The organism is Amycolatopsis sp. NPDC114484, from assembly GCF_055633755.1.
The window spans coordinates 1-115,343 of the sequence record NZ_JBVKDQ010000007.1; the positions used below are offsets into that span (position 1 = coordinate 1).

At 70.0% G+C, this 115,343-nt stretch carries 86 protein-coding genes and 1 pseudogene (1 of these 87 running past the window's edge); 59 read left to right on the top strand and 28 right to left on the bottom strand.

All coding sequences use genetic code 11. The features are described from left to right. Positions 1-91 precede the first annotated feature (91 nt). Positions 92-787 (bottom strand): ABC transporter permease, encoded by a 696-nt coding sequence (locus ACZ7SW_RS18780; RefSeq protein ID WP_470231679.1) that lies wholly within the window; start codon positions 785-787, stop codon positions 92-94. Then, complete coding sequence (locus ACZ7SW_RS18785; protein ID WP_470231680.1) at positions 784-1,548, bottom strand: ABC transporter ATP-binding protein; 765 nt, start codon at positions 1,546-1,548, stop codon at positions 784-786. The genes ACZ7SW_RS18780 and ACZ7SW_RS18785 overlap by 4 nt, the downstream gene beginning before the upstream one ends. A 159-nt stretch (positions 1,549-1,707) precedes the next feature. Between ACZ7SW_RS18785 and ACZ7SW_RS18790 the strand changes: the two genes are divergently transcribed. Then, positions 1,708-2,406, top strand: a complete 699-nt coding sequence (locus ACZ7SW_RS18790) for a GbsR/MarR family transcriptional regulator (RefSeq protein WP_470231681.1) — start codon at positions 1,708-1,710, stop codon at positions 2,404-2,406. Positions 2,407-2,418: 12 nt separating this feature from the next. Here the strand turns inward: ACZ7SW_RS18790 and ACZ7SW_RS18795 are convergent, their stop codons facing one another. Then, entirely contained in the window at positions 2,419-3,267 is an 849-nt protein-coding gene (locus tag ACZ7SW_RS18795; protein ID WP_470231682.1) for an 8-oxoguanine DNA glycosylase OGG fold protein, read from the bottom strand. 235 nt (positions 3,268-3,502) lie between these two features. Between ACZ7SW_RS18795 and ACZ7SW_RS18800 the strand changes: the two genes are divergently transcribed. The 3 genes from ACZ7SW_RS18800 to ACZ7SW_RS18810 are packed head-to-tail and all read left to right on the top strand — an operon-like array spanning position 3,503 to position 9,063. Then, entirely contained in the window at positions 3,503-5,350 is a 1,848-nt protein-coding gene (locus ACZ7SW_RS18800; protein ID WP_470231683.1) for an alpha-L-fucosidase, read from the top strand. Positions 5,351-5,359: 9 nt separating this feature from the next. Further along, on the top strand, positions 5,360-7,222 hold the full coding sequence (locus tag ACZ7SW_RS18805) for a beta-N-acetylglucosaminidase domain-containing protein (RefSeq protein WP_470231684.1): 1,863 nt from the start codon (positions 5,360-5,362) through the stop codon (positions 7,220-7,222). An 11-nt stretch (positions 7,223-7,233) separates the two neighbouring features. Continuing rightward, the gene (locus ACZ7SW_RS18810) at positions 7,234-9,063 is read left to right on the top strand and encodes a beta-galactosidase (RefSeq protein ID WP_470231685.1); all 1,830 of its coding nucleotides are present in this window, start codon (positions 7,234-7,236) and stop codon (positions 9,061-9,063) included. Positions 9,064-9,119: 56 nt separating this feature from the next. Here ACZ7SW_RS18810 and ACZ7SW_RS18815 read toward each other — a convergent pair whose 3' ends face one another. From ACZ7SW_RS18815 to ACZ7SW_RS18835, 5 genes and pseudogenes are all read right to left on the bottom strand, one after another. Beyond that, positions 9,120-10,052, bottom strand: a complete 933-nt coding sequence (locus tag ACZ7SW_RS18815; protein ID WP_470231991.1) for an NAD(P)/FAD-dependent oxidoreductase — start codon at positions 10,050-10,052, stop codon at positions 9,120-9,122. Positions 10,053-10,313: 261 nt separating this feature from the next. Beyond that, positions 10,314-10,553: pseudogene (locus tag ACZ7SW_RS18820) on the bottom strand (FAD-dependent oxidoreductase); the annotation flags it as partial. Then, on the bottom strand, positions 10,456-12,363 hold the full coding sequence (locus ACZ7SW_RS18825) for a LodA/GoxA family CTQ-dependent oxidase (protein ID WP_470231686.1): 1,908 nt from the start codon (positions 12,361-12,363) through the stop codon (positions 10,456-10,458). The gene ACZ7SW_RS18825 and the pseudogene ACZ7SW_RS18820, both read right to left, overlap by 98 nt. Continuing rightward, the gene (locus tag ACZ7SW_RS18830) at positions 12,356-13,594 is read right to left on the bottom strand and encodes a ferritin-like domain-containing protein (RefSeq protein ID WP_470231687.1); all 1,239 of its coding nucleotides are present in this window, start codon (positions 13,592-13,594) and stop codon (positions 12,356-12,358) included. The genes ACZ7SW_RS18825 and ACZ7SW_RS18830 overlap by 8 nt, the downstream gene beginning before the upstream one ends. A 297-nt stretch (positions 13,595-13,891) precedes the next feature. After that, positions 13,892-14,374, bottom strand: a complete 483-nt coding sequence (locus tag ACZ7SW_RS18835) for an Lrp/AsnC family transcriptional regulator (RefSeq protein ID WP_470231688.1) — start codon at positions 14,372-14,374, stop codon at positions 13,892-13,894. 61 nt (positions 14,375-14,435) lie between these two features. On the opposite strand from ACZ7SW_RS18835, the gene ACZ7SW_RS18840 reads away from it, so the two are divergent. Continuing rightward, positions 14,436-15,452 (top strand): Glu/Leu/Phe/Val dehydrogenase dimerization domain-containing protein, encoded by a 1,017-nt coding sequence (locus ACZ7SW_RS18840; protein ID WP_470231689.1) that lies wholly within the window; start codon positions 14,436-14,438, stop codon positions 15,450-15,452. 52 nt (positions 15,453-15,504) lie between these two features. Here the strand turns inward: ACZ7SW_RS18840 and ACZ7SW_RS18845 are convergent, their stop codons facing one another. Continuing rightward, on the bottom strand, positions 15,505-15,660 hold the full coding sequence (locus ACZ7SW_RS18845; protein WP_086024889.1) for a hypothetical protein: 156 nt from the start codon (positions 15,658-15,660) through the stop codon (positions 15,505-15,507). 287 nt (positions 15,661-15,947) lie between these two features. On the opposite strand from ACZ7SW_RS18845, the gene ACZ7SW_RS18850 reads away from it, so the two are divergent. After that, on the top strand, positions 15,948-16,403 hold the full coding sequence (locus ACZ7SW_RS18850) for an STAS domain-containing protein (RefSeq protein WP_470231690.1): 456 nt from the start codon (positions 15,948-15,950) through the stop codon (positions 16,401-16,403). Between the two features lie 142 nt (positions 16,404-16,545). Beyond that, the gene (locus tag ACZ7SW_RS18855; RefSeq protein ID WP_470231691.1) at positions 16,546-17,508 is read left to right on the top strand and encodes a TIGR03557 family F420-dependent LLM class oxidoreductase; all 963 of its coding nucleotides are present in this window, start codon (positions 16,546-16,548) and stop codon (positions 17,506-17,508) included. Between the two features lie 63 nt (positions 17,509-17,571). Here the strand turns inward: ACZ7SW_RS18855 and ACZ7SW_RS18860 are convergent, their stop codons facing one another. Both ACZ7SW_RS18860 and ACZ7SW_RS18865 read right to left on the bottom strand, forming a co-directional pair. Further along, positions 17,572-18,663 (bottom strand): Rv2629 family ribosome hibernation factor, encoded by a 1,092-nt coding sequence (locus tag ACZ7SW_RS18860; RefSeq protein ID WP_470231692.1) that lies wholly within the window; start codon positions 18,661-18,663, stop codon positions 17,572-17,574. Positions 18,664-18,697: 34 nt separating this feature from the next. Further along, complete coding sequence (locus ACZ7SW_RS18865; RefSeq protein ID WP_470231693.1) at positions 18,698-19,990, bottom strand: NAD(P)/FAD-dependent oxidoreductase; 1,293 nt, start codon at positions 19,988-19,990, stop codon at positions 18,698-18,700. A gap of 114 nt (positions 19,991-20,104) precedes the next feature. Between ACZ7SW_RS18865 and ACZ7SW_RS18870 the strand changes: the two genes are divergently transcribed. From ACZ7SW_RS18870 to ACZ7SW_RS18895, 6 genes are all read left to right on the top strand, one after another. Continuing rightward, on the top strand, positions 20,105-20,566 hold the full coding sequence (locus tag ACZ7SW_RS18870; RefSeq protein WP_470231694.1) for an SRPBCC family protein: 462 nt from the start codon (positions 20,105-20,107) through the stop codon (positions 20,564-20,566). Positions 20,567-20,712: 146 nt separating this feature from the next. Beyond that, a complete protein-coding gene (locus tag ACZ7SW_RS18875; protein ID WP_470231695.1) occupies positions 20,713-21,219 on the top strand; it encodes a type 1 glutamine amidotransferase domain-containing protein in 507 nt (168 codons plus the stop codon). A gap of 102 nt (positions 21,220-21,321) precedes the next feature. Continuing rightward, positions 21,322-21,543 carry a hypothetical protein gene (locus ACZ7SW_RS18880; protein ID WP_470231696.1) on the top strand — a complete coding sequence of 74 codons (222 nt, stop codon included), beginning with the start codon at positions 21,322-21,324 and terminating at the stop codon, positions 21,541-21,543. A 251-nt stretch (positions 21,544-21,794) separates the two neighbouring features. Further along, positions 21,795-22,193, top strand: coding sequence for an STAS domain-containing protein (locus ACZ7SW_RS18885; RefSeq protein WP_470231697.1), 399 nt, complete (start codon positions 21,795-21,797; stop codon positions 22,191-22,193). A 147-nt stretch (positions 22,194-22,340) separates the two neighbouring features. Next, positions 22,341-23,390, top strand: a complete 1,050-nt coding sequence (locus ACZ7SW_RS18890; protein WP_470231698.1) for a GAF and ANTAR domain-containing protein — start codon at positions 22,341-22,343, stop codon at positions 23,388-23,390. A gap of 893 nt (positions 23,391-24,283) precedes the next feature. After that, the gene (locus tag ACZ7SW_RS18895) at positions 24,284-25,204 is read left to right on the top strand and encodes a universal stress protein (RefSeq protein ID WP_470231699.1); all 921 of its coding nucleotides are present in this window, start codon (positions 24,284-24,286) and stop codon (positions 25,202-25,204) included. A gap of 10 nt (positions 25,205-25,214) precedes the next feature. Here ACZ7SW_RS18895 and ACZ7SW_RS18900 read toward each other — a convergent pair whose 3' ends face one another. Together ACZ7SW_RS18900 and ACZ7SW_RS18905 are read right to left on the bottom strand one after the other, a co-directional pair. Continuing rightward, on the bottom strand, positions 25,215-25,817 hold the full coding sequence (locus ACZ7SW_RS18900) for an endonuclease (protein ID WP_470231700.1): 603 nt from the start codon (positions 25,815-25,817) through the stop codon (positions 25,215-25,217). Between the two features lie 34 nt (positions 25,818-25,851). Next, positions 25,852-26,286, bottom strand: coding sequence for an ATP-binding protein (locus ACZ7SW_RS18905; RefSeq protein WP_470231701.1), 435 nt, complete (start codon positions 26,284-26,286; stop codon positions 25,852-25,854). Positions 26,287-26,422: 136 nt separating this feature from the next. On the opposite strand from ACZ7SW_RS18905, the gene ACZ7SW_RS18910 reads away from it, so the two are divergent. Then, on the top strand, positions 26,423-26,896 hold the full coding sequence (locus ACZ7SW_RS18910; protein WP_470231702.1) for a hypothetical protein: 474 nt from the start codon (positions 26,423-26,425) through the stop codon (positions 26,894-26,896). A 4-nt stretch (positions 26,897-26,900) separates the two neighbouring features. Here ACZ7SW_RS18910 and ACZ7SW_RS18915 read toward each other — a convergent pair whose 3' ends face one another. Beyond that, positions 26,901-29,456 carry a polynucleotide kinase-phosphatase gene (locus ACZ7SW_RS18915; protein ID WP_470231703.1) on the bottom strand — a complete coding sequence of 852 codons (2,556 nt, stop codon included), beginning with the start codon at positions 29,454-29,456 and terminating at the stop codon, positions 26,901-26,903. Further along, positions 29,453-30,862: a 3' terminal RNA ribose 2'-O-methyltransferase Hen1 gene (locus tag ACZ7SW_RS18920; protein ID WP_470231704.1), complete on the bottom strand. Its 1,410-nt coding sequence runs from the start codon at positions 30,860-30,862 to the stop codon at positions 29,453-29,455. The genes ACZ7SW_RS18915 and ACZ7SW_RS18920 overlap by 4 nt, the downstream gene beginning before the upstream one ends. Positions 30,863-31,031: 169 nt before the next feature. Between ACZ7SW_RS18920 and ACZ7SW_RS18925 the strand changes: the two genes are divergently transcribed. From ACZ7SW_RS18925 to ACZ7SW_RS18980, 12 genes are all read left to right on the top strand, one after another. Then, a complete protein-coding gene (locus ACZ7SW_RS18925) occupies positions 31,032-31,619 on the top strand; it encodes a permease-like cell division protein FtsX (protein WP_470231705.1) in 588 nt (195 codons plus the stop codon). Positions 31,620-31,731: 112 nt separating this feature from the next. Next, the gene (locus ACZ7SW_RS18930; RefSeq protein WP_470231706.1) at positions 31,732-32,475 is read left to right on the top strand and encodes an IclR family transcriptional regulator; all 744 of its coding nucleotides are present in this window, start codon (positions 31,732-31,734) and stop codon (positions 32,473-32,475) included. Continuing rightward, positions 32,472-33,407, top strand: a complete 936-nt coding sequence (gene hutG, locus ACZ7SW_RS18935; RefSeq protein WP_470231707.1) for a formimidoylglutamase — start codon at positions 32,472-32,474, stop codon at positions 33,405-33,407. Before ACZ7SW_RS18930 ends, hutG begins: the two co-directional genes overlap by 4 nt. A gap of 1 nt (position 33,408) precedes the next feature. Then, on the top strand, positions 33,409-34,899 hold the full coding sequence (locus ACZ7SW_RS18940; protein ID WP_470231708.1) for an ABC transporter substrate-binding protein/permease: 1,491 nt from the start codon (positions 33,409-33,411) through the stop codon (positions 34,897-34,899). Continuing rightward, positions 34,899-35,630: an amino acid ABC transporter ATP-binding protein gene (locus ACZ7SW_RS18945; RefSeq protein WP_470231709.1), complete on the top strand. Its 732-nt coding sequence runs from the start codon at positions 34,899-34,901 to the stop codon at positions 35,628-35,630. Before ACZ7SW_RS18940 ends, ACZ7SW_RS18945 begins: the two co-directional genes overlap by 1 nt. A 158-nt stretch (positions 35,631-35,788) precedes the next feature. Continuing rightward, positions 35,789-37,213 carry an MFS transporter gene (locus tag ACZ7SW_RS18950; RefSeq protein ID WP_470231710.1) on the top strand — a complete coding sequence of 475 codons (1,425 nt, stop codon included), beginning with the start codon at positions 35,789-35,791 and terminating at the stop codon, positions 37,211-37,213. Beyond that, positions 37,210-38,688: an FGGY family carbohydrate kinase gene (locus tag ACZ7SW_RS18955; RefSeq protein WP_470231711.1), complete on the top strand. Its 1,479-nt coding sequence runs from the start codon at positions 37,210-37,212 to the stop codon at positions 38,686-38,688. The genes ACZ7SW_RS18950 and ACZ7SW_RS18955 overlap by 4 nt, the downstream gene beginning before the upstream one ends. A gap of 64 nt (positions 38,689-38,752) precedes the next feature. Then, positions 38,753-40,438: a glycerol-3-phosphate dehydrogenase/oxidase gene (locus ACZ7SW_RS18960; RefSeq protein ID WP_470231712.1), complete on the top strand. Its 1,686-nt coding sequence runs from the start codon at positions 38,753-38,755 to the stop codon at positions 40,436-40,438. Beyond that, entirely contained in the window at positions 40,435-41,997 is a 1,563-nt protein-coding gene (locus tag ACZ7SW_RS18965) for an FAD-binding oxidoreductase (protein WP_470231713.1), read from the top strand. Before ACZ7SW_RS18960 ends, ACZ7SW_RS18965 begins: the two co-directional genes overlap by 4 nt. Before the next feature lie 138 nt (positions 41,998-42,135). Next, the gene (locus ACZ7SW_RS18970; protein WP_452080926.1) at positions 42,136-42,729 is read left to right on the top strand and encodes a glycerol-3-phosphate responsive antiterminator; all 594 of its coding nucleotides are present in this window, start codon (positions 42,136-42,138) and stop codon (positions 42,727-42,729) included. Continuing rightward, on the top strand, positions 42,726-43,010 hold the full coding sequence (locus ACZ7SW_RS18975; protein WP_470231714.1) for a putative quinol monooxygenase: 285 nt from the start codon (positions 42,726-42,728) through the stop codon (positions 43,008-43,010). Before ACZ7SW_RS18970 ends, ACZ7SW_RS18975 begins: the two co-directional genes overlap by 4 nt. Beyond that, positions 43,010-44,095, top strand: coding sequence for a zinc-binding dehydrogenase (locus ACZ7SW_RS18980; protein WP_470231992.1), 1,086 nt, complete (start codon positions 43,010-43,012; stop codon positions 44,093-44,095). Before ACZ7SW_RS18975 ends, ACZ7SW_RS18980 begins: the two co-directional genes overlap by 1 nt. A gap of 167 nt (positions 44,096-44,262) precedes the next feature. Here ACZ7SW_RS18980 and ACZ7SW_RS18985 read toward each other — a convergent pair whose 3' ends face one another. After that, on the bottom strand, positions 44,263-44,832 hold the full coding sequence (locus ACZ7SW_RS18985) for a YbhB/YbcL family Raf kinase inhibitor-like protein (RefSeq protein ID WP_470231715.1): 570 nt from the start codon (positions 44,830-44,832) through the stop codon (positions 44,263-44,265). A gap of 463 nt (positions 44,833-45,295) precedes the next feature. On the opposite strand from ACZ7SW_RS18985, the gene ACZ7SW_RS18990 reads away from it, so the two are divergent. Beyond that, positions 45,296-46,345 carry an FUSC family protein gene (locus tag ACZ7SW_RS18990; protein WP_470231716.1) on the top strand — a complete coding sequence of 350 codons (1,050 nt, stop codon included), beginning with the start codon at positions 45,296-45,298 and terminating at the stop codon, positions 46,343-46,345. Here ACZ7SW_RS18990 and ACZ7SW_RS18995 read toward each other — a convergent pair. Then, entirely contained in the window at positions 46,323-48,599 is a 2,277-nt protein-coding gene (locus ACZ7SW_RS18995; RefSeq protein ID WP_470231717.1) for an FdhF/YdeP family oxidoreductase, read from the bottom strand. The genes ACZ7SW_RS18990 and ACZ7SW_RS18995 overlap by 23 nt on opposite strands. 205 nt (positions 48,600-48,804) lie before the next feature. On the opposite strand from ACZ7SW_RS18995, the gene ACZ7SW_RS19000 reads away from it, so the two are divergent. The 3 genes from ACZ7SW_RS19000 to ACZ7SW_RS19010 are packed head-to-tail and all read left to right on the top strand — an operon-like array spanning position 48,805 to position 50,671. Beyond that, positions 48,805-50,022 (top strand): PucR family transcriptional regulator, encoded by a 1,218-nt coding sequence (locus ACZ7SW_RS19000; RefSeq protein ID WP_470231718.1) that lies wholly within the window; start codon positions 48,805-48,807, stop codon positions 50,020-50,022. Positions 50,023-50,024: 2 nt separating this feature from the next. Then, complete coding sequence (locus ACZ7SW_RS19005; RefSeq protein ID WP_470231719.1) at positions 50,025-50,207, top strand: hypothetical protein; 183 nt, start codon at positions 50,025-50,027, stop codon at positions 50,205-50,207. After that, the gene (locus ACZ7SW_RS19010; protein ID WP_470231720.1) at positions 50,204-50,671 is read left to right on the top strand and encodes a CBS domain-containing protein; all 468 of its coding nucleotides are present in this window, start codon (positions 50,204-50,206) and stop codon (positions 50,669-50,671) included. The genes ACZ7SW_RS19005 and ACZ7SW_RS19010 overlap by 4 nt, the downstream gene beginning before the upstream one ends. On the opposite strand, the gene ACZ7SW_RS19015 is transcribed toward ACZ7SW_RS19010, so the two are convergent. The 3 genes from ACZ7SW_RS19015 to ACZ7SW_RS19025 form a co-directional block, all read right to left on the bottom strand. Next, the gene (locus tag ACZ7SW_RS19015; RefSeq protein ID WP_470231721.1) at positions 50,652-53,003 is read right to left on the bottom strand and encodes an alpha-L-fucosidase; all 2,352 of its coding nucleotides are present in this window, start codon (positions 53,001-53,003) and stop codon (positions 50,652-50,654) included. The two genes, ACZ7SW_RS19010 and ACZ7SW_RS19015, sit on opposite strands and share 20 nt — an antisense overlap. A 141-nt stretch (positions 53,004-53,144) precedes the next feature. Next, complete coding sequence (locus ACZ7SW_RS19020; RefSeq protein ID WP_470231722.1) at positions 53,145-53,402, bottom strand: hypothetical protein; 258 nt, start codon at positions 53,400-53,402, stop codon at positions 53,145-53,147. 278 nt (positions 53,403-53,680) lie between these two features. Next, positions 53,681-53,809 (bottom strand): hypothetical protein, encoded by a 129-nt coding sequence (locus tag ACZ7SW_RS19025; RefSeq protein WP_470231723.1) that lies wholly within the window; start codon positions 53,807-53,809, stop codon positions 53,681-53,683. Between the two features lie 490 nt (positions 53,810-54,299). Here ACZ7SW_RS19025 and ACZ7SW_RS19030 point away from each other — a divergent pair, with 490 nt between their 5' ends. Further along, complete coding sequence (locus tag ACZ7SW_RS19030; RefSeq protein WP_470231724.1) at positions 54,300-54,509, top strand: MbtH family protein; 210 nt, start codon at positions 54,300-54,302, stop codon at positions 54,507-54,509. Positions 54,510-54,520: 11 nt separating this feature from the next. On the opposite strand, the gene ACZ7SW_RS19035 is transcribed toward ACZ7SW_RS19030, so the two are convergent. After that, complete coding sequence (locus tag ACZ7SW_RS19035; RefSeq protein ID WP_470231725.1) at positions 54,521-55,165, bottom strand: response regulator transcription factor; 645 nt, start codon at positions 55,163-55,165, stop codon at positions 54,521-54,523. A gap of 335 nt (positions 55,166-55,500) precedes the next feature. On the opposite strand from ACZ7SW_RS19035, the gene ACZ7SW_RS19040 reads away from it, so the two are divergent. The 13 genes from ACZ7SW_RS19040 (at position 55,501) to ACZ7SW_RS19100 (ending at position 82,059) form a co-directional block, all read left to right on the top strand. Continuing rightward, entirely contained in the window at positions 55,501-56,577 is a 1,077-nt protein-coding gene (locus ACZ7SW_RS19040; protein WP_470231726.1) for a ParB/RepB/Spo0J family partition protein, read from the top strand. Positions 56,578-56,842: 265 nt separating this feature from the next. Next, a complete protein-coding gene (locus tag ACZ7SW_RS19045) occupies positions 56,843-57,286 on the top strand; it encodes an enediyne antibiotic chromoprotein (protein WP_470231727.1) in 444 nt (147 codons plus the stop codon). 303 nt (positions 57,287-57,589) lie between these two features. Continuing rightward, the gene (locus ACZ7SW_RS19050; RefSeq protein WP_470231728.1) at positions 57,590-69,445 is read left to right on the top strand and encodes an amino acid adenylation domain-containing protein; all 11,856 of its coding nucleotides are present in this window, start codon (positions 57,590-57,592) and stop codon (positions 69,443-69,445) included. Further along, positions 69,442-73,167, top strand: coding sequence for an amino acid adenylation domain-containing protein (locus tag ACZ7SW_RS19055; protein ID WP_470231729.1), 3,726 nt, complete (start codon positions 69,442-69,444; stop codon positions 73,165-73,167). Before ACZ7SW_RS19050 ends, ACZ7SW_RS19055 begins: the two co-directional genes overlap by 4 nt. A gap of 45 nt (positions 73,168-73,212) precedes the next feature. Beyond that, entirely contained in the window at positions 73,213-73,470 is a 258-nt protein-coding gene (locus ACZ7SW_RS19060) for an acyl carrier protein (protein ID WP_470231730.1), read from the top strand. Then, positions 73,467-74,690, top strand: coding sequence for a beta-ketoacyl-[acyl-carrier-protein] synthase family protein (locus ACZ7SW_RS19065; protein WP_470231731.1), 1,224 nt, complete (start codon positions 73,467-73,469; stop codon positions 74,688-74,690). Before ACZ7SW_RS19060 ends, ACZ7SW_RS19065 begins: the two co-directional genes overlap by 4 nt. Further along, a complete protein-coding gene (locus ACZ7SW_RS19070; protein WP_470231732.1) occupies positions 74,687-75,769 on the top strand; it encodes a beta-ketoacyl synthase N-terminal-like domain-containing protein in 1,083 nt (360 codons plus the stop codon). Before ACZ7SW_RS19065 ends, ACZ7SW_RS19070 begins: the two co-directional genes overlap by 4 nt. Continuing rightward, a complete protein-coding gene (locus ACZ7SW_RS19075) occupies positions 75,762-76,139 on the top strand; it encodes a 3-hydroxyacyl-ACP dehydratase FabZ family protein (protein WP_470231733.1) in 378 nt (125 codons plus the stop codon). The genes ACZ7SW_RS19070 and ACZ7SW_RS19075 overlap by 8 nt, the downstream gene beginning before the upstream one ends. Continuing rightward, positions 76,136-76,576, top strand: a complete 441-nt coding sequence (locus ACZ7SW_RS19080) for a 3-hydroxyacyl-ACP dehydratase FabZ family protein (RefSeq protein ID WP_470231734.1) — start codon at positions 76,136-76,138, stop codon at positions 76,574-76,576. Before ACZ7SW_RS19075 ends, ACZ7SW_RS19080 begins: the two co-directional genes overlap by 4 nt. Next, entirely contained in the window at positions 76,573-77,304 is a 732-nt protein-coding gene (gene fabG / locus ACZ7SW_RS19085) for a 3-oxoacyl-ACP reductase FabG (RefSeq protein ID WP_470231735.1), read from the top strand. Before ACZ7SW_RS19080 ends, fabG begins: the two co-directional genes overlap by 4 nt. A 260-nt stretch (positions 77,305-77,564) precedes the next feature. Further along, complete coding sequence (locus ACZ7SW_RS19090; RefSeq protein WP_470231736.1) at positions 77,565-80,297, top strand: FAD-dependent oxidoreductase; 2,733 nt, start codon at positions 77,565-77,567, stop codon at positions 80,295-80,297. Beyond that, positions 80,294-81,241: an ATP-binding cassette domain-containing protein gene (locus ACZ7SW_RS19095; protein ID WP_470231737.1), complete on the top strand. Its 948-nt coding sequence runs from the start codon at positions 80,294-80,296 to the stop codon at positions 81,239-81,241. The genes ACZ7SW_RS19090 and ACZ7SW_RS19095 overlap by 4 nt, the downstream gene beginning before the upstream one ends. Further along, on the top strand, positions 81,238-82,059 hold the full coding sequence (locus ACZ7SW_RS19100) for an ABC transporter permease (protein ID WP_470231738.1): 822 nt from the start codon (positions 81,238-81,240) through the stop codon (positions 82,057-82,059). The genes ACZ7SW_RS19095 and ACZ7SW_RS19100 overlap by 4 nt, the downstream gene beginning before the upstream one ends. Positions 82,060-82,070: 11 nt before the next feature. Here the strand turns inward: ACZ7SW_RS19100 and ACZ7SW_RS19105 are convergent, their stop codons facing one another. Further along, positions 82,071-83,321, bottom strand: a complete 1,251-nt coding sequence (locus ACZ7SW_RS19105) for a sensor histidine kinase (RefSeq protein WP_470231739.1) — start codon at positions 83,319-83,321, stop codon at positions 82,071-82,073. A gap of 185 nt (positions 83,322-83,506) precedes the next feature. Between ACZ7SW_RS19105 and ACZ7SW_RS19110 the strand changes: the two genes are divergently transcribed. From ACZ7SW_RS19110 to ACZ7SW_RS19175, 14 genes are all read left to right on the top strand, one after another. Then, a complete protein-coding gene (locus tag ACZ7SW_RS19110; RefSeq protein WP_470231740.1) occupies positions 83,507-85,684 on the top strand; it encodes an MMPL family transporter in 2,178 nt (725 codons plus the stop codon). A 311-nt stretch (positions 85,685-85,995) separates the two neighbouring features. Next, positions 85,996-90,768 (top strand): DUF6531 domain-containing protein, encoded by a 4,773-nt coding sequence (locus tag ACZ7SW_RS19115; protein WP_470231741.1) that lies wholly within the window; start codon positions 85,996-85,998, stop codon positions 90,766-90,768. A 255-nt stretch (positions 90,769-91,023) separates the two neighbouring features. Next, positions 91,024-92,646 carry an amidohydrolase gene (locus ACZ7SW_RS19120; RefSeq protein ID WP_470231742.1) on the top strand — a complete coding sequence of 541 codons (1,623 nt, stop codon included), beginning with the start codon at positions 91,024-91,026 and terminating at the stop codon, positions 92,644-92,646. A gap of 86 nt (positions 92,647-92,732) precedes the next feature. Next, on the top strand, positions 92,733-93,011 hold the full coding sequence (locus ACZ7SW_RS19125; RefSeq protein WP_470231743.1) for a DUF1905 domain-containing protein: 279 nt from the start codon (positions 92,733-92,735) through the stop codon (positions 93,009-93,011). 57 nt (positions 93,012-93,068) lie between these two features. Next, positions 93,069-94,091, top strand: coding sequence for an LLM class flavin-dependent oxidoreductase (locus tag ACZ7SW_RS19130; RefSeq protein WP_470231744.1), 1,023 nt, complete (start codon positions 93,069-93,071; stop codon positions 94,089-94,091). Between the two features lie 136 nt (positions 94,092-94,227). Further along, positions 94,228-96,336, top strand: a complete 2,109-nt coding sequence (locus ACZ7SW_RS19135) for an acyltransferase family protein (protein ID WP_470231745.1) — start codon at positions 94,228-94,230, stop codon at positions 96,334-96,336. A 330-nt stretch (positions 96,337-96,666) separates the two neighbouring features. After that, entirely contained in the window at positions 96,667-97,785 is a 1,119-nt protein-coding gene (locus tag ACZ7SW_RS19140; protein ID WP_470231746.1) for a cobalamin-independent methionine synthase II family protein, read from the top strand. A 317-nt stretch (positions 97,786-98,102) separates the two neighbouring features. Continuing rightward, a complete protein-coding gene (locus ACZ7SW_RS19145; protein WP_470231747.1) occupies positions 98,103-99,341 on the top strand; it encodes an ABC1 kinase family protein in 1,239 nt (412 codons plus the stop codon). Then, positions 99,338-100,276 (top strand): DUF1702 family protein, encoded by a 939-nt coding sequence (locus tag ACZ7SW_RS19150; protein WP_470231748.1) that lies wholly within the window; start codon positions 99,338-99,340, stop codon positions 100,274-100,276. Before ACZ7SW_RS19145 ends, ACZ7SW_RS19150 begins: the two co-directional genes overlap by 4 nt. Continuing rightward, positions 100,273-102,192 carry an ASPIC/UnbV domain-containing protein gene (locus tag ACZ7SW_RS19155; RefSeq protein ID WP_470231749.1) on the top strand — a complete coding sequence of 640 codons (1,920 nt, stop codon included), beginning with the start codon at positions 100,273-100,275 and terminating at the stop codon, positions 102,190-102,192. Before ACZ7SW_RS19150 ends, ACZ7SW_RS19155 begins: the two co-directional genes overlap by 4 nt. Continuing rightward, positions 102,189-103,121, top strand: coding sequence for an enediyne biosynthesis protein UnbU (locus ACZ7SW_RS19160; RefSeq protein WP_470231750.1), 933 nt, complete (start codon positions 102,189-102,191; stop codon positions 103,119-103,121). Before ACZ7SW_RS19155 ends, ACZ7SW_RS19160 begins: the two co-directional genes overlap by 4 nt. Next, positions 103,118-108,331: an SDR family NAD(P)-dependent oxidoreductase gene (locus tag ACZ7SW_RS19165; protein ID WP_470231751.1), complete on the top strand. Its 5,214-nt coding sequence runs from the start codon at positions 103,118-103,120 to the stop codon at positions 108,329-108,331. Before ACZ7SW_RS19160 ends, ACZ7SW_RS19165 begins: the two co-directional genes overlap by 4 nt. Beyond that, complete coding sequence (locus ACZ7SW_RS19170; RefSeq protein WP_470231752.1) at positions 108,328-108,759, top strand: acyl-CoA thioesterase; 432 nt, start codon at positions 108,328-108,330, stop codon at positions 108,757-108,759. Before ACZ7SW_RS19165 ends, ACZ7SW_RS19170 begins: the two co-directional genes overlap by 4 nt. 12 nt (positions 108,760-108,771) lie before the next feature. Continuing rightward, positions 108,772-109,452 (top strand): winged helix-turn-helix transcriptional regulator, encoded by a 681-nt coding sequence (locus ACZ7SW_RS19175; RefSeq protein WP_470231753.1) that lies wholly within the window; start codon positions 108,772-108,774, stop codon positions 109,450-109,452. Positions 109,453-109,855: 403 nt separating this feature from the next. Here the strand turns inward: ACZ7SW_RS19175 and ACZ7SW_RS19180 are convergent, their stop codons facing one another. The 6 genes from ACZ7SW_RS19180 to ACZ7SW_RS19205 form a co-directional block, all read right to left on the bottom strand. Continuing rightward, entirely contained in the window at positions 109,856-110,587 is a 732-nt protein-coding gene (locus tag ACZ7SW_RS19180; protein WP_470231754.1) for a twin-arginine translocation signal domain-containing protein, read from the bottom strand. Positions 110,588-110,832: 245 nt separating this feature from the next. Then, complete coding sequence (locus ACZ7SW_RS19185) at positions 110,833-111,432, bottom strand: 3,4-dihydroxy-2-butanone-4-phosphate synthase (RefSeq protein ID WP_470231755.1); 600 nt, start codon at positions 111,430-111,432, stop codon at positions 110,833-110,835. Positions 111,433-111,440: 8 nt separating this feature from the next. Beyond that, positions 111,441-112,013, bottom strand: a complete 573-nt coding sequence (locus ACZ7SW_RS19190; protein ID WP_470231756.1) for an NADPH-dependent FMN reductase — start codon at positions 112,011-112,013, stop codon at positions 111,441-111,443. Positions 112,014-112,046: 33 nt separating this feature from the next. Then, complete coding sequence (locus ACZ7SW_RS19195) at positions 112,047-112,835, bottom strand: creatininase family protein (RefSeq protein WP_470231757.1); 789 nt, start codon at positions 112,833-112,835, stop codon at positions 112,047-112,049. 16 nt (positions 112,836-112,851) lie between these two features. Further along, positions 112,852-113,259: a RidA family protein gene (locus ACZ7SW_RS19200; protein ID WP_470231758.1), complete on the bottom strand. Its 408-nt coding sequence runs from the start codon at positions 113,257-113,259 to the stop codon at positions 112,852-112,854. Beyond that, a complete protein-coding gene (locus tag ACZ7SW_RS19205) occupies positions 113,256-114,623 on the bottom strand; it encodes a purine-cytosine permease family protein (RefSeq protein ID WP_470231759.1) in 1,368 nt (455 codons plus the stop codon). Before ACZ7SW_RS19205 ends, ACZ7SW_RS19200 begins: the two co-directional genes overlap by 4 nt. A 209-nt stretch (positions 114,624-114,832) precedes the next feature. Here ACZ7SW_RS19205 and ACZ7SW_RS19210 point away from each other — a divergent pair, with 209 nt between their 5' ends. After that, positions 114,833-115,343 carry the start of an LLM class flavin-dependent oxidoreductase gene (locus tag ACZ7SW_RS19210; protein ID WP_470231760.1) on the top strand. It continues 656 nt past the right edge of the window, so the window shows 511 of its 1,167 coding nt (coding positions 1-511); the start codon lies at positions 114,833-114,835; its stop codon lies beyond the right edge, outside the window.

Consider the following 115,343-nt stretch of genomic DNA (forward strand, 5'->3'; position numbering starts at 1 on the left):
GTCATCGCTGAGGATCAGCTCGACCTTGGACCGTCCACGACCCGCCATCACCGCATCCTACAATTAGATAGCGGACTTCAGGCGCAGGACACTAGGCGAGGGCAGTCCAGATCTCACTGCCGACTGGCTGTCGGGTCAACAGACCGCGGATGGCGTTGACGATGGACGTCGTCGGCTGGTGTTCGGCGAAGGCTCGTACCGGTCCGGGCATGGTGCTGGTCGGGACGAACGCCGAGCTGACGAACGGCAGGAAGACGAGCGGGTAGGAGAACGCGCTCGCACCGTCGCCCGACCTCGCGGTCAGGCCGGGGATGACGGCGAGCCAGGTGAGCGCGAGCGTGAACAGGAGCAGGATGCCGGCGACCGCGAGCCAGGCCGGTATTCCCGCCCCGGAACGGAATCCCATCAGCACGGCGACACCCACGACGACCGCGACCGACATGAGGTTCGCGACCAGCGAAGTCAGCACATGGCCCCACAGGAGGGCGGACCGCGCGATCGGCATGGACCGGAATCGCTCGAAAATGCCGCTTTGCAGGTCCTGGAAAAGCCGGAACGCGGTGTAGGAAATACCGGAGGCGACGGTGATGAGCAGGATGCCGGGCAGCAGGTAGGTCACATAGCTGCCTGAGCCGTGCTGGATCGCGCCGCCGAAGACGTAGACGAACAGCAGCATAAAGGCGATCGGCAGGACGGCGGTCGTGATGACGGTGTCGGGGCTGCGCGCTATGCGGCGCAGGGAACGTCCTAACAGGACTGTGGTGTCAGTGAAGAAGTGTTTGGTCATCGGTGATCCTTGACGATCGCGAAGAAGACGTCTTCGAGTGTTGGCTGTTTCTCGACGTATTCGACCTTGGCGGGCGGTAGCAGCTGCTTGAGCTCGGCGAGGGTGCCGTTCACGATGATCCGGCCCTGGTGCAGGATCGCGATCCGGTCGGCGAGCTGTTCGGCCTCGTCCAGGTATTGGGTCGTGAGCAGCACCGTCGTACCGTGCCCGGCGAGTTCCTTGACGGCCTGCCACACTTCGGCGCGCGCCTGCGGATCGAGGCCGGTCGTCGGCTCGTCGAGGAAGACGACCGGCGGATTCCCGATCAGGCTCATCGCGAGATCGAGGCGACGGCGCATGCCTCCCGAATACGTCGACGCCCTCCGCGCGGCCGCGTCCCGCAACGAGAAACGGGCGAGCAGGTCGTCTGCGACCCGGCGTGGATTCGCGAGATGCCGCAACCGGGCGACGAGCACGAGATTCTCCCGCCCGGTAAGGATTTCGTCCACGGCGGCGAACTGCCCGGTGAGACTGACGGATTCCCGCACCTCTGCCGATTTCGCGGCGACGTCGAAGCCGTTGACGCCTGCCGTGCCGGAGTCGGGCTTCAGCAGGGTGACGAGGATGCGCACGACGGTGGTCTTGCCCGCTCCGTTCGAGCCGAGCAATGCGAAGATGCTTCCCGGAGCCACCTCGAAGTCCACGCCGCGCAGCACCCGCAGCGTTCCGTACGATTTTTCCAGGCCTCGCACCCGGATCGCGGGTTCGGAGGTCGCGGGCATCGGAGTTTTCCTTCCTCGGTGCGGATGAACGGCCAGAACCTATCGGCGGTCTTCCGCGCCCGGGAAACTCCGCGACTCGCCGCGTTGAGATATCCGTGCAGGTCAAGCTCGGCTTTCCGGTGCATCAGGAATAGGGTTATTGCAACGAGGAGGTCTGAGATGCCCGGATCCCGGCTCACTCGCCGCGACCGGCGGGTCATCGCCGCCGGTCTGGCCGAAGGGCTCGGCTACGCCGAGATCGCGCGCCGGCTGGCCCGGCCCACCTCGACCGTCAGCCGCGAGGTCACGCGCAACGGCGGACGCGCCGGGTACGCGCCGGACACGGCCCACCAAGCCACGAAACGGCGTGCGCACCACCGCAAGCCCGGCGCTGTGCCGAGCCGGCGCACGGAAGCCACTGTGGAGCAGCAGTTGGCCGCCACGCTGATCGGCACCGGACTGCCCAGCATGGCCGGGAGAGTGCTCGCCGCGCTGCTCGTCACGGACGACGCCGGAATGAGCGCCGCGGAGCTGGTTCAGCAGTTGCGGGTCAGCCCGGCGTCGATTTCCAAATCAGTCCGGTACCTCGAAGGCGAGGGCTTGCTTCGCCGCGAGCGGACTGGGAAGAGCCGAGCGGAACGGTACGAGGTCGGCCCGGACGCCTGGTTCCAGGCGTTTCTCGCCAGCGCACAGCGGAATCATCAGCTCGCCGACACCGCACGCCGGGGATCCGTTCGCCTCGGCCGTTCGACTCCGGCCGGTGCCCGGCTTCACGCGTTGAGCCGGTTCCACCAGCAGCTGACCGACGACATCATCGAGCGGGCCCGCCATTGGCGCTCCGTGCTCACCGAGTCGTCCGAGTCCACCCGCCGGAGCTGACCCGGTGAGATCTCAACCGGCCCAGCCCTGCCGGATGATCCGTTCCAATTCGTCCAGATGCGCCCGGGCTTCGCGCGCCGATCCGGCCTCGGCCGTGTCGAACAGTTGCTCCAGTTCGAGGAGCGCGGCTTGCGCCCTCTGCTCCGGCGACGCCGATTCGCCCGCGCCCGCCCAGGATTCGCTCCACTGGCCGGATCCTTCCCGGCTCACCGCGGACCGGAAGATCAGTTCCTCCACGGTATCCGCGGCCAGCCCGAGCTGCGCCGACCAGGACGTCAGCAACGCGACGTACTGTTCGTAAACCGCGGGCCGCCACTCGTCGATCATCAGGTGGAGGCCGGTGTGCGTCGCCAGCCAGCGGCGGACCACGGCGTCCAGGATCGGGGCGCTGTCCCGGGACTGGGCGGCGGTGACGAACCGCAGGTACTTGGTGCCGAAAGCCACGCCCAGGTAGCGCAACGGCTGATCCGCCAGATCACGGAACGCCGCCAGCCCGCCGTGTTCCCGCGCGACGGTGGCCACCGCCGCCAGCCGATCGACCGCGTGCGGGTTTTCGGTCAGCACGCGGGCGGTGCGCCAAGGGCCGTAACCGACGCGCCCGTATCCCCAGATCATCGCGGCCAGGAACGCCCGTTCCGCACCCTCCGGGGTCACGGCGTGCGCTGCGTGGCGGGTCGCTTCGGCTCGGTCGACGCGGTCGGGCAGCGAGTCGAGGAACGCGTGCCGGCTCGGGAAGTACCTGCGCCAGGCGTCGCGGGACCAGCGGATCGGAGGTTGAACCGGTTCGCCTTGTTCTCGCCAGCGCTGGACGGTGCTGGTCAATGCGGCCGGGACTGATATCTCACCAGAAGCTGCTGTCATACCTTCCTCCTTCTGAGAGAACCGTGGTACTAGACGGAGATCCATCAGATCACTGGGCCCCCGCAGCAGGGTCGGTCGGGCCGCGAGCGGAGCGCTTGGAACAGGGCTGATCCAAGCCTCGGCGCCTGGGTGAAAGCGAGACGGCCTCCGCCGATCAGGTCTAGACATCCGATGGATGCCCGACTTAGGCTCCCCGCCGTCACCGTTCGGTCACGGATCCGACAGGAGGACTGCCGTGTCGATTCCCGCGAGCCTGGCGCTTGCCGCGGTACTGGCGGCCGGGGGAACGGCTGTTCCCGCCGCCGCGGGCCCCGCTGGCTGCCAAGGACCGATCCGCCCGGCGGCGATCCAGACCGTGCAGTCGTGCGACGGCATGGACCGGATCCTCGCCAAAGCCGCCGCGACCGTGCCGCGCGCTGGGCAGGTCGCCTGGCAGCAGCGACCGGTCACCGCGTTCACGCACTTCGGCATGAATACCTTCACCGACCGGGAATGGGGTTCCGGCGCGGAAAAGGAGTCGACGTTCGCACCGACGGCAGTCGAGACCGACCAGTGGATGCGGTCGATGAAGGCGGCCGGCGTGACGCAGGTGATGCTGACTGCGAAGCACCACGACGGTTTCGTTCTCTACCCGACGCGCTATACGAACCACTCCGTCGTCGCGAGCCCGTGGTGGATCACGCCCGGGTGCGCCGACGACGCGGTGGCGAAGGCCCGCGCGGCCGCACAGAACGGCCGGGCGCAGGATCCGTCCGCGTACTGGCAGGTTCGCGCCGCGGGCTGCGCCAATCCGCGCGGGGACATCCTGCGCGACTACGTTGATTCGGCGCGGAAAGCCGGGCTGAAAGTCGGCGTGTACCTGTCGCCCGCGGACGGTGCCGAGCTGCCCGCGCAGTTCTTCGCTGACCAGGTGAAACGGGTCGAAGCGAAGGTCGCCGCGGGGCAGCCGCTGAGCATCGAGGAGCAGGCGACCTACGACGACCGGGCGAATACGCCCGCCGGTCGGGGCCGATACGGAACCGGCAGCGCGGCGAAGGTCCGCACCATTCCGTCGCTGGTGCCGAACGACGACCGGGTGACGGCGCTGGCGGCCGGGAAACTGCCGAAGTTCACGGTCGAAGAAGACGATTACAATACCTACTACCTGAACCAGATATACGAGTTGTTCACGCAGTACGGCCCCATCGACGAGCTGTGGCTGGACGGGGCGAATCCCTGGCGGGGCAACGGAATCAGCGAAACCTACGACTTCGCGACCTGGTTCCGGATGATCCACGCGCTGTCGCCGGACACGGTCACGTTCGCCGGGCCGGCGGGGGTGCGCTGGGTCGGCAACGAGCAGGGCCAGGCCCGCCAGACCGAGTGGAGCGCGCTGCCGACCACCGGCGATCCCAATACCGCGCACAACGAGGAATTGTTCGTCGGCGGCGCGGAGGGTGCCGACCTCGGGTCGCGGCAGGTGCTCGCCGACCCGTCCGTGCGGTACCTGGAATGGGCACCGGCCGAAGCTGACGTATCAATCCGGCCGGGCTGGTTCTACCATCCCGACGAACAGCCGAAGACGCCCGCGCAACTCGTCGAGCTCTACCGCGCCTCGGTAGGACGCAATGCCTCGTTGCTGCTGAACGTTCCGCCAGGGCCGGACGGCCGGATCGCTCCGGCGGACAGTGCGGCGCTGGCGTCCTTCGGACAGGCCATCGCCAGGACGCAGGCGCAGAACCTCGCTGCCGGCGCGCGGGGACTGAACGCGGTCACGGATTCCTCGCTCACCACGTCGTGGTCGCCGCCGCACGGTGCGCTCGCCGGGACGATGGACGTCGTGCTGCCGAAGGCGGCCGCCTTCGATCAGCTCCGGCTGGGGGAGGACATCACCCACGGCCAGCACATCGAAGGCGCGACCGTACAGGCCGAAGCGGACGGTTCCTGGCGCACGATCGCGACCGTCACCACGGTTGGTGCAAACCGTCTCGTCACTCTCCCGTCGCCGGTCACCGCCCGCCACCTGCGCGTGGTCGTCACGCAGTCGCGGGCGACGCCGTATCTGGCTACCTTCGCGTTGTACCGCACTGTTCCCGCCGCCTGAGAGGAAGTCATGACTCTACGCCGCAGAGCTTGGCTCGCCGCCGTCGTCGCGACGAGTGCCCTCACCGTCGTCCAGCCGGCTGCCGCCAGGCCGGGCGCAGTGCCGGTCGTTTCCCCGACGCCGCAACAGATCAACCGCGACGCCGCGGACGTGCCGTTGCCGTCCTCGGTGACGATCGCAACGGACGGAACCACTGACGGACCGGCCAGGGAACTGCTGATTTCCTTGTTGAAACAGCACGGGGTGAAGAAGATCGGCACTGGCGGGTTCGTCATCCGGCTCGCCAATGGCGGAGACGCGCCGACGCAAGCGGAGGGCTATTCGCTCGCCGTGCGGCGCGACGGGGTGACTGTCAACGGCCGCGACGGTGCCGGGCAATACTACGGCGTGCAGACTCTGCGTCAGCTGTTTGTCCGAAGTGGACACGACTGGTCGGTGAGCGGCGTCGCGGTGCGGGACTGGCCAAACATGGCGCTGCGCGGGTCGATCGAGGGCTTCTACGGTCCACCGTGGACTAACGCCGACCGTGTTCGGCAGATCAAGTTCCTCGGCGAGACCAAGGCGAACACGTACATCTACAGCGCGAAGGACGACGCGTATCTGCGCGATCAGTGGCGGGATCCGTATCCGCAGCAGGAACTGGACACGCTCGGTCAGCTCGTGCGTACGGCGAATGCGAACCACGTCGACTTCACCTACGCGTTGTCGCCCGGGGTGTCGATCTGCTTCTCGTCGCCGCAGGATATCGCGGCGGTGAAAGCGAAATTCCAGGCTGTTTACGACCTCGGCGTGCGGTCGTTCTCGCTGCCGTTCGACGACATTTCCTACACCAAGTGGAATTGCGCCAGCGACCAGGCGGCGTTCGGAGCACCCGGTCAGGCCGCCGCGGGCAAGGCCCAGGTCTCGCTGCTCAACGAAATCAACAAGAACTTCGTGAAGAACCACGACGGCGTCCGTCCTTTGCAGACAGTGCCGACGGAATACAGCGACCTCAAGGACTCGCCGTACAAGACGCAGCTGCGGGAGAATCTCGACCCGTCCGTGGTTGTGCAATGGACCGGAACCGCAGTGGTGCCGCCGAGCGTGACGAACGACGAAGCCCAGCAAGTGTCCACAGTGTACGGACGGAAGGTGTTTCTCTGGGACAACTACCCGGTCAACGATTACGAGCAGTCGGCCGGACGGTTGCTGCTCGCGCCGTACGCGCATCGTGAAGCTGGCCTGTCGAAGTATCTCAACGGCATCGTCTCGAATCCGATGAACCAGGAGGCGGCCAGCGAAGTCGCCGAGTTCGGTGTCGCTGATTTCTCCTGGAACGACGCGGGTTACTCGCCGGACCGGTCGTGGCCGCAGGCGCTGGCCCGGCTCGCGGGCGGCGACCCGCGCGCGACGGCGGCGCTGAAGGTGTTCGCGGATCTCGAACACCTGGCACCGGTCTTCGGTCCCACACCGTGGCAGCCGCAGGCACCGGTGCTCGCGGCTAAGGTGGCCGACTTCTGGCAACGGTGGAACGCTGGCGATCACCGTTCACTGGGCGAGCTGCGTTCGTACGCCGAACAGATCCGCAACGCTCCGACGGTCATCCGGGGCGGACAGGTGCAGAGCGCCTTCGTCGGCGAGGCGGGTCCGTGGCTGGACGCGACCGCGCTGTGGGGCGACGCGATAGTGACCCGGCTGGACGCGCTCGCGGCGGCGACCCGCGGTGACGACGCCAAAGCCGAGCAACTGACGGCCGCGGCGGACGCTCTGGTCACGCGCGCGGAGGCGGTGAAGACGGGCAACAGCAACCGATGGGGCGTGCGGCAGGCACTCGTCGGCGACGGCGTGCTCGACGCGTTCCTCGTCCAGGTCCGCGCGGCGACTGTCGGCTGAGCGGGGGAGGGATGGACGTGAGCAGGAGGACCTTCCTCGGCGGCGCGGCGGCAGTCGCGGCGAGCACCGTGTTCGCCGGACCGGCGGGCGCGGCCGGACGCCGCGGGCTCAGCGTGTCCGGCGACCATTTTCTGTTGGACGGCAAGCCATTCCAGATCGTGTCCGGCGCGATCCACTACTTCCGGTTGCGGCCGGACCAGTGGCGCGACCGCCTGTCGAGGCTCAAAGCGCTTGGCCTCAATACCGTCGAGACCTACGTGGCCTGGAATTTCCACCAGCCGACGCCGGGCCGAGTCGATTTCCGCGGTCCTCGCGATCTCGCGGCGTTCATCCGCTTGGCCGGGGAACTCGGGTTCCAGGTCATCGTCCGCCCGAGTCCTTATATCTGCGCGGAATGGGAATTCGGCGGCCTGCCCGCCTGGCTGCTCGCGGACCGGAACCTGGAGCTGCGCTGCGCCGATCCGGCTTATCTCAAGGCCGTCGACGCGTGGTACGACCAGCTGATCCCGCAGCTCGCCCCGCTGGAAGCGCAGCACGGCGGGCCGATCGTGGCCGTGCAGATCGAAAACGAATACGGCAGCTACGGCAATGACACGGGCTATCTCGCGCATTTGCGGGACAGCCTGCGCTCGCGCGGAATAACGAGTCTTCTTTTCGTTGCCGACGGCGCTTCCGAGTTCTTCATGCGCTTTGGCGAGCTGCCGGGCACTTTGGAAGTCGGAACCGGCGACGGCGATCCGGCTCCGAGCGTCGCCGCGCTGAAGGCTTTCCGGCCCGGAGCGCCGGTGATGATGGCGGAATACTGGGACGGCTGGTTCGACCACTGGGGCGAATCGCACCACACCACCGATCCCCGGCAGACCGCCGCCCACATCGACCAGCTGCTGGCGACGGGTGCGTCGGTGAACCTGTACATGGCCTGCGGTGGCACCAACTATGGCTTCACTGCTGGCGCCAACACGTCTGGTCTGCAATACCAGCCCACCGTGACCAGCTACGACTACGATTCCCCCATCGGCGAAGCAGGCGACGTCGGCGCGAAGTTCACCGCGCTGCAGGCGGTGCTCATCAAATACACCAAACAACCGGTTGTCCCGCCGCCCGCTCGCTCGCCGCGTCTCCCGGCTCAAACCGTGACCCCAGCCGAGTCAGTGTCCCTTCTGGACTCGCTGTCCGCACTGTCCACTGTGGTCCACTCGGCGCAACCGGTGTCCATGGAACGGCTAGGCCAGTCGACTGGTCTGATCCACTACCGCACGACCGTGCAGGGCCCGCATTCCGGCCCGCTGAGCATTCACGGACTGGCGGACCGGGCGCTGGTGTTCGTCGACGGGGTGCGGCTGGGCGTTCTGGACCGCAACCATCCGGACGCCACGCTGGACCTGAAACTCGAGAAACCTCGGACGCGGCTGGACCTCCTGGTCGACGCCATGGGCCGGGTGAACTACGGGCCGTACCTCGCGGATCGCAAGGGCATCGACGGCTGGGTCGCGATGAACACCCAGCAGAAACTGTTCGGATGGGAGATCCGGCCGCTGCCGCTGGACGATCTGTCCCGGCTGCGGTTCTCCTCCGGCGCACCGGGCATCGGTCCGGCCTTCCACCGCGCGACCGCTGTGGTCGCCGATCCGGCGGACGGTTTCGTGGCCTTGCCCGGCTGGGAGAAGGGCATCGTGTGGTTGAACGGCTTCAACCTGGGCCGGTACTGGAAGATCGGGCCGCAGAAGACGCTTTACGCGCCTAAGTCGTTGTGGCGGAAGGGGAAGAACGAACTGGTGGTGCTGGAGTTGCACCAACCGGGGTCGGCGATCGAGATCCTTCCGGAGGCAGACCTGGGCTGACCGGGGAGCCGTTCGGCAAGTTCGCTCGTGTGATGTCGCAGCATGCCGTGAACTGATCAGTGGAGGACGAGGTGCCGGGCCTCGGTGACCCCTTCGCGACGTCGAGTCCAAAATGGACTGCCCCATCGCCGTTCCGCCCGATAGACCTCCCGCCGTTGCCGAAGGTAGGCGTCGAACCGGCGGCACAGCTGCTGCCGGTGCCGGGCGGAATCGAGCTGTCCGGCCACGATCAGGTCCGCGGCGGCCAGCCCGGACTCGATCGCCAGCGTGACTCCGGCGCTGGTCAGCGGATCGAGCGCCATCGCCGCGTCCCCGACGGCCAGCCAGTCCCGGCCCGCGCTCGGGGTGAGCAGGTGGGAGCGGGCGTCGCGCACGAGCAGCGACGGTTCGCCGCGCGGGACGTCGAGGTGGCGGGTGTCTCGGAGCGCGGCCAGCCATCCCGCCGGTCTGGCCCGGCCTTCGCGGCGGACCAGATCGGCGTCGGACAGCAGCGCGAGTGTCAGGCGGCCGCCGGGTTGCGGGGAGGCGTACCACCAGCCGCTTTCGACCGCTTCGAGGACGACATGTCTGCGGGCGGCCGGATCCGGCACGGTCGCGGCGACGCCGACCAGCCGGTCGGCGAAACAGCGCCGGGCCCCTTGCGCGATGCCGAACGCGGCGCGGCGGCCGGTGGCGTCGACCACGATGTCGGCGGTCAGGCGGGTTCCGCGGCAGGTGAGCGACCAGCCCTTCGCGGTGCGGCGGGCGGAGGACCAGCGCTCCTGGACCAGGACGGCCCCGGCGGCGACCGCGGCGGCGCGCAGCATCCGGTCGAACCGGATGCGGTCGAGGTGCCAGCCGGGGCCCAGCCCGTCGAGGAGGTAGTCGCGGTATTCCAGGCCGGGGGTTCCCCATGCCGACGCGGTGCCCAGCGAGCGCAGGTGGTCGCGGTCGAGGGCAGCGGTGCCGAGGCCGAGGCGGGCGAGCGCCCCGGCGATCGCGGGAGGCACGGATTCTCCGGCTGCGGGCGGCGGGCCTGTGCGGCAGAGGCGGATGGGCGGGCCGGTGGCTGTGGGAGGTCGGGGATCTCCGGCGGTGCGCGGAGAGGCTATGCGGTCGAGGTCGATGGGTGGCCTGGCGACCGGGGAGTGGTCGAGGTCGATCGGTGGCTCCGTGATCGCGGTCGACACGGATTCTCCGGCCACACACGACGAGCCCGCACGGTCGAGGTCGAAGTGCCCTCCGACGACCGTAGCCAGCGCGGACTCCCCGGCAGCGCGCGAGGTGCCGACACAACCCGACCAAAAGGCACCACCCGGGTCGACCAGCACGACCTCACACCCGGCACGCCGCAGCGCGATCGCGGCGCTCGTCCCGGCCGGTCCCGCGCCCAGCACCGCGACCCTGGGAACCCTAGGCATGCGGCTGGTCGTGGTCGTCGAGGACATACCCCGGTCGGGGCAGCGTCCGCCGCACTTCGACGAACTGCGGTTCCGGCGGCTGGGTGTCATCGGACGGCCGGAGCCGGGTGTTGCGGGCGACGAAGCCGAGTTCGTGCCAGTGCTGGGCCATGCCGAGGTTGTCCGCGAACGCCACGTAGCCCTTCACCGTCTGGTCGCGGACCGTGCCGACCCAGCCGACGTGGTTCCACTCGGAGCGTGGCCCGGGCTTGTCGCGCCGGGCGTAGACGAACATCGGGCGGTGCGCCGGCCACCACCACAGATAGTGCTCGTCGACCTCCAGCACCGAGCAGGTGTTGAAATCTCCTTGCCACGGAACGGAAAGGTACTTCGTGACGTCGCCGGGTTCGAGGCCGCGCGCCGGGTCGGCGATCAGGCTGAGCCGGCCCGCTTCGACCGGCAGGTGCGGGACGGGGCGGAGCCGGAACGGCGCGGCGTAGACCGCCGGGACGCGGGAGAGCCACGACATCTCGATGCCGGGCGCGAACGGCGGGCCGGAGCAGTTGCCCAGCGCGGCTTCGGTCAGGTGGTGGCCCGGCCGCCGTTCCGCTGCGGAGCCGGGGTTCGGGGGCTGCTCGGCCGTCCGGAAGTTGCCGTCGGCCCATTGGCCGAGCAGGAAGTACTGGGTCGCGGTGAGGGAGTGGAACTTCGCGGTCAGCTGGCTGTCGCCGGCGGCGTCTTCCCCGACGATGTAGGGCATCATCCGGTAGCCGGTTTTGCGCGAGGCGAGCGTGTTGGGGGTGCTGGGCGGGCGCAGGACCTCGAAAAGCCGCCGCCGGATCTGGTCGTAGCGCGGGTCTTTGGCGCCGAGCCGGGCCAGGTCGAACGTGTGCACCTTGGGCGGGACCGCCACGACCCACGGGAGCACGACCGCCCGGCGCAGGATCGGTTCGATCTCCGTCGGGTAGTGCGGCTGGTAGGTCTCCTGCCACTGGCCGTTGTCGTAGAGGTCCGGTCGCAGGCCGGTGAACCGGACGGCCATGTCGAAGATCGTGTCGTAGAGGGTGACCACGTTGACGATCTCCGGGGCGTAGGCGGGCGGGGCGACGATCGCCCACGCCTTGTCGTCGAGGCGGATCTGCTGTTCCGGGCCCACGACGGTGCCGTGCTGATCGAGCACGCGCACGACGATCGTCGCGGACACCGGGCCGTCGGAGACGTCGTCCCACCAGCCGTCGTTGTTGTCGTCGTCGGGGATGCTCGGTTCGGCGGCGGTGAAGTAGGAGATTCCGGAGCCGCCGAGCAGCAGCAGGCCGCCGTCCTTCCCGACAGTGATCCGCCCGAGCGTGGTGATCCTCTGCCTCGCCGGATCCGGGCTGTCCGGCGGGAACGTGCTCCGGCCGTGCCCGTCGTTCCGGTCGAACTCGCCGATCCTGGTTCCGCGGCTGCTCACGGTGCGCGGGCCGGGGTCGATGATGAGCTTCTTGCGCGCCTCGCCCTGGACGTCCTCGTTGCGCAGCGGGTGCCCGGCCGGATAGCCGGTCTCGCCGATCCGGTCCTGGATTTGGTACCAGGAGGCCTTTTTGTTCGCGAGATGCGCTGTCCAGACGATGTCGGCGATCGTCGCGGTGCTGCCGTCGGACAGCGGGAGCCGCGTGCCGATCGTGAGCGGTTCCCGCCGGTCCTCGGCGTAGAGGGCGAAGGTCGCGGCCTGTTTGCGGAGGCGGCCGTGCCGGTCCCGGAAGCCGGCCGGTTCGAAGGGCAGGTCGCCCTCGCTTTCGCGGGGGAGCCGTCCGATCCCGTCCGGGGGCAGGTAGTAGTCCTCGGTGCTGTCGCCTCCTCCGGTGTTGCCGAGCCTCGCGAAACCGATCGCCGGGAAGATCGACACCGAGCGGCTGAGCTGGGCCAGCGCTTCAGACATGGTCCGCCTCCGTGCTCGTCCCGGGCCGGTTCTCCTGGATCCGGCGCAGGGTCGCGGCGAGCGTCGGCGATCCGCCCTTCCGCCTGCCCGCGGCCAGATCCGCGGCGAGCTGATCGAGTTCCTCCGGTTTCCGCCGGTCTTTCCCCGGCAGGTACCGGAAAGCCGGTCCCGCTGTCGGATCGTCCGCGGTGTGGCTTTCGGCGGCGACCGGGGTCTGCATCAGTTCCACGGCGAGCGACGGAAGGCTCACCCGCATCGCGGGGACGACGCTGGTGAAGAAGAGATCCCGGTCGCCTCTGAGCGCTTTCTGCAGATCGTCGACCAGGACGCTGTAGGCGTGGTCGAACAGGTCGCTGAGCGCTGCCGCCGCCTGGTTTTCGTACTTCGCCTTGGCGGGATTGGCGATCATCGGATACGTCGGGGGCAACGGGACCGTGCCGTCGGCGATCGCCTTGAACTTGAAGTAATGCGACATTTCGAGCGGCGTTCCCAATACCGGCCCGTAGGTGCCGTCGGCTCGCGGGCCGTAGTACTCGTACTGGCCCCACGGCTCGCGGACCCGGTATTTCGGATCGTCCAGTTCGCCGCTCATGTCGGCGCCCTCGCCCTGTTCGACGATTTCGTTGACCGCCTTTTTCGCGGACTCGAGATCCTTCACGAGCACGACTGTTCCGCCGCTGTTGCCGAAGTTCCACTGGTCGCTTTGCCGGGAGGTGTCGTAGGCGCGCCCGGGCGCGCGGTCGTATTCCTCGAGTTTCTTCAGGATCGCCGAGTACAGCTGGCCGATGGTCGAGAAATCCTCCTCCTGTCCGGCCGCGTCCGGCTGGGCGGGCTGTTCGATCCGCATGAAGGTGCTGCGGAACAGCTCCGGCGACGCGGCCATCAGCTGCAGATACGGCCCGCCGTCCTCGGCGTCTTCCGAGAGGTGAGCGGGGTAGCTCGGCGGGAACGGATGCGCGGCTCCTGCCCCGGTGACCAGGGTCGGGGTGCCGCCGACGGCGTTGAGCAGGTTCGCGGCCAGGTTGAGGTGGAGCATTTCCTCGAGCGCGACCCCGCGCACGAATTGGTAGGCCGGGGAGGCCTTGTCTTTGATCGAGTACATCGCGGTGAGATAGGGCGGAATGGTGGCGAACTCCACGCGCAGCGCGATGTCCAGCAGTTCTTGAAGTGTCTTTCCCCGCGATGGGGAAGGAATGAGATAGCGATGCCCGGACGCAGTGACAGCAGTCATGCGGGCTCCCCCTCGGAGCTTGATTGCGCTAGTGGCGATAGCGGGCAATTCCGCACGACGGCGACCCCCTGCCCGTGCTGACGACACTAGCAGCGGCCGGAACGGCCATCCAACGTCCGAACGGGCGCACTTCGGCATGGGTGATGAGTCAAAGAAGTACAGGCGACCTAATGGTCAATGAAGCTCTAAGGTCCGCTTATAGGGGAAAGCAGTTCCGCGAGGCGGGTTTCTTGTGGCGCGGCGGATTAATTGGTCTTTACGAAACGTTGGAGACTTGACCGGGCGGCCTCCGCCCGGTCACTGATCCCCGGCGAGGTTCTCGATCGCCCGTTTGCGGCTGTGGTCGAACACGATCGAACTGCGGAACTGCACGACTTCCTTGCGGCTGCTGAGATCCTCGACGAGGAAGGCGTGCAGCCGCGAGACGTCCGGGACCGCGACGTGCAGCAGGAAATCGTCGCCGCCGGCGAGGACGAAGACGGCCATCACCTCCGGCATCGCCAGCGCGTCGCGGCGGAAGCGGTCGATGACCGGCCTGCTGAGCGGGCGGATCTGGGCGAACACCATGGCCTGCACCGACCTGCCCAGCGCGGGCAGGTCGACCTCGGCGTGGAACCCGGTCAGCACCTGCCGGGCCTGCAGCCTGCCGATGCGCTCGGAACAGGTGGACGCGGCGACGCCGACGCGTTCGGCGAGGTCGCGCATCGGGATCCGGGCGTCCTGCTGGAGCTCGTGGACGATGAGACTGTCGATCCGATCCAGGTTCGGAGTTTCGGTCATTTGCCGAACATATCACTGTCATCACGCTTGAGCTGGCGACGGAAGAGGCAGGCTGACGCTCGTGAACCGAACAGAGAGTTTCGCTGGCGAGGCGCTGCGGGTCGTGCGCGGCACCCGGTCGGGAGTCGCGATCGCCGTCGCGATCCATTCGACGGCGCGGGGGCCCGCGATCGGCGGGTGCCGGATCAAGCCGTATCCGTCGTGGCAGGACGGGATGGACGACGCGCTGCGATTGTCGGCGGCGATGACGATGAAGTGTGCACTGGCCGGACTTCCCTACGGGGGCGGAAAAACGGTCGCGGTCCTGCCCGCGGAGAGAGTGCGGCGGCGCGACCTGATCGCCGACATCGCCGAGGCGATCTCCGCACTGGGCGGGCGGTATCGCACGGGGCCGGACATCGGATCGACCTCCGAGGACATGGCGGAGATCCACCGCCTCGCGCACGGCTGGGCGTTCTGCCGTCCGGAAGCGCAGGGCGGCAGCGGAACGTCGAGCGCGGCGACCGCGCGCGGAGTCTTGGCGGCGCTTCAGGCCGGTGTCGCGCCGGGTTCGGTCGCGGGGCTGCGGGTGGGCGTGATCGGGTTCGGGAGCGTCGGGCGGCTCCTCTGCGAGTCACTGCTCGAACGCGGAGCGGACGTCGTCGTGACGGACGTCGACGGTGCGCTTCGCCCGGTCGCGGAACGGCTCGGCGCGACTTGGACGACGGCAGACCTGGTGCGGGAGCGCCTGGACGTGCTGGTGCCCGCCGCGACGGGCGGAGTGCTCACGGCGGAGTCGGCGGCGGCTTGCGGTGCCTCGCTGATCGTAGGACCGGCGAACAACCAGCTCGTGGCCGAGGAAGTCGCGACGGTGCTGCGGGACCGGGGAATCACGTGGATTCCGGATGTCGTCGCGAGTGCCGGCGGGATCATCCACGCGGTCGGCCGCGAGGAACTCGGGATGGACGAGGCCGCCGCGAACGCGAAGATCGACGCGATCGCGGACACGACGAGCGCGCTGCTGTCGCGCGCCCGCGAGCGGGGGTCGACGACGCTGCGGGCCGCGCGGGAGCTGGCTCGCCTGAACGAAGCCGGCTGAGGCTCCGGGACAGCTCCCGGAGCCTCAGCCGACGGTTTCCGTTTCCGCTGGATCAGTACCAATGGGCGCGGCCGCCGATTCGGCGTCCGGTCCCGCCGAGCACCGCGAGTATCGCGCCGATCACCACGAGGGCGATCCCGATGCTCCACAAAATCTGGATCGAGGTGATGAACCCGATCACGAGCAGAATGACGCCGAGAACAATCACGGGGAGAACCTCGTCTTCCTTCTCTCAGTGGGGAATGAGGCGTGCTCACTCCCGGATACCCTCACTCGGTCGAGTGAAACATCGGATCGGCGGGGAATTTCCGGGGCGCGGGCGGCGGGCGGCACGCGGCCATTTCCGGTCGCCCTAGGTGAATTTGTCACCACATTGATCGCTTCGAAGGCAGGAGGTCAGGCAAATGGAGCAAGGAAGGGCGCGGGCATTTAATGCCGGGGCGGAACCGGACGAAGCGGAACGCTCGCCTGCGTCGCGGCGGAAGGACGGGCATCATGGTGGGGCGGCCGGGTATCCGGCCGCGCGGGCTTCCCGCCTGGCCAGGCCGGGCGGGGGCGACCGACGACGGGACCCTGACGATGGACGAGCCGACCGCTCCCGGCAGCGACCCGATGCACGGGTTCCGCGTCGAACGCGACGATCGGCCCCCGGCCGCGGTGCTGACGGTGTACGGCGAGGTCGACATGGTCACCGCGCCGCTGCTGAGCGCCGCGGTCGACGAGGTGCTGGCCGCGGCTCCGCCGGTGCTGGTGGTGGATCTCGCCGCGGTGGAGTTCCTGGCGTCGGCCGGGCTGACCGCGCTGGTGACCATGGCGCACGCCCGGGCGGCCCGCGCCAGGCTGCGGATCGTCGCGTCCGGCCGGGCGACGGTGCGGCCCATCCAGCTCACCGGCCTGGAGCGGAGCCTCCCGCTGTACCCGACGGTCGAGGCGGCGCTGGCCGGGTCCTGACCGCCGCCGTCTCTTTCGGACAGACGAGACGGGTGAACCGCGCCGGGAGAGGGTAACCGGGCGGCGGAAAGAGGTTCCGCGGCGGCCTCGCCTGTCCGGCAGGTGCGGCCGCCGCGAGAAGCGCCCGTCGAACGGGGAGAACATGCGCATCGGCTACACCTTGATGACCGAACAGACCGGGCCGCGCGAGCTGGTCGGCTGCGCGACCGCCGCCGAACAGGCCGGATTCGATTTCGCCGCCTGCAGCGACCACTATTCGCCGTGGCTGGCCGAACAGGGGCACGCGCCGTACGCGTGGAGCGTGCTCGGCGCGGTGGCCCAGGCGACCGAGCGGATCGAACTCATGACGCTCGTCACCTGCCCCACCATGCGGTACCACCCCGTGGTCGTGGCGCAGAAGGCCGCGACCGTGCAACTGCTGTCCGAGGGCCGGTTCACCCTCGGGCTCGGCTCGGGGGAGAACCTGAACGAGCACGTCGTGGGCAAGGGCTGGCCGTCGGTGTCGGTGCGGCACGACCGGCTCGCCGAGGCGGTGCAGATCATCGGCGGCCTGTTCGACGGCGGCACCTTCACCTACAGCGGCCAGCACTACCGGGCCGACGGCGCGAAGCTGTGGGACCTCTCGCCGACACGGGTGCCGATCGCCATCGCGGTGTCCGGCCCGAAATCGGTGCAGCGGTTCGCGCCGGTGGCCGACGCGATGGTGGCGGTCGAGCCGGACGCGCGGCTGTGCGCGGAATGGGACCACGCCCGGCCCGGTCCGCCGGCGCGCAAGATCGGCCAGCTGCCGATCAGCTGGGACCCGGACCGCGGCGCGGCGATCCGGCGGGCGCGCGAGCAGTTCCGGTGGTTCGGCTCGGGCTGGCCGGTGGACGCCGAGCTGCCGGGGACGCGGGCGTTCGACGCGGCGACGCGGCATGTGCGGGAGGACGACGTCGCGGCGGGGATTCCGTGCGGTCCGGACGCCGGGCCGATCGTGGCCGCGGCGAAGGAGTTCGCGCGGGCCGGGTTCACGGATCTGGCGCTGGTGCAGATCGGCGGCGCGGAGCACCAGCCGGGGTTCGCGGGGTTCGCGGAGCGGGAGCTGCTGCCCGCGTTGCGGTGAACGTCCACTGTGGACAACAAGGCCGGGCCCGGGCGTCGAGGCGCCCGGGCCCGGCCTTGTCCGTCACGGATGTCGCAGCAGCGCCCCGAATCCGTCGGCCAGGTCAAGCCGCTCGTCCATCACCACGACGTCCGCGCCGATTGCCACCGCCGCGTACGGCAGCGCCTCGTCCGCGCGGCGGCGGGCCGGGTCGTCCGCGCCGAGTGCGTCCAGCCGGGGCCGGGCCACACCGACCTGCGCCGGCTCCGCGCCGGTGTAAACGCTGGCCTCGCCGGAGTCCCCGACCAGCAGCGTCGCCACGTTCGCCTCCGCCAGCGCGGCGGTGACGGCGGACAACCCGCTGACCGCGAGCGCCGATTCGCGCGCGGCGTGGGCGCGGAAGCGCTCGGCCAAGTCGTCCAGTTCGCGCAACCGTTGCCCGGTAAGCAGTTCGTGGACCGCGCGGTCCAGCTCGGCCCGGTCGGTGCCGGAAGCCCGGCCGCCCGCGTCGACCTCCGCGGCGAGCGAGCGGGCCGGTTCCGGCAGCCGCTCGTGCAGTTCGGTGCGGGCCTGGACCTCACCGGCCAGGACGATCGCTCGCGGCCGTACGCGTTCGGCGGCCTTCTCGACGCGGCCGGCGACTTCCGAGAGGTTGCGGTGTGCGGTCTGCTCGGCGTGCGACTGGATGTCGCGGTGCGCCGGGCCGCCGCCGCGTACCTTGTGCACCGGATGTTCCTGCCCGCGCACGGTCTCGGTTTCCACGCTGCCGTCGGGCCGGTGCGCCTCGATGTCGGCGCCGGTCCGATCGACGAGCACCACCAGATGCGCGGGGGCCTCTTCGAGATGGCTCACTGCCGGCAGGAAATACGGCAGCGTCGAGTAGCGCGCCTCCTGCGTCGGCGGCGGGGCCGCGAGCCGCCGGTCGAGCAGAACCGTGCCGTGTGCGGCGACGATGGTGCGTCCGGTTCGCCCGACCGGCGGCGAACTTTCTTCCACCGCGCGGAGAACGGCCTCGACGGTCGGCCGGTCGGCGCCCTGGTCTTCCAGCGTCGCCTCGATCTCCTTGAGCCGCAACCGCAATTGCTTGGCCGCGTCCTCGGTGTCGTGCGATTCGTCGAAGTGCACCGAGACGAACGGTCCGTCGGTCAGCAGCGCGCGCAGTTCGTGTGTGTCCATTTCGGATTCTTCCTCCCGTTGTTCCTGGGCGGCCTCACTGGGTCCGGGGCAGCTCGGGCGACGCGGTGTCCAGCGGCACCGCGCCGGAACGGACGAGCCCCAGCTGCACCGTCTGCCGCCGCCCGGTCTTCTCCAGCGCCCAGTCGGCGGCCGTGCGCAGGCGGTTTCCCGGCAGGGACAGCAGATGATAGCCGCGGGTCACCAGCCGGGCGGGAAGGCCGGCCAGCGGGATGTGCAGCGGATTGGCCGCGCCCTGGCCCGAGCCGAGGTCGACGGCGAAGCCGAGATCGCGGTGCCGGTACCGGCGCGAGCGGCCGGTCCCGAGCGAAGCGGCGACGTTGTTCCCGGCCAGTTTTCCTTGCCGCTGCGCGTGTTGCGCGGTCATCGGGGTGGTCTCGCCGGGCCGGGTCAGATCCGGTACCGCGGCCGCGTCGCCGCAAGCGAACACGTCGTCGCGGCCGGGCACGTTCAGCTCCGGCGTGACGACCAGCCTGCCCTTCACGGTTTCCAGGCCCAGTTCGGAGACCAGCGGATCGGGTCGGACGCCCACGCACCACACGAGCGTATGCGTCGGCACCGCGTCGCCGGTGGTCAGCGTCACGCCTTCGATGTCCGCCTGCTCCACCGACGTCTTCATCCGGACCTCGACGCCGCGTTCGCGCAGAACCCGGTCGGCGGTGGCGCCGAGCCTCGGGTCCAATTCGGGCAGTACGCGTTCGGCGATGTCCAGCAGCAGCCAGCGAATCGGCTGCCCGGCGAGTTCGGGGTGGCGGCGCGCGAGGGCGGCGGTGAACTCCGGGCCCTGCGCGGCGACCTCGGTCCCGGTGTAGCCGGCGCCGACGACGACGAACGTGCACCGGGCGTCGCGTTCGGACTGGTCGTCGGTCGCGGCGGCCAGTTCGATCTGCCGGGTGACGTGGTCGCGCAAGTACAGGGCCTCGGGCAGACCGCGGAAACCGTGCGCGTATTCGGCGACTCCGGGAATCGGGAGCAGCTTGTTGACGCTGCCCGCGGCGAGGATCAGCCGGTCGTAGCCGAGCTGCCCCTCGCGGTCCTCCGGGTCCGTGAAAGTCACGGTGCGGGCGTCGAAGTCGACCGAATCCGCGGTGCCCAGCACCAACCGCACGCCGCGCAGAGTGTCCGGAATGGACACTGCGACGTGCCGGGGGTCGACGATCCCGCTGGCCACCTCCGGCAGCAACGGCAGGTACAGGAAATAGTCGGTCGGGTTCAGCACGACGATCTCGGCGCGGTCGCCGAGCGTGCGCAGCAGTTTTCGCGCCGCGTGGTATCCGGCGAATCCGCCGCCGACGATCACGACTCGCATGGGCGCCTCCTTTCCGCTGAACGGGTACCCGGCGCGCGGCCGGGCAATCGCGCCGGTTTCGCCTCGGCGCGCCCCGGGCACCCGGGTCCGGTACCCGCTTGCGAGGAGGAGCGCATGAGCAGCACGATCACCGAAATCGTGGACGTCGACGTCCCGGTGTCGACCGCGTACAACCAGTGGACGCAGTTCGAATCGTTCCCCGAGTTCATGGAGGGCGTGGAGGAGATCCGCCAGCTCGACGCGACGCACACGCACTGGGTCACCCGTTTCGGCGGCCTCAGCCGGGAGTTCGACGCGACCATCACCGAACAGCACCCGGACGAACGGGTCGCGTGGCGTTCGGATTCCGGGCCGGACCACGCCGGGGTGATCACCTTCCACCGGCTGGCCGGCACGAAGACGCGCGTCACCGCGCAGATGGAGATCGACCCGGAGGGATTCGCCGAGAACGCCGCCGACAAGCTCGGCATCCTGGACCGCCGGGTGAAGGGGGACATGTTGCGGTTCAAGCAGTTCATCGAGCAGCGCGGACGCGAAACGGGGTCGTGGCGCGGCGACGTCGAAAGTCCGGGCTGACGCGGTTTTCCCGGCGGTGCCGCGATGGTGTCGCCCGTCGCGGCACCGCCGGACCGCTGGCGTGGGACACCGCACAGCCGGGCATGGCCCGGCCGGACGGCGGGTAACCGGGCGGCAACGGACGCCGTCGGAGAGAGGAGACCAGCATGGCCCGCGTGGCAGTGCTTGTGGACGAAATGACCGAGGACGACGAATTCCTGGTGCCGTGCGAGCGATTGCGCTCCGCCGGGCACGAGGCGGTGGTCGTCGGCTTGGCGCGGGGCAAGAAGCTCACCGCGTTGCACGGCACCGAAATCACCACTGACCAAGCCGTGGAGGACGTCGGCGCGGCGGACTTCGACGCGGTCGTGGTGCCCGGCGGGTACTCGCCGGACAAGATCCGCACGAGTGAGCCGATGGTCGCGCTGGTCCGGGAGACGGCCGCCGCGGGCAAGCCGGTCGCGGCCGTGTGCCACGGTCCTTGGCTGCTCGCCGAGTCCGGGCTCGCCCGCGGGCGGACGGTGACCTCGTGGCCGTCGCTGCGGACCGACTTGCGCAACGCGGGCGCGGAGTGGGTCGATCGCGAGGTCGTGACGGATGACGGTGTCATCACGTCGCGCAATCCCGATGACCTGCCTGCGTTCTGCGACGCGCTGCTGGAGCGGTTGAAGTAAGTCTCAAGAGAGCGAAGCGGTTCAGCGCCGCGGGGCCGCCCCGGCTGTGGGTCGGTGGTGCCTCGCGGCGCTGAGTCAGGTTGGGGCAGCAGTGTTGCGGTGGTGAGGTTTTCGCCCGGCGCGCGGCGGGGCGACCGCCCGCGCGACGATGTGCCCGGTGTCACGGACCGACGTCCGCTGGGGGCGGACCTCGGCCGGGGCAGTTCGGACAAGTCCGGGCTGGCGGTCGCCTTGCTGTTCGGGTACCCGGTCCGCTTCGAACGAAACCTTCGCGGCCGGTTCCCGCTCCACGGCGCGATATGCGAGTCCATTGTGGACTATTGAGAACTCCTTTCAGGCAACGGTTTTGGCGCTGTGTCTGTTCCGGATCGGCGGCCGGTGCCGCGCGGATCGTCCACAGTGCTTCCGGCCGGATGCGGGCGCGGGGTGGTCGCGGGCAGTGCACTGCGGTACGGTCGATCCAGGAGCGGTTCAGCCCACGTGCCGTCGCCTGACCTACTGCGGCCCGTTCCTTTCGGGGCGCAGGGCCGGGGCCGCACCCCACGGCCCGGTCTCGCAGGTGCGAGGAGGGCTCGATGCACGAAACGCTTGCTTACCTGCCGGGAACGCCGGCGAAAACTCTGATCACCACCACCGCTGACGAAACCGTCGTCACGGTCTCCGCGGAACTGGACCTCCGCTCCACCGCTCGGCTCCGGGACACGCTGGCCGACGAAACGATGCTGCGTCCGCGTGCCCTGATCGTCGACGTCTCCGGCCTGTCGTTCTGCTCGGTCAGCGGGCTGGAAGTGCTGACCGACGCCGCGCGGGCGGCCGACGCGGCGGGCGTCGCGTTCGTTTTGGTGGCCGGGCAGCGCGCGGTGCTGCGGCCGCTGCGAGTTCTCGGGCTCGACCGGGAGTTCCGGGTGGTCGAACGCCTTGCCGACGCGGTCGGCGGGGCGGCCGTCCGGGGTCTCGCGGCCGAAGCCGGTTAGTTGTTCTGTTCTGGCCCGGCCCCCGGATTCCCAGGTGGGCCGGGCCAGAACTGTGTCCGCGAGAGGGAGGTGCTGCCGCGCCTCCGGTCCCGGATCCGAGTATTTTGGCAGGCGCTTGCTGGTAATCCGGGCTGGCGGGAGGGAATCGTGGAACGCGGAAGCAGAGCAGCGGTCGACTACTCGGCCGTGGTGCGGCTGAGCGGCGATCCTGCCGAATTGCGCGGAGAAGTGGGCGAGGTGCTGTCCGCGGAGCCGCGGATGGTGGTCTTCGAGCTGAGCGAACTGACCTCGTTCTCGAGCCACGACCTCGCCGCCCTGCGCAAGACCGCCGGGCCGAGCGAAGCGGTGTTCGCCTGCCGGGAGGGCGGAGTGGCCCGCCGGGTGCTCGAAGAGGAGGGCGTGCCGGTCGCCGATTCCGCGTCCGCGGCGCTGGCTTTCGAAGACGAGTCGCCGCGGCCTTCCGGCGAGCAGTTCCGGACGCTCACCGAGACGCTCCTGGCCGCGCGGACCGTGGGCGAAGTCCTGCAGGTCATCGTGGACGCGACCGCGTCGCTGGCTCCCGCGGCCGAACTGGTGTCGATCACGCTGCGCGCGCCGGACGGGCATTTCCACACCGCCGCCTGCACCGACCCGGCGGCCGCCGGCCTGGACCGGCTGCAGTACGAACTGGGCGAGGGCCCGTGCCACGACGCCGCGCTCCCGGACCGGCCCGAATTCCTCGAATGCGCCGACTTGCGCGGTGCCGACCAGTGGCCGCGCTGGGCTTCGGCGGCGGCCGACGCGGGCTGGCGCGCGGTACTGGCGACCGCGCTGGTCGACGCCGCCGGGTCGCGGTTCTCCGGCGCGCTCAACCTCTACTCCCGCACCCCCGGCGGCCTGACCGACGCCGACCGCGACGTCGTGCTGCTCCTGGCGAGCCACGCGACCCTCGCCGTGGCCGAAACGGACGCGGTGACCCGGAGCGAACTGAACCAGGCGCAGCTGCGGCGCGCGCTGGACAGCCGGGATGTGATCGGCCAGGCCAAGGGCATCATCATGGCGCGCCGGGGCTTGGACGCGGAAGCGGCGTTCGACCTGCTGCGGAGGACTTCGCAGCAGCTGAACGTGAAGCTGGTGCACCTGGCGGGGACGCTCGCCGCCCGGCACGAGGAGCTGGACGGGCCGGTCGCGGAGATGGGGGAGCCGGACCCGGTGTGAGGGGTGGCTGGGCTGGTGCGGCGCTTGCGAGGTCGGGCTGGGTCTCGCGGCTGAGGGTTGGAGCTGGGTCCGGTTTTGGGGACGGCTGGGCTGGTGCGGCGTTTGCGAGGCTGGGTCGGATCTCGCGGCCGAGGGTTGGGCCGGTTCCGGTTTTGGGGACGGTTGACCTGGTGCGGCGCTTGGGAGGCCGGGGCAGGTCTCGCGGCTGAGGATTGGAGCTGGGCCCGGGTTGCGGGACAGCTGAATCGCGAGGCTGGGTCAGGACTCGGCCCCCGAGGACTGTGTCTGGCGGAGTGGAGCCGGGTCCGGTTTGCGGGTCGGCTGGGTTCGCGAGGTTGGGTCGGGCCTCGGCGGCGAGGATTGTTTCTGGCAGGGTGGAGCGGTTCGAGGGTCGGCTGAACTAGCGAGGCTGGGGCAGGCCTTGCCCCCGAGGACTGTGCCCGGCTGAGCGCGGGCCAGCGCGGCTCGGTCGCGGTCCAGACAGCGTCCGCGGGTGCCCGCTGAACAGCGGATTGGCGAGCCGAAGCCACCAGCCGAAGCCACCAGCCGAAGCCGCCAGACGGAGCACTGACTCGACTTGCGACTTCGACCGCAGGCTCCGACGTGTCCGGCAGCGGCCCACCGGGTAACCCGTCGATTCGAGCCGATCGAGGAAGGAGCTCGTCATGGTGCACCCCGTGCCGCCAGGACCGGAGCCGGTGCCGTCGCCGCCGGAGCCGGTGCCGCCCTTCCCGCCGGAACCGGCCCCGCCGCCGCGGCCCGGGCCGGGGCCGTTGCCCCCGCCGGAGCCGCCCGTTCCTCCCCCGCCTCGCTGACCAGGGCGGAAACCGCCGGCCCGATTGCCGCGCTAGGCGACCGGGTACCTACCGGAAAAGCGCGAACGGAGGCGGGTGATGGACGAGGCGAACCAGGCCGAGCCGGGAGTCGTGGTCGGGGACGACGGCTCCGCCGGGGCCCGCCTTGCCGTGGACTGGGCGGCAGCCGAGGCGGAGGCGCTCGGCACGTGCCTGGTCCTCGTGCGGACGATGACGTTGCCGATGCCGAACGTGGACTTCGTTCCCGGCGTGATCACCCCGGTCGCGGGCGAGATCGTGGCCGATCAGTCCGTGGTGGACTACGCGCGGAAGGAGCTGGCCGAGGTCGCCGCCGAGCTGGGCCGGAAGCGGCCGGGGCTGCCGGTGCGCACCCGGGTGCGGCTGGGGCGCGCGAGCTGGGAGCTGGCGGACATCGGGCGGCAGGCGGAGCTGATCGTCGTCGGCGCTTCCGGGCGCAGCGGGCTGCCCCGGCTGCTGCTCGGCTCGACGGCCTCGCAGGTGGTGCACACGAGCGCGCGCCCGGTCGTCGTGGTCCGTCCGGCGGGGGAGAAGACCCGCCGGGTCGTCGTCGGGGTGGACGGGTCGCCGGCCAGCGTCGCGGCGGTGCGGTACGCGTACGACTTCGCCGACCGGCACGGGTGCTCCTTGCACGCGGTGCACGTGTGGTCGGAACCGCCGGAGGACGTCTTCGGCCCGGCCCGCTCCGGCGGCGAGGGGCAGCAAAGCCCGCAGGACGAGGGCGAACGGCTGCTCGCGGAATCGCTGACCGGTCTCGGCGAGCTGCATCCGGACGTCGAGGTGCGGCGGGAGGTCGCGCTCGGAAGCGTGGCCGAGGTGCTGCTGGACCACGCGGAGGCGGCGACGCTGCTGGTGGTCGGCGGGCACGGCCGCGGCGCGCTGCGGGGTGCGTTCCTCGGGTCGGTGAGCCATGCGATGGCGTATCACGCGCCGTGCCCGGTCGCGATCGTGCGGGAGGGCGTGGAGGAGCACCCGGCCTAGCTGGCCCCGGTCAGCGCTGCAAGCTCCGCCGCACCAGGGCCGCCGCCAGCCGGGCCAGGTCGTCGCCGGGCACCAGTTTCGCCAGGCGTCGCGGATCGTCGGGCAGACCGGCTTTCTTCGCGCCGGCCAAGGCTTTGCGGTCGAAGCACGGGCGCAGCCACGGCCAGACCGCTTGTGCTTCCCGGCAAAAGATCTGCGCGCCGGTCGGGCCGATCCGCGGGAACTCGGCGATGAGTTTTTCGAGCTGTCGCGGATCGCAGTCGGCGGCGTCGGCCATCCGGCGCAGGTCGTCGCCGTAACGGTCGCGGAGGAAGCCGGCGCCTTCGCCGAGGCTCTGCGAGGTGCTTTCGTCGTACCGCACGTAGTGGGCGCGGCCGAGCGCGTCAACACGTTGCTGCCACGTGGAATCGCGCATCGCGGCGGGGGACCGCCAGCCGGATCGCGACAGTTCTCGCGCCGCGGCGACGGCGAGATCGGCGCTGATGCGGGTGGACAGCAATGTGGTGAGGACCAGCAGCCGGTACAGCGGCTGCGGTTTGTCGGCCAGCTTGATCCCGGCCTCTTCGGCGAAAGTCGTGCCGTGTTCGGCGAGGAGTTCGTCCACTCGGCGCATGCGAGCCGGATTCCCGTTCGGACGGAGGCGAAACTCAGCGCACCGCGGCGAGCGGTTCCTTGGCGAATTCGACGCACAGCCGCCAGCCGTCCGCGCCGGGCGCGGGCGCGGTCCAGGCGTCGAGCGAATCGGTCAGCGCGCGCAGGATGTGCCAGCCGATGTCGTCCGGTCCGGGCGGGAACGCCGACGACGACGACGTGGTGACGGTGACGGTTATCCGCCCGGCACAGCGGAACGCGCATTCCAGCGTCGCCCCGTCGTCGGCCCGCAGCGCCTGCGCCGCGGCCGCCTCGTCCACCGCGAGGCGGAGATCGGCCGCCTCGTCCACGTTGAACTCCGCGGAAAAGGCGATGTCCTCGGCCACCAACCTGGCCAAGAACAGCGAATCTCCCTTGGCAGGCAGGCGCAGTTCGACCACTGGCGCGGCCGCGGTGAGCGTGCCCGTTCTGTCCGCCTGGTGCTGAACCATGCGTTCCTGGTTACCCGCGCCGCGGCGGCCCAATCATCGCGCGTCGCTGCCCCGGCGAAACCCGAACGGCCCGTTTCCAGGGCCGCACGACGGGTAACCGGGGTACTGGAGCACGGCAGGGAAAGGAGCACCCGGCATGAGCACCAACGCCTACCTCTCGTTCCTCGCGATCGGGATCGCGCTGGTCCTGGTGGACGGCCAGATCATCTACCGCAGCGGCCGCCGTTACCTCGCGAACGCCTACGGGGACCCCGGAGCCGGCGCCTCGATGACCCGCCTGGTGACCGTGTTGTTCCACCTCGGGACACTGGGCATCCTGGCTCTGATCTCGACCGTCGACATCGGCGGGAGCGACCTGCCCGGCGTCGTCGGACGCGTGGGCGTGCTGCTGCTGATCCTGGCGCTGGCGCACGCGGCGACGCTGGGCGCGCTGGCCCGGATCCGCGGCGAGCAGGACGTGGCCGACGCGATCGCTCATCGGGACGAGCGGCTGGCTCGGCGGTCGGAGACGGATCTGCAGGCCCCGACGGTCACGCCGGTGCCTAGCCAGGAGGGCAGGCATCCGGACGTGAGCCCGTCGTTGGAGCGGCGTTCGCCGTACACGGCCTGACCGTCTACAAGCGAGGGTCGACCGGCTCGGATTCCAGTGCCAGCACAGCGAAAACGCACTCGTGCACGCGCCACATCGGCTCGTCGCGCGCGAGCCGGTCCAGCGCTTCGAGGCCGAGGCTGTACTCGCGCAGGGCCAGTGAGCGCTTGTGGCCGAGCCCTCGCTGCCGCAACCGGGACAGGTGGCGTTCCTCGGTGTAGTCGGGGCCGTAGATGATCCGCAGGTATTCGCGCCCGCGGACCTTCAGCCCCGGCTGTACGAGGCCGCGCGACCCCCGGACCAGGTTGGCGGCCGGTTTGACCACCATGCCCTCGCCGCCTTGCGCGGTGAGGGCGGTCCACCAGTCGACGGCCGCCGCGACCGAGGCGGGGTCGGTCGTGCTGACCGATACCCGCCCGGTCGGGGCGAGGAAGCCGTCGCTGCTCTCGACGAGCCGGTCGGCCAGCGCCAGGTGCCAGTCGTGGCTCTGCCTGTGATGCGCGCGCCCAGCCGACGCCAGCACCTGGAAGGGCGCGAAGCGCACGCCGTCGAGACCGTCGGTCGGCCAGCAATAGCGCCGGTACGACTGGGCGAATGCGTCCGCGTTGGCTGCGCGGGAACGGGTGCGCTCCAGCAAACCGGACACGTCGAGACCCGATTTGTCAGCGGCGGCAAGCGCGCTCGCGGCAGCCGGGAGCGCCGATCGCGCGGCAGCGCCGACAGCCGCGTACTGCTCGCGCAGCAACTGCTCGGCTTTGACGCTCCACGGCAGCAGTTCGCCGTCGAGCAGCAACCAGTCTGAGCCGAGCTCGTCGAACAGCCCGGCCTTCTCCGCCGCCGCGCGGATCCGGTCGACTGCTTCGGCGGTCAGCGTTTCGGGGAAGAAATGCCGTCCGGTTCGCGTCCACACCGCACCGAGGGCGTCGCCGGGCGCGCCGAAGCGGGCGCGGGCCGCGTCGAGCGAGCGGCACACGAGCGCGACCGCGCGCGAACCCATGTGCTTTTCCTCGCACACCACGGAATCCACGCCCTCCGCGCGGAAGTAGTCGAACGCTTGGCCCGGGTGCTCCAGCAGCCCGTCGGCCGTCGCGGTGGCCACCGGCGACATCGTCGGCGGCAAGTAGACCAGCCAGCGCGGATCGATCGCGAACCGCGACATCACCTCCAGCGCCGCGGCCGCGTTCTCCTCGCGGACGCCGATCCGCTTCTGGTAAGCGGTTTCGACCACCCGGCGGCCCAGGACGTCGGTGACGTCCAGAACGCCCGGGTCGCGGTGCGCGACCGGCTCCGCCGCCGCCGGGTTGGCGGGGAACGGTTTGGCCGGCTCGTAGTAGACCTCGGCCGCCGGGACGGAGACGATCTCTTTTTCCGGATAGCGCAGCGCGGTCAGGGTTCCGCCGAACACGCAGCCGGTGTCCAGGCAGAGAGTGTTGTTCACCCACTCCGGCGAGGGCACCGGGGTGTGGCCGTAGACGACCATGGCGCGGCCCCGGTACTCGTTCGCCCACGGATAGCGCACGGGCAGGCCGAATTCGTCGGTCTCGCCGGTGCTCTGCCCGTACATGCAGAAGCTCCGCACGCGTCCGGACGCGCGGCCCTGGAAGCGTTCGGTGATCCCCGCGTGCGCGACGACCAGCTGTCCGCCGTCCAGGACGTAGTGGCTGATCAGGCCGTCCATGAAGGCCTGTGCCTCCGCGCGGAACTCGGCCGGTTCGGCGGCGAGCTGCTCCAGCGATTCCGCCAAGCCGTGCGTGACCTGCACATTCCGGCCCCGCAACGCGCGCAGCAGCTTGTGCTCGTGGTTTCCGGTGACACAGAAGGCATTTCCGGCGCGCACCATGCCCATCACCAAGCGCAGCACGCCCGGCGTGTCCGGCCCGCGGTCGACGAGATCGCCGACGAACACCGCCCGCCGCTCAGGATGCCGCGCCCCGATCGCGCGGCCCTGGTCGTCGCGCTCGACGGCGTAGCCGAGTTCGGCGAGCAGCGCCTCGAGCTCGACCCGACAGCCGTGGATGTCGCCGACGATGTCGAACGGTCCGGTCTCGTGCCGCAAGTCGTTGTACAGCGGGACGCGCGTGATCGTCGCCTCGGCGGCCTCCTCCGGGGTGCGCAGCACGTGCACCGTCCGGAAGCCTTCCTTCTGCAGACTGCGCAACCCGCGGCGCAGCTGGTCGCGCTGCCGCCGGATCACCTGCGCCCCGAAGGTCCGGTCCGCGCGGCTTTCGTTGCGCGCGGCGCAGAGGGCTTCCGGCATGTCCAGCACGATCGCCACCGGAAGCACGTCGTGCTCCTTGGCCAGCGCGACCAGCGATTTGCGCGCGTCGGGCTGGACGTTGGTCGCGTCGATCACGGTCAGCCGTCCGGCGGCGAGCCGTTTGCCGACGATGTAGTGCAGGACGTCGAAGGCGTCCTTGGTCGCCGACTGGTCGTTCTCGTCGTCGGACACCAGTCCGCGGCAGAAGTCCGACGAAATCACCTCGGTCGCCTTGAACTGCGCGCGGCCGAAGGTCGATTTGCCCGACCCGCTGGCGCCGACCAGCACGACGAGGCACAAGTCGGGAATCTCAAGCGTGCTCATGCCGCACCGCCTTTCGTGAACAGGGCCAGCTGCGTCGCCGGGCCCACCTCGGGATCGTCGGAACCGACCGGCAGCATCCGCACGCTGTAGCCGTGGGCGCCCGCGACCCGGTCCGCCCACGCGCGGAACTCGGCGCGGGTCCACTCGAAACGGTGGTCCCGGTGCCGAAGCTTGCCCGCGGGCAGCGATTCGAACCGCACGTTGTACTCGCGGTTGGGCGTGGTCACGACGACCGCGCGCGGGGCGGCGAACTCGAACACCGTCCGCTCCAGCGCTTCGAGCCGCGGCGGGTCGACGTGCTCGACGACCTCCATCAGCACGGCCGCGTCGAGGCCGGAGAGCCGGTCGTCGCGGTAGGTGAGCGAGGACTGCAGCAGCTCCAGCCTGGCCCGGTCCCGTTCGGACATCCGCTCCAGCCGCAGCTTCCGCGCCGCGACCTGCAGCGCGCGAGCCGACACGTCCGCGGCCACGATCCGCTCCACCGACCGCTCGGCCAGCAGGTCGCGCACGAGCGCGCCCTCGCCGCAGCCGAAGTCGCCGACCGAACGGGCGCCCAGCGACCGGAGCACGGCCATGATCGTGCCGCGCCGCTGCTCGGCCAGCGGCACCGGACGGTCCGGAGCCTCCAGGACGACGGGTGCGGCGAGCGCGTTGTCGATCTCCTCGGGCTCCGAATCGTCCACTTCGGCCAGCCGGGTCAGCGCGGCGGTCGTCAAGGCGCGGCGGTGCGCGAGGTAGCGGCGGGTGATGAGCTCCTTCTCCGGATGCGCGGCGAGCCAGTCGCCGCCGGCCCGCAGAAGCTTGTCGATCTCGTCTTCGCTGACCCAGTAATGCTTCGCGTTGTCCAGGACCGGCAGCACCACGTAGACGTGGTTGAGGGCGTCGGCCAGCCGGAGCTCGCCGGTGAGCCGCAGGTCGACATAGCGCGAATCGCCCCACAGCGGGAACTCCGGATCCAGCGGGAGCGCCGTCGCCTCGACCGTCCAGCCGAGAGGCTCGAACATCCGGCGCACGAGTTCGGCGCCGCCCGGGCAGGCGGGCACCCGGATGTCCAGCGGGATCGGACTGGCCGCCAGCTCCGGACGCGACTTGCACCGGCCGGTGAGCGCGGTGCGGAAAACTTCCTTCAACGCCACCGAAAGCAGGCTCGACGCCGCGTAGGGACGGTCGTTCACGTACTGGCCGAGGGTGAACCCGTCGCCGGAGCCGGTTTTGCCGCGCACGAGGGCCACCGGGTCGACCTCGAGCAGCAGCGCCGCGGTGCACCGCTCGTCGGACGCCTCGGGGTAGAAGACGTGCGCTTGCCCGGCGGAGAGCTCGAACGACTGCACCCGGCCTGGGTGCTTGTGCAGCAGGAATCCGAGGTCGGACGCGGGCTGGTGGGTGGTGGTGACGGTCAGGAACACCAGGGGAGTATTCCGTACGGCTTTTGCCCGTGTCGCGGGAGTTTCGGCGTGGGATGCGCGAGATGTGCCGAACGCCGCAATGAGGTTTTTGTCCGTAACGGTGGCGTCCCCGTGCCCGATCATCAGGGACTGACGACCGTATTCAGGCGAACGCAGAAGCAGGAACGTGATGAGCGACCGGGATTCCGGTGCGGAGCATGAACCCGAAAGACCGGCCCCGCCATTGTCCTCGACGCCGCGCCCGGCTCGCCGAATCCGGCTGGCGACGGCGGCGGTCGTGCTGGCCGCCGTCGCGATGCTGGGCGGTCCCGCCTGGTGGCTGCTCGGCGGACGCGACGTGGACGGGTATGCGTTGCCGGACCGTGCGATACCGATCGGTGACCGTGACGTCTGCGCCAACACTGTGACCGTCACGGTCGGCACCGATGCCGAGATGGCGGCTGTCGCCCGGGCGCTGCGCGGCGATCCCCGGCTCCTGCGGTCCTACACCCAGACCAAGCGAGACGGCTACGCGAGGTTCCGGAAGATTTTCGCGCACGAGCCGGAGCTGCTTGAGCTGACGTCGGAGGACGCGATACCGGCCTCGGTGACCGTGGTGCCGAAGGACCAGACCGGCACCGAGGGCATCGCCGACCAGCTCCGCGCCCAGTTCCCCACGGCCCGGAAAGTCAGCGACGACACTGACTTCCGCAGCAGGATCACCGGCCCGGGCTATCGGGATCCGACGTGCCCGCCCAGCGGAGAACGCTCCCCCTGACGAGGCCCCGCACTCCGGACGCTCCGCACACAGCCAATCACTGGGAATAAACTTCCCATTAACTGGGAATACCCGCTAGGAACCCGCCCGGCCGCGACGTAGCGTGCCCGCCATGACAAGCGCGGACGCCAACCGGAGAGCCGGGACGAGAGCGGCGCGGATCCTGGCGGTGTTCGCCGAGCGGGAGAGCGCCACGGCGGAGGAGATCTCCGTCGGCACGGGCATTCCGTCCAGTGCCGTTTACCGCTACCTGACGACGTTCGTCGAGATCGGTCTCGTGCACCAGGCGCGCACCCGCGGCCGGTACTGCGCGGGCTCGCTGACGGTCCAGATGGCCGAGAACTACCGGCGCGAGGCGCTCGGCCAGGGCGGCGTCAAGCGGCGGCTGCGGCAGCTCGCGGCCGACACCGACGAACTCGCCGCGTTCCTCATCGCCCGCGACAACGACGTGCTCTGCGTCGAAGCGGCCGAGGGGACCCGGGTGATCCGGTGCAGTTTCTCGCCGGGGCTGAGCAAACCGCTCGTCTTCGGCGCGAGTGCGCAGGCGTTGCTGGCGTATCTGCCGGAGGACCGGGTCGCGGAAACCGCCAAGACGCACGGGCTGAGCGGGGAGCAGGTCGCGAAGCTGGAGAGCGAGCTGCGCCGGGTGCGCGACCAGGGCTTCGCGGAGAGCGTCGGCCAGGTGGATCCGGGGGTGTGGGGCGTGAGCGTGCCGGTGCTGGACCGGCACCGCGCCCTCGTCGGCACGGTGAGCACGATGGCCCCGGATTTCCGCGTGCGCCCGCGCCGCGACTCCCTCGTCACCCTCACCCACGCCGCCGCGCAGGACATCAGCCGATTGCAGGAGCACGTGTGAGCACCGCCAAATGGACCGGCCGCGAGGACGGCGGCGGTCCGGAACATCGCCGATGGCACCACGCCGTCAACGAATTCTCCAGCGGCCCAGGGGTTTCGCTGATCGGGTTCGCCAGCGACGCCGGGGTCCGGCGCAACGGCGGGCGGCCGGGAGCGCACGCGGGGCCGGACGCGATCCGCACAGCGCTGGCGTCATTCGCGATCCAGCCCGAGTTCGTAGTAAGCGACGCGGGCGACGTCACCGTCGAGGGCGACGCGCTGGAAGCGGGGCAGGAAAACCTCGGCGAGCTGGTCGCGAAGCAGCTCAACGACGGGCACTTCCCGCTCGTGCTTGGCGGCGGCCACGAAACGGCGTACGGCTCCTACCTCGGCCTCGCCCGCAGCGGCCTGCTGGACGGCCGACGCCTCGGCATCCTCAACCTCGACGCCCATTTCGACCTGCGGACCGCGGACCGTCCGTCCTCGGGCACCCCGTTCCGGCAGATCGCCGCCCGGGAAGCCGAACGCGGCGCGGAATTCGCCTACGCCGTGGTCGGAATCAGCGAGCCCGGCAACACCGCCGCGTTGTTCGAGACGGCCGCCGCACTGAACGTCCGCCACCTCCTGGACCTCGACTGCCAGGAACGCCATCTCGAACCGGTTCTCGACTTCGTCCGAAGCTTCGTGGCGGACGTCGACGCGCTGTATCTGTCGATCGATCTCGACGTGCTCCCCGCCGCGCAGGCACCAGGGGTCAGCGCTCCTTCGACCCTCGGCGTACCCGCCGCGGTCGTCCTCGAGGTGTGCCGGCTGGTCGCGAGTGACCCGAAGCTCGCCCTCGCCGACATCACCGAACTGAACCCCGTCTACGACGTCGACACCCGCACAGCCCGGATCGCGGCCCGCCTCGCGCACACGCTCGTGACGAGCCGTCCGGTCCCGGAAGGACACTGAAATGCCCCCTCAGCGAATCTGGCCGCGGCTCGGCGCCGTGCTGCTGGCCTGCCTGCTCGCGTTCCTGCCGGTCAGCGCGGCGAGCACCGCGAGCGCGGCCGAGCCGCAGGACGGGAAGCTCGCCGCGCTGCGGTCCGGGCAGACCTCGCTCCGGGTCGGCACCGACGCCACGTTCCCGCCGTTCGAGTTCACCGACGCCAAGGGCGGCCAGCTCGGTTTCGACATCGACCTGGTCCGGGCGCTCGCGCAGCGGGCGGGGATCAAGAAGGTCGACTTCGTCCAGATGCCGTTCGGCAACATCGTCCCGGCGCTGCAGGCGAACCAGATCGACGTCGGCGCGTCGGCGATCTACATCAGCCCCGCGCGGCAGAAGGCCGTCGACTTCTCGGACGTCTACTACCCGGGCGGGCTCGCGGTTTTCGTCAGCGACAAGGACAACTCCGTAACGTCGCTCAAGGATCTGGCCGGCAAGCGGGTCGCGGTCCAGGTGGGCACGAAGTCCGTCGACTGGCTCACCCAGCACCAGCCCGCCGCGCAGCTGATCACGGCGCAGACCAACGAGCAGATGTTCTCGTCGGTGAAACTGGGCCAGGCGGACGCGGTCGTGACCGGGGCTCCGGCCGGGAAGTACTTCATCGCGCAGCAGGGCGGTCTCAAGCAGGTCGGCGACCGGCTGACCGAGGAGAACTACGGCTACGCCTTCCAGAAGGCCGACACCGAACTGCGGACCGCGTTCAACACCGCGCTCAAGCAGATGCACGACGACGGTTCGTATAAGCAGGCCACCGAAAAATGGTTCGGCGCGGAGAGCACCGCGGCGAAGCCGGGCGGGCACTCGCTGTTCAACTTCTCCACCATCGTCGATTCCTCGGGACAGCTCTGGCAGGGCCTGCTGGTCAGCCTCCAGGTCATTCTGCTCGCGCTGGCGCTGAGCCTGCTGCTCGGCACGCTCGGCGGTTTCGCCAAGCTCAGCAAGATCGCGCCGATCAGGTGGATCGGCAACGTCTACGTGTCGGTGATCCGCGGGACGCCGTTCGTGGTGCAGCTGTTCTTCATCTACTTCGGACTGCCGCAGCTCGGCGTGCAACTTCCGCCCATGACAGCGGGAATCATCTCGCTCGGGCTCTACAGCGGTTCGTACGTGACCGAGATCTTCCGCGGCGCGGTGCAATCGATCGATCGCGGCCAGCTGGAAGCGGCGCGGTCGTGCGGCATGTCGCAGGTGTCGGCGATGCGGCACGTGATCATCCCGCAGGCGTTCCTGCGGATGCTTCCGCCGCTGGGCAACGAATTCGTGTCATTGACGAAGAACTCGGCGCTGGTGTCCTTCGTGACCATTCACGAGCTGTTCCTGGTGGGCCAGACCATCATCTCGCGCACCTTCGACGCGCTGACCGTCTACCTGTTCATCGGCCTGCTGTATTACCTGCTCACCAACCTGATCAGCTTCACGACGCGCACCCTCGAGAAGAAGATGGCGGTGTACATCTGATGGCGCTCCTGGAAGTCCGCGGGCTGACCAAGTCCTACGGCGACGTCAAGGTGCTCGACGGCATCGACTTCGCGATCGAACCCGGCCAGGTGGTCGCGGTGATCGGGCCCAGCGGCGGCGGGAAGTCCACGTTCCTGCGCTGTCTCAACCTGCTGGAGACCCCGACGTCGGGCAGCGTGTCGTTCGACGGCGAGGAACTGACCGGGCGCGGCGTCGATCTCGACCGGCTGCGGTCCCGGATGGGCATGGTGTTCCAGCACTTCAACCTGTTCCCGAACATGACCGCACTGCGCAATGTCGTGCTGCCGCAGATGAATGTGCTCAAGCGGAGCAAGGAAGAGGCCGAGGCGAAGGCACGCGCCCTGCTGGAGCGCGTCGGCATGCTGGAGCGCGCTGGCGCGTATCCGAACCGGCTGTCCGGCGGCCAGAAACAGCGCGTCGCGATCGTTCGTGCGGCGGCGATGGACCCGAAACTGATGCTGTTCGACGAGCCGACGTCGGCGCTGGACCCCGAGGTGGTGCAGGACGTCCTCGACATCATGTCCGAGCTGGCCAAGGACGGCATGACGATGCTCGTCGTCACGCACGAGATGGGCTTCGCCCGCAAGGTCGCCGACCGCGTGGTCTTCGTCGACGGCGGGAAGATCGCCGCCGACCTGCCGCCCTCGGAGTTTTTCTCCGAGAGCAACGAGAATCCCCGCGCCCAGGCCTTCCTGCGGAAGGTGCTCTGACCGACGCGCACTCGCGGGCCGCTTGACGCCCGCGAGTGCGCCGCTTAATCTTGCGTTCTCAGACAGGCACAGACGAAGAGCCACTGTCAGCGGTCTTCGTCGTGTCTGTTTTTTGTATGCCGGGATCGCTGACAGCCAGCGCAGAAAGTTGGCGGTCCATGAGTTCACCCACGGTCGCAGCGCCGCGATCGATCGCGAATGTTTCGCAGGTCACCGCGCTGATCAACACGTTGTCGAAGTTGCCGCGCAAGGCGAACCTGCTGTGGTACCTGGTCCTGGGCGGGCTGTTCCTGGACGCCTATTCGAACGCCGCGCTCGGCGCCGGGCTCGCGCCGATGACCAAGGAACTGGGGCTCGGCGCGGGCCAGGTCGGCCTGCTCACCGCGACCGCGCCCGCGGTCGCCATCCTGTTCAACCCGGCGGGCGGCTGGCTGGCCGCCCGGATCGGCCGGGTCAAACCGCTGATCGCGGCGAAGGCGATCGCCGGGCTCGGCGCGGTGCTCACCGCCACCGGCGGCAACTTCGAAGCGGTCTGGGCCGGCCGCGCGCTGGTCGGCGTCGCCTACGGCATCGACTTCGCGGTGGCGATGGCGCTGCTCGCCGAGTACACCCCGGCGAAGCTGCGCGGACGGCTGAACCTGTGGCAGTCCGTCTGGTACGTGGCCACCACGGTGAACCTCGCGCTGACGCTGGCGTTCTACCAGGCCGGCGTGTCGGTGGAGATCTGGCGCTGGTCGGTCGGCTCGGCCGGGGTCTTCGCGCTCGCGCTGCTGGTGCTGCAGATCGCGTTCCTCGCCGAGAGCCCGTCGTGGCTCGCGGCCAAGGGGCGGCTGTCCGAGGCGGCGAACAGCCTCCGCCGGATCTACGGTTTCCAGGCGACGCCGGGGACCGCGAGCGCCGAGGACGTCGCCGCCGAGCAGCGCAAGATCGGGTTCCGGCAGGCGGGTGTGCTGTTCCGCAAGCCCTACCTGCAGCGCACTTTCCTGTCCACGGCGATCTCGCTGACCCAGGCGATGCAGTACTTCGCGATCGGCTGGTACCTGCCGGTGATCAGCCTCGCGATCTTCGGCGACAAATTCGAAACGGCCACGCTCGGGTCGATGATCTTCAATGTCGCCGGGATCGTCGGCGGCGCGCTGTCGGCCTGGTTCGGCCGGAAGATCGGGCTGCGGGTCAGCTCGGCGATCGGCTACGGCTTCGCGTTCGCCATCCTGCTGGTGATGGGACTGGGCTTCGGGAAGCTGCCGATCGCGATCGGGTTCCTGCTGCCGTTCCTGTTCATCTTCTTCCATTCGGCGGGCCCCGGCGCGAACGGCAAGTCGATCGCGGCGCTGTCCTACCGCAGCGACATCCGCACCCTCGGCACCGGCGTGACCGGCATGCTCGGGAGCTTCGGCAGCGTCGTCGGGCTGTATGTGTTCCCGCAGATCAAGGAGGCGATGGGGCTCGGCCCGACGATCGCGCTGCTCGCCGCGGTGCCGCTGCTCGGCCTGGTGTCCTGCCTGATCGTGCGCTGGGACCCGACCCGCAGCGGCGTCGACCCGGACGACGAGGAGATCTCGCTGCCGGGGAGGACGGCGTGACGCGGCGCGGAATCCTGGCCGTCGACGAGGGTTCGACCGGCACGCGAGCCGCGGTCGTCGGCGAGGACGGCGGGTGCGGGCCGTCGTTCTACACCGCCGTCGACGTCGTCCATCCGGAACCGTCGCGAGTGGAGCAAGACGCGGCGCAACTGCTGGAGCGCACCGTCGGCGTCGCTCGCCAGGCGATCGCGTGGGCGGGGGAGAACGGCGTCGAAATCGTCGGGATGTCGGTGTGCACGCAGCGCGCGACCGCGATCCTGTGGGACCGCGAGACCGGCCGGCCGCTGGCACCGGCCGTGGTGTGGCAGGACACCCGCTACGCCGACGAACTGGCGAAGCTCGCCCCGGAGTGGGATCCGGTGCTGTGGGAGAGGACCGGCCGTCCGGTCGGCACTCGCGCGCCGTTCCTCTGGGCCGCTCGACAGCTCGATCAGCTCGACGTGCCCGCCGACCGCGTGCTGTTCGGTTCGGTGGACACCTGGCTCGGGTGGCATCTCAGCGGACGCACCAGATATGTCATGTCGGCGACCAACGCCGTCGCGTTCGGCGGGTACCGGCTGCGCGAGCACGCCTGGGACCAGGAATGGCTGGCGGCGCTGGGTTTCCCTGCCTCGCTGGCCCCGCCGCCGGTCGACGACGACGGGGATTTCGGGTACACCGACCCGAACCTGCTCGGCATCGAGGTGCCGATCGCCGCGGTGATGGGCGACCAGCACGCCTCGCTGATCGCGCTCGGTGCGCTGACTCCGGGGCAGGGAACGTGCGTGCACGGCACCGGCACCTTCGTCGGCGCACTGGCCGGGGACGAACCGCCGGACGGGCTCGGCAAGGTCGACGGGGTGCTGTGCCTTGTCGGCTGGCGCAGCGCGGGACACAGCCGGTTCAGCCTCGAGTCGTACACCTCGACCACCGGTTCCGCGTTGCGGTGGCTCACCGAGGATCTCGGGTTGTTCCGTTCCGCGGCTGAGATCAGCGAATTGGCGGCGGCCCAGCCGAGGAGCACCTCGACCTGGTTCGTGCCGACGCTGGCCGGGCTGCGCACACCGGTGCAGCGGCCCGGCGCGCGCGGGCTGCTGACCGGGCTGAGCCTGGCCACCACGCGCGACGTCGTGGCGCGGGCGGTGCTCGACGGAATCGCGCACTCGGTGAGCGACACCGTCGACGCGTTGCGGACGACGATGAACCGTCCGGTGACCCGGCTGCGCGCCGGCGGCGGATTGGCCGCCAGCGACGTGCTCCTGCAAAGCCAAGCCGATTTCGCCGGTGCCGAGATCGAACGAGCAGCCGATTCGGCGACCGCCAGCCTGCGGGGCGCCGCGTATCTCGCGGGCGTCCGGCTCGGCGTGTGGCCGTCGCTGGCCGAAGCCGTTGCGCACCAGGGGAAAGGCGAGGTCTTCGAACCTCAGCTGCCCGAGGACGAACGGCGCGGACTGCGCGCACGCTGGCAGGACGTGCTCGCGGTCTCGCTGTCCTGACCGTCCTGAGTGTCCCGAGTGTCCTTAGTGGACGTTTTCAACTTCGGAGTGGAGAGACAAGCTCATGTTCACACTGCCGTCCCGACGGCCGAACGCCGTCGCCGCGAGGGCGACCCTGTCCGCGCCGTTGCGGCTGGAGCGCCGCACGGCACTGACCGATCTCGAAACCGGCACGTTCGACGTGCTGGTGATCGGCGGCGGCGTTACCGGCGCCTACACCGCGCTGGACGCCGCCGCCCGCGGCCTGAAAGTGGCGCTGGTGGAGCGCGACGACTTCGCGTCCGGAACCTCGTCCAAATCGTCCAAGATGGTGCACGGCGGGCTGCGCTACATCGAGCAGGGCAACCTCGACCTGGTCCGGCATTCGCTGCTGGAGCGGCAGCGGTTTCGCCGCAACGCCCCGCATCTGGTGCAGCGGCTGCCTTTCCTGTTCCCGATCCTGGCCAAGGACGGGGTGTTCGACGCCCGCATCGCCAAGGCTTTCGAGAGTCTGTTGTGGACATACGACCTCGCGGGCGGCTGGCGGATCGGGAAGCTGCACCAGCGGCTCACCGTCGACGAGGTGCTCTCGCACGCCCCGACGCTCCGCGCGGAGAACCTCAAGGGCGGCCTGATGTATTACGACAGCCGCGCTGATGACGCACGGCTGACACTGGCGATCGTGCGCAGTGCCGCCCGGCTCGGCGCGGTGGTCGTCAACGGCGCCGAGGTGACGGGGCTGCGCACCGCCGGCGGTCGGGTCACCGGCGCGACGGTCGAGGCCGACGGCGAGCAGATCGACGTCCGCGCGCGCGTCGTGGTCAACGCGACCGGCGTGTGGGCCGACCGGGTGGAGGGCATGGCCGACCACGGTCACCAGCCGCAGGTCCGCCCGGCCAAGGGCGTGCACATCGTGCTGCCGTGGTCGAAGATCCGCAACGACTGCACGGTCACCGTGCCGATCCCGGGCCGCGCGCGGCGGGCCACCTGCACCCGCTGGGGCGACGTCGTCGTGGTCGGCACCACCGACACCGACTACACCGGCTCGACCGACGACGTGCACTGCACCCGCGAGGAAATGGACTTCCTGCTCGAAGGAGCCCAGATCGCCTTCGACACCAAGCTGGACGCCAGCGACGTGCTGGGCAGCTACGCGGGCCTGCGCCCGCTGGTCGGCGGCAAGGAGGGCGCGACGCTGGACATGCGCCGCGACCACCACATCACGGTGTCCGCGGGCATGGTCACGGTGACCGGCGGCAAGCTCACCACGAGCAGGCACATGGGCGAGCTGGTCGTGGACAAGGCGCTCGGGCTGCTGGGCCGGAAAGCCAAGTGCCGCACCAAGAACCTGCCGCTCATCGGCGGCGCCGGATACGACGCGGAGGCGACGGCCGCGACCGGCGGCGTCGCCGCGCACCTCGGCGGCCGGTACGGCACCGAGGCGCGGTTCGTGAGCGCGCTGGCCGACGAGAACCCGGCGCTGGGGGAGCCGCTCATCGAGGGGCAGCCGTTCCTGAAGGCCGAGGTCGTGTTCGCGGCGCGTTCGGAAATGGCGCGCTCGGTGGACGACGTGCTGTCGCGGCGGACCCGGCTGCGGCTGTTCGCGCGGGACGCGTCGGTCGAGGCCGCTCCGCTCGTCGGCGAGCTGCTCGGCGCGGAACTCGGCCTGAGCGTGGAAACCGTGGCGGCGCAAGTGAAGCAGTACCGGGCGGACGTCGCCCGGGAGAAGTCGATCCTGTTCGGAGACAACCTGTTGGGAGCCAACGCATGATCAGCCGTCAGACCATCACGCACCCGTTCAACCGGGGCAACTACGTGGTCGGCGCGCCGACGCCGCCGCGCTGGGGCGGACGCACCGAGCCGGGCGAGGGCGACGCGTCGCTGCAGACGGCGGCCGTGGCCGTGCCCGCCGCGCTGACCGAGGCGCTGCGCGAGCTGGCGGACGCGGTGCACACCGAACGCGACGAGGTCGTGCTGCGCACCCGCGACTGGTGGGCTGGCTCGATGATCGGCGAGACCGCGGGCGCCCCGGCGACCCCGGACGCGGTGATCGCCGAGGTGAGCACCGTCGAGCAGATCCAGGCCGCGGTCCGGCTGTGCGGCGAGCACCGGGTGCCGCTGACCGTGTCGGCGGGCCGCAGCAACGTCACCGGCGCCGCGCTGCCCGTGTACGGCGGGGTGGTGCTGGATGTGTGCCGGCTCGACAAGATCGTGTCCTTCGACGCCGAATCGCAGATCGTCGAGGTGCAGGCGGGCATGTTCGGCGACCTGTTCGAGAAGGAACTGCAGGAGACCCACGGCGCGACCACCGGGCACTGGCCGTCCGCGTTCGCGATCTCGACGGTCGGCGGCTGGGTGGCCTGCCGCGGCGCGGGCCAGCTGTCCACCCGGTACGGGAAAATCGAGGACATGGTCGTCGGACTCGACGTCGTCCTCGCCGACGGCACGCTGGCCCGCTTCGGCGACTACCCGCGCGCCGCGACCGGCCCGGACCTGCGGCAGCTGTTCGTCGGCTCGGAAGGCACGCTCGGCGTGATCACCGCGGTCCGGCTGCGCACGCACCCGCTGCCGACGTACTCGAAGGCCATCGCGTACGGCTTCGAGACCTTCGCCGCCGGGCTCGACGCCTGCCGCCGGATCATGCAGCGCGGCGCGACCCCGGCCGCGATGCGGCTGTACGACAAGCACGAAAGCGGCACGCACTTCGGGAAGCCGGACACCAACCTGCTGCTCATCGCCGACGAGGGCGACCCGGTGCTGGTCGACGCGATGCTCGAGGTGAGCGCCGAGGAATGCGCCGCGACCGGGTCCGAATTGGACGGTCAGCCGGTGTTCGAACGCTGGCTGGACGAGCGGATGCTGGTCGGCAAGTCCGCCGACGGGTTCACGCCGGGGCCGGGTTTCGTCGCCGACACCCTGGAGATGGCCGGTGCGTGGTCCGCGCTCCCGGCGATCTACGACGAGGTGGTGGCCGCGATCCAGGCGGTGCCGGGGACGTTGGCGGCGTCGGCGCACCAGTCGCACGCCTATACCGACGGCGCGTGCCTGTACTTCTCGCTGCGCGGGGACGTGGAGCCGGAGAAGCGGCGGCACTGGTACCGGTCGGCCTGGGACGCGGCGAACGCGGTGCTGGTACGGCACGGGGCGGCGTTGAGCCACCACCACGGGTCGGGGCTGCTGCGCGGGCCGTATCTGGCGGACGCGCTCGGCAGCGGGTTCGGGACGTTCGTCGAGGTGAAGCGTGCTTTGGACCCCGCCGGGTTGCTGAACCCCGGCAAGCTCGGCCTTCCCACCGAGCTGGGCCCGAACCCGCTGGACCCGGCTCGCTGACCGCCGAGCGGACGGCGGGCCGGGTTGACGGCCGTGAGGGGAACCCTGAGGGAATCAGATTCCCTCAGGGTTCCCCTCACGGACCTTCGAGGCGGCGGGGACGGGAGCAGTCGCGGAAGGCATGAAACGGTGGACGGCATGAACGAGAAGATCACGGCGGCGTTCGAGGACGTCCCGGTGTGCGCGTCGGTGGTCGGCGTCGCGAAGGTGCCGGATTTCGTGGCCGCGGACTCCCGCGTCGGGATCCTGGCGTCGGTCCCGGTCGGGCAGCTGCCGAAGATCGTGGCGGCGCTGGCCGGGCGGGACAAGCTCGTGTTCGTCAACATCGATTCGTGCCCCGGCCTCGCCACCGACCGCGCGGGCGTGGACTTCCTCCAGGAGATCGGGGCGGCCGGGGTGGTCAGCACCCGGGTCGCGCCGATCGAACGGGCGCGGGCGCTGTCGATGCTGACCATGCACAAGGTGTTCGTCACCGACCGGTCGAACCTCAACCGGAGCCTGGAGGCGGTCAAGCGCAGCGGGCCGGACCTGGTGGAGCTGATGCCCGCCCCGATCATCCCGTGGATGTCGGCGGCGGCGCGGGAAGTCATGTCGCCGTTCGTCGCGGCCGGTTTCGTCACCGACCGGGACGGGGTGGCGCATTCGCTGGCGATGGGCGCGGCGGCTGCCGCGTCCTCCGATCCGGGGCTGTGGTCGCTGACCCGGTCCCGGCTGCGTACAGGAGAAGAATGAGTTTCGTAGTGGTGGCCCGGTATGTGACCGCGGAGCGGGAGCGGGTCCTCGAACTGCTCGGCCCGATGGCGGAGGCCTCGCGGCGCGAGCCCGGCTGCCGGCGGTACACCGTCCACAGTGGAATCGAGGACGGGGTCGTGGTGCTCGTCGAGGAGTACGACAGCGAAGCGGACTTCACCGCGCACTGCGCGTCGGAGCACTTCACGCGGATCGTGCTCGGCGAGGTCGTGCCGCTGCTGTCCGAGCGGCTGGTCACCCGCTGCGTCCCGGTCGGCGCGTGATGGAGGTTCGCGGCGCGGTCCTGCGCGAGGTCGGGAAACCGCTGGAGATCGAGACGCTGACGCTGGCCCCGCCGGGACCCGGCGAGCTGCTGGTGCGCGTGCGCGCGGCCGGGCTGTGCCACTCGGACCTCTCGGTGATCGACGGGTCACGGCCCCGTCCGGTGCCGATGGTGCTCGGCCACGAGGCTGCCGGCGAGGTCGTCGAGGCCGGTCCGGGCAGCGACTTCCAGCCCGGCGAGCACGTAGTCCTGACGTTCGTGCCCTCCTGCGGCGACTGCGCCCCGTGCACGGCAGGCCGCCCCGCGCTGTGCGGCCCGGCTGCTGCGGCCAACCGCGAGGGGACGCTGCTCGGCGGGGACGTCCGGTGGTCGTCACCGGTCGGGAATCCGTTGCACCATCTCGGGGTTTCGGCGTTCGCCTCGCACGTGGTCGTGTCCGACCGGTCGGCGGTGCGGATCGACAAGACGCTGCCGTTCGAGATCGCGGCGTTGTTCGGCTGCGCGGTGCTGACGGGCGCGGGCGCGGTGTTCAACGCGGCGGATGTGCGTCCTGGGGACAGCGTGGCGGTGTTCGGCCTCGGCGGGGTCGGGCTGTCCGCGTTGCTCGCCGCCAAGGCCGCAGGCGCCAGCACTCTGCTCGCGATCGACCCGGTCCCCGGCAAGCGGGAGCTGGCGCGCTCGCTGGGTGCGACGCACGTGCTGACCGGTGACGTCGCGGAGATCCGCGAGCTGACGGGCGGCGGTGCGGATTACGCCGTCGACACCACGGGCGTGGTCGCCGCGCTGAGCCAGGCGTACGAGGCGACCCGGCCGGGCGGGACGACGGTCACCGTGGGCCTGCCGGATCCGTCCGCCGGGCTGACCTTGCCCGCGCAAAGCCTGGTGGCGGAGGAGAAAACCCTGCGGGGAAGCTACCTGGGCTCGTGCGTGCCCCGGCGGGACGTGCCGCGGTTCGTCGCGTTGTACCAGGCGGGGTTGCTGCCGGTGGAGGCGTTGCTGACGCATTCCATCGCGCTGGAGGAGATCAACGCGGGATTCGCCCGGCTGCGGGACGGGGGCGCGGTTCGTCAGGTGATTGTTTTCTGAAACCGCGCCCCGGCCCGGCTGAGCCTCGCCGAGGAGAGCTGTCGCGATGGTGCCCGAGTAGCAATGCTGCCGGGCAGTTCTCCCGGTTGCGCGGGTGCATTCCGCCGACCGCTCGCAGGGGCGCGGTTCGTCAGGTGCTCACCTGCTGAAACCGCGCCCCGGTCCGGCTACGAGTTGCCGCGCAGCGCGGCGGTCGCGATGGTGGCCGCGTCGATGGCGGTCTCCGCGGCCTGGGTGGAGGAGTTGGAGTCGAGTTCGGTGAGCGACTCCTTGTTCAGCGCGTGGACGGCCCACTCGTACGTGTGGTTCGTCGTGCACGGCCCCTGGTATCCGAAGAAGTTCGCGCTGCCGCGGTAGTAGGCCTGCCGTGACCCGGCAGGGACCGTCGGCTGGTAGGCGTGGTCGACGTTCTGCGGCAGCTCGGCGGTGGCGGCCGGGATGTCGTAGATGACCCAGTGGATGATGCCGTTGTCGAGGTCGTGCATGACGATCGCGTAGCTCTTGGCCTGCTCCGGGGCTCCGGACCAGGCCAGCGGCGGCGACTCGTCCTTCTTTTCGGGGTCGCCGTCGCCGCTGCTGGCGCAGTCGTGGACCTTGGGGATCATCCCGCCGTCGGCGAAGGCGGTGCTGGAGAGGGCGAAAGCGTCCCGTCCCGGGCTCGCCGACGCGGCGGCGGGGCTGAGGCTCGCGGCGCAGAGGACGAGCAGGGCGAAGAGAGCGATTCTGGTGCGTCTCACTGGAGGCTCCCGAGGCTGCTGGTGGTCTCTTGTTCCTTTCGTGGGGAGAGTGTGCGCCGGAATCGGCGAGGACCGTCGCGCCAGCGGCAGTGAGTACCACGTTTCCCGCCAAGAGTGACATCCGGCGCGGCAGCAGGGTGCGGACGATCCCTTCGGACACGGCACCGTTCTCGGGTTGTTCCAGGCCGCGCACGCCGCGCTGACCGGGTGCCCGAGGCGACCGGCCGCATCGCAGGGGAACACGTTTTCCTGAAATTGCGTTTCGGCGAGCAATACCGCCATTTCCGCACTCCAGATCTGGACGGAGACCGGAGGCGGCTCGGACAGCTCGGCTGATTGGCACCGGTCGCAGACTTCGTTGTGGCACGCCACAATCCGGGCTGTGGCCGCTTCTCGCGCGGGTATCGTGGGACGACCGGCGGATCCCGGTGGTCGACGTCAGAACAACCAAGCGGAGGACAGGGTGCCGGTGGCGACCTCGGCCGCGGCCGCGCGCTCGTTCGACGGCGGCGAATGGTGGCACGCCGGCCGGGTCGCGGCCGGGCTGCTGATCCCGGGGCTGGCGCTGCTCGCGGCGGGCCGCCCGGATCTGATCATTTTCGCCGCGTTCGGTTCGTTCGCCGGGATGTACGGCCGCGCCGAGACGCGCGCGCTCCGGTTCCGCCACCAGGTCCAGGCGGGCGCGGTGCTGCTGAGCGGCGTCTCGCTGGGGGTCCTGCTGTCGGCGTGCCACGCGCCGCCGTGGCTGCTGGTGGTCACTGAGGCCACGTTCTCGTTCGGCTGTGCGCTGGTGACGAACCGGCTGGAGCTGAGCCCGCGCGGGCCGTTCTTCGGGATCTTCGCGCTCGGCGCGATCGCGCTGGTGCCCGCCGGGAGGGTCGAACCGTGGGCGGGGATCGCCCTGTGCGCGGGCACAATCGCCGGTTGTGTCCTTATCGGACTGACTGGCCCGGAACGTCCGGCCGTTCCGGGGACGTCGGGGTGCGCGCCGGGTTGCGGTGCGGCGTGCGCGATCGTGCACGCCGCCCGGTACGCGCTGGCGATCGCCGCCGCGGGTGCGGTCGGGCTGCTGCTCGGGGTGGATCACGCGAACTGGGCGATGGCCTCGGCGGCGGTTCCGCTGGCGGCGGCCGATCCGCGCAGCCGGTTGCATCCGGGACTGCGCAGCGTGCTGGACCGCAGCGCGCACCGGGTCCTCGGGACGCTGGCCGGACTGGTCGTCACGGCTTTGCTGCTGCTGCCGGGATTCGGGGCGGCGCCGCTGGCGCTGGCGGTGATCGTGCTGCTGTTCCCGACGGAGCTGTTCATGTCCCGCCATTACGGAATCGCGCTGGGGTTCTTCACCCCGCTGATCCTGGTGATGACGGAGCTGGCCGCGCCCGCCGCGCCGGAGACGCTGCTGACGGCGCGGGTGGCGGACACGCTGGTGGGGGTCGCGGCCGGCATCGGGGCGGCGGTGCTCGTCCGCGCCCCGTGCCGGACCGCCGGTCTCACGCGGAGCGTTCGACCGTGACCTTCAGGTGCTTCATGATCGGCTGGTCGCTTTGCGTGCTGTAGTCGCCGATGGCGCAGAGCACGTTCATTTCCGGCATGTACCCGGCCGCGCAGCCGCGCGGGATGTCGTACGGGATCGCACGGTAGCGCCGCACCGAACGCTTCGTGCCGTCCTTCGCGGTGGCGGTGATGTCGACTTCGTCGAATTCGTTCAGGCCTCGGTCGTGCATGTCGTCGGTGTTCATGAAGATGAGGGTGCGGAGGTTTTTGATGCCGCGGTAGCGGTCGTTGTCGGAGTAGATCGTGGTGTTCCATTGGTCGTGGGAGCGCATGGTGCCCAGTGCGAGTGTTCCGGCGGCGGGGACGATGTCGGGCAGGTGGGCGGTGGAGAATTCGGCGCGTTCGGTGGGGGTGTGGAAGACGCGTTCGCGGGCGGCTTGGTGGAGGCGGAAGCCGAGTGGTTGGCGGACTCGGGTGTTGAAGTCGTCGAAGCCGTCGAGGACTTGTGCCATGGTGTCGCGGATCCGGTCGTAGTCGCCGGTGTAGTCGGTCCAGGGGGTGGGGCTGTCGGGCAGTGTGGCGCTGGCCATGCCGGCGATGATCGCGGGTTCGGAGAGCAGGTGCGGCGAGGCGGGTTTTTTCATGCCGGTGGAGAGGTGGACCATGCTCATGGCGTCTTCGACGGAGGTCGATTGGAGTCCGGTGGTCTGGAGGTCTTTTTCGGTGCGGCCGAGGCAGGGCAGGATGAGGGCTTGGGCGCCGTGTTCGAGGTGGCTGCGGTTGAGTTTGGTGCTGACCTGCACGGTCAGGTCGCAGTTGCGCAGTGCGGCGGCGGTGTAGGGGGTGTCGGGGGCGGCGAGGGCGAAGTTGCCGCCCATGCCGATGAATACGCGCACGTCGCGGCGGTGCATGGCCTCGATGGCGCCGACGGTGTCGAGGCCGTGGTGGCGTGGCGGGTCGATGCCGCAGATCTCGGCGAGCTTGTCGAGGAATTCCGGGGCGGGGCGGTGGTCGATGCCGCAGGTGCGGTTGCCCTGGACGTTGCTGTGCCCGCGCACGGGGGAGGGTCCGGTTCCGGGGCGGCCGATGTTTCCGCGCAGCAGCAAGAGGTTCACGATCTCGCGGACGGTGTCGACGCCGTGTTCGTGCTGGGTCACGCCGAGGCACCAGCTGATGATCGACCGGTCGGCCTCGCGGTAGATCTTCGCCGCCGCCCGGATTTCGGCCTCGGACAGCCCGGACTGCCGCTCCAAATCCGCCCACGACGTGGTTTCGCAGACGACGCGGTACTTCTCGACGCCGGTGGTGTAGGTCTCGAGGAACTCCGAATTGATCGCATCAGGATCGGTTTCTGCCATCTCGAGAAGGGCTTTCGCCATCCCCCGGAGGAACGCGAGGTCGCCGCCGATGCGCGGCTGCAGGTTGAGCGTGGAGGTCGGCGTCGCCTGGAAGGTCGCCATCCGGACGAAGTCGTGCGGGATGATCGTGCGCGTGGCCCCGGCCTCGACCAGCGGGTTGATGTGCACGATCTGCGCGCCGCGCCGGTGCGCCTCGGCCAGCGCGGTGAGCATCCGGGGCGCGTTCGACGCCGCGTTGACGCCCATGATGAACAGCGCGTCGGCGGCTTCCCAGTCGTGGATGTCCGCGGTGCCCTTGCCGGTGCCGAGGGCGGCCTGCAGCGCGCGGCCGCTCGCCTCGTGGCACATGTTCGAGCAGTCCGGCAGGTTGTTCGTGCCGAACTCCCGGGCCATGAGCTGGTACAGGAACGTCGCCTCGTTGCCGAGGCGCCCGGACGTGTAGAACGCCGCCTGGTCGGGGGAATCGAGGCCGCGCAGCGTGGCGCCGACCAGTTCGAACGCCTTGTCCCACGAGATGGGGACATACCGGTCGGTCTTCTCGTCGTAGCGCAGCGGCTCGGTGAGCCTGCCCTGCGCCTCCAGCGCGGTGTCGCTCCAGCCGTCCAGTTCGGACACGGTGTGCGCGGCGAAGAATTCCGCGCCGACGCGTTTCCGCGTCATCTCCCAGGCGACGTGCTTGATCCCGTTTTCGCAAATGTCGAGATGCAGGCCCTTGGTGTCGTCCGGCCAGGCGCAGCCCGGGCAGTCGAACCCGCCGTTCTCGTGGTTCATTTTCACGATCGCGCGCGGGCCGTCGACCAGCTCCCGTTCCCGGACGAGGAACTGCGTCACGCTTTTCGCCGCGCCCCAGCCCGCGGCCGGATGGTGGTATGGCTTGAACTCCGGCTGGTCCTCGCGCTGCTCGTCCACCGTCACCCTCTCGCCCGGAACTGTGCTTCCCTTCTGATTCAAGCACGGCGGGCCTCTCCGGGCATCCGGGCGGGGAATGCGAACGGCCGCATTGTGGGCGTCGACAAACATTTCTGTGACCGCGCACAAAATGCGCGGGAAATCGGAGCCCGGTTTCGGGGGAGGGAAATCCGCGTGCGCGGCCGCGGCGGGACGCGGGTAGCATCCGGACGTGGCCGACCGGGAGGAAAACGCTGTGCGGACCGCCGCCCTGACCGAACTCGTCGACTGGGCAGGCGTTCGGCTGCCCCGGCTGATCGACGACGTCTGCACGGCGACCTGCGAGCGGATCGGGATGTACCGGGACGAGAAGATCGTCCCGCGCGCCGACCTGCACCGCTCGATCGCGGTGAACCTCCGGTTCATGGTCGACGCGCTGGGCGGCGGCGAGACCCCGGACCAGCGCGCGCCGAAGGAGACCGGCCGCCGCCGGGCGCACCAGGGCGCCCCGCTGCCCGAGGTGCTGCAGGTGTACCGGATCGCCTGCGCGATGCTGTGGGACCTGCTGGTGAGCCGTGCCCGCGAAAAGGGAAGCACCGACGTGCTGATCGAAGTCGCGAGCCTGCTGTGGCAGGTCACCGACGAGCACGCGGTCCGCGTGACCGAGGCGTACCGGGCGGCGAGCGCGGAACTGCTGGTCGCGCAGCAGCGGCGGCGCTCGGCGCTGGCCGAGGCGCTGCTGACCGGCCAGCGCGGGTCCGACTCCGGGCCGTGGGAGGCCGGACGGCTGCTCGGCCTGTCGCTGGACGGGAAGCTGACCGTGGTCGCCGCCGAAACGCGCGGGCTGGCCGAGGAGAGCCTGGTCGGCGTCGAACGGCGGCTCGGGCAGCTCGGGATCGTGTCGGCGTGGCATCTCTCGCCGACGCTGCAGGCCGGCGTGGTTTCGCTGCGCGAGGAGCAGTACGACGCGATGCTCGCCCTGCTGCGCGACCTGGCGCTGGCCCGCACCGGCGTCAGCCCGCTGTTCCGTTCGCTGACCGAGACCCCGCGCGCGGTCCACCTGGCGCGGACCGCGCTGTCCGGCATCCCGCCGGAGCGAGGCGAGGTCCGCGCGTTCGATCCGAGCCCGCTGGCGGCGTTCGTCGCCTACGACCCGGACGAGGGGCGCAGGCTGGGGGAGCAGGTCTTCGGGGCGGTGCTGGAGCTGCCCGCGGAGGAACGCGACGTGCTGCTGGAGACGCTGGACGCGTACTTCGCGCACGGCGGTTCGGCCGAACGCGCGGGGCAGGTGCTGCACTGCCACGCCAACACCGTGCGGTACCGGTTGCGCCGGATCCGGGAACTCACCGGCCGGTCGCTGACCGATCCGCGGGACCTGGCCGAACTGGTGACCGCGATGCAGGCGCTGCGGGTCGGTTCGGCCCGCTCGATCGATTCTCCGGGGAGCTGACGATGTCCGACGAGTGGTACTTCAACACGCGCACGAACGAGGTCGAGCGAGGCCGCCAAGCGCGCGGCGTCGACCGGCTCGGCTCGTACCCGGACGAGGCCACCGCGCGGCGGGCGCTGGAACTGGCGCGCGAACGCACGGCGGCGGAGGACCGGTCCGACGCGGAGTGGAACAACCCGCGGTGACGTCACCGGATTTCCGCGGCGCGGCGACGGTCGGCGAGGCGATGCTCCTGGCGCCGAAGGTGCTCGACGCGTCGGCGACCGTCGGTGAGGTGCGCGCGCTCTTCGCCGACGATCATGTGCATGCCGCGCTGGTTGTCGCCGGGGAGACGTTGCTGAGCGTCGTGGAGCGGCCGGATCTTGAGGGGCTGCCGGAAGCGTTTCCGGCGTATCGGGCCGGTCAGTTGGCTGGGCGGGTGGTCGGCCCTGGCGCTGATTTGTACGCGACGTGGCTGGGGATGTCTCGTCGTCGGTTGGCTGTGGTGGACGGGTGCGGGCGGTTGCTGGGGTTGCTGTGTTTGAAGCGCAGCGGGCGTGGTTTCTGTTCGGACGCCGATGTGGCGGCTCGCGCGCGGGATGTGGAGAGCGGTTGCCGGGGCGGCCCTGCGCGGACCGCCCCGGAGAGTGTCAGCGCCAGTCCACTTTGAACACCCACGCGTGCTTCCCCGCCGCCCGCGCCGCCGCCGGAACGTCGATCACCAGGCGGCCGTCGCTCTGACTCCAGTGCAGCGGGCCTCCGTAGCCGAGCATGCTCACGCGGTCGCCGCGGCGGATCGGGACCGGGGCGTCGACCACGAGCTGCGCGCTGGGTGCGACGAGTGACATGACGTAGAACGCCGAACCGGGCTGCACGGTGAACCGCAGATCGCCGAGCTGGGCCATGCGCGACCAGTAAGTCGTGCCGTAGATCGCTTCCCCGTTGGTGCGCAGCCAAGCCCCCGTCTCGCGCAGCCGCTGCTGCATCACGGCGGGGATGGTGCCGTCGAAGTCGGGGCCGATGTCCAGCAGGAAGTTGCCGTTCTTCGACACCACGTCGACCAGCGTGTGCACCACGTCGCCGGTCGTCATGTACTTGTCGTCCGGCGTCGCGCGGTTGTAGCCGTAGGAGTACGGGTCGAGGCCCCGGCTCGATTCCCATTTCGCGACAACCGTGTTCGGGTACGTCGTGTACTCGGGCGTGGTGAAGTCGTGGTCCGGGATGCCGCCGCGGTCGTTGTACGTGACGTCCTTGGGGCGACGCCGGTTCTTGGCCCGGTTGAAGTACTCCGTGAGCACGTCGCGGCTGTCGTTGACGCCGCCGATGTCGAACCAGAGCACGTCCGGGTCGAAGCCGGAGATCAGCTCCAGCACCTGCGGCGCCTGAAGGTCCTTCACGAAATCGCGTCCGGCGGTGTAACCGGTGTAAGGCACCGGCGCGCCGGTATAGGGATTGCGCGGCGGATGGCCCATCCACGGGTTGTCCGGGTTGAACCATTCGGGCAGCGAGAAGTACAGACCGTTGCGCAGGTTCGGCGTGTACTTGCGCGAAGCGGCGAACAGGTCGGCGACGAGGTCGCGGCGCGGGCCGAGCTTCTTCGCGTTGCGGCCGCTGACTTTGGTGTCCCACAAGGCGAAACCGTCGTGGTGCTTGGACGTGAGCACGTAGTACTGCGCGCCCGCGTCCTCGATCAGGTGCGCCCACGAACGCGGATCGAACCGCGCGGCGGTGAACTTCGGGATGAAGTCGTCGTAGACGAACGATTCGCCGTAGGTCTTGGCGTGGTAGGCGTAGGTCGGGCCGTTGGGATCTTGCTGGTTGTTCCAGTACCACTCGGCGTACTGCTGTCCGACCGGAGCCCACGCGGGCACCGAGTACACGCCCCAGTGGATGAAGATGCCGAATTTGGCGTCGGAGAACCAATACGGCGCGCGGTGCGCGGACAGCGACGCGTCGGTCGGCCGGAAGTCCGGGATGCCGAGCGGCACCGGCAGCGACCGGGTGGCGATCGTCGAACGGTCGGCGAGCACGCGGATCCGGCCGGTCGCGGGGGTCCCGGCGGGCAGGCCGCGGTCGGGGGTGAGGCCGAGCCGCACCGTGGTCTGTTCGCCCGGGGCGAGGCGGGGGATTGGCGCGGGGGTGCGGACCCGGCCGCCCGGGACGTCGAGCGTGACGGTGATCCGGTCGCGCGTTTCGAGCCAGACTGTGCCGGTGTTGACGATGGTCGCCTCGACAGCCTGAGGACCGCCGTCCTGCAGCAGATTCGCGGTCGCCCGGGCGTCGAGGACGGTGGCCGAACGGCCTTGCGCGACCGGCTGCAGCGTCAGCGCGAACACGTGCAGGCTCGGCACATTCGCGGCGGGTTGGGCGGTCTTGGGCAGCGTCAAGGCGACCGCTTCGCGCGCCGGGTCGATCCACACCTGCGCGGTGCCGATCGACACCGGGTTCTGGTCGGTGACACCACCCGGGCCGTAGCGGAAGGTCGAGCTGACGGCACCGCCGGAGCCCCACCAGTCGGAACCGGACAGGGCGGCGGTGCTGATGCTGCCGTCGGCGTAGTGGACGGTCGCGTCGCCTCCGGTGCTGCCGTAGCTGCACGCGACGAGGAACGCCGCACCGTAGTACCGGCCTTTCGGCAGGTCGATGCGCTGGCCGAGCGCGATGACGTTGTTCTTCGCCCCGGCGGCGGCCGAGCCGAGCAGATAGGGAACCCCGCCCGCGGTGACCGTGCTGCCGGCCGGGATTTGCTCTGCCGGGAAGGTGTACCCGGAGCCGTCGAAGTTCCCGTCGTGCGCGCTCGCGGAGTCGATGCCGTCGTTGTCGAACCACGCGTCGAGGCCAACGGGCACCGGCGGAGGCGGCGGCACGACCGGGGTGCCGGCGCCGTCCGTGACCACCGGCTGCGCTGGCCCGCTCGCGGCCGCCGCGGTGCCCGCCGTCCCGAGCAGCACCGCGCCGCCGAGTGCCATGCCGAGCGCGTGCCGACGAGGATAGGTCGTCATGGAACCTCCACGGTGAAGTCCAGTGGTCCGATGCCTGGTGGGGAATTTCTCGATCATCGAGGGAAACTAGGCGGTCAATCGGCCGATACATCTGATGAATCATCGTCGGGATGTGGTGGGACGATGTCAAGGAGGTCCCGCTCAGCGGAGCAACGGGAAGAACGGCCGCCTGAAGTGCCGGGTGATCGGTTTTCCGCGGGACCGGCACGGCGGCGAGGCCGCCGTGCCGGTCGGCAGTTCGGCGGTCACCGGGTCGCTGGCCAGCAGGACCTCCGAACGCGGCGGCAGCGGGATCGGGGCACCGGAGTAGTTGAGGACGAACGTGAACCCCGGTTCGCGGCGGAAGCCAGCACGCCATCGTCGAGCGACAGCCAGGTCGGATCCCAGTGAATTCCGCACGCGGTCGCAGCCCGGCGTGGTGGAGGCCGAGCATCGCCACCCACTCTGTCGCCTGCAATTCCGCCGGGTACACCTGCCATTTCGCGGGTGGTGGCAGGCGCGCCGCCGGGCAGAAGCCGAACGGCGGTGCTCGACCTCCTCGCCGTCTCCGACACGATGAACTACCCGGGCACCATGCTGACGACCGACCGCGACCCGCTGCCTCGGGGCGTTCTGGCGCGAGCAGCAGAAGTTCGGCGCGATCACGTTCTTAGCCCAGGGCAAGGACATCCCGGGAATCACGCCGCGGGACAGGGAATCCACGATTCGACCTGCGACGGATCCAACTCGAAACGGGCGGCGGTGATACGGGACGTGACGATCGGCAACGTGAAGATCGCCCGGTCCGACAGCGGCGCGGGCATCATCGCGATGAGCGTCGCCCTCGGCAGCGCGACGCTGGCGATCGCGAATTCGTCGACGGGTGAGGTCGTCCGGGAGCCCGGTTCGGCAATTCGCGATCACCGGCGGTCCGGTCCCGGAGATGGCCGCTGCGCGGGGTCGCCGGGAGAGGTCCGCACCGGGGTAGTTCTCTTTCCCGGGCACTGGACGATCGGCCTTGTTCGTGTCGAACCGGCCCGCATCTCCTGTCTGTGCAGCGGGCCCGGTCAGAAACTGCGTGAATCGTCCTTGGGCGATTGGAGGAAACGCTGATTCCGAACTGGCGCCGCCTCGATGGGAAATGGGGAACAATGCGCGTATCAGACCGTGTTGAGAGCTGCGCTCCGGCGGGTCGTTTGCTTGCTTGCCTGCTGGTATCGTCCGAGTGTCGACTCACCTGTCGGCAGTTTGCGAACCGGCGTCAGGATTCCGGCTTCCGCCGATTTCCTGGCCGATGATACTTCCGGAGGAAGCGGCGTGAGCAATCCGTTCGAAGATGACAACGGGACATACCTGGTGCTAGTGAACGAGGAGAATCAGCACAGCTTGTGGCCGGAGTTCGCGGATGTGCCGGAGGGCTGGGCGACCGTCCACGGGCCGTCGTCGCGGCAAGCGTGCCTCGACTACGTGGAACAGAACTGGACCGATCTGCGGCCGGCTTCGCTGGCGGCGCAGATGGACGGCTGATGTCTGTCTGGTCAGCTGTTCAGGTAGGTCAGCACAGCGAGCACTCTGCGATTATCGTCTTCGGTGACCTGCAGGCAGAGTTTTCCGAAGATATTGTTGGTGTGCTTGGCGATTGCCTTTTCCGTGACAAAGAGCCGGGTGGCGATGGCGCTGTTCGAGCGGCCTTCGGCCATCAACGCCAGCACCTCCAGTTCGCGCGGGGTGAGCACGTCGAGGGTGCGCCCGCGCGAGCGGTGGGCGAGCAATTCGGTGATGACCTCGGGATCCATCGCGGTGCCGCCCGCCGCGACCCGGCGTACCGCGTCGATGAACTGGCCGATGTCGGAAACCCGCTCCTTGAGCAGGTAGCCGACCGCGCCTTGCCGGTCGGACAACAACTCCCGTGCGTGCAGCGGTTCGACGTACTGGGACAAGACCAGCACCGGCAGCCCGGGATGCACCCGCCTCGCGGCGATCGCGGCCTGCAGCCCGTCCTCGGTCATCGTCGGCGGCATCCGCACGTCGACGACGGCGACGTCCGGCCGGTGCTCGATCAGTGCCCGCTCGAGTTCGGGACCGTTGTCGACGGCGGCGACCACCGTGCACCCGTGCGCTTCGAGCAACCGGATCAGCCCGTCTCGCAGCAGTGTCAAATCCTCGCCGAGCACAGCTCGCATCATTGACTCCGTCGTTGTCGAGCTGGGTGACTTGATCACCCTACTACAGCGGGCATCCGGCACCTGGCGGTCCGCGACGCCGGCCGAACCCGCCACGCCGTTCTGCCCGGTCTTCGCCGGTGCCGAAACGTCCGCATCCGCGTCAGGTGTGCGGGCTTGACTCCGCGCTTCCGACCTGCTTGACCGGTCGGCTCGCGGGGATCACCATGTCACATATGGATTTCCGTGCCGAAGAAATGACTCCGCGCGCCTTGTTGGGCCGTTCGGACCTGGGAGGTGTGATCATTTGGGGGAATCGGAGGCAGAGCGTGGCGCAATAGTCCGGCTTGTGCGTTGTGCTCGTCATTCGAGGGTTGATACACGGGGGGACTGTTATCGAGGCTTCAGATATTATTCATGGGACTATTCTGGTCGGCGAAGAACGTAGGTCGGTGCTCTCGGCATCCGACGAAGTTCGCAGCCGCGCGCCGATTCGCGTTCCGATATCGAAATTGCTTTCCGCTGATTCGCCGAGACTTAAAGGCGAGAACGAAGAGCATATCCGAGCGCTAGCCGAATCGGGAGCCCAATTGCCGCCGATCATCGTGCAGCGGGGGACGATGAGGGTCATCGACGGCATGCATCGGTTGCGAGCGCAGGTCCTGCGCGGCGCCGAAGAAATAGATGTTCGTTTTTTCGACGGAGACGACACCGCCGCTTACGTTCTCGGGGTGTGCGAGAACGTGAGCCACGGCCTGCCGCTTTCGCTGGCCGATCGCACGGCGGCGGCCGCTCGTATCATTGCCTTGTACCCGAACTGGTCGGATCGGGTGATCGCCGCCGCCGCGGGGCTTTCGCCGCACACCGTCGGCAGCGTCCGGCAGCGTGCAACCGAGCACGATGCCCAGTTGCACAGCAGGATTGGCCGGGACGGCCGGGTGCGGCCGGTCAACAGCGCGGGCGGCAGGGAGTTGGCAGGTCGCCTCATCTCGGAGAATCCGGAGGCTTCACTGCGCGACATCGCCCGTGCCGCGGGTATTTCGCCGGGAACGGTCCGCGACGTCCAGGCCAGGATTCGACGTGGCGAGGACCCGGTCCCGCAGCGGTTGCGCCGGGCCGGCGGTCACGCCGGTCGCACCGGCCGGCCGGTGGACGAGGACCGGCCGGCCGACCGGATCTTCGCCGAGGAGCGGGCGCTGATCCTTCGGGATTTGCGAGGGGACCCGTCGCTGCGGTTGAGCGGAGTGGGCCGGACGCTGCTGCGTTTGCTCGACGCCAATGCCGTCACCGAGCAGGAGTGGGAGCGGATCATCGCCAACGTGCCCGACCATTGCAAGGACGCGGTGCTCGGCTTGGCGGAGGGTTGCGCCGGGATATGGCAGAAGGTCGCGGACCGGCTGGCTGTCGAGGGTGCGAGCGAGGCGGCCCGATGACCTGGTGAGCTGCTGTCGAGTGGGCGTGCGCGCGCAGCGTGCACGCCCACTTTTCTGTTTCGGCCAGTTTGTCGAGCGACAGTAATCGTCAATAGTACTAGTACCCCTATCGGGATTCTATTTCCGATGATTTGAAGCCCTGCCAATAAGCTGTTTGAGATGGTCGGCTGGACGCACTTTTTATTCCTGGCTATTATGAGATTCGCCGCAGTGGCGGAAAATATGTTTTCAATTCTGGTGAGCTTGTCATTGAAATGGAGTCGAAATGAATCGAACTGGTCGTCGGATCGCGCTCGGCGTCTCGGCCTTCGCTTTTTCGCTCGGGTTGGCCGCGCTAGGGCAGTCGGCCGCCTCGGCGGCGCCCCTCGCGGGTCCGCCTGCTGTCACGGTGACGCCGTCCACCGGGCTCAACAGCGGGGATACCGTCTCGTACACCGCTTCCGGCTTCACTGCCGGCGAGGGGGTGCAGGTCGGCGAGTGCGCGCAGATCGGCAGCGACCTTGTTTGCGCGCAGGCCACGGCGCAGCAAGCGACTACTGACGCGAACGGCGGTGTGTCCGGCGGCTTGGTGGTTGCCAAGACCTTCCAAGGCGTGAAGCTCGACGGAACTCCGTACGGTTCAGTGGACTGTTCCACCGCGGCGTGCGGTGTCGGAGTGGCCAACGCTTCGTTCAGCGAGCACGCTGCCGCGGTGATTTCGTTCAACTGACCCGAGACGCCTTGACAGCGCTGCCCCGGCTTGTCGGCCGGGGCAGCGCTGTTTTGCCGTGGCCAACCGCTCTGGGCCGGGTGGACGCGGCGGGGAAAGCAGGCGCGGCGATCGGCTGCTGCCGACCGCACGGACCTGTTCCGATGTTGACAGCGCTGTCACAGGACGGCTGTAATGCTCTGAGCCGTTTTGGCTGATACCTGTGTTCGGCCGGTGTCGGCTGTTCTTTCGGTTTATTTTCATCTTGCGTTGATTCGCGTATTTATCTGAGATTGAACTGTGGTAATGGGGGGCGTTTCGCGGATGGGTGGGCACAGATCCGGTTCGGTTCGTACGGTTCCGCTGTCCGCGGCGCAGCGCGAGATGTGGCACGCCCAGGAACTGGATCCGGGCAACCCGGTGTTCGCGATGGGCGGCTGGGTGGACTTCGACGGCCCGATAGACGCGTCGACGCTCGCCGATTCGCTGCGGCAGGCGGTGGCCGAGACGGACGCGCTGCGGGCGCACTTCGTGGCGCGGTCCGGTGTGCCGGCTCAGGTCGTGACGCCGCTGACTGATCTTCCGCTGACCTTTGACGACCTCAGCGCGCTTCCGGATCCCGAGTCGGCTGCGCGCGAGAGACTCCACGCGGATCTGCGCCGGCCGATCCGCCTGGACATTCCCCCGCTGTACCGCTTCTGCCTCGCCAAGCTCTCCGACACCCGTTCGCTGTTGCTCGTCGTCGTGCACCACGCGATCTGGGACGCGTTCAGCAGCGGTTTGTTCGTGGGCAGGCTGGCTGAGATCTACACCGCGTTGGCAAAGGGGCAGCCCGTCGAAGGCAGACAGTTCGGAGCGTTGCGCGACCTGTACGGGGAGGAGGCCGCCTACCGGGAATCACCCCGGTTCGGGGTGGACCGGTCCTATTGGACAAAACTCGGCGCCCAATCGTTCGAGCCGCGGTCTCTTTCCGGACGGCCGTTCGCGTTCGGGCAGTCGTTTTTGCGCGTCACCGCCGAACTGCCCTCCTCCGCTGGCGCCGCCTTGCGGGCAGCGGCGTGGGAATCAAGGGTCGCCTGGCCGATTGCGCTGATCGCCGCCGCCGCCGGATACGTGCACCGGCGAACCGGCGAACGCGACATCCTGCTCAGCCTGCCGGTCGCCGGTCGCGGAAGCGCGCTCGCGAAGGCGACTCCCGGACTGCGGGCGAACTTCCTGCCGCTCGCGCTTCGGGTGACGCCTTGGACGACCCGGGCGGCTCTGCTGAGCACCGCGAACCGGGCGGTGCGGGAGGTGCTCAAGCACCAGATGTACCGCGGCGACGAGGTTCGGCGTCAGTTCGGCATAGCCAGTGACGATCGCCGCCCTTTCGGTCCTTCGATAAACGTCCTGTCCTACAGCGCGAGCTATCGGTTCGGCGACTCCCGCGCACGTATTCACGAGGTGTCCAGCGGGCCGGTGAGCGACCTGCAGATCACCGCTTACGATACGGAATCCGGTGCCGTCGGTTTGTATTTCACCGCTAATCCGGAGCTGTACCGCCATGCCGAGCTCCTCGGGCACGCCGAGCACTTCACCACCTTCCTGACCGAACTGTGCGCGACGGCCGCCGAGGCGCCGCTGGGACGGCTGGACCTGCTGACAGCGAAGCAGCGCGACCTTGCGCTGTCCACAACGAGCCAGGCAGGTCGCGATGAGGACTTCGTCGCGCTCCTGCCGCGAATTCGCGGCCACGTCGACCGCGCCCCGGACGCGGTCGCCGTCGTGGACGACGACGGCGTCCTCACCTATGCGGAACTGCTCCGCCAGGCTCTTTCGGTGGCCCGAGGGCTGGGCCCGAACCGTGGTCGTCTGGTCGCGGTGCTCGATCGTCCAGGCAGCGGATACCTGACGGCGGTGCTGGGCGTGCTCGGTGCGGGCGCGGCGTTCGTGCCGCTGGATGTCGACGCTCCGGTGGCGAGGACTGCCGCGTTGCTGCGGGACAACGGGATCGACATGCTGCTGGCCGGCCCGGGCTACCGGCGGCTTGCCGCGGAGGTGGCGGCGGAAACGCGGGTTTCCGCCGTCGTGGCCGACCGTGCCGCACCAGCCGGGGAGCCGGTCCCGGTGGTGGCGGAAGATCTCGCCTACGTCATCTTCACCTCGGGGTCCAGCGGTCGCCCGAAGGGCGCGATGGTGCACCACGGAGGCATGGTCAACCACCTGCTGGCCAAGGTCGAGGACCTTGGCCTGACTTCAGCGGACCTGGTGGTGCAGAACGCGCCGCTGACTTTCGACATCGCGGTCTGGCAAATGCTGGCCGCGCTCGCAGTCGGAGGCCGGGTGCGGATTGTCCAGCGTGCGACAGCGGCCGACCCGGACACATTGTTCGAGGTGGTCGCCCGCGAGGCCGTGACGGTGCTCGAGGTGGTGCCCTCGCTGCTGCGGGCCGCCCTGGACGAATGGGACAGCGGCGCTCGGCGCCCGGAGACGCCGCAGTTGCGCCATCTCGTGGTCACCGGCGAGGTGCTGCCGGCCGACCTGTGCCGCCGGTGGTTCGCCGGCTGTTCCGGAGTCCCGATCGTCAACGCTTATGGCCCGACCGAATGTTCGGATGACGTCACGCACGCTGTCATCCGCGATCCGGGCGAGGTGCCCGGCGGCAGGGTCGCCATCGGCCGGGCTGTCCGCAACACTTCGCTATACGTGCTGGACGACAGTTTGCGGCCGGTGCCGCCCGGCGGTGCGGGAGAGCTGTACGTCGGCGGGCGAGGCGTCGGCCGTGGTTATCTGGGCGATCTCGCGCGCACCGCAGGTGCGTTCGTGGCCGATCCGTTCACCGGCCGGCCCGGCGCGCGGATGTACCGGACCGGCGATCGCGTGGTCTCCGGCCACGATGGCCAGCTCGAATTCCTCGGACGCCGTGACCGGCAACTGAAAGTGCGCGGTCACCGGATCGAGCCCGGCGAGGTCGAGGCGGTGCTGCGAGCTCTGCCGACGGTGACCGACGCCGCGGTGGACGCCGGGCCCGGTCCGAACGGACAGCCGCGCCTGGTCGCCTACGTGGTCGGCGAGGTGGCTGGCCTCGCCGAGCAGGCCGCGCGGTCGCTGCCCGGCTACCTGGTGCCAGCCGTCTTCGTCGCGGTGCCCGTGCTTCCGCTGACTGCGAATGGAAAGCTGGACCGCAAGGCCTTGCCGGCCCCTCCGGCTCCGGCGAAACCCGGAATGGCCCGTGCTCCGCGAAACGAGCTCGAACGAAAGCTCGGCGAGCTGTTCTCCGAGGTGCTCGGTCTGCCGTCGATCGACGTCCGCGACAGCTTCTTCGATCTCGGCGGCGACAGCATCATGTCTATCCAGCTGGCCAGCCGGGCCCGCGGCGCAGGCTTGCTGATCAGTCCGCAGGAGGTGTTCCAGCACAAGACTGTCGCGGCACTGGCCGTCGTCGCCAGGCGGGCGGAACGAGGGCGACCGGCAGTGGTGCGGGAAGGCTCGGGGCCGGTTCCCCTGACCCCGATCATGTGCTGGCTGCGCGACCACGGCGGCCCGATGGAATCGTTCCACCAGTCGGTCGTGCTCCGGGTGCCTGCCGGGCTGCGCGCGGACGAGCTCGCCGGGGCGTTGTCCGCGGTGGTGCGGCGGCACGACATGTTGCGGGCGCAGACCGTTCGGGACGGTGCTGGGTGGTCGCTGCGGGTACGGCCGGCCAATGCGGTTTCCGCCGCGGATTGCTTGTCTATTGTGGACGTTCCCGGGGACATGAACGACGCGGTCGCGAGCCGGCGCGCGTCGTTGGGGGCGAGCTTCGCACCGTTCGAAGGGGCGATGGTTCGCGCGATCTGGCTGCGGGCCGGTCCGGGCGAACCTGGCCGGCTGGTACTCGGCGTGCACCACCTCGCCGTGGACGGGGTCTCGTGGCGGATCCTGGTCTCGGACTTGCAAACCGCATGGGAGGCGCTCGCCGACGCGCGGCAGCCGGTGCTCGACGAGGTCGCGACTCCGTTCCGGCATTGGAGCGAGTTGCTGGCCGGCGAGGCCGCTTCGCGCGGAGGAGAGCTGTCGTGTTGGGAGAAGGCGACGAGCCGCCCGGGCCGGTCGATCGGGCGCCGGAAGATCGACCCGGCAGTCGACACCAGGAGCACGGCCGAGCAGCTTGTCGCCACCCTGCCCGCTGAACTTGCTTCGGCCGTGCTCACGCGAGTGCCGGCGGCTTTCCACGCACGCGTCAACGACGTGCTGCTCACCGCACTCGCTCTGGCCCTCGCGGACGGCGAGGGACTGCTGGTGGGACTGGAGGGGCACGGCCGGGAGCAGTTCCGCGACGACATTGACGTGTCTCGCACGATCGGCTGGTTCACCTCCCTCTATCCGGCGTTCCTCGATCCCGGCCCCGCCACTGATCCCGGGACCGCGCTCAAGCGAATCAAAGAGCAATTGCGCGCGCTGCCCGGCAACGGCTTCGGATTCGGCTTGGTGCGCTATCTCAGTCCGGAGACGGCCGACGCGTTCGGGGGAGAGCACACGCCGGCGGTCGGGTTCAACTACCTCGGCCGCTTCGCGACTCCACCCGAACAAGAGTGGTCGATCTCGGAAGACTCCGGCGTCCTCGGCGAACACGGTGATCCGGACATGCCGCTGCCGTACGCGCTGAGTGTCACGGCCGTCACCGCGGACGGTCCCGGCGGCCCGGTGCTCACCGCGGTCTGGTCCTGGGCAGGCGAGGTGCTCAGTGCCGACGAAGTACGGGGATTCGCCGACAGCTGGCTGGCCGCGCTGGCGGCGCTTTGCCGGTGCGGCACCGCCGGTCACACGCCCTCGGACTTCCCGCTGTCTGAAGTGGACCAGGAGGGCATCGGCGAACTGGAGGCCGCCTTCCCGGCGCTGACCGACGTGCTGCCGCTGACCCCGCTGCAGGAGGGGATGCTCTTCCACAGCGAATACGATCAGGCGGGGCCGGACGCTTACAACGTCCAGGTCGTCGCGGATCTCGACGGCGAACTGGAGGTGCCGGCACTGCGCGCGGCTCTCGCCGGTCTGCTCGCGGCGCACCCGAATCTGGGCGCGGCCTTCCGCTACGACCGGTTCGGCCGACCGCACCAAGTGATCTCCCGGCCGGTTCCGCCGGCGTGGCACGAGCACGACTTGTCGGGATGGGACGAGCCGGAGCGCCGGCTGGAGCTGGACAGGCTGACCCGTGCGGACCGGAAGGGGCGATTCGACCTGGCCTGCCCGCCGTCGATGCGCGCCACCTTGGTCCGGCTGGGCGCGAACCGGTTCCGTTTCATGCTCGCGAACCATCACATCGTCTCCGACGGCTGGTCGATGCCGATCGTGGTGCGCGAGCTGTTCGCCAGGTACACCGGAGACACCGCGGCGCTGGCGGACCCAGTGCCGTATCGCGGCTATCTGGCCTGGCTGGCCGAGCAGGATCGGGACGCCGCGCTGAGGGCGTGGAGCGCGGCGCTCGACGGGCTGGCCGCACCTACTCGCCTCGTGCGGGCCGAGGACTCCGCCGCCGCGGCGCTGCCCGAGCGGCTGCACACGCGAGTTCCGGCTTCCCTCGCCGAAGAAGTGACCGCTTATGCGCGAGCTAACGGTCTGACATTGAACACCGTGTTCCAGGTCGCTTGGGCCATGGTGCTCGGCAGCGCGACCGGACGGTGCGACGTGGTTTTCGGCACGACTGTCGCCGGACGGCCGGCTGAGGTTCCCGGTGCCGAGTCGATGGTCGGGATGTGCGTCAACACCACGTTGGTGCGGGTCCGGCTGAGGCCTGCTGCCGCTGTCGCCGAAGTCCTCGCCGCGGTGCAGGAAGGACAGGCCGCGTTGATCCCGCACCAGCACGTCGGACTAGCCGACGTGCAACTCGCGACCGGGCCGGGCAGCCAGTTCGACTCCGTGCTGGTGTTCGAGAACTATCCGTTGGACGCCAACGATTTCCAGAAGCTCGGCGACCGGGTCCGGGTGACCGGGCTGGCCACCCACGACACCACGCACTATCCCGTCAGCCTGCTGGTGACGCCCGGACCGGACCTGCGGTTCCGGCTCGACTACCGGCCGGATCTGGTCCCCGCGGCGCGGGCCCGGCACTGGGCCGAGCGGCTCGTCGGCGCTCTGCGTTCGATCGTCGGGCACCGGGGACCGCTGGCACGCCTGGACCTCTTGACGAGGCGGGAACGCGACCGGTTGGCGTCGCTGGGGCGGGGTGCGGATCCGGTTGAGGCCGAGGCGAGCGTGCCCGAACTGTTCGCACTGCAGGTTCTGCGGGACCCGGAAGCGGTCGCACTGGAGTCCGACGACGAGGCGCTGACCTATGCCGAACTGAACGCGCGTGCCGACGTGTTCGCCCGCAGGCTCGCGGGACACGGGGTCGAACCAGGTGTCGTAGTCGGTGTTTTCGCCGAACGCACGATCTCCACCGTGGTCGCGCTGCTCGGGGTCCTCAAGGCGGGCGGTGCGTATCTGCCGATAGATCCCGCCTATCCGGCCGAACGAGTGCGTTACCTCGTCGAGGACGCCCGGCCCGCGCTGGTGCTGACCACTGCTTCGTTGGCGGCGAGATTGCCGCCCGCGGCGACTCTGCTGATGGACGAGCCCGACAGCGCCGACGCCGAACCGCAGGCGCCTTCCGCACGGGACTCTGCGTACGTCATCTACACGTCGGGGTCTACCGGCCGACCGAAGGGCGTCGTGGTCCGGCACGCCGGCATCGCCGGACTGGCCGCGGAGCAACGGGTGCGCTTCGCGATCGGACGGCGAACCCGCCTGCTGCAGTTCGCCTCGCTCAGTTTCGACGCGGCCGCCTGGGAGATCTGGACGAGCTTGCTGGGAGGCGCCCGGCTGGTACTGGCGGACGCGGACGACCGGCGGTCCGGGAACGCGCTCGCCGAGCTGATCGTCCGCCGCGAGGTCACGCTGGTGAGCCTGCCGCCGAGCGTGGTCGCGGCCTTCCCCGCGGACGCACGGCTGCCGAGCGAGCTCACCCTGATTGTCGCGGGCGAAGCCTGTGCGCCCCAGCTCGTCGCCAGATGGGCCGCGGAACGGACGATGATCAACGCCTACGGCCCGACCGAGGCGACTGTCTGCGTCACGATGAGCGATCCGCTCGTCGCGGACGGACGGCCGCCTGTCGGCCGTCCCCTCTCAGGTTGCCGCGCATACGTTCTGGACGAGGCGCTTCGCCAGGTCGCGGTCGGTGCGGTCGGCGAGTTGTACCTCGGCGGAGACCAGCTCGCCGACGGATATCTGCGCCGCCCCGCGCTGACTGCGCAGCGGTTCGTAGCCGACCCGTTCGCCGGGACGCCCGGACGGCGGATGTACCGGACCGGCGACCTGGTCTGCTGGCGGGAGGACGGGCAGCTGGACTACGTCGGCCGCGCCGACGACCAGGTGAAAGTGCGTGGTTTCCGCATCGAACTGGGCGAGGTCGAAGCGGCGGTGCGCAGCGCGCCCGGAGTGACCGACGCGGCCGTCGTGCTGCGAGAGGATCGCACGGGCGATCCGGAACTGGTGGCCTACTTCGTGCCCGCCGAACAGGATGCGGCAGCAGTGCGCCGGCACCTTCGCGCGACGTTGCCGGCGCATATGGTGCCCGCTGCCTTCGTGCCGTTGCCCGAGTTGCCGCTCACCAGCAGTGCCAAGGTGGACCGCCGGGGTCTGCCGGCGCCGCAGTTCCGTACTGCGGACACCGTGCCGGGCTCGCACCGGGAGTTCGTGCTGGCCGGGTTGTTCGCGGAGGTCCTCGGCCTCCCCCGGATCGGAGCTGACGACGATTTTTTCCTGCTCGGCGGTCATTCGCTGACGGCTACCCGTTTGGTCAGCCGGGTGCGCGGCGAGCTCGGCGTCGAGTTGCCGGTGCGGGCGCTGTTCGAGGCGCCGACGCCTGCCGCGCTGGCCCGTCGGCTCGACGACGCGGCCCCGCCCCGGCGAAGCCTTCGGGCGCTGGCGCGGCCGGAGCGGCTGCCGTTGTCGTTCGCCCAGGCACGGTTGTGGTTCCTCAGCCGGTTGGCGGGGGCGAACGCGCCGTACACGATGCCGACGGAGATCCGGCTCGACGGACCTTTGGACCGGGACGCGCTGGCCGCGGCGCTCGGCGACGTGACCGCACGGCACGAGGCGCTGCGCACCGTCTTTCCCGAGGACGAGAACGGTCGGCCATGGCAGCACGTGCTGCCCGAATCGCAGCCTGAACTCGTCGTCACCGCGGGCTCGCCTCGAACGCCCGCGGCCGTCGAACACGGCTTCGACTTGACGACCGATCTGCCGTTGCGGTGCACCTTGTTCGTCGTCGGTCCGGAAGAGCACGTCCTTGTGCTGGTGCAGCACCACATCGCGGGCGACGGCTGGTCCCTGGTGCCGCTGTGCCGCGACCTGGCGACGGCTTACGCGGCCCGGCTGGCCGGCACCGCGCCGCACTGGGCGCCGTTGCCAGTCCAGTACGCCGACTACACGTTGTGGCAACGGGAACTCCTCGAGAGCGTCGCGCAGCGCCAACTGGATTTCTGGCGGGACACGCTGGACGGCTTGCCCGCTCAGCTCACCTTGCCGGCCGACCGGCAGCGTCCTGCGGAGGCCAGCTATCGCGGCGACGCGGTCGAGTTCCGGATATCCCCGGAGCTGGAAGCGGAACTCGCGGCGCTGGGGCATGACTGCGGGGCGAGCCTGTTCATGGTGCTGCAGGCCGGGCTCGCGAGCCTGCTGACGATGTCGGGCGCGGGCGACGACATCCCGCTCGGCACTCCGGTGGCCGGCCGGACGGACGCGGCTCTCGAGGATCTGATCGGATTCTTCGTCAACACCCTGGTGCTGCGCACCGACACGGGGGGCGATCCCACCTTCCGCGAGCTCCTCCGCCGTGTCCGGGAAACGGATCTCGCGGCGTATGCCCACCAGGATGTGCCCTTCGAGCGCGTGGTGGACGCGGTGAACCCCGCGAGGTCGATGTCCCGGCAGCCGTTGTTCCAGGTGCTGTTGTCGCTGGACAACACCGCCGCCCCGGTGATCCAGTTGCCGGGGTTGAGGGGCTCGGTCGCGCCTGTGCCGACCGCGACCGCGAAGTTCGACCTGTCGTTTCTGCTGTCCCCGCGAGCAGGAGCAGGAGCAGGCGTCGGCGGGCAGGTGGAGTACGCCACCGACCTGTTCGACCGGAGCACCGCGCAGCGGCTGGCCGACCAGTTCGTCCGGCTGCTTGGCGAAGTCGCCGCCGAACCGGACCGCCGGCTGAGCAGGTTCCACCTGACGAGCGGGCACGAGCGGCACCGCGTGCTGGAGGAGTGGAACGACACCGCACGCCAACCGGCCGGCGAGACGTTGCCCGAGCAGGTGCGGCACCGGATCCAGCGCATCCCTTCGGCCGTCGCGGTGGTCTGCGGCGACGAGTCCCTCACTTACCGGGAGCTCGGCGACCGGGTCGAGCGGCTGGCCGGCGCGCTGATCGCGCGCGGCGTCCGGCCCGAGTACGTGGTGGCGGTCGCACTGCCCCGATCCGTCGACCTGGTGGTCGCGGCGTTGGCGGTCAATTTCGCCGGTGCGGCATTTTTGCCGGTGGACACCAGCTATCCGGCGGATCGGGTCGCGTTCATGCTCGCCGACGCGGCACCGGCGCTGGTGGTGTCCTGCGAGCGCGTCGTCGAGGCGAGACCGGAGCTGGCTGCGGCACCGGTGCTGTCGCTCGAACGAGCCCTGGCGCCGGCGACGCGCACCCGAGTGACTGTTCCGCCGTCGGGGCTTGCCTACGTCATATACACCTCCGGATCCACGGGCCGGCCGAAGGGCGTGCAGGTGACGTGCTCCGGCCTGCTCAACCTCCTGACCGACGTGCGACGCCGGACCGGGCTGGGGGAGGGGGACAGGTGGCTCGCCGTGACCACCTTCGGCTTCGACATCGCGGTGCTGGAGTTGTTCGCACCGTTGTTGTCCGGCGCGACCCTGGTGATCGCTTCCGACGACGAGGCGCGAGATCCGGCGCGATTGGTGCGCGCGGTGGCCAGGCACGAAGCGACCGTGGTGCAGGCGACGCCGACCCTGTGGCGGTCGATCCTCGCCGAGGATGACGGTCGCTTGCGCCAGGTCACGGCGTTGGCAGGCGGCGAAGTGCTCGACGCGCGGCTCGCGCGGTCCCTTCGTGCGTCGGTTCGCCGGTTGCTCAACATGTACGGCCCAACCGAAACCACGATCTGGTCGACCGCGAGCGAGGTCGGTTCCGGCACCCCGGACATCGGCCGTGCGCTGGACAACACCAGGGCGTACGTGCTCGACGAACGTCTGCGCCCCGTGCCGCCTGGCGTGATCGGCCATCTGTATCTGAGCGGGGCCGGAGTCGCGCGCGGCTATTCCGGCCGTCCAGGACTGACCGCACAGCGGTTCGTGGCCGACCCGTTCGCCCTACGGCCAGGCACCCGCATGTACTGCACTGGCGACCTGGCCAAATGGTCCTCGGACGGACGGCTCCGCTACGCCGGGAGGTCCGACCGCCAGGTGAAGCTGCACGGGCACCGGATCGAGGTCGCCGAGATCGAAGCCGTGCTCGGCGGCTGCCCAGGTGTGACCGCCGCGGCGGTCACCGTTCGCGAAGACTCGCCAGGGCCGCGCAGGCTCGTCGGCTACGTGGTGCCGTCCACTGTGGAAATCGTTGTGCTGAAGAGCTTTCTGGCCGCGCGGCTACCGGACTACATGGCGCCGGCCGTGTTGGTCACGCTCTCGGAGCTGCCGCTGACCAGCAATCGCAAGGTCGACTACAACGCGTTGCCAGCCCCGGTGGCGGCGGCACGAGCCGGCCGGGCGGCACCGGAGACCAAGACCGAGCGCCTGTTGCTCGCGCTCACTTCAGAGCTGCTCGGGACCGCCGAGATCGGCGTGCTGGACGATTTCTTCGAGCTGGGCGGGGACAGCATCGTGTCGCTGGGCTTGGTCAGCAAGGCCCGGCGGGCAGGCTTGCGGCTGGGACCGCGCGAAGTTTTCCTGCATCGGACCGTCCGGGCGATGGCGGCTGCCTGCGAAACAGGGGCCGGCGAGTTCGCCCTGACGCCGGCGATGACTGAGTTCGCCGCTCGCGGCGCCCGGTCTCTGTTGCTCAGCGCGCCGGAGGACCGGGTGCTCGCGGGCTTGCAGACGTTGGTCGACCGGCACGACGCGCTGCGGATGACGGTTCGCGGCGACTCCGCGCTGGTCGCTGCGGAAGGCAGCGCGCACCTGCTTCGGATCGACATCCGCGGGCTCAGCGCGGAGGCTGTCGACAAAACCGTGCGCAGCGCGGAGGGCGACGCCGTCCGAGGTCTTGATCCCAGTCGCGGCGAGCTGATGCGAGCGGTGTGGTTCGACACTGGCGAAGACAAGGGCCAGTTGCTGGTAGTGCTGCACGAACTGGTCGCTGATCCGCGGTCTCTGGAGATCGTCGTCGGCGATCTGCGCGCATTCTGGCGGCATGCCGAGCTGCCCGCGGTGCCCACCGCGTTGCGCACTTGGGCACAGTCGCTGGCCGAGGTCTCGACGCGACCGGATGTGGTCGCCGAACTTGCGCTGTGGACCGATTCGTCGCGCCGCGCCGCCGCGCCGCCGACAGCGGATTCCGGCGAGCGGGACATGCTGGAGCTGCGTCTGCCCGCGCCGCGCGGCGGAACGAGGGACGTGACGATCGCGGCTCTTGTCCAGGCTGTCGCAGAACAATCCGGCTTGGCCGACGTGACACTCGACGTGCTCGGCACCGGCCGCTACCCCTTGGCGCCGGACCTCGACCTGTCTCGCACGGTGGGCAGGCTCGGCGGCTATTACCCGGTGCGTTTCGTCCCCGGCTCGCCGCAGCGGATCGGAGAACAATTGCGCGCGGTGCCCGCCGAGGGCCTTGGTTTCGGGTTGCTGCGCCACCTCAACCCGGAAACCGCTCCGATGCTGGCGGGATTTCCCCGCCCTCTCATCGGGTTCAGCTTCACCGCTCTTCCCGGGTCAGTGCGGTCTCGGCAACTCGGCGACCGGCCGGCGCATCTGGTCGACCTCGACGTCATCGAGGCCGACGGCGAGCTCGTCGCGTGCTGGCGCTGGCATCCCGACGTGCCCGGAGCCCGCGACCTGGCTCGGCAGTGGGCCCGCTCAGTGCCCGCGCTCGCCGGACAGGTCACGGACCCGGCACGGACCACGTTGCGCTCGCTGAGCAGTCAGGAATTCGACGAGTTCGCGGCCGAAATGGCCGAGTGGAGCGCTGACGCGTGAGCCGCCTGCAAGATGTCTTCGGACTGACTCCGCTTCAGGAGGGGCTGCTCTTCCACGCCCGGCACGACACCACCGACGTCTACACGGTGCAGCTGGTGCTCGACCTGGCCGGTGAATGCGACGTACCGGCCCTGTCCCGGGCGCTGGACGGACTGCTCGAACGCCACCCCAATCTGCGTGCGGCGTTTCGATACCGGCGCAACGGCGAGCCGGTGCAACTGATTCCCGAGCGTGCGCGGGTCGTGGTCAGAGAACGTCGAGGCGGCGCGGACGAAGAGGCTCTCCTCGATGCCGAGCGCGCCGCGCCCTTCGACGTGGGCAGGCCGCCGTTGGCGCGCTGTCTGGTGATCGGGCGGGCCGGCGCCGGTTCGGCTGTTGTGCTGACGATTCACCACCTGCTCGTCGACGGCTGGTCCATTCCCCTGCTTGCCAAGGAACTGCTCGCGCACTACACAGGCGCGCCCCTGCCGCCGGTTGCTCCGTACCAGGGCTATCTGGACTGGCTGTCCGGCCGGGACCGGCAGCGCAGCCGGGCGGTGTGGAGATCCGCGTTGCATGGCCTCGACGAGCCGACCTTGGTCGCGTCCGGCCGTCGGGGCGATGGTTCAGGACTCCCGGAGCAGATGGATCTGGAGCTGCGCGCCGAAGACAGTGCCCGGCTCGGCGCGTGGTGCCGCGGCCGGGGGCTGACGCTGAACAGCGTCGTCTGCGGAGCTTGGGCGGCGCTGCTGAGCATGCGCACCGGCAGGTCTGACGTTGTCTTCGGGACGGTCACCTCGGGACGGCCCGCCGAGGTGCCCGGCATGGACTCGATGATCGGGCTGTTCGCCAACACCGTGCCGCTGCGAGTGCCGGTGGATCCGGCCGACTCGGTCGCGCAGGTGGCGGCCAAGGCGCAGCGCCGGCAGCTGGACCTCGCCGGGCACGAGTACCTCGGGCTCGGGGAGTTGCAGGAACTGGCCGGTGTGCGGACGATGTTCGACACCGCGGTGGTGTTCGAGAACTATCCGGTCGACAGTGGCGGTGCCGAGGAACTGGCGCCTGGCTCAGGACTCGCCGGAGTGCGATGCCGAGATGCCAACCACTATCCGCTGGCGCTGCTCGCCGCGCCCGGCGAGCGGCTGGCACTTCGGCTGGACTACCAGCCCGCGCTGATCGACCGCGACGTGGTGGCGAGGCTGGGGCGGCGTTTGCTCGACCTGTTGCGAACAGCGGCCGCGGGGGACGAACGAAGGCTGGCCCGGTTCACCTTGCTGGACCCCGGCGAGCCGCACGTGCTGGAGAACCGCAGGGACGTCGATGCCCGGACACTGCCGGAAGCACTGGCCGAGCAGGTGGCGAAGACGCCCGGCGCGATCGCGGTACGCGGCGGCGGGAACGCGGTGACGTATGCCGAGCTGGACAGGCGGGCCAACCAGCTGGCGCATCTGCTGGTCGCCCGGGGTGCGGGCCCTGAGCGGCTGTTCGCGGTCGCCTTGCCACGCTCAGTCGATCTCGTCGTCGCGTTGCTGGCCGTACTCAAGTCAGGGGCTGGATACGTGCCCCTCGACCCAGCCGATCCTCCTGAGCGCATCGCCCGCGTGCTGTCGGACTCGTCGGCAACGGCCCTGATCACGACGGCCGAGATCGCGGCGTACGAGGTTTCGGCGTTGTGCGTCGACGACTTGGAACTGCCCGGAAACCTGACGGCCCCCGAAGTCGCGCTGAGCGAGCACAACGTCGCCTACGTCATTTACACCTCGGGGTCCACCGGCGCGCCGAAGGGAGTGGCCGTCGAACACCGGTCGGTCGTCAACTATCTGCGCTTCGCGGTGCACGCCTATCCCGGGCTGTCCGCGGAGGCCGTCCTCCACACGACCGCGAACGTCGACCTGACTGTGACCACCCTCTACGGTCCCTTGCTGTCCGGCGGCACGATCACAGTGGCCGGGCCGACCGCCGACAGCACCTTCTTGAAGGTGACGCCGAGCCACCTCCCGCTGCTCGACGGGCACGGGCCGACCGGGCAGCTCGTGGTCGGCGGCGAGCAGTTGTTCGGGTCGGGCCTGGCCGGGCTGCGGAGACGGCGTCCCACCGCATCGGTGATCAACGAATACGGTCCGACAGAGGCGACTGTCGGTTGCCTGACCCGCGAGATCCGCGCGGGCGACCCCTTGCCCCCCGGTGCGGTGCCGATCGGGAAACCGGTCTGGAACGCGCGGGTGTACGTTCTCGACCCGGCACTGCGACCGGTGCCGGACGGCAGCACTGGCGAGCTCTACGTGGCCGGAACCGGTGTGGCGAGGGGATATCACGGCCGCCCTGGACTGACCGCTTCCCGATTCGTCGCCGATCCGTTCGCGCCGGGGCGCATGTACCGGACGGGCGATGTGGTCCGGCGAGGGCCGGGGGGAGACCTGGAGTACGTCGGCCGGACCGACGACCAGATCAAGCTGCGCGGTCACCGGATCGAACCCGGCGAGGTCGTCGCGGCGCTGACCGCCCATCCCGGCGTCGGCCAGGCGGCGGTCGCGGTGGCGGAACGGCGCTTGACGGCTTACCTCGCGCCTGCCGACCTGGACCTTCCGTCAGTGCGCCGCCATCTCGCCGCTCGCCTGCCCGCGTACATGCTGCCGGCCGGGTACCGGCTGCTCGACCGGTTGCCGATGACTCGCGGGGGCAAGCTGGACCGGAAACAGTTGCCGGGTCTCCAGCGCCCTCGGGGCGGAACCGCGGCCCCGAGAACCGAGCGGGAACGGCGGCTGGCCGTCTTGTTCGCCGACGCCCTCGCTCGCGAGCGCGTCGGGATCGAGGACGACTTCTTCGATCTCGGCGGGCATTCCCTGACCGCCGCCCGGCTGGTCGACCGGATAGGCGCGGAGTTCGGCCTCGAATTGCCGATCCGGGCACTGTTCGAGGCGCCGACTGTCGCCGAGCTGGCGGTTCGCTTGACCGAACTCACCGGAGCCGATTCCTTCGGCGCGCTGATCCCGTTGCAGCCGAAAGGAGCCCTGCCGCCGATCTTCTGCATGCACCCGGGCGGCGGCATCAGCTGGTTCTACCGCGGCCTTTCGGTTCGGCTCGGCCCGGAACGCCCGTTGTACGGGCTGCAGGCGAAGGGAATCGCGCGCACTGCCGAATTGCCCTCCTCGCTGGCCGAGATGGCAGCCGGTTACGTCCGCGAACTGCGTGAGGTCAGGCCGACGGGGCCCTACCATCTGCTCGGCTGGTCCTTCGGCGGAGTGCTGGCGCACGCGGTAGCCGTCCAGTTGCAGCGAAGCGGCGAGCGAGTGGACCTGCTGGCGAGCCTGGACGGGGTCCCGGCGCAGCCGGGGGAACCAGTCGCCGGCGATCGCGCGCTGCTGGCGCAGATCGTCGCCGGCCTGGGGTACGACCCCGACGAACTGCTCACCGATCCGATCGTGCTGGCCGATCTGGCCGGCAGGTTCCGGCAGGACGCCACTTTGTTCGCCGGGGCGACCGAGAACCAGTTGCGCAATCTGCTCAGCGTGTGCCGGAACAACTCCCGGCTGCGCCGGGAACACCGCCCTGACCGGTACAGCGGCCGGATGGTCTTCGTCAGGGCGCAAGGATCCCCGCCAGGGGACGAACTGTGGCGGCCTCATGTCGACGGCGAGATCGCCTGCTACGAGGTGGCCTGCGCACACGAACTCATGCTCACCCGGGATCCGTTGGAGCGGATCGGCCGGATCGTGCGCGGCGAGCTCGACGGAAGCCCATGACGAAACGGACCGCGCAGACCACGGTCACGCAAAGGGAGGAAGAAAATGACCACACCCGCGCTCGCCGACGAGCGCTATCAGGAAGTCAAGCGCATTGTCTGCGAGATTCTCGAACTGCCCGAGGACGAAGTGACCGACACCAGCCTGTTCCAGGAGGAGCACGGCGCCGACTCGATGGGGGCGATCGAGCTGCTCGCGGCTCTGGAACGCCGATTCGACCTGGTGATCGAGCAGAGCGAGCTGCAGGCCATGACCGCCATGCGGGGCGTTTACGAGGTCGTCGCGAAGGCGGCGAACTGGTGAACCGGGTCGTCGTCACCGGTATCGGGGTGATCTCCAGCATCGGCGCGGGGGCCGAGGAATACGCGCGGGCGCTGCGTGCCGGGAAATCCGGAGCCCGTCCCATCAGCGTGTTCGACACCACCGGCTTCGAACACCCCAACGGTTGCGAGGTGACCGGTTTCCGGCCCGAGGACTGGATCCGTGCCGTGCCGGTCGACCAGCTCGGCCGGGCCGCGCAGTTCTCCGTGGCGGCCGCCAGGCAGGCGGTGGCCGACGCCGGGACGGACGAGCGGGCACTCCGGGACAGCGCCGGGCTGATCTGTATCGGCACCACCGACGGAGAGTCCCATGAGCTGGACCAGTTGGTGGCGCAGGACATCGAGGGCGGACCGGAGTCGATGCGGCCGGAGCGGGCGCGACGGGCGGTCCCGTTGAAGCTTTCCCTGGCGGTGGCCCGCGAACTCGCACTGTCCGATGTGGAGGTCGTGACGATGACGACGGCCTGTGCCGCCGGGAACTACGCCATCGGCTACGGGTTCGACGCGGTGCGGTCGGGGGCGGTCGGCTACGCGCTCTGCGGCGGCGCGGACGCGATGAACCGCAAAACGTTCACCGGTTTCTACAGTCTCGGAGCTATCGCTCCGGAGCGTTGCCAGCCGTTCGACGCCGACCGCAAGGGCATCCTCACCGGAGAGGGAGCAGGCGTGCTCGTGCTGGAGCCGCTGGACGCGGCGTTGGCCCGCGGCGCGCGGATCTACGCCGAAGTCCTCGGCTACGGCCTCAACTGCGATGCGTTCCATGCCGTCGCGCCGAACCAGGACAGCGTCGCCGCCTGCATGCGGGCCGCCCTGCACGACGCGGGGATCGAACCGGACGACGTGGACCTGATCTCCGCGCACGGTACCGGGACACGGGCCAACGACCTGACCGAAGCAGGCGCTATCAACGAGGTTTTCGGCTCCTCGCCGCCGCGCACTGTCGCGTTGAAGTCGATGCTGGGACACACGATGGGCGCGGCCAGCGCGCTGAGCGCGATCGCCTGCGCGTTGGCAGTGCAACAGGGATTCGTTCCGCCGACGATCAACCACGTGCGCACCGATCCCGAGTGCCGCATCGACTGCGTGCCGAATCAGTCGGTGCCCGCCGAGCTTCGTGTCGTTCAGAACAACGGGCTCGCCTTCGGCGGCAACAACGCCGTGGTCGTGCTCGGCCGCTACGAGCGAGAGCGGATACCGGCATGAGCACCCGGATGGCGATCACCGGCTGGGCGGCGGTCTCTCCGTTCGGCATCGGCCGGAAAGCCTTCGCGGACGGGGTGGTCCGTCGGCGGCGGACCGCCTCCGCCGTCGACCGCGACCGGTGGGACGTGCTCGACGAGCGGGCTTGCCTGGTGCCGGGGTTCGATCTTCGCGTGCACGTCGGTGCGAGGAAGATCCGCTCGATGGACCGGGGCACCGGGCTCGCGCTCGCCGCGGTCTCCGCGTTGCTGGCCGACCTCGGCGCCGACGCCGGCGTAGCCGACCGGGACGACACCGGATTGGTGCTGGGGACGTCCTTCGGCAGCACGCAGACGATGATGGAGTACACGAGGGATTCGCTCACTCTCACACACCCCGGTCGCGCGGACCCGGGCAAGATGCCGTACGGGGTGATGAACGCCGCCGCGGGACAGGCCGCGATCAGGAACCAGCTCCGCGGTCCGAATGCCACGCTGGCCGCGGGCCGGATGACCGCCTTGCACTGCCTGCGTTACGCACAGCGGTTGCTGGCCAACGGGCGTGCCGGACGGGTACTGGTCGGTGCCGCCGAGGACTACTCCCGAGCGCGCTCCTGGCTGTGGCGTCACACCGCTCCGGCAACCGCTGAGACACTCGGCGAAGGCGCGTTGATGATGCTGGCGGAACCCTTGGACGCGCTGGGTACCGGCAGGCGCCCGTTGGCCGAGATACTGGCGGTCCGGTCGAGAGTGTTCGATGCCGATCCCGCGCGTGCCTTGCGGTCTTGCGTCGTCGCCGCACTGGAAGGAACGGGGCTCGGTCCTCGCGACGTGTCGCTGCTCGCGACGTCGGACGCGCCCGGGCCGCTGGGCTCGACGGAACTCGTCGCTGCCGCCGAGGTGCTGGGCGGCTCGGTCCGGTTGCTGCCGCCGATCGGAGAGCTGATCGGCGAGACCGCCTGCGTCACCGCGGCTTTTCAGCTCGCTTCGCTGTTGGCCACGGCCGAGGCGGAGGACGACCTCGGCGGCCGGATCGCCGCGATCACCTCGGCGGACAGGGAGGGCGTCGTCGCCTGCGCGCTGGTCCGGGTGTGCGATGGCTGAACTCGTGAGCCCGATCGCCGGACCGGTGCGGATGCTGCGGCCGCCCGAGCGGACGGGGCGGGAGTGGCGGGCAACGGCGAGTTTCGCCGTCGCCGCGGACGAACCGCTGCTGTCCGGGCACTTTCCCGGGTTTCCGGTCCTGCCGGCGGTCGGGGTGGCGGAGGTCGTGTTCCTCGTGGCTCGGCAGGTCTCGCCCGGCGAACTGGCGGAGGTCGAGTCAGTCCGCTGCCGCCGTCCGGTCCGGCCGGGCGACGAGCTGATGGTGGAACTGACCTGGCGGGACGGTGAATCGCGGTACCACGGGCGAGTCCGCACCGCGGACAGCGCCGTGGCCTCGGTCCGGATCCGGCTGACCGGGGCGACGAGATGAAAGACCTGATGCGGCTGCTGCCGCACCGGCATCCGATGTTGCTGATCGACCGGGTGCTCGAGGCGGGCCCCCGCCGAGTCCGCGCGGCGCGGACGGTGCGCGGCGACGAACCGTGGTACCTCCCGGGAAAACAGGGGGCGTACCCGCCGACATTGCTGTTGGAATCGTGGATACAGGCCGCGGCACTGCTCGCGATGTCCGAGCGTGAACTGACTCGGGAGGTGCTGTTGCTGAGCGCCGTTTCCGGCGCGCGATTCAGCGATCCGGTGGTGCCGGGCACCGAAGTCGTCCACCACGCGCGGCTGGTGCGAGAGGTCGCCGGGACAGTGATCGCCGAAGGACACAGCACGGTTGGCGAGCGGACAGTGTTCACCGTGGATCGCGCGGTGCTGACCGTGAAACCGGGCACGGATCTGATTGCTGGGGAGGAAAAGTGAGTGTCGCGCTGATCAGCGGCGGGTCCCGGGGAATCGGGCGGGCTTCGGCGCTGCGGCTGGCCGAAGACGGCTACGACATATCCCTGTGTTATCGAGACAACGCCGCGGCCGCCAGCGAGGTCGTCGCGCTCGCGGAGAAGGCCGGAGTGCGCGCGATGGCGACCAGAGTCGACGTCGTCGATCCGGCGGCGGTGCGCGACTGGATCGCCGCGACGGACCGTGAGCTCGGCGGGGTGTCGACGGTGGTGACCTCGGCCGGGATCACCAGGGACGGACCGTTCGTGGCGATGTCCGACGACAACTGGCGAGACGTGCTCGGCACGAACCTGGACGGTGTCGGCCACGTCTGCCGGGCAGCCGTCTTCGGCATGATGAAGCGCAGAAAGGGCAGCGTGATCGCGATTTCCTCGGTGGCGGGCCTGTACGGCAACGCCGGCCAGGCCAACTACGCGGCGGCCAAAGCCGGGATCATCGGATTCGCCAGGGCGCTGGCCAAGGAAACCGGCCGGTACTCCGTGCGGGTGAACGCGGTGGTTCCCGGATTCATCGACACCGAGATGACGAGGACGCTGCCCGGGCCCGTGCTCGACCGGATCGGCGACAGGATCGCGCTCGGCCGGATGGGCAATGCCGACGAGGTGGCCGAGTCAGTGGCTTTCCTGGCCTCTGACCGGGCGTCCTACATAACCGGCTCCGTACTCGAAGTCCACGGCGGGATCTCAGGCTGACCGCGCACGAAGGGGGATCGATTACCGATGAAGAGGCCTTGGCAAAACGGCGAAGGCCGTCTCGGCGGACGGCGAAGATATTGTGCGGCAACGGGTTTAGCGCAGGATGACCGGCCGGGCAGGCATGCGGTGGCGGGCGAGGGCAGCCTAGGCGCCGCGCTCGCTCTCCAGACTCGTTCCGGTGCGGGATATCGGCAAACGCCGCGCCGGGCACCCGGCTCTCGCAGTTGCCTCGAATCGGCCAGGGGAAGAAGGCGGCGATGACCGACTGGGACGCGGTGGTGGTCGGAGCCGGGCTCGGCGGTCTCACCGCCGCCGCCTGTCTTTCCGCGGCCGGCATGCGGGTGCTGGTGCTCGAACAGCACGATGTCGCCGGCGGCAACGGGCACGTGTTCCGTCGGAAGCGGGCCTACGAGTTCGATGTGGGAGTTCACTATCTCGGCGATTGCGGTGCGGACGGGGCGGTGCCGGCCATCCTCCGCGGACTCGGTGTCGGGCCCCGGGTCCGGTTCCTTCCGATGGACCGGGACGGCTTCGACCACATTGTGCTGCCCGCGCTCGATTTCCACGTGCCGGTGGGCTGGGATCGTTACCGGGACCGGATGCTGGCCGCTTTTCCTGAGCAGAGCGCGCGAGTGCTCCGTTACTTCGAGGTCTGCGCCGGCGTTCTGCCCGGCGTGCTGGGCACCGCCCCCGCGGCGGCGCCACGGTCCCCATTGTCGTTGTGGAGCAGCCGCACTCTGGCTCAGCTCTTCGATCACTGCGGGCTTACGGCTCCGGCCAGGAGCGTGCTCGCCGCGCAGAGCGCCAACTACGGACTCGCGCCCGCGATCGCTTCGGTCGCCGCGCACGTCCGGATGATCGACCATTACCTGCGCGGCGCCTACTACCCGGAGGGCGGCGGTCAAATGCTCGCCGCCGCGCTGGTCGAGTCGATCGAAGCGACTGGCGGCCGCTTGCGGACCCGATGCCCGGTGGTACGCGTGCTCGTGGAGGACGGTCGCGCTTCGGGAGTCCAACTGGCCGACGGAAGCCGGGTTTCGACGAGACTGGTGGTGTGCAACGCGGACTACCGGCGCACGGTGCTGGAACTGGTCGGCTCCGACGCGTTCACTCCGCTCGTCGCGGACAAGGCCCGCACGGCTGAACCGGCACATGCGCTGCTCACCGTGTACGTCGTCCTGGATGCCGAGTTCACCGGCCGGCGCAACGCCAACCTGTGGTGGCTGCGCCGCGACGACATCGACGGGATCTACGCGGACCTGGCCGCCGGCACGGCGGACACCGTCGACTATTTGTTCTGCTCCTTCGCCTCGATCAAGGATCCCGGCAACCTTCGCGCGTGCCCGCCGGGGCAGGCCAATCTCCAGCTGATGACTGTCTGCCCGCGCTGGACACTGCCGGAGGAAGCCCGCTATCGCCGGAATCCGGCGTACCTGGCGGAGAAGCACCGGATGACGGAGGCAGTGCTCGACGCCGCCGAATCGGCGCTCGGACCGTTGCGGGAGCGGATCGTGTACCAGGAAACCTCGACGCCGCTGAGCCAGCGGCGCTACACCTGGTCCTCGAGCGGATCGCCCTACGGGCTCGCCGGGTGGGGCTCCGTCCCCGGGAAGGCTCCGGGCACCAAGACCACCGTGGCCGGGCTGCACGTCGTCGGCCAGAGCACCAGGCACGGCAGCGGCGTCGGAGGAGTGATGATCGGCGGGGTGCTGTGCGCCGAGCAGATCCTGGAACAGCCGTTGCTGGCCCGCTTCAGGACCGGTGCCGTGCTGGCCGATCCGGGCGAACTCCCGGCTCGGCCCGCCGACTGGGATCCGTTGGCCGCCTCCCGCGGTGCGGAGAGGAGGAACGCCCGGGGACTGGCCAGGGTCGACGTGTCGGCGCCCGGGCCGCGCGGGGAGAACCGGAAACCGGATACGCCCCCGGCCGCGCTGGTGGATGCCGACCTGCTGCCGGCCGGGCAAGCCGACGCGGAAACCGTTCGCGCCGCACATCGGGTGTACGAGCGCCTGCTGGGGTTGTGGGCGCCGGGCGTCATCGAAGCCGCCTTCGATCTCGGGGTCTTCGAGGGGCTCGGGAAGGGACCGGCCACGGCGGCCGGATTGGCCGGCCGGCTCGGTGTCAGTGCGCCGAACCTGCGCGTATTGCTGGACGCGCTGTATGCGTACGACATCGTGGAACGCACAGTGGCGGACAGGACGGCGACTTACCGTCTCGATCCCGCGTTGCGGGATTGCCTGCTGCCGGGCGGACTTTACAGCCTGGCCGGCAAGATCCACTACGACCGGCTGCTGTCGTGGCAGGCCTGGCGGCACCTCGCCGAGCGAATCCGTGACGGGGAACCGCCTCGCGACAACCAGATCTCCGCCGACGAATACGAGTCCCTCGTGCGGGGAATCAATTTCTGGGCGCCGCCGGTGGTGTCCGTCTTGGCCGAAGCCCTGCGCGCCGGAGGCTGGCGGCGCGACGAGGCGGTCGCCATGCTCGACGTCGGCTGCGGCAGCGGGCTGTACAGCCAGTTGCTGCTGCGGGAGTTTCCCCGGGCGACCGGCATCGGATTCGACGTGGCGCGGATCGTCCCCGTCGCCGAATCGCAGAGCGAACGCATCGGAGTCGCGTCGCGGTTCCGGCCGGTGGCCCGCGACTTCTGGGCGGAAGACTGGGGGAGCGGCTTCGACTTGGTGCTGTTCGCCAATATCTTCCACTTGCAGGCCCCGGAATCGGGGCAGGACCTCGCCTTGCGGGCCAGCAAGGCGCTGTCCGATCGCGGCGTGGTCGCGATCGTCGACCAGATCATCGACGACCGGACGGACCGGGACACCGTGCAGGACCGGTTCTTCCGGCTCTTCGCGGCCTCGATGCTGGCGACCGGAGGCGGGAACTCGTATCAGCTCAGCGATTACGACCAATGGCTGGCCACCGCGGGCCTGCGCCGCACCGCGCTGCTCGACACGCCGATGCACCGGATCATGCTCGCGGTGCGGGCATGATCGCCATCGAGGCCGAGGGCCTCGGCAAGGACTTCGACGGGCGGGCCGTCCTGTCCGATGTGGAGCTGAGCGTCCCGGAGGGCACTGTGCTGGGGCTGCTGGGCTCCAACGGGGCCGGCAAGACGACGACGGTGCGCATCCTGACGACGTTGCTGTGCCCGGACCGCGGCCAAGCCCGCGTCGCCGGCTTCGACGTGCTGCGGCAGCCGCGCGAGGTGCGCAGGCACATCGGCCTTTCCGGGCAGTACGCGGCCGTCGACGACAGCCTTACCGGCGCGGAGAACATCATCCTGCTCGCCAGGCTTTGCCGGCTCGGCCGCAAGCGTTCGCGCGAACGCGCGCGGGAGCTGCTGGTCCGGTTCGGCCTCGCCGACGCGGCCGACCGGGCGGTGCGGACGTATTCCGGCGGCATGCGCCGCCGCTTGGACTTGGCCGCCTGCTTGATCACGGAGCCGAAGGTGCTGTTCCTGGACGAGCCGACGACCGGGCTCGACCCGGCCAGCCGGGCCTCGTTGTGGGCACTGCTGCGGGACCGGGTCACCGCCGGGGCCACCGTGTTGCTGACCACCCAGTACCTGGACGAAGCCGACCAGTTGGCCGACCGGCTCGTCGTGGTGGACCGCGGACAGGTCGTCGCGGAGGGAAGCCCCGAAGAGCTCAAGCGCAAAGTCGGCGGCGAACGGCTGGAACTCGTGGTCGCGGAGGGGAAGGCGAACGCCGCCGCGGCCGCTGTGCGCGCCTCCGCTGTCGGCGCGCCGATGATCGGGCCCCGGGAGGACCGGTTGTCGGTGCAACTGCCTGACGGCATCGACAGCGTGGGCGACGTGGCTTCCGCACTGCGCGCGGCTGGCGTGGCGGTCGTCGATTGGACTCTGCGCAAACCGACCCTCGACGACGTTTTCTTTCAGCTCACCGGCGCGACCCCCGGAAAGGACGCCCGGTGACCGCCGCACCGCTGGACCGTCTGGACGCCGCTGTCCCGCTCTGGGGAGAGGTGAGCACGCTCGTCGGCCGCCGGCTGCGCCAGCTGCGAAGGACTCCGGGCAAGGTGCTCGCGGTCGCGTTGAATCCGATTGTCATGGTGGTCGCGCTCGGCTACCTGTTCCAGGCGTCGATAGCGGTTCCGGGCGGCGCGAGCTACCCGGAGTACCTGATGGCGGGCGCGGCCGCGCAGGTAGGTCTCACCGCGCTCGGCCCTGCCGCCATCGACATCGGGACCGATCTGCGGAGCGGTTTGGCCGAACGGTTTCGCGTGCTGTCCATCTCGCGAGCCGCGGTGCTGATCGCCCACACCGTCTCGGACCTGGTCGTCTGCGGGGCGACGCTGGCTGTGGTCGCGATCGCCGGGTTTGTCGTCGGCTGGCGCCCCCACGCCGCGCCCGCTCAGGTGCTGGCGGGCTTCGGCTTGCTGCTGTTTTTCTGCTATGCGATGTTGTGGATCGGCGTCGTGCTGGGCGTGCGGCTCCGCGACCCTGGCACAGTGCATTCCGTCGGCGCGCTGCTGCTGGTGCTGTTTTCCTTCGTGTCCAACGCGTTCATGTCCACCGACCGGATGCCCGCCTGGCTGGGCGCGATCGCGAGCTGGAACCCGGTCAGCTGCGTCGCTGCCGCGTGCCGGTACTTGTGGGGGAACCCGATCGCTTCGTCGCCAGGGTTCCCGGTCGACCACCCGGTCGCTGTGTCGCTGGTCATGCTGGCGCTGCTTTTGCTGATCAGCGTGCCGATCGCGGTTCGTGCCTACAGCGTCGCGGCCGGCCGGTGAAGAGCAGCGGGTCAGGCCTCGCACCGAAGGTCGAAGCTGACGATGGTGCCGTTGCCGGCCGGGCTGCTCACGACGAGCCCGTTGCTGTCGAACGGGGCCAGCCGCCGCTCGATGCCGCGGAGCCCGCCGCTGTCGGAAGGGACCGCGCCGCCGCGGCCGTTGTCGCCGACCATGAGCGAGAGCAATCCGTTTTCGAGGCGGCCGCGGACCCACGCGGTGGCGGCGCCGCTGTGTTTGATGGTGTTGGCGAGGCACTCCGCGATCGCGAAGTAGCTGGCGGTCTCCACCGGCTCGGGAAGCCGCGGCGGAAGGTCGAGATCGACTTCCACCTCGAGCGGGATGCGCATGGTCAACGCCTCGACGGCTCCGCGGAGCCCGCGTTCGGCGAGCACCGGCGGCCGGATGCCGCGCACCAGGGAGCGCAGGTCCGCGATCGCCTGGCTGTTGTGCGACCGCGCCTCGGCGAGCAGTTCGCGGGCCTTCGAATCGTGCTCCAGCATTTCCTCGGCCATCCCGAGGCTGATGCCGAGAGCGACGAGATTGGCCTGCGCCCCGTCGTGCAGATCGCGCTCGATCCGGCGAAGCTCCGAAGCCTGGTCGTCGACCGTCTGCGCACGGGAACTGGCGAGCTGCTCGACCCGCTCCGACAGCAGCGCGCGCTCGGCCGGTCGCAACAGGGACCTGGTCAACCCCACGTGCCAGCGCATGACCGGACGGGACAACAGCAACCAGGCGCCCAGGTAGACGAGCGAGTTGCCGAACCCGATGTACAGCGCGCTCGGCACGTCGGTGACCCGCAGGCCGAACGGGAAGTCGAGGAAGGCCCCGCCGGGCAGAGCGGTCCAGATCAGCGGCAGCGCCAACCCGAGCACCCCGGCTGTGAACAGCGAAACCAGCGCCAGGCACAGCGCGAGGCCCGCGGTGCAGTCCGCGGCCAGCCAGCGGATGTCCCGTTGGACCCCGGCGTCCTTGACCGCCGCCAGGAAACGCGCCGGCCAGCCCTGCTCGGGCAGCCTCTGGTAGCGCCTTCCGATCACCACGCCGTACTCGTCGGCCGCCCACTGGCGGCGCCGGTCGGCCAGCCGGCGCGTGGTGCCGGCCGCCTGGACGAACATCGGCATGCCCACTCCTGCCCCGGCCAGCATCAGAGTGGCCAGCACCCACGCGAGCAGGAAGAACTCGGCCACCGCGAGGCCGGTCAAGCGCAGTGCGGAGCCCAGTTCTCGCCATCTTCCCGGAGGTGCCTCGATCCGCCCGCCCATGTTCGTCTCCTCCCCGAGAATCCCCAGTCGACCGCCATTATGGAGCAGTTTCCGGGCCGACGGAGAGGTACTAGTACCACTTCGGCAATGGGGTAGTAGCGCCATTCAAGGACTGTCGTCCGTTCTGCAGTCTGGTCTCAGACCGCCTGCTGCCGTGTGCGGGCTTCGGGGAGAAACGGGGAGACGTGAAGAAAAGACCTGTCACCGTGCGGATCGCGGCGTGGAGTGCGAAGCATCCGTGGTCGGCAATCGGGCTGTGGCTGGTTTTCGTCGCTTTGTGCGCTTTCGCCTCGACCGCCGGCACGCGCACGGCCACTCCCTCCGAGCTCGGGCAGGGCGACTCGGGCCGGGCTGCCCAGGTGGCGGGCGCGGCCGGTCTCACCCCGCCTGCCGTCGAGGACGTGGTGATCACGGCTAGGCGCGGTGCGCTCGACCAGGCCACGGCCCGGCAAGCCGCTTCCGAGGCGGCGCGGCGGATGCACCGGTTGCCCGAGGTCTCCGCCGTCGGCGAGCCGGTGCTGTCGCCGGACCACACGACGATGGTCCTGCCCGTGACCATGGCGGGCGATCCGGACGCAGCGGTGCGCCACGTCGCTCCGCTGCTGGAGAACACCAGCGCGGTGCGGGCGGAGTTTCCCGGCCTCGCGGTCGAGCAGACCGGTCCGGCCTCGATGCAGGCAGGCATCAACGACCAGCTCGGTGCGGATCTCGGCAAAGCCGAAGCCCTCAGCCTCCCGGTGACCCTGCTGATCATGATGCTCGCCTTCGGCGCGATCGTGGCCGCGGGAGTGCCGGTGCTGCTGGCGATCTCCTCGGTCGGGGCGGCGATGGGCCTGTGGGCGCTGATGTCCCGCCTCGTGCCCGATCCGGGCCAAGTGCCCAACATGATCCTGCTGATGGGCATGGCGGTCGGCGTCGACTACTCGTTGTTCTACGTCAAACGGGAACGGCGGGAACGGCGAGCCGGCCGCGCTCCGGTGGACGCGGTCGAGATCGCGGCGGCCACCTCGGGGCACTCGGTAGTGGTCTCGGGGGTGGCGGTCATCGCGTCGATGGCCACCCTCTACCTGACTGACGACCTGATCTTCACCTCGCTCGCGAGCGGCTCGATCCTGGTCGTGCTGGTCGCGGTCGTCGGTTCGCTGACGGTCTTGCCCGCGATGCTCGTGAAGTTCGGCAAGGCGGTCGACCGGCCGCGCGTGCCGGTGCTGTGGCGGTTGGCCGGTGGCGGCGGCGAACCCCGGCTGTGGCCCGCGTTGCTGCGCCCGATCCTGCGTTTCCCGGCTTTGACTCTCCTGCTGGCCGTCGGCGCGCTGGTGGCGATGACGTTGCCCGCCTTCGGCCTGCGGCTCACCTCCCTGGCGCCGCAGGACTATCCGAGGTCGATACCCGCCGTCGCGACAGCGGCCCGGCTCGCCGATGCCTTCCCCTCGGACGGGACGAGCCACGAAGTGGTCGTGAAAGCGGCGGCGGGCAGTGCCGCTCAAGTCGAGCGGGGCCTCGCCGAGGCAATGGGCCGGACCAAGCAGGACTCTCTGTTCGGAACTCGGCAGCGGGATCCGCTGCCGCGCGCTTCTGCCGACGGAACCGTGCATGTGCTCACCGTGCCGGCCGGCCACTCGCCCAGTTCGGACGAAGCGCGGCGATCGGTGCGGGTGCTGCGCGAGACGATCTTGCCGCAGACGGTGGGGCGGATTCCCGGTGCCGAGGTGCTGGTCGGCGGCCCGGTGGCGGCCGGCTTGGACCGCGATTCCCACGAGCAGCAGAAGCTGCCGTGGGTGCTCGGCTCGGTGCTTTTGCTGACCTTCCTGGTGATGGTCTGGTCTTTCCGCTCGGTGGTGGTCGGCCTGGTCTCCCTGCTGATCAACAGTCTTTCCGCGGGCGCGGCCTTCGGGCTGCTGGTGCTGATCTTCCAGCGGCGCTGGGCGGAGGGCTTGCTCGGCTTCACCTCGAACGGCGCGATCGTGGCCTGGATCCCGTTGTTCATGTTCGTCGTGCTGTTCGGCTTGTCCATGGACTACCACGTGTTCGCGGTCAGTTCCATCAGGGAAGCCGCCAGGCGAACCGGCGACATCAAACAGGCTGTGACGACGGGAATCACCAGTTCTGCCGGCGTGATCACCAGCGCGGCGATCGTCATGGTGTCGGTGTTCGTCATTTTCGCCACGCTGAATTTCGTGGAGTTCAAGGAACTCGGCCTCGGACTCGCACTCGCGGTGCTGCTGGACGCCGTCCTCATCCGCGGCATCGTGCTGCCGGCGTTGATGACTTTGCTGGGAAAGGCGAACTGGTGGCCCGCCAAGCTGGTCGTGGAGGAAGCGGAACCGGTCGTCGAACCGAAGAGTCCGTTGGGAAGCAAATGATGAAAAGAAATACCGAAGCGGCGGGCGTACCCCGCCGCTTCGGCGCTCGTCCGGCACGGTAGGCGGTGTGCCGGAGCCGGGACTTTCCGGCACCGGACCGACACCGGCGGTGAGTATTCCTCCTTTCCGGTATTTCCTTGGCACAGCCGGGGAATGGTGACCTTCGGGCATCTCGCTTGGCCGAATAGGCAGGGAAGCGGTCGGCGAGAACCGGCCAGGGCCACGCTGGTTTCCAGAAGGGCCCGGCGCTGTTCGCTGTTTCCCGGGATTTCCCAGGGAAGCTGCGCCGCGGTCGGGAAAAGAGGGGTTCTGTGAGCAATCCACTGGTCGCACCGGTGCAGGATTCGACCACGGCGGTGTCCGGCGTCCCGTTGCTGGAGGACGCGACGGGCCTGAAAACGGCGATCGAGAGCAAAGACTGGGCGGCGGTCGCGATCGGTGCGGTGGGGACCGCGCTGGACGTGCTCGCGACGGTGATGGACCCGTTCGGCGCGATCTTCGCGGCCGGGGTCGGGTGGCTGATGGAGCACATCGGCCCGCTCAAGCAGGCGCTCGACGCGCTGGCCGGCAACGCCGACGAGATCAAGGCGCAGGCGCAGACGTGGACGAACGTCTCCAAGGAACTGGAGAGCGTCTCGACCGAGCTGGGCGAGCTGGTCAAGAAGGACCTGCGGGACTGGCAGGGCGAGGCCGCCGACGCGTATCGCAAGCGGGCGGAGGACACCTCGGCGCTGATCGCGAGCGCGCAGAAGGGCAGCGAGGGCGCGGCGAGCGGGGTGAAGACCGCGGGGGAGGTCGTCGCCGCGGTCCGGTCGCTGGTGCGCGACACGATCGCGCAGCTGATCGGGCACTTGATCTCGTGGGCGCTGCAGGTGGTGTTCACGCTCGGGATCGGCATGACCTGGGTCGTGCCGCAGGTCGTGGCCGCGGTCGCGAAGACGGCGGCGAAGATCGCCCAGGTCACGACGAAGCTGGTCAAGGCGCTCAAGGCGCTGATCCCGCTGCTGAAGAAGGCCGGGACGCTGTTCGAGGACGCCGGGAAGGCGTTGAAGGGGCTCAAGGGCGGGAAGGTCAAGCCGTCGGGCAAGCCCAAGGACCTCGACGTCCGGCCGAAAGGCAAGAACGAGTCGACGTCCCCGGCGGGCGACCACAGCGGCGGACACGGGGGCGGTGCGAGCGACAAGAGCCCGGACCACCACGGCGGTTCGGAAGGCAAGAGCGGGAACGACGGGACCACGACGTCCAGCGCAAAGAACGACCACCCGGAACACCTGCCTCCGCCGAGAACCGAGGACCAGCCGAGACCCGACCGCCCGGCGCCGGGCGGAGGGCACACCGAGGCCAGCCACGGCGGGGGCGGCCAGCCCAGGGGCGGCCAGTCGAGGGGCGGATCGGAGGCCAAGGGCGGGAAGAAGCCCGCCGACGAGTCGAATCAGCCCGGGCAGCGGTGCGTCGGGGGAGACCCGGTCGACCTGGTGACCGGCGAGATGTTCATGGACCAGCACGATCTCGAACTCCCGGGCGTGCTCCCGGTGCGGTTCGAGCGGACGCACGTGTCCGGGTACTCCTCCGGCCGCAGCTTCGGCCGGGAATGGGCCTCGACGCTGGACGAAAGCGTGCGGGTGTCGGCCGGCGAACTCCGGTACGCGGCGGCCGACGGCGTGGTCCTGCACTACCCGGTCCCAGAAACGACCGGCGAGCTGGTGCTGCCCTCGCACGGGGCCAGGTGGCCGCTGCGGTGGAACCGCGAGACGGACACGATCCTGATCGGCAGACCGGAATCCGGCCTCACCTCGGCGTTCCCGGCGGCCGGCGGTGCGCTCCGTCCGCTGGGGTCGGTGACCGACCGGAACGGCAACTGGCTGGCGTTCGACCGCGACAGCTCCGGAATGGCGCTCGAACTCCGGCATTCCGGCGGCTATCGCGTCCGGTTCGGGCACGTCGACACCGCCGCCGGGCCGCGCGTAGCGGACCTGCGGCTGGTGCGGGACGACGAAGCCGAGCTGGCCGTCGCGTCGTTCGGTTACGACGAACGCGGCCGGCTGGCGCGGGTGGCGGACGCGCACGGCCGCCCGATGACCTTCGAATACGACGACCAGGACCGGGTCGTCGCGTGGGTCGACCGGATCGGCCACACCTACCGGTACGTGTTCGGCGAGTCGGGCCGGGTCGTGCGCACCGAAGGCACCGAAGACGCGCTGACGGCCTCCTTCGACTACGACCTCGGCGCGCGGGTCACGACGATGACCGACGCCCTCGGCTACCGGACCCGCTACCACTGGAACGAGTTCAACCAGGTCACCAAGATCGTCGACGCGCTCGGCGGCGAAACGCTGACCGAATACAGCGAATACGGATTCCCGGTGAAGCGGACCGGAGCCGACGGCAAAACAGCGGCCACCAGCCCCGAACCCGGCCGCGTGGTACGGGAAACGCTGCCCGGCGGGACCACCCGGGAAGTGGCCTACGACGAAGAACTCCGCCCGGTCCGCCTCACCGATCCGGACGGCGCGGCCTGGTCGCTGGAGTACGACGAACGCGGGAACCTCACCGCGGAGCACAGCCCCGGCGGCGCGACCCGCCGGTACCGCCACGACGACCAGGGCGCGGTCGTCGCGGTCACCGACGAACTGGGCCAGACGACGCGCTTCGTGAACAACGCCGCCGGGCTGCCGGTCGCCGTCGTCGAGCCGTCCGGGGCCACGACCGCCTACGAGCGCGACGCGTTCGGGCGCATCGTGACCGAGGTGGACCCGCTGGGCGCGACCGTGCGCAGCGGCTGGACCGTGGAGGGTGCGCCGACGTGGCGGGTCGGCCCGGACGGCGCGCGCGAGGAATGGGAGTACGACGCGGAGGGCAACCTCCTCGTGCACCGCGACGCGACCGGCGCCGAAACCCGGTTCGAATACGGCCCGTTCGGCGAGATCACCGCGCAGACAGATCCGGCGGGCGCGCGCTATTCCTACGTCTACGACGCCCAGCTGCGGCTGCGCACGGTGACCAGCCCGACTGGGCTGACCTGGAAGTACGACTACGACGCGGTCGGGAACGTGACGCGCGAGAAGGACTTCGACGGATTCGTCCGCACCTGGCAGTACGACCCGGCGGGCCGGTTGCTCCGCCAGGTCAACGGCGCCGGGCAGTGGGTCGCCTACCTCTACGACGACCTCGGCCGCCGGATCGAGGAACGCACCGAACATTCCGTCTACACGCGCACTTACGACGAAGCCGACCGGATCCGCACCGCCGCCGGGCCCGGGCACGTGCTCGAATACACCTACGACGAGTCGGGCCGGGTCGTCGCGGAATCGCTGAACGGCCGGACCAGCTCCTACACCTACGACGCCGCGGACCGGATCCGGTCGCGCACCACGCCGAGCGGCGCCGTTTCCACGTGGGTTTACGAGGGAGACGAGCCGGTCGCGCTGACCGCGGCGGGCGGCGTGCTCGCGTTCGAACGGGACGCGAACGGGCAGGAGACCGCGCGCACGTTCGGCTCCGGAGTCGCGCTGCGGCAGGGCTTCGACCCGGTCGGCCGCCTCGCCCGCCAATCCGTCGAGGTCACGGCGAACGGCCAGGTCCGGGCCCTGCAGCAGCGCACCGTCAGCTACCGCGCCGACGGCCTGCCGATCCAGATCGCCGACCGGATCCGCGGCACGCGCAACTTCGAACTCGACGCGGCCGGCCGGGTCGCGGCCGTGCGCGGAGCGGGATGGACCGAGTCCTACCGTTACGACCTCGACGGCAACCTCGTCCACGCGGAAACCCCTGCGGGACATGGCTCCGCGCCACGCGTCGTGACCGGAACCCTGGTCCGCGAGGCGGGCGACGCGGCGTTCGAATACGACGCGCAAGGACGGGTCACGGCAGCCACCCGGCGCACCGCGTCCGGGCCGGTTCGGTGGGGCTACACCTGGGACGCGGTCGACCGGCTGGTCGCCGTGCGCACCCCGGACGGCAGCACCTGGCACTACCTGTACGACGCGTTCCGCCGCCGCATCGCGAAGCGCCGCGTCGACCGCGGCGGCCGCACGATCAGCGAAACCTGGTTCACCTGGGAGGGCAGCAGGCTGGCCGAGCAGACGGTCTCGGCGGGCGGCCGATCCGACGTCACGACGTGGGACTGGCAGCCCGGCACCCACCGCGTGCTCGCCCAGACCCGCCGCCACAGCGGGCCGGGACAGTCCGAGGTCTCGTTCCACAGCATCGTCACCGACCTCGTCGGCACCCCGACCGAACTGGTCGCCCCGGACGGCCGGATCGCCTGGAGCGCCGCCGAAGTGTGGGGGAGCGGCGTCGGACGGCCGACCGGCGAGGCCGGCTTCCCGCTCCGCTTCCCCGGGCAGTACCACGACCCGGAAACCGGTCTGCACTACAACCTGCACCGCTACTACAACCCGCGCACGGCCGCCTACCTGAGCCCGGATCCGCTGGGCCTGAACCCGTCGCCGAACAACCACGCGTACGTCGGCAACCCGCTGGCCTACCTCGACCCGCTCGGGCTGATGGAGCGCTGCAAGGAGGAAGCCAAGAAGCTCAAGAACAAGTTCAACCCGTTCAAGAAGAAGCAGGACGGCCAGCAGAGCGCCCCGCCCGCGCAGAGACCGCCGACGCCGCAGCCCGGCCCGCGCCCGGACTACGTCTACCGCTGGGTCGACAAGAACCCGGCCTACGTGGGCAAGCACGGGCTCGAATCGCGCGGCAACGGCAACGAGACGCTGCACGACCACGTGTTCGATTTGAAACCGGGAAGCCAGAGCCCGTGGGTGTCCACTTCGGAATGGAAGGGGCACGCGAACCAGTTCGCGTTCAGCCGTCCGTACGGGTACAAGATCGACACCTCGCTGCTGCCCGACCCCTCGAAGCTGCACAGCGTCAACCAGAAGTTCGGCGGCAACCACCAGTGGGCCATGCAGGAGGAATGGGCGCACCACGGGAGCATCCCGCCGCAAGCGGTCGTCGGGCACATCTCCAAACCGCACGCCGAACAGGCTCTTTTCGGCGGCCGGAACGAGTTCGGCAGGCCGACCGCCCCGACCGACACCTTGCCGTGGAAGCCGATGCCGAGGCCGTCCGAGGAGTGAACGCGCAGGCCTCGCGGCGCGCACCGGGCCGTGCCCGGCGAAGAAATGCCGGCCGCCGGGACACCCTGGCGATGGTCAGTCTGCTGGCACCGGCCCGGCTGGACGGGCGGCCAGCGCAGCTCTGCTTACTGCCGCGATTCTCGGTCCCGCCCAGCACTATGCACGACTGACACCCTGCCGTGGAAGCCGAAGCCGAGGCCGTCCGAGCAGCGAGCGCCGGGCGCGGCGGGCGGATCCGTGGTCGACTGTCGGGTTATGACCGACCTGATCTTCACCGGCGGCCCGATCCTGACTGTCGACGGCGGACGGCCCGAGGCCGAGGCGATCGCGGTCCGGGACGGCGTCATCACCGCGGTCGGGCGCCGGGACGAGGTCATGGCGCGCCGCACGCCTGCCACCGAGGTCGTCGACCTGGGCGGCGCGGCACTGCTGCCCGGCTTCGTCGAAGCGCACGGGCATCCCACCCAGATGGCTCTGACGCTGGCCCCGCCCTCGGTGGACGTGCGGCCGTTCGCGATCCGGGACGGCGCGGCTGTGCTGCGGACCATCGCCGACACCGCCGCCGGGGCGCGACCGGGCGTGCCGTTGCTCTTCTACGGCATCGACGTCCTGCTCCAGCCCGGAGCGGAACTGCCCTCCGCCGACGTGCTGGACCGGCTCGCCCCGCGCAATCCGGTGGTGGTCGTCGCCAACAGCGGCCACGCCGCCTACGGCAACCACGCCGCGCTCGCCGCAGCGGGCATCGTCCGCGACTCTCCCGACCCGGCCGGGGCGTCCTTCGTCCACGACGAGTCCGGCGGCCTCACCGGCGAGGTCCTCGAAGCCGCGGCGATCCAGCGGCTGAGCGGCCCGGCCGTCGCGGCGATCGCGAAGAACCTGCCGGACAACCTGGCCTGGGCCTGCCGCCAGCACGCCGCCGCTGGCACCACCACGGTCGGCGAACTGGCCTACTCCGCCGGACAACACCAGCTGCTGTCCGCCGCCGGTTCCGCCGCGCTCGTCCGGCTGCGCGCGTACGAAATGGCCACCCTCGACCTCGCCCGCGACCCGGCCCGCCGCAGCGGTCCGCGGCCCGCCGACACCGACCTGTTCGGCCAGCTCGGCATGAAGATCTGGGCCGACGGTTCGCCGTGGCAGGGCAACATCAAAACCACCTTCGGCTATCTCGACACTGACGCCACCCGCCGGATGGGCCTCGAACCGCACCACCACGGCGGAGCGAACTGGACCGCCGACCAGCTTCGCGAACTCGCCGTTTCCTTTGTCGGGCAAGGATTCCAAGTCGCCTGCCATGTCCACGGAGACGGTGCCGTCGACGACGTCCTCGACGCCTACGAGGCCGCCCTCGCCGCGCACCCCGGCGATTGGCGGCTGCGCCTCGAGCACGCCGGGGCCATGCGTCCCGACCAATTCCAGCGCGCCGCGAAGCTCGGCGTCACCGTCAGCCTGTTCATCGAGCACCTGTACTACTGGGGCGACGTGCTCCTCGACGACCTCTTCGGCCCCGAGCACGGCGGCCACTGGATGGCGGCCAAGTCCGCGCTCGACGCCGGGCTGCGCGTTTCCTTCCACAACGACGGCACCGTCACGCCACCGAACCCGCTCGGCAACATCGCCACGGCCGTCACTCGTGCGGCCCGGGGTTCCGGCCGCGTCCTCGCACCTTCCCAGCGCGTCGCCGTCGACGCCGCCGTCAGGGCGCAGACCATCGATCCCGCCTGGCAGCTCCACCTCGACCGCCACGTCGGCAGCCTCGCCGAGGGAAAGGCCGCCGACCTGGTGATCCTCGCCGACAACCCGTACGACGCCGACCCGTCCGCGATCCGCGACATCGCCGTCCAGGCCACCTACCTGAACGGCAGGCGGACCCACGGCTGAGGTTCTCCGCGAGCCGATGTCGAAATCCCGCGCCCGGGTTCGTACCTCGGGGCAAGCAGCCGTCCGAGGCCAAGGAGCACACGATCATGACCGAACTCAACGAGGAATTCACCGCGACCCTGCGCAAGAGCCCGGCCAAGGGCGGCCACACCTACCTGGTCTGGCCCGGCTCGGCGGAGTTCTTCGGCACCCGCGGCCTGGTGAAGGTCCGCGGAACCGTCGACGGAGAGCCGTTCCGCAGCTCGTTCATGGCGCTGGGCGACGGCACCCACAAACTCCCGGTCAACGCCGGGCTCCGGAAGGCGATCGGCAAGGAAGCCGGGGACACCGTGACCGTCGTCCTGCTGGAACGGCTCGCCCGCTGAACCCGGGGCACTCGGGGGCCCGGGAATGCTGCGGGGTAGTTGAACGTTTGACGATGTGTGAAGAAGATTGGCTTCCTCTCGTTCGGCCACTGGTCGGCGAGCGCGCATTCCGAGACCCGGTCGGCCTCCGACTTCCTGCACCAGTCGATCGACCTCGCGGTCGCGGCGGAGGAGCTGGGCGTCGACGGCGCGTACTTCCGCGTGCACCACTTCGCGCAACAGGCGGGCAGCCCGTTCCCGCTGCTCGCGGCGATCGGCGCGCGGACGTCGAAGATCGAGATCGGCACCGGCGTGATCGACATGCGCTACGAGAACCCGCTGTACATGGTCGAGGACGCGGGCGCCGCCGACCTCATCTCGCGGGGCAGGCTCCAGCTCGGCGTCAGCCGGGGATCCCCCGAGCAGGTCATCGACGGCTGGCGGTACTTCGGCTACGCCCCCGCGGAGGGCGAGACCGAGGCCGACATGGCCCGCGACCGCGTGGAGGTCTTCCTGAAACTGCTGGAGGGCGAAGGCTTCGCGAAGCCGAACCCGCGGCCGATGTTCGCCAACCCGCCGGGGCTGCTCCGTCTCGAACCGCACTCCGAAGGCCTGCGCGACCGCATCTGGTGGGGCTCGGGCTCGAACGCGACCGCGGTCTGGGCGGCGAAGCTGGGCATGAACCTGCAAAGCTCCACCCTCAAGGACGACGAGACCGGCGAACCGCTGCACGTCCAGCAGCGCAAGCAGATCGAGGCCTACCGCGAAGCGTGGAAGGAAGCGGGCCACGAGCGCGAGCCGAGGGTGTCGGTCAGCCGCAGCATCTTCGCGCTGACCAACGACCTCGACCGCGCGTACTTCGGCCGCGACCGCAACTCGCGCGACCAGATCGGCATGATCGACGAGAACACCCGCGCCATCTTCGGCCGCTCGTACGCGGCGGAGCCGGACGAACTGGTCCGGGAACTGAAGGAAGACGAGGCGGTGCAGGCCGCGGACACGCTGCTGCTGACTGTGCCGAACCAGCTGGGAGTGGACTACAACGCTCATGTGCTGGAGAGCATCCTGACCCACGTCGCTCCGGAGCTGGGCTGGCGCTGACCGCGGACGGGAAGAGGGGCCGCCGTCCCCTCTTCCCGCACGTCGGGCCGGCGATTCGCCCAGCCCGTGCCGAGCCCGTCGGCCGGTCCCGCTAGCATCACGGAGTTTTCAGCGGGGCGGGACATAAGGGGCGGAAATGGGCACGGGGACGTTGAGCGGGCCGGTACGGCCCTCGCAGTCGTCAGGGGAGCGAAGACCGGCGTTCCGGCCGGACATCCAGGCGCTGCGCGCGGTGGCGGTCGGACTGGTCGTGCTGAACCATCTCTGGCCCTCGCGGTTGACCGGCGGTTACGTCGGCGTCGACGTCTTCTTCGTCATTTCCGGCTTCCTGATCACTTCGCACCTGGTCCGCGAGGCCGCGAGCACCGGGCGGATCCGGCTCGCGAAGTTCTATGCCCGCCGCGTGCGCCGTCTGCTGCCCGCGGCGTTTCTCGTCCTGGCCTTCATCATTGTCGCGGCGTACTTCCTGATGCCCTATCCGCGGTGGGAGTCCAACGCGCAGGAAGTCATCGCGAGCGCGCTCTACTGGGAAAACTGGCTGCTGGCCGCGAATTCCGTCGACTACTCGCACTTCACCCAGTCGGCGAGCCTGTCGCAGCACTACTGGTCGCTCTCGGTCGAGGAGCAGTTCTACCTGTTCTGGCCGCTGCTTCTCCTGCTGCTGTTCAAGATCCGGGCACGGCGGGCGCGGATCGCCGGGGTCGCGGTCGTCGGGGCCGCCTCGCTGGGTTTCAGCATCTGGTTCACCGACGTGTCCAAGAGCCAGGCGTACTTCGTGACGCCGGTGCGGGTGTGGGAGTTCGCGGCCGGCGCGTTGCTGGCCTTCGTCGGCGCGAAATTCGTGCTGCCGAAAATCGCGGCGAACCTGGCTTCGCTGGCCGGCTTCGCCGCGATCGCCGCCGCCGCGATCCTGTTCGACGACGAGACCGCATTCCCCGGCGCGACCGCGCTGTTGCCCGCCGCCGGCACGGCGCTGGTGATCTTCGGGGGCAGCCGGGAGTGGCGGCAATGGCACACGCCGCTGTCCTCGTCGCCTCCGGTGCAGTGGCTCGGGAACGTCAGTTATTCGCTGTACCTGTGGCATTGGCCGCTGATCATGCTGGCCCCGTTCGCTTTCCCCGGCGCGCTGGCCGCTGGCACGCTCACTTGGCAGGTCAAGGCGGGCATCGTGGGCGCGTCCCTGATCGCGGCGTACGCGTCGAAGCGGCTGGTCGAGGACCCGGTGCGGACCTGGCAGCCGTTGAGCCGCGCCGCCGGGAGGACGTTCGCCGCCATGGTGGCCGGAATGGTCGTCGTGTGCGCCGCGGCAGGCGGCTTGACCTGGACGTACGAACGGCACGTCGACCAAGCGGCGCGCGACCTGACGGCCGAGATGACCGGCCCCTGCCACGGCGCGAGGGCACTGACCGCGGGCAACGCGTGCGCTGATCCGTTCGGCCCGGCCAGGAGCGTCGAGATGGGCCCGGCCAACCGGTACTACACGCCGCCCGCGGACTGCCCGCCGCCGCTGTCCCAGTATTCGGCGAGCGACGGCACGAAGACGACCACCAAATGCGATTTCAGCCAGGGCGCGGCCAACCCGACAGTGGTGTGGCTGGTCGGCGACTCGCACGCCCAGCAATGGCAAGGGCCGCTGCTGAGCCTCGCCCGCAAGAACCACTGGCTGATGTACACGAGCTACCTGGGCGGCTGCCCGTTCGCCGAGATCCAAGCCCTGAACTACCGCGGCACCGCCCTCGACCGGCGGTGCATGGCCTGGACGAAGTCGATGGCCGGCGAAATCGCGAAAACGCGGCCCGCGTACGTGTTCACCTCGTTCTACAGCAGGCACGAGCGAGCGGACGACCGCAGCGGACGATCGCAAGCGGAGCAGTACCAGGACGGGCTGAACTCGTACTGGGCACAGTGGACCGGCTCCGGCGCGAGGGTGTTCGTGCTGGCCGACCCGCCGCTCAACGGCCTCGTCCGCGCCACGGACTGCGTAGTGCTGAATCCGGACGACCCTGAGCAGTGCGCGGTCGCCCGGTCGGTCGCGCAACCGGCGGACCCGCTGACGACCGCGGCCAAGGCGAGCACCGACCCGAACGTCCGGCTGCTCGACCTGACCGACTACTTCTGCGACCGGCAACGCTGCTACGCGGTGATCGGGAAGGTCAGCGTCTACTACGACGCCGACCATTTGAACCTGGATTACAGCCTGAGCCTTGACCAGGGCATCGCCGCGGCGGCGGGCATCCCGGCTTAGCGGGTGCGACGGAAAAGCGAGTTCGGGCGGCGAGAAAACCGAAGAGGTCTTCGCGGACAGGTGCACATCCGAACACGAGCTGATTGGCATCGAGCATTCTTGTCTGCGCAATACCCGGAGAGGAGGGAAATTCGGCCGCGGGTCCTGGCGGCAGCCGAACGGATCGCCCGGGTGATCCGGCACCTTTCTTGCACTCTGCCAATAAACGTGCTCGTTCGCCGTGGCACTGTGTCAACACCTTCAAGCCGGTGATGGCTCGAAAGTAGGATTACCGCGTTCTCCCGTGTTCTTTTCCGATCCGCCCCGCATCGCCGCTTCTAGGCTCGCCGCATGACCATTCCTTCCGAACCCATCGGCAGCATCCCCCGTTCACCTGAATTGCTCGGCGCCTTCGCCGCGCGGCAAAGCGGGCAGCTCGGCGACGCGGCCTTCGCCTCCGTTCTCGACCGGGCCGTTCGCGAGACCATCGAGACGCAAGCGGCGCTGGGCGCGACCGTGGTCACCGACGGCGAGCAGCGCAAACCCAGTTTCGTCACCTATCCGATCGCGGGCTCGGCGAACCTTTCCGCGGACGGTGTCGTCATCCCGTTCGCCGACGGGCATCAGCGGCAGCTGCCCTGTCTGACCTCCGGGCCCTTCCGCTACCAGGAGCACGCCGAACGTTATCTGCGGGCCGCGCGGCAATGCACGAACCTTCCGGTGAAACAAGCGGTCATCGCGCCTTCCGCGCTGTCCTTGCTTTACCCGGCCGCCGGGATCGACGGCTATTCGCGCGAGAATTTCCTCGACGACCTGGTCGACGGGGCGGAGGCCGATATTCGCGGGTGCCTGGACGCGGGCGCGCACGTGGTCCAGCTGGATTTCACCGAGGGGCGTTTGTCGCTGAAGCTCGACCCCAGCGGTCAGGTGCTGCGCGATTTCGTCGAGCTGAACAACCGGGTGCTGGAGAGGTTCGGCGAATCCGAGCGGGCGCGCATCGGCGTCCACACCTGCCCCGGCGGCGACCTCGATTCGACGCACAGTCTCGACGTCGACTACGCCGACCTGCTTCCCGCGCTGTTCCGGCACACCGTCGGCAACTTCTACGTCCAGCTGGCCAGCGAGTCCGATCCGGACCGGGTTTTGCGCGTCCTCGCGGACCAGCTCAGGCCGGGAGTCCGCGTGTTCGTCGGGGTGACCGATCCGATCGACCCCCGGGTGGAGACCGCCGAAGAGGTGCGCGACCGTGTTCTGCGCGCGGCCCGGTACCTCCCGGTGGAGCAGCTGGGGACCTGTGACGACTGCGGATTCTCCCCGTTCGCCGACGACCAGTCGACGTCGCGCCAGACCGCGTTCGCCAAGATCCGTGCCCGGCTGGAAGGCACCGCGCTCGCGGCGGATCAGCTCGGGGTGGGTTTTCCCGCCGCCCGCAACGGCCAGGAAGCGCAACGGCCCGCCGCTGTCGACTGAGTATCGCGCGGCGTAAGGGAAATCGGCCGGGCGACGGCTACGCAGGGTGGTTCGCCGTGCCTGGATCGGGCCAGTCGCGGTCACGACCGAGTCAGCCGCCCTGACTCGCGGCCTAGTGGGTGTAGCGAGCCGAGCCGGATTCCTGGCCCCGATAGGGAAACACCTTGCCCGGCCGGGTGTTTCCGCGCCGGTTTCGCTGGAACGGATGGTCTTGCGGTAACGCGGAGCACATCTCGCACTACTGGTTGTAACGTCGGCAGTCGGGCAGCCAGCCCGGACGGCGAAGGGGAGAGATGACGTTTTCGAGGGGTGGCCCGGTGGCGCTGCGGACCGCACGCGCGTTCGCGGTCCTCGCCGGACGATCGCTGCTGCTGGGACCGGCGACGGCGGCGTCGTGGCTGCGCGGCGAACGATTCGAGCGAGACGTCTGGCTGGCGGACACGGTGGTGGCACTGGGCCCGGCGTTCGTGAAGGCCGCGCAGCTTCTGAGCACGCGGGCGGACATCCTGCCGCCGCGGCTATGCCGCGCGCTTTCCCGGCTGCACGACCAAGTTCGCCCGGTTCCGCTGCGCACGCTGCCACCCGCGCTGAGGTTTGGCACGGGTGAACCGCGGCTGGTCGGCGCGGGCAGCATCGCCTGCGTTTACCGGGTGGTGCTCCCGGACGGCCGGGCGGTCGCGGCGAAGGTGCGCAGGCCGGGAATCGTCCGGTCGCTGTCGGCTGATCTCGCGATGCTGGAACGGGGCGCCGGGCTGGCGGCCAAACTGCCGATGCTGCGCGGCGTACCGGTCACCGACCTCGCCGCGCAGCTCGCCGAAAGCATTCGCGCGCAACTGGACTTCGCGCGGGAAGCGGAACTGCTCGAAGGCTTCCGGAAAGCATTGAGCGCCGCGGACGGGGTGACCGTGCCCGGCGTGCATCGAGAACTGTCCACTGAGGACGTATTGGTGATGGACTTCCTCGACGGGCTGGCACGCCGCCGTCCGGAGGAGCTCGGCGAGGAAGAGCGCCGGAACGCGGTCGTGCGGGCATTGCGCGCGGTGTACCGGATGCTGTTCCTGGACGGAGTGGTGCACTGCGACCTGCACCCCGGCAACCTCTACTTTCGCAAGGACGGCTCGATCGTCTTGCTGGACGCGGGTTTCACCGTCCGGCTGTCGGAATCCGCGCGGGAGAAGTTCGCCGCGTTCTTCTACTGCATGAGCCAGGGCGACGGTGAAGCCTGCGCCGACATCGTGCTGTCGACCGCGCAGACGCACTCGGGTTCTGACACTTCGGGATTTCACGCGGAACTGGCCGCGCTGGTCGAGGAGCACACCGGACGCAACGCTGCCGACTTCGACCTGGTTTCCTTCGCCGCCAAGCTGTTCGACCTCCAGCGCGCGCACGGCCTCCACGCCGATCCGCAGTTCGTGTTCCCGATCCTGTCCCTGCTGGTGCTGGAGGGCACAGTGCGCGAATTCCATCCCGATGTCGACTTCCAGCGGGAGGCGCGACCCATGCTGGTCACCGCCCTGATGGAAAGCGTCGTGGCCGCGCCCCAGGAAGCGAAGTGAGCCCCGGGATCCTGGCCAGGACGCTGCGCCAGGACATGAGTCAGGTCGACTTCGGGCTGCGCCGGTTCCGGCTGCGGCCCGGCCCCGCCCGCGGCGTCCTGGAATCGGCCGGACGAGCGTTCCTGACCGGGTTGAACTCTTCGGTCGAGCCGGGCGGCGACGTCCTCGGCCAGCAGGTGTCCGCGCTCGAACCGGAATTGCGCGGGTTCGCGTTCGAGGGCGCAGGAATGGGTTGTGCCCTGCTGGACGTGCTTCTCCCGCTCGGGCGCGGCCGCGTTGAGGCTCTGCTGAACGGACCGGCCGCGGACTATCCGCACCTCGTGCACGTCGGCGTCGGCTGGGCCTACGCCCGGCTGCGGCTGCGCCCCTTCCGGAGCACGGGGGCAGACCCGTTGCTGCGCTGGCTGGCCTGGGACGGATACGGCTTCCACCAAGGCTTTTTCCACTCCGACCGGGTGCTCGGGCGGCACCGCGTCGAACCCGGGCTCGGCCCCGGGCCGCGGCAGATCCGGGACCAGGGGCTCGGCCGGGCGCTGTGGTTCTGCGAATGCGCCGACCCCGACGGCGTCGCCCTGCGGATCGCGGAGTTTCCCGCCGAACGGCGAGCGGACCTCTGGAGCGGCGTCGGCCTCGCCGCGACCTACGCGGGCGGTGCCGACGCCGCCGAACTCGCCCGGCTCGCCGACCTGTCCGGGACGTTCCGCGCGCACCTGGCACAAGGGTGCGCGTTCGCCTGCGCCGCGCGGCGGGTCAGCGGAATCGTGCCCGCGCACACCGACAAAGCGGCCGGAGTGCTGGCCGGAACCAGCACCGACGTCGCCGCGGACTGGACCGATCAGGCGCTCGGACAGTGCGGGTCGTCCCCGTCCACGCTCGCGCACTACCAGCGCTGGCGCGCGGAAATCCGGTATCTGTGGGAGAGGAAGAGCCGATGAGACCCTTTCTGCGCCGGCATCTGGCCCGCGTGGTCGCGTTGCTCGGCTGCGCGGCGGTGTTCGCGTTCACGGTCGTTCCGCAGTCGTCCTCAGCGGAGGAAACCGAGCTGGCACAGCGGTTCTCGTTCACCGCCGAGCAGGTCAGCGCGGACAACGCGCCCGGCGGACGGCACGTGCGGACCGTCGCCCCGGCGTATGAGCAGATCCGGTCGTGGATCTCCTCCGTGGGCGCGGCGACCGCGCTGTTCGCCGCGGATGGCGGCCCGGTCGCGCATGACGTCTGCCTGGTGGATCCCCGCACGGACACGGTTACCGTCGAACCCGTTCCCGGCACCGGCGCGCGATACCAGCCGTTCACGCTGGCCCCGACCGGGCTGGAGATGCCGTCCTTCGCGGCTCCGATGGGCTGTCTGCCCGCCGACCTCGACGAGAACGGCCGCCAGGACCTCGTCATCTACTACTGGGGCCGTTCCCCGGTCATTTTCGAGCGGCTGCCGGGGAATACGCCGTCGGCGGCCGCGTTCCGGCCGCGCGAGCTGGTCAGCCCGTGGCAGGTCTGGAACACCAACGCCGCGACGATCGGCGACTTCGACGGCGACGGCCACACCGATCTCGTGTTCGGCAATTACTTCCCGGACGGCGCGCGCGTGCTCGACCCGGCCGCGCGCCAGCCCGAACTGATGATGAACGATTCGCTGTCCCACGCCGCGAACGGGGGCACTCTCCGGCTGTTCCGCTCCGCTGGCTCCGGCCGGTTCGCCGAGGCGCCCGACGCCTTCCCGCCGGGGACCCGGACCGGATGGGCGCTCGCGCTCGCCTCCCAGGACATCGGCGGCCGGGGCCTGCCGGATCTCTACGTGGCCAACGATTTCGGTCCCGATCACCTGCTGGTCAACGAGTCCGCGCCGGGCCGCGTGGCGTTCCGCACGGCGACCGGGACTCGGCACGCGACGACGCCCAAGTCGAAGGTGCTGGGCAACGATTCGTTCAAGGGCATGGGCGTGGCCTTCGCCGACCTCGACGCGAAGGGCGTCCCGGACATCCTGGTCAGCAACATCACCGAGCCGTACGCGTTGCAGGAAAGCAACTTCGCCTATAAGTCCACTATGGACCGCGCCGGAACGGCCGCCCGGTTGCGCGACGGCGTGGCGCCCTACGACGACCACAGCGAGGACCTCGGCTTGTCTCGCACCGGATGGTCGTGGGACGTCAAAGCCGCCGACTTCGGCAATTCCGGTGCCGACGAGGTCATGCACGCGACCGGTTTCGTCGCCGGCGAGGTGAACCGGTGGGCGCAATTGCAGGAGACCGCGATGTCGAACGACCTCGTGCTGAGCCATCCCTCGCTGTGGCCGCGCTTCACCGAGGGAACCGACCTGTCCGGACACGACCACAACACGTTCTTCGCCCGTGCCGAGAACGGCCGCTATGTGAACGTCGCGGACCGCGTCGGCGTCGGCACCGACGCGGTCAGCCGTGCGTTCGCGGTCGGCGACGTCGACGGCGACGGTCGGCTCGATTTCGTCGTCGCCAACCAGTGGGCACCGTCCACTTTGTACCGAAACACCTCGTCAGCGGGCAGCTTCCTGGGATTGCGCCTGCGAAAACCGGTCGGCGGCAACGCGTGCCGCGCAGGTGCGCCAGGACCGACGTCACCCGCGATCGGTGCCGAGGCGGAGGTCGCCGCGCCGGGCAGCGGGAAGCGGGTGCAGCAGGTGTATCCGGCCAACGGGCACAACGGTGTCAATGCGCCCGACCTCCACTTCGGCCTGGGCAGCGAGCCACCGGCCTCGGTGCCGGTCCAGCTGTCCTGGCGGGACGGTTGCGGAGACCGCCACGACGGTTCGGTTTCGCTCGCGCCCGGCTGGCACCAGCTGCGGCTCAACCCCGACGGCACCATCGAGGAGGACCGGTGACCAAGTCTCCGAGCGAACGCCGTTCCGCCGCCCTGCGCCGGTTCGGCGCGTCGATCACCGTGCTGACCGTGCTCGGTCATACCGTGCTCGGCTTCGAACAGGCGTATCTCACCCCGGTGGTCGCCGTGTTCGCCGCGCTGACCGCGGAGATCGTGCTGGAGGCCGTGGAGGCTGCGACCGCCGGGCGCCGTCCGCGGTACCTGGGCAAACCAGGCGCGGTGGTCGACTTCTTGCTTCCCGCCTACATCACCGGCATGGCCTGCGCGATGCTCTTGTACGCCAACGACCGGTTCATGCCGACCGTGCTCGCCGCCGTCGTCGGCGTCGCCTCGAAATACCTGATCCGGGTGCGGATCGGCGGCAAGAGCAGGCACGTGCTCAACCCGAGCAACGTCGGGATCGTGGTGGTCCTGCTGCTGTTCGGCTGGGTCGGCATCGCGCCGCCGTACGAGTTCACCGAATGGGTCACCGGCTGGTGGGGCGCGGTCGTGCCCGCGTTGCTGCTGATCGCCGGGACGATGCTGAACGCGAAGCTCACCGGCAAGGTGCCGCTGATCCTCGGCTGGGTCGGCGGCTTCCTCGGCCAAGCCGTGCTGCGCGCGCTGTTCACCGACATCTCGCTGGTCAGTGCGGTGCTGCCGCTCACCGGGACGGCGTTCGTGCTGTTCACCAACTACATGATCACCGACCCCGGCACGACGCCGTCCTCCCGGCGGAACCAGGTCTGGTTCGGGCTCGCCACGGCCGCGGTGTACGGCGTGCTCGTGCAATTCCACGTCGTGTTCGGCCTGTTCTTCGCGCTGACGATCACCTGCGCGCTGCGGGCCGTGGTGCTCGCGGTCGCCGCCCGGAAGAGTCCGAAGTGGACAGTCCTGGTCCCGGCGCAGCGCACCGCCGCCGAGCCGGTACCCGCCCGGGAACCCGCATGACCCGCCGCGAACCCGGAGAGCCGATCGCGATCGTCGGGATGGCCTGCCGCTATCCGGACGCGGACGACCCGGCGCAGCTGTGGGAAACCGTGCTCCACCAACGCCGCGCGTTCCGGCGGCTGCCGCCGGGGCGGCTAGACCTCGCGGACTACTGGAGTGCCGACACAAGCGTCCCGGACCGGACCTACAGCACCCAGGCCGCCGTGCTGGCGGACTGGGAATTCGACCGGGAGTCGTTCCGGATCCCCGGCCCGACATTCCGCGCTGCGGACCCCGCGCACTGGCTGGCGCTGGAAACCGCGGACCGTGCGCTGGCCGACGCGGGGCATCCGGCGGGCGCCGGGCTGGACGCCGACCGGGTAGCTGTCGTCGTCGGCAACAGCCTGGCCGGCGAAGTGACCCGAGCCCGGGCTCTGCGGCTGCGCTGGCCTTACGTCCGCGACATCCTGCGCGCGACGCTCAACGAAGCGGACCTCGCAGAGGTGGAGAAACGTTACCTGGCACCGTTTCCCGAGGTCGGGGACGAGACGCTCGCCGGGAGCCTCGCCAACACCATCGCGGGCCGCATCTGCAACCACTTCGGCTTCCACGGCGGCGGGTACACAGTGGACGGTGCGTGTGCGTCGTCGGTGCTCGCCGTGATCACCGCCTGCCGCGCACTTCGGGACGGCGGGGCGGACTTCGCGCTGGCCGGGGGAGTGGACCTGTCGCTCGATCCGTTCGAGCTGGTCGGATTCGCCAAGACCGGCGCGCTCGCCGCCGAGGAGATGCGGGTCTACGACGAGCGTTCGGCCGGGTTCTGGCCGGGCGAGGGCTGCGGGATGCTCGCGCTCGCCCGAGCCGAAGACGCCCGCGCGGCGGGGTTGCCGGTGTACGCGGAAATCCTCGGCTGGGGCGTTTCCTCGGACGGCCGGGGCGGCATCACCCGGCCCGAGGCGGACGGGCAGCTGCTCGCGCTGCGCCGCGCGGGCGAGATGGCCGGGGTCGAGCACGCGGAGATCGGGCTGTACGAGGGACACGGCACCGGGACAGCGGTCGGCGATGTCGTCGAGCTGACCGCGCTGAACCGGGCGCGGTCCGGATCCGGTTCGGCCGCCGCGCTCGGTTCGGTCAAGGCGAACATCGGGCATACCAAGGCGGCTGCCGGAGCGGCCGGGGTGGTCAAGGCCGCGTTGAGCGTGTCGTCCGGGCTCCTGCCGCCGACCACCGGCTGTGCGAGGCCGCATCCGGCGCTCGGGGAGACCCTGCGGGTGCTGCGGGCTCCGGAGCCTTGGCCGGACGGTCGCCGCTTCGCCGGGGTGAGCGCGATGGGGTTCGGCGGCATCAACACCCACGTCGTGCTCGGCGCCCCGGCGCGGCCCCGATCGGTGCGGTCGGCGGTGCCGGGCCGGTCGACGCCGGCGTTCGACGTCGTCGTGGTCAGCGGGCCGGACCCCGCTCGCGTCGCGGCTGAACTGGCTCGGATCGCAGAGGCCGCGCCGCGCCTGTCGCGGGCCGAACTGCACGACCTCGCCTGCCAATACGGACGCCGGGCCCCAGCCGAGCCAGTCCGGGCCGCGCTCGTCGCGCGAACGCCGGCCGAACTCGCCTCGCTCGCCGCCCGCGCCGCGACCGAGCTGCCTTCGCTGACGCGCGGACAGCTCTCGACGGCACCGGGCTCCTGGCTGGGAAACGCCGTGCGGGGCCGGGTCGCGCTGCTGTTCCCCGGACAGGGTGCGAGCGGCGCGGAACCGGCCGATACCACGCTGGCCCAGCCCGCGATCTACCGCGCGTCCCGGGCGGCGCTGTCCCGGCTCGAGGAACTGGGCGTGACCGCCACCGTCGCGATCGGGCACAGCCTCGGCGAACTGGCCGCGCTCACCTGGGCGGGCTGCCTGTCCGCGGAGGACGGAGAACGGCTGGCCGTCGAACGCGGCCGGATCATGGGCGAATACGGCAGGTCCGGCACCGGGATGCTCGCTGTCGCGACGAGCGCGGCCGAGGACCTCTGCGCCGGGACGGACGTCGTGCTCGCCGCCGACAACTCCGCCACGTCGCAAGTGCTTTCCGGCACCGTGGCCGAACTCCGGACAGTGGCGCGCGAGGCCGAGCGGCGCGGTCTCCGGGTCACGTGGCTTCCGGTGTCGCACGGTTTCCACAGCCCCGCGATGGCCGCCTGCGCCGCCCCGTGGCGCGAATTCCTCGGCAGCATCGAACTCGCTCCAGTACGCCGTCCGGTACTGTCCACTGTGTACGGTCGGCAGCTCACCGAGGACGATGACCTGGCCGAACTGCTCGTCACGCAACTCTGCGCGCCGGTGCAGTTCCGGACCGCCGTGCGGGCCGTCGATGCGGACTTGTTCTGCGAAGCGGGTTCCGGCCGTGCCCTGAGCACCCTGGCCGGGCAGCGGACGCCGACGGTCAGCCTGGGCATCGGCGAGTCCGGCGACCGCGCCGCCGCCGATTCCGCCGCCGCGCTGTTCGCCGCCGGAGCTGCCGCGAACCTCGTCCCCTGGTTCGCCGGACGGGCCGCGCGCCCCGTCGATCTCGACCGCGAGCCGGGGTTCCTGACGAACCCCTGCGCCGTGGCACCATCGGCGATCCCGGCCCCGAGGGAAGCCATGGACGCCGCTCCGGCCCGCGACGCCGCAGCGACGGTCACCGGCCTGCTCGCCGAGGCCACCGAACTCGACGCGGCGCTCATCGGCTCCGACGCCCGCCTGCTCGCCGATCTCAACCTGAGTTCGCTGCGGGCCACCCAGCTCGTCGTCGAGGCGGCTTCGGCGCTCGGCCGGACGCTGCCGTCGGTATCGATGGCTTTCGCCGACAGCTCGGTGGGCGAGGTGATCGCGGAGATCGAACGGCTCCCGGAGACCGCGGAGCCTGACCTGGACGCACCGGGCGTGCGGACGTGGCTCGGCTGTTTCACCGAGACGCTGGTCCCGGCCCGGCCGGAACACTGGCGTCCGACTGAAACCGTGTACCTCGCCGACCCCGAAGACGTCGAGGCGCTGCTCGCTGCCGGGCAGAAAGCGTTGCGCCACAAGGCACTCGTGGTGGTGACACACGACTGCGCGATCAGCGGGTTCTTCCGCTCGCTGCACCGGGAACATCCCGACCTCGGCTTCACCCTCGCCCAGGTCCCGCTCGCCGCCACGGATTTCTCCGCACTCCATGCCGAACCCGGCCGATTCCGCGAACTAGTCCTCGGTGCGGACGGCGCCTGGTACGAACCCCGTGCCCAGCTGGTGCCCGAAGTGACAGCCGAAATGCCGCTCGACGATCAGGACGTGCTTTTGGTCAGCGGCGGCGGCAAAGGCATCGGCTACGCGTGCGCGCACGCACTGGCCAGCGCGACCGGTCTCGCCCTCGCCGTGCTCGGCCGCTCCCATCCGGAAACCGACGAACTCCTGCAGTCCAATCTGGACCGGCTCCGGGCAGCCGGTATCCGAGTCGCCTACGAGGCCGCCGACGTCGGCGACCCCGACGCGGTCGCGCTCGCCGTGGAAAAGCTCACCGCCGAAACCGGGCCGGTGACCGCGCTGCTGCACGCGAGCGGGATCAACGAACCCGCCCGCTTCGCCGACCTGACGCCCGACCGCGTTCACGCCCACCTGCGCCCGAAGGTCACCGGGCTCCGCGCGTTGCTCGGCGCGGTTCCGCCTGAATCGCTGAAGCTGCTGGTCACGTTCGGCTCGGTGATCGGGTCGGCCGGGATGGCGGGGGAGTGCCACTACGCGCTGGCCAACGGCCTCCTGCGCGCCGAGGCCCGGCGGCTCGCGCGAGAACTGCCGGACTGCCGGGTCCTCGACATCGCCTGGTCCGCGTGGTCGGGCGTGGGCATGGCCGAACGCATGGGCGCGGCGCAGGCCCTCGCCCGCTCCGGGGCCGCGCCGATCCCGGTCGAGGAAGGGACGGAGCTTTTCCTGCGTCTGCTGCGCACGCCGTCGATGCCCGCCGACGTGTCCGTGCACGGACGCCTCGGCGAGGAACTCCCGACCGGAGCGGGCCGGTTCCTGCAGCGGATCCGGGCAGGCCACCCCGGTGTCGAACTCGTCGCCGACGCGACGCTTTCCCTGGGCACGGACCCGTGGCTGGACGGCCACCGAGTCGACGGGGCGCCTCTGTTGCCCGCGGTCGTCGGGCTGGAAGCCATGGCGCAGGCCGCTTCGACAGTCGCGGGCCGGGCCCTGACGACCGCCTGCGACGTCAGGTTCGACCGGCCGGTCGTCATCCCCGACACCGGCGAACACGTCGTCCGCGTGTGCGCGCTGCGGGAGGGCGACGTCGTCACCACCGTGCTTCGCTGCGGCGAATCCGGCTTCCTCGTCGACCACTTCAGTGCCACTTTTCCTTTATCCATAGCCAAAAACGCAGCCGCACTGCCGGAAGTTCCCGATCGCGGCCGGATCCAGCCAGACGAACTGTACGACCGGCTTCTGTTCCACAGTGGACAGTTCCGCCGGGTGGCCGCGGTCGCCGTCCCGGACCCGTGGTCCTGCCGGGCCGCGATCACCCCGAACGACGAGCCCTGGTACACCTCGGTACTCGGCGACGCGGCCGCCCACGACGCCACCGTGCACGTCCTGCAGTCGTGCGTCCCGACGAGGCGGCTCCTGCCCGTCGCCTGCGAACGCGTCGACTTCGACCCGCGCGCGACGGGCTCCTGGGAACTCCGCGGCACCGAACGACACGCCGCCGACGGCCGCTACACCTGGGACGTCCTGGCCACGGACGCGCAAGGCCGGCCCGCCGTGCGATGGACCGGCCTGTGCCTGGCCGACACCGGACCGCTGCCGTCCGACCGGCCTTGGCCGCCGGCAGTGCTGTCGGTGGCGATCACCCGGACCGCCGTCGCGCTCGGACTCGATCCGTCGCTGCGGGTGTCGATCGGCGAACCGTTCACTGTGGACGCCGACAGTTCCTGCCCGGTCGCCTGTGCCTGGGAATTCGTCGAGCCGCACGAGCCGCCGGACCCTGACCTGCTCCGGGTGATTTCCGGCCCCTGCGACGAGTCGTCCGAGCTTCTGGCCGCACGAGCCTCGACAATGACCCGGTGCCTGACCCAGATGGACGCAAGTCCTTCGGAGGCAAGGCTTTCCGGAGCGTACGACGGAGGATGGCTCGTCCTCGCCGCCGGAAGCGCGCGGATCGCCTCCGCCGTGTTCACTGTGGACGGCTACCGGCTGCCGGTCGCGATCGCCCTGCTCACGATCGGCGGCTCCGCATGACCCCGGCTTACCGGTACCGTCATCCCGTCACGCTGGAGGAGACCAACCTCGTCGGCAACGTCTACTTCGCGCATTACGTTCGCTGGCAAGGACATTGCCGGGAACGGTTCCTCGCCGAACACGCCCCGGACGTCCTCGCCTCGCTCACCGACGGCTTCGCCGTGGTCACCACCGGCTGCGGCTGCGAATACTTCGGCGAACTGACCGCCGGGGACGTCGTCGAACTGCGCATGACCCTGACCGAACTCGGCGGGCACCGGGTCGCGATGGCGTTCGACTATTACCGGACCGAGGTCGCGGTGCCGCAGCTCGTGGCCCGCGGGCACCAGGCCGTCGCCTGCATGACCCGCGGACCCGCCGGACTGGAGCCGGTCCCCGTCCCCGAGCAGCTCCGGACAGCCCTCACGCCGTACTTGAAAATCCAGTAGTAAGCTGGGGTGGTGACGACCACCGCAAGAGCGGAGCGGCAGTACCGCCAGTACTGCGGGCTCGCCGCCGCTCTCGACACCGTCGGCGAACGCTGGACGCTGCTCATCGTGCGCGAACTGCTGCTCGGCCCGCGCCGCTACACGGAACTGCTCGCGGACCTGCCCGGCATCGGCACGAATCTCCTGGCGGACCGGCTGAAGAAACTGGGCGCCGCCGGAATCGTCGAACGCTCCGAAACCGGTGCGGGACACGCGTATCGGCTCGGCCCGCTGGGCGAACAGCTGCGGGAACCGGTGCTGGCGCTGTCGAAGTGGGGCATCGGACTGCTGGGCGAGCCGAGTGCCGACATGATCACGCGGCCGCACTGGGCGCTGCTGGCGGTCCAGTCGATGGCGGACGCGAGCCGCTTGCCGGAGGTGGCCGAGACCTACGAATTCAGGGTGGACGAGGAGAGCTTCCACCTGACTGTCGACCACGGCGCGCTGACCACGGCGCGCGGGCCCGCCGAAGCGCCGGTGCTGAGCATTCGCACCGACGCGACGACGTTCGTCCGGATCGGCGCCGGGGCGCTCGGACCGTTCGAGGCGCTGGCGACGGGGAAGCTGACGTTCGCCGGAGAAGCGGAAGCGGTGGTGCGGTGCTCGACGGTGCTGGGCTTGATGGAGGGGACCGGTCCGCGCGCAGGCGGATGAACCGGGCTCTGCGGCTTAGAAAACTCGGAGAAGCGGCCTGGCTCACGCATGGGGTGAACTGGGCTGCTCTGCGGTGTCGAACCAGAATGGGCGGCCCGGTCGGCCTCGCGCGCGGGGTGAACCGGGTTCCGTTCGGCGGTGCCGAACCTGGAGAAGCGGTCTGATCCGCCTCGCGCATGGGGTGAACTGGGCTGCTCTGCGGTGTCGAACCGGAAGGAGCGGCCCGGTCGGCCTCGTGCGCGGAGTGAACCGGGTCGCGTTCACCGGCGTCGAACCCGGAGAAACGGTCCGGCCCGCCCGCGCGTGGGGCGAACCGGGCCGCTCCCTGCGGTGCCGAACCAGAAGAACCAGCCCGGCCCGCCCCGCGCACGCGATGGACCGGGCCGCTCCGCGGACCCGGGTCTCAGAGTCCGCCCACCTTCACCGGGAATTTCTGGATCGTCGCGATCGTCGTGTCCGGGTCGTCCGGCAGCACCAGGTCGATCGGGTTCTGCAGCTGGTAGAGGTCCCCGCGCGGCGGGAATTGCGTCAGCTGCCCGACCAGCATCCCCGGGTCCTTCGTCGTCAGCACCAGCGGCTCGTAGGCCTTCCGGGATTGGATGCCCGCCCGCCGCAGCATGTCGCCGGGCTGGTCGATCGTCATGGTGAAGCTCAGGACCATCACCTGCTCGTAGCGCGGCGGGAACCTCTGCGTCAGCTTGAGCAGGCTCTTCGCGTCCACGTCGACGTCGTTCTGCTCGATCGTGATCGTGCCGCCGCCCTGTTTCGCGCTGTCGCCGCCGGGCAGTTCGGCCGTCACGCGGTGGCCTACGACGCGCAGCCGCACCGAGTTGAACGGGTCGTCCGGGTTCACGTCGACCCGGACCTTGATCCCGCCCCGGAAATCGACGCTGACCAGCGCTGTCCGGATCTGCAGCGGCGTGTTGATCGCGAGGCAGCTGCACGGGATCTCCGCCCCGATCGGCGGCAGTCCGGTCTGCTGCGGGAAGGCATGGGCCTCCTGTCCGCCGAGCAGTCCGCCGGCCGCGACACCGCCCACCCCCAGCGCGGCCGCGGCGGCGGCGCCCTTCAGGAAGTCCCGCCGGTCCTTGCCGGAACCGGGCTGCCCGGGTTTGTCGTCGTTCGGAGCAGGCATCCTCTACCTCCGCGAGTGCGTGTCGAAGACTCTGGCTCGCTTGAATTTAAGATAGTGCCGGTCCCGGCGAACAGGGGCCGGAGCAAGATCGACCCGCTCGTGTCCGCCGCCGATGACCCACGGCGACGGGACCCGGGAGGCGGGCCAGCCGGACAGGCGACACCGGTCATCAGATCGGAGGTCGCCCGTCAGCGAGAGCGGCGTCCGGCCCGCAGGCGTGCGCGGTCAGGAGGGGCTTGTCCGCATCAAGGAATACGCGAGCAGTTCCGGAGAACGGAGGCCGATTCGAGCACCGGCAACCCGTGCGCGGCGGCGAAAGACGCTGCTTCGCCCGGCGTGGCCATCCGTGTCGGATCTTCGGGGCAGACCAGCGCGGCGAAGGCAGCGGCGGCGGGCAACCCGGCCAGCAGGCACAGCTCGACGGCCGCCTCGGGGATCCCGAGGATTCCTCGCGGGTGTGTGGCGTAGGGCAGCACATGCCCTGGCCGATGAAGGTCGTCCGGCCGGGTTTCGCGGTCGGCGAGGCGACGGATCGTCTCCGCCCGGTCGGCGGCCGAGATCCCGGTAGTCACGCCGGTCGCGGCGTCGACCGCGACGCACCAGCCGGAACCTCGGCCGAAACTCGGGCGCATGGGCGGCAGTTCGAGCGCGTCGCACCGGTCGCCGGGCAGTGCGACGCCGACCAGTCCGGAGGAATGCCGGACGACGAACGCCAGCGCGGTCGTGGATGTCTCGGCTGCGGGAAGGATCAGGGCAGCGTCGCCGTCGGCGGAGAGCACCACTGGCTGTCCGTGCGCGAGCGTGGTGAGTGCGGCGTCGAGAGGGCGCACGGCAACGGAAGTCATGGCCGGCGTCACGCGACGGTCCGGATCTCCGCCGTCGCGAACCGGGCCACCTGCTCGGCGACGGTCGCGAGCTGTGCCGCGAGCTTCCGATCGGCGACGCTGCCGTCCGCGGAGAACGGCTGGCCGGTCGAGTCGACCACGACGCCGAGCGGGGTCGGCCAGCCGCGCAGTGCGTGGACGGTCGAGCGCAGTGACGTCAGCGTCGTCACCCCGGCCTGCGGCCCGTAGGCGCTGACGATGCAGCCGACGGCGCGTCCGTGCAGGTAAGGGCGATCGTCGCCGGCGAGGTCCTGGAGGTAGTCCAAGGCGTTCTTGAGCAGGCCGGACAATCCGCCGTGATATCCGGGCGTCGAGATCAGCACGCCGTCGGCACGGCGGATCGCGTCGAGGAACGCGGTCGCGGACGGGGAACGATGCGCGAGATCCGGTTCGTACATGGCGAATCCGAGGTCTCGCGCGGTGAACAGTTCGGTGCGGGCTCCGTGCGCCCGCACGTCTTCGAGCACCGCGCGAAGGGCTCGTTCGGACGAGGAATCGGGGCGGACAGTGCCGCCGATGCCCACGATCAGGGGGTTGTGCATGGTGGACCGGCTTCCTGCGGCGAAGGGACTGGGCTAGCGCGTCCGGGCGGAATCGGGGAAGTCGAAACGCGCGACTTCCGCGAGCTGCTCGCCCAGAGTGCCGACGAGCGACTCGAACCCGCGCGCGCCCGCCTCGGCACTGGCCAGCGTCGGGTCCCCGAGGTAGCCCTCGATGCCGAAATCGTTGGCCAGCCAGCCGAAACTGACGCTGCCGCCGAACCGGGCGTGCACGTTGTCGGCCATCTGCGCGGGGATCCGCCGTTTCGCGGAACCGAGGTCGACCAGGTCGGGACGCAGGTGCAGCATCAGGGACGTTTCCGCGGCCCCGCCGTGGATCCCGAGCCCGTTCTCGCTCGCCGCCCACGCCGGGTCGTGCTCCTCGGGGAGGAAAACGTTGATCCCGAACGCCAGGAGTCCGTAAGCCAGGCGCAGATCGCGCAGCGCGGTCTGGATTTCGGACACGTTCCCGCCGTGCCCGTTCACGAGAACGAGCCGGCGGATGCCGGCGGCGGCGACCGAACGTCCGATGTCGTCGAGCGTCGCGGCGAAGGTCGAAGTGGACAGAGAAAGGGTTCCCGCCGCCCAGGTGTGCTCGACGGACCGGCCGTAGCTGATCGTCGGCAGCAGCCACAGATCGAGGTCTTCGCCATGCGCGGCAACGACTTCCTTCGACACCGCTTCGGCGACGAGCGCGTCGGTGGCCAGCGGTAGGTGCGGGCCGTGCTGTTCGATGGCGCCGACGGGCAGCACCGCGACCGAGGACGGCCCGCAGGCCGTCTCGACCTGCGAAGCCCTCAGTTCGGCGAAAAACCGTGAAACCATAAGGAATTCCCTTCCCTCAGGCGTCGAGATAGGCGACGGCCCGGATTTCCACCCGCATCTCGGGGGTGGCCAGCGCGGGGTAGATCAGCAGCGACGCATACGACCGCTCGGACAGCAGCTTCGGCGCGTGCTCGGCGAGCCATTCGTCGCGCACCCGCATGTAGTCCGCGCGGTCGGCAGGATCGGCGAGGAACTGGTCGAACTGCACGATGTCCTCGAATTCCGCACCCGCGTCGGCGAGCAGCCGGTGCACGCGGTTCAGCGTGACCAGGGTCTGCGCGGCGACGCCGCGGGCGGGCCGGCCGTGCTCGTCGGTCACGCCGTCGATTCCGCTGAGGAAGACGAAGCCGCCCGCCGCGGCTCCTCTGCCCCAGGGCTGGACCGTCGCGCCGTACTTCAACGGGCCAAGCGCTTGTTTCGTCACTCGTCGGCCTTTCGGTAGCGTCGGATGAGGTAGTAGGCCAAGGCGGCCGCCGCGCCCGCGACCCACGGGGTGAGGTCGCCGAACTGCGGGAAGCGGGCCGCGAACGCGCCGGTGTAAAGGCTTTGGTCCATGAACGGCACCGAGACCGCTATGGCGAGCACGAACGCCGCCAGGCCGGGACGGACCCGCCGGGTGCGGTCGAAATACCGCTGCGGGTCGATCTCCCGGCGGCCGAAGACCAGCGTGTCCACGACGACGATCCCCAGCCAGGGACCGATCCAATAGCCCATCAGGAACAGGAAATTCTGGAAGGTGCCGAACACCGACCCGGCGTTGTGCCCGGCGACGAAACCGACCGCGGTCCCCAGCACGCCGATGATGACCGCGGAGATCCAGCGGCGCACCCCGGCGCCCACCATCAGCAAGCCCAGCGAGGCGGTGTAGATGTCCAGCACGCTGCCGGAGATCGAGGCCGCCAGCAGCGCCACGAGGATCACAGCGGCCAGCCCGGACGGGATCAGCTTCGCCACCAGGTCGGTCGGGCTGTCGACCGAGATCACGGTGCCGATCGCGGCCCCGACGACCGCCATCCACAGCCCGGCCAGCGAGGCGCCGGAGAACGCCGCGAGCAGCACTCGGCGCCGCGACGTGTCGCGCGGCAGATAGCGCGTGTAGTCCGAACCGCCGATCGACCAGCCGAACGTCCTGGTCGAAGCGAGCGCGACGGTGGTCAGCATGCCCCCGGCGACCCCGCCCGCGCCCCGGTGCAGAACGTCGCCGGACGCGGCGAGATCGCCTTTCGCCAGGCCGTACCAGGTGAGGATCACGAACAGCACGGACGCGACGATCGCGAGGAAGCGTTCGGCCTGGTGCACCAGATCGTGCCCGACGATCGCGATGACGATCTGCACCGCCGCCACCGCGACGAGCGAAACCAGGAACGGCAGCCCGAACAGTTCGCGGACGATGTAGGCGCCGAGCACGGTGTTCACCGCGAAGTAGCCGAGGCCGGTCAGGCACAGGAGCAGCACCGGCAGGAAATTGCCGTAATAACCGAACGGAATCCGCGACTGGATCATCTGCGGCACCCCGGCGCGGGGCCCCATCGAGGCGGCGAAGCCCAGCAGCACGCTGCCGATCAGGATGCCGATGGCCAGCGAGAGGACGGCTTCGCCGAACCCGAGGCCGAGGAACGCGGTGGGAATGGCGCCGACCGCGAGCGCCGAGTACTGCAGATTCCCCGCGAACCACAGGGAAAACGCGGAGCGCGGCGAACCGTGGCGCTGGTCGTCGGGGATCCTTTCGACGCCGTGGTGTTCGACGGATACGGCGGGTGCGCGGACTGCGTGGGCGTCTTTGACCATCTGTCCTCCAGCGGAAGAACCCCCTGCGGCGGATTCACCGGCCCATGTTGATATAGGTAACACTGCTGCCACAGCCTGCGCTGCGCCTTCCCAAGATGTCAAGGGCCTGTTTGGGCTTGACACCCCGCAGGTCGAGCCGCACAGTGTTGATATTAGTTACATTTTGCGTCTGCTCACAGCCCGGCCGAGCCGGGCGGGATGGAGGCCCTGTGCGGCACGGTGTGTTCTTCTTCGGCTCGGTCGAGATGCCGGACGTGCTGGCCGGAAACCCGGTGCCCGCCGCGCGGCGCCGCGCCACCCGCGAGCAGGTGTGGCACGCGCACGAGCGGCTGGTCGGGATGGGCGTGCTGGCCGAGGAGCTGGGATACGACAGCTACTGGCTGGCAGAGCACCATTTCCAGCACGAGGGCTACGAGGTCGTGCCGAACGCGATGATGCTCGAAGCGCATCTGGCTGCCCGGACCGAGCGGATCCAGCTGGGTTCGATGTTCAGCATCGTGCCGCAGTGGAATCCGTTGCGGCTGGCCGAGGACTTCAGCAGTCTGCTCAATCTCTCCGGCGGACGCGCGGTGCTCGGCGTCGGCCGGGGCACGGTCTCTCGCGAATTGCGCAGCCTCACCGCGCACCAGGCCGATATCGGAGTGCTGTCGTCCAGCGAGGAACGCAAGGTCATCGACGCGCACAACCGCGAGGTTTTCGCCGAGTACATGGACATCGTGC

Coding starts and splice junctions, on each gene's coding strand:
- ACZ7SW_RS18780 (WP_470231679.1), bottom strand. CDS start 787: ATGACCAAACACTTCTTCACTGACACCACAGTCCTGTTAGGACGTTCC.
- ACZ7SW_RS18785 (WP_470231680.1), bottom strand. CDS start 1,548: ATGCCCGCGACCTCCGAACCCGCGATCCGGGTGCGAGGCCTGGAAAAA.
- ACZ7SW_RS18790 (WP_470231681.1), top strand. CDS start 1,708: ATGCCCGGATCCCGGCTCACTCGCCGCGACCGGCGGGTCATCGCCGCC.
- ACZ7SW_RS18795 (WP_470231682.1), bottom strand. CDS start 3,267: ATGACAGCAGCTTCTGGTGAGATATCAGTCCCGGCCGCATTGACCAGC.
- ACZ7SW_RS18805 (WP_470231684.1), top strand. CDS start 5,360: ATGACTCTACGCCGCAGAGCTTGGCTCGCCGCCGTCGTCGCGACGAGT.
- ACZ7SW_RS18810 (WP_470231685.1), top strand. CDS start 7,234: ATGGACGTGAGCAGGAGGACCTTCCTCGGCGGCGCGGCGGCAGTCGCG.
- ACZ7SW_RS18825 (WP_470231686.1), bottom strand. CDS start 12,363: ATGTCTGAAGCGCTGGCCCAGCTCAGCCGCTCGGTGTCGATCTTCCCG.
- ACZ7SW_RS18830 (WP_470231687.1), bottom strand. CDS start 13,594: ATGACTGCTGTCACTGCGTCCGGGCATCGCTATCTCATTCCTTCCCCA.
- ACZ7SW_RS18835 (WP_470231688.1), bottom strand. CDS start 14,374: ATGACCGAAACTCCGAACCTGGATCGGATCGACAGTCTCATCGTCCAC.
- ACZ7SW_RS18850 (WP_470231690.1), top strand. CDS start 15,948: ATGGTGGGGCGGCCGGGTATCCGGCCGCGCGGGCTTCCCGCCTGGCCA.
- ACZ7SW_RS18855 (WP_470231691.1), top strand. CDS start 16,546: ATGCGCATCGGCTACACCTTGATGACCGAACAGACCGGGCCGCGCGAG.
- ACZ7SW_RS18860 (WP_470231692.1), bottom strand. CDS start 18,663: ATGGACACACACGAACTGCGCGCGCTGCTGACCGACGGACCGTTCGTC.
- ACZ7SW_RS18865 (WP_470231693.1), bottom strand. CDS start 19,990: ATGCGAGTCGTGATCGTCGGCGGCGGATTCGCCGGATACCACGCGGCG.
- ACZ7SW_RS18870 (WP_470231694.1), top strand. CDS start 20,105: ATGAGCAGCACGATCACCGAAATCGTGGACGTCGACGTCCCGGTGTCG.
- ACZ7SW_RS18875 (WP_470231695.1), top strand. CDS start 20,713: ATGGCCCGCGTGGCAGTGCTTGTGGACGAAATGACCGAGGACGACGAA.
- ACZ7SW_RS18885 (WP_470231697.1), top strand. CDS start 21,795: ATGCACGAAACGCTTGCTTACCTGCCGGGAACGCCGGCGAAAACTCTG.
- ACZ7SW_RS18895 (WP_470231699.1), top strand. CDS start 24,284: ATGGACGAGGCGAACCAGGCCGAGCCGGGAGTCGTGGTCGGGGACGAC.
- ACZ7SW_RS18900 (WP_470231700.1), bottom strand. CDS start 25,817: ATGCGCCGAGTGGACGAACTCCTCGCCGAACACGGCACGACTTTCGCC.
- ACZ7SW_RS18905 (WP_470231701.1), bottom strand. CDS start 26,286: ATGGTTCAGCACCAGGCGGACAGAACGGGCACGCTCACCGCGGCCGCG.
- ACZ7SW_RS18910 (WP_470231702.1), top strand. CDS start 26,423: ATGAGCACCAACGCCTACCTCTCGTTCCTCGCGATCGGGATCGCGCTG.
- ACZ7SW_RS18915 (WP_470231703.1), bottom strand. CDS start 29,456: ATGAGCACGCTTGAGATTCCCGACTTGTGCCTCGTCGTGCTGGTCGGC.
- ACZ7SW_RS18925 (WP_470231705.1), top strand. CDS start 31,032: ATGAGCGACCGGGATTCCGGTGCGGAGCATGAACCCGAAAGACCGGCC.
- ACZ7SW_RS18930 (WP_470231706.1), top strand. CDS start 31,732: ATGACAAGCGCGGACGCCAACCGGAGAGCCGGGACGAGAGCGGCGCGG.
- ACZ7SW_RS18940 (WP_470231708.1), top strand. CDS start 33,409: ATGCCCCCTCAGCGAATCTGGCCGCGGCTCGGCGCCGTGCTGCTGGCC.
- ACZ7SW_RS18945 (WP_470231709.1), top strand. CDS start 34,899: ATGGCGCTCCTGGAAGTCCGCGGGCTGACCAAGTCCTACGGCGACGTC.
- ACZ7SW_RS18950 (WP_470231710.1), top strand. CDS start 35,789: ATGAGTTCACCCACGGTCGCAGCGCCGCGATCGATCGCGAATGTTTCG.
- ACZ7SW_RS18960 (WP_470231712.1), top strand. CDS start 38,753: ATGTTCACACTGCCGTCCCGACGGCCGAACGCCGTCGCCGCGAGGGCG.
- ACZ7SW_RS18965 (WP_470231713.1), top strand. CDS start 40,435: ATGATCAGCCGTCAGACCATCACGCACCCGTTCAACCGGGGCAACTAC.
- ACZ7SW_RS18970 (WP_452080926.1), top strand. CDS start 42,136: ATGAACGAGAAGATCACGGCGGCGTTCGAGGACGTCCCGGTGTGCGCG.
- ACZ7SW_RS18975 (WP_470231714.1), top strand. CDS start 42,726: ATGAGTTTCGTAGTGGTGGCCCGGTATGTGACCGCGGAGCGGGAGCGG.
- ACZ7SW_RS18980 (WP_470231992.1), top strand. CDS start 43,010: ATGGAGGTTCGCGGCGCGGTCCTGCGCGAGGTCGGGAAACCGCTGGAG.
- ACZ7SW_RS19005 (WP_470231719.1), top strand. CDS start 50,025: ATGTCCGACGAGTGGTACTTCAACACGCGCACGAACGAGGTCGAGCGA.
- ACZ7SW_RS19015 (WP_470231721.1), bottom strand. CDS start 53,003: ATGACGACCTATCCTCGTCGGCACGCGCTCGGCATGGCACTCGGCGGC.
- ACZ7SW_RS19025 (WP_470231723.1), bottom strand. CDS start 53,809: ATGATGCCCGCGCCGCTGTCGGACCGGGCGATCTTCACGTTGCCGATC.
- ACZ7SW_RS19035 (WP_470231725.1), bottom strand. CDS start 55,165: ATGCGAGCTGTGCTCGGCGAGGATTTGACACTGCTGCGAGACGGGCTG.
- ACZ7SW_RS19045 (WP_470231727.1), top strand. CDS start 56,843: ATGAATCGAACTGGTCGTCGGATCGCGCTCGGCGTCTCGGCCTTCGCT.
- ACZ7SW_RS19050 (WP_470231728.1), top strand. CDS start 57,590: ATGGGTGGGCACAGATCCGGTTCGGTTCGTACGGTTCCGCTGTCCGCG.
- ACZ7SW_RS19060 (WP_470231730.1), top strand. CDS start 73,213: ATGACCACACCCGCGCTCGCCGACGAGCGCTATCAGGAAGTCAAGCGC.
- ACZ7SW_RS19070 (WP_470231732.1), top strand. CDS start 74,687: ATGAGCACCCGGATGGCGATCACCGGCTGGGCGGCGGTCTCTCCGTTC.
- ACZ7SW_RS19075 (WP_470231733.1), top strand. CDS start 75,762: ATGGCTGAACTCGTGAGCCCGATCGCCGGACCGGTGCGGATGCTGCGG.
- ACZ7SW_RS19080 (WP_470231734.1), top strand. CDS start 76,136: ATGAAAGACCTGATGCGGCTGCTGCCGCACCGGCATCCGATGTTGCTG.
- ACZ7SW_RS19090 (WP_470231736.1), top strand. CDS start 77,565: ATGACCGACTGGGACGCGGTGGTGGTCGGAGCCGGGCTCGGCGGTCTC.
- ACZ7SW_RS19095 (WP_470231737.1), top strand. CDS start 80,294: ATGATCGCCATCGAGGCCGAGGGCCTCGGCAAGGACTTCGACGGGCGG.
- ACZ7SW_RS19105 (WP_470231739.1), bottom strand. CDS start 83,321: ATGGGCGGGCGGATCGAGGCACCTCCGGGAAGATGGCGAGAACTGGGC.
- ACZ7SW_RS19120 (WP_470231742.1), top strand. CDS start 91,024: ATGACCGACCTGATCTTCACCGGCGGCCCGATCCTGACTGTCGACGGC.
- ACZ7SW_RS19125 (WP_470231743.1), top strand. CDS start 92,733: ATGACCGAACTCAACGAGGAATTCACCGCGACCCTGCGCAAGAGCCCG.
- ACZ7SW_RS19135 (WP_470231745.1), top strand. CDS start 94,228: ATGGGCACGGGGACGTTGAGCGGGCCGGTACGGCCCTCGCAGTCGTCA.
- ACZ7SW_RS19140 (WP_470231746.1), top strand. CDS start 96,667: ATGACCATTCCTTCCGAACCCATCGGCAGCATCCCCCGTTCACCTGAA.
- ACZ7SW_RS19155 (WP_470231749.1), top strand. CDS start 100,273: ATGAGACCCTTTCTGCGCCGGCATCTGGCCCGCGTGGTCGCGTTGCTC.
- ACZ7SW_RS19165 (WP_470231751.1), top strand. CDS start 103,118: ATGACCCGCCGCGAACCCGGAGAGCCGATCGCGATCGTCGGGATGGCC.
- ACZ7SW_RS19170 (WP_470231752.1), top strand. CDS start 108,328: ATGACCCCGGCTTACCGGTACCGTCATCCCGTCACGCTGGAGGAGACC.
- ACZ7SW_RS19180 (WP_470231754.1), bottom strand. CDS start 110,587: ATGCCTGCTCCGAACGACGACAAACCCGGGCAGCCCGGTTCCGGCAAG.
- ACZ7SW_RS19185 (WP_470231755.1), bottom strand. CDS start 111,432: ATGACTTCCGTTGCCGTGCGCCCTCTCGACGCCGCACTCACCACGCTC.
- ACZ7SW_RS19190 (WP_470231756.1), bottom strand. CDS start 112,013: ATGCACAACCCCCTGATCGTGGGCATCGGCGGCACTGTCCGCCCCGAT.
- ACZ7SW_RS19195 (WP_470231757.1), bottom strand. CDS start 112,835: ATGGTTTCACGGTTTTTCGCCGAACTGAGGGCTTCGCAGGTCGAGACG.
- ACZ7SW_RS19205 (WP_470231759.1), bottom strand. CDS start 114,623: ATGGTCAAAGACGCCCACGCAGTCCGCGCACCCGCCGTATCCGTCGAA.